Annotated in this window: 100 protein-coding genes (2 of these 100 running past the window's edge); 62 read left to right on the top strand and 38 right to left on the bottom strand. The window is 66.6% G+C overall.

What is annotated here, in order from left to right:
* The 4 genes from EOD43_RS23270 to EOD43_RS23255 form a co-directional block, all read right to left on the bottom strand.
* Positions 1 to 508, bottom strand: partial view of a glutathione S-transferase family protein gene (locus EOD43_RS23270; RefSeq protein WP_127746815.1) — the 5' portion only. Its footprint begins 131 nt before the window's first position; the window shows 508 of its 639 coding nt (coding positions 1–508); it begins with the start codon at positions 506 to 508; its stop codon lies off the left edge, out of view.
* Entirely contained in the window at positions 505 to 1,500 is a 996-nt protein-coding gene (locus tag EOD43_RS23265) for an alpha/beta hydrolase (protein WP_127746814.1), read from the bottom strand. Before EOD43_RS23265 ends, EOD43_RS23270 begins: the two co-directional genes overlap by 4 nt.
* A gap of 167 nt (positions 1,501 to 1,667) precedes the next feature.
* On the bottom strand, positions 1,668 to 2,582 hold the full coding sequence (locus EOD43_RS23260) for an SDR family NAD(P)-dependent oxidoreductase (protein ID WP_127746813.1): 915 nt from the start codon (positions 2,580 to 2,582) through the stop codon (positions 1,668 to 1,670).
* Positions 2,583 to 2,827: 245 nt separating this feature from the next.
* Complete coding sequence (locus EOD43_RS23255) at positions 2,828 to 3,097, bottom strand: hypothetical protein (protein ID WP_127746812.1); 270 nt, start codon at positions 3,095 to 3,097, stop codon at positions 2,828 to 2,830.
* 258 nt (positions 3,098 to 3,355) lie between these two features.
* On the opposite strand from EOD43_RS23255, the gene EOD43_RS23250 reads away from it, so the two are divergent.
* The 3 genes from EOD43_RS23250 to EOD43_RS23240 are packed head-to-tail and all read left to right on the top strand — an operon-like array spanning position 3,356 to position 7,325.
* Positions 3,356 to 4,066, top strand: a complete 711-nt coding sequence (locus EOD43_RS23250; protein ID WP_127746811.1) for a response regulator transcription factor — start codon at positions 3,356 to 3,358, stop codon at positions 4,064 to 4,066.
* Positions 4,063 to 5,385 carry an ATP-binding protein gene (locus tag EOD43_RS23245; protein WP_127746810.1) on the top strand — a complete coding sequence of 441 codons (1,323 nt, stop codon included), beginning with the start codon at positions 4,063 to 4,065 and terminating at the stop codon, positions 5,383 to 5,385. The genes EOD43_RS23250 and EOD43_RS23245 overlap by 4 nt, the downstream gene beginning before the upstream one ends.
* Before the next feature lie 59 nt (positions 5,386 to 5,444).
* Positions 5,445 to 7,325, top strand: a complete 1,881-nt coding sequence (locus EOD43_RS23240) for a CHASE2 domain-containing protein (RefSeq protein ID WP_127746809.1) — start codon at positions 5,445 to 5,447, stop codon at positions 7,323 to 7,325.
* Here the strand turns inward: EOD43_RS23240 and EOD43_RS23235 are convergent.
* The gene (locus EOD43_RS23235; RefSeq protein WP_164857422.1) at positions 7,322 to 9,034 is read right to left on the bottom strand and encodes a hypothetical protein; all 1,713 of its coding nucleotides are present in this window, start codon (positions 9,032 to 9,034) and stop codon (positions 7,322 to 7,324) included. The two genes, EOD43_RS23240 and EOD43_RS23235, sit on opposite strands and share 4 nt — an antisense overlap.
* A gap of 188 nt (positions 9,035 to 9,222) precedes the next feature.
* On the opposite strand from EOD43_RS23235, the gene EOD43_RS23230 reads away from it, so the two are divergent.
* From EOD43_RS23230 to EOD43_RS23205, 6 genes are all read left to right on the top strand, one after another.
* The gene (locus EOD43_RS23230; protein ID WP_127746807.1) at positions 9,223 to 9,915 is read left to right on the top strand and encodes a carbonic anhydrase; all 693 of its coding nucleotides are present in this window, start codon (positions 9,223 to 9,225) and stop codon (positions 9,913 to 9,915) included.
* Positions 9,912 to 11,423 carry a SulP family inorganic anion transporter gene (locus EOD43_RS23225; protein WP_127746806.1) on the top strand — a complete coding sequence of 504 codons (1,512 nt, stop codon included), beginning with the start codon at positions 9,912 to 9,914 and terminating at the stop codon, positions 11,421 to 11,423. Before EOD43_RS23230 ends, EOD43_RS23225 begins: the two co-directional genes overlap by 4 nt.
* 253 nt (positions 11,424 to 11,676) lie before the next feature.
* The gene (locus EOD43_RS23220; RefSeq protein WP_127746805.1) at positions 11,677 to 12,531 is read left to right on the top strand and encodes a TorF family putative porin; all 855 of its coding nucleotides are present in this window, start codon (positions 11,677 to 11,679) and stop codon (positions 12,529 to 12,531) included.
* Between the two features lie 141 nt (positions 12,532 to 12,672).
* A complete protein-coding gene (xth, locus tag EOD43_RS23215) occupies positions 12,673 to 13,452 on the top strand; it encodes an exodeoxyribonuclease III (protein ID WP_127746804.1) in 780 nt (259 codons plus the stop codon).
* Positions 13,453 to 13,463: 11 nt separating this feature from the next.
* Positions 13,464 to 14,495, top strand: a complete 1,032-nt coding sequence (locus tag EOD43_RS23210) for an endonuclease/exonuclease/phosphatase family protein (RefSeq protein ID WP_240653482.1) — start codon at positions 13,464 to 13,466, stop codon at positions 14,493 to 14,495.
* A gap of 24 nt (positions 14,496 to 14,519) precedes the next feature.
* Positions 14,520 to 14,900: a DUF1801 domain-containing protein gene (locus tag EOD43_RS23205; protein WP_127746802.1), complete on the top strand. Its 381-nt coding sequence runs from the start codon at positions 14,520 to 14,522 to the stop codon at positions 14,898 to 14,900.
* Here the strand turns inward: EOD43_RS23205 and EOD43_RS23200 are convergent.
* Positions 14,887 to 15,510 (bottom strand): TetR/AcrR family transcriptional regulator, encoded by a 624-nt coding sequence (locus tag EOD43_RS23200; RefSeq protein ID WP_127746801.1) that lies wholly within the window; start codon positions 15,508 to 15,510, stop codon positions 14,887 to 14,889. The genes EOD43_RS23205 and EOD43_RS23200 overlap by 14 nt on opposite strands.
* Positions 15,511 to 15,618: 108 nt before the next feature.
* On the opposite strand from EOD43_RS23200, the gene EOD43_RS23195 reads away from it, so the two are divergent.
* From EOD43_RS23195 to EOD43_RS23150, 10 genes are all read left to right on the top strand, one after another.
* Positions 15,619 to 16,335, top strand: coding sequence for a Coq4 family protein (locus EOD43_RS23195; protein WP_127746800.1), 717 nt, complete (start codon positions 15,619 to 15,621; stop codon positions 16,333 to 16,335).
* Positions 16,336 to 16,391: 56 nt separating this feature from the next.
* Complete coding sequence (locus EOD43_RS23190; protein WP_127746799.1) at positions 16,392 to 17,240, top strand: nickel/cobalt efflux transporter; 849 nt, start codon at positions 16,392 to 16,394, stop codon at positions 17,238 to 17,240.
* Between the two features lie 7 nt (positions 17,241 to 17,247).
* Positions 17,248 to 17,514: a metal-sensing transcriptional repressor gene (locus EOD43_RS23185; protein ID WP_127746798.1), complete on the top strand. Its 267-nt coding sequence runs from the start codon at positions 17,248 to 17,250 to the stop codon at positions 17,512 to 17,514.
* Positions 17,515 to 17,595: 81 nt separating this feature from the next.
* The gene (locus EOD43_RS23180) at positions 17,596 to 18,594 is read left to right on the top strand and encodes a quinone oxidoreductase family protein (protein ID WP_164857421.1); all 999 of its coding nucleotides are present in this window, start codon (positions 17,596 to 17,598) and stop codon (positions 18,592 to 18,594) included.
* A gap of 150 nt (positions 18,595 to 18,744) precedes the next feature.
* Entirely contained in the window at positions 18,745 to 20,031 is a 1,287-nt protein-coding gene (locus EOD43_RS23175; protein WP_127746796.1) for a dipeptidase, read from the top strand.
* Complete coding sequence (locus EOD43_RS23170; RefSeq protein ID WP_127746795.1) at positions 20,028 to 20,612, top strand: peptidylprolyl isomerase; 585 nt, start codon at positions 20,028 to 20,030, stop codon at positions 20,610 to 20,612. Before EOD43_RS23175 ends, EOD43_RS23170 begins: the two co-directional genes overlap by 4 nt.
* A 400-nt stretch (positions 20,613 to 21,012) precedes the next feature.
* Entirely contained in the window at positions 21,013 to 21,315 is a 303-nt protein-coding gene (locus EOD43_RS23165) for a hypothetical protein (RefSeq protein ID WP_127746794.1), read from the top strand.
* A 615-nt stretch (positions 21,316 to 21,930) separates the two neighbouring features.
* Positions 21,931 to 22,707, top strand: coding sequence for an SDR family NAD(P)-dependent oxidoreductase (locus tag EOD43_RS23160; RefSeq protein WP_127746793.1), 777 nt, complete (start codon positions 21,931 to 21,933; stop codon positions 22,705 to 22,707).
* Positions 22,700 to 23,167, top strand: coding sequence for a cupin domain-containing protein (locus tag EOD43_RS23155; protein ID WP_127746792.1), 468 nt, complete (start codon positions 22,700 to 22,702; stop codon positions 23,165 to 23,167). Before EOD43_RS23160 ends, EOD43_RS23155 begins: the two co-directional genes overlap by 8 nt.
* Positions 23,160 to 24,494 carry an MFS transporter gene (locus tag EOD43_RS23150; RefSeq protein ID WP_127746791.1) on the top strand — a complete coding sequence of 445 codons (1,335 nt, stop codon included), beginning with the start codon at positions 23,160 to 23,162 and terminating at the stop codon, positions 24,492 to 24,494. Before EOD43_RS23155 ends, EOD43_RS23150 begins: the two co-directional genes overlap by 8 nt.
* Here EOD43_RS23150 and EOD43_RS23145 read toward each other — a convergent pair.
* Genes EOD43_RS23145 through EOD43_RS23125 form a run of 5 tightly spaced genes read right to left on the bottom strand, consistent with a single transcriptional unit; the run spans position 24,451 to position 29,459 of the window.
* Positions 24,451 to 25,581: a hypothetical protein gene (locus EOD43_RS23145; protein ID WP_127746790.1), complete on the bottom strand. Its 1,131-nt coding sequence runs from the start codon at positions 25,579 to 25,581 to the stop codon at positions 24,451 to 24,453. The two genes, EOD43_RS23150 and EOD43_RS23145, sit on opposite strands and share 44 nt — an antisense overlap.
* Positions 25,578 to 26,321 (bottom strand): SDR family NAD(P)-dependent oxidoreductase, encoded by a 744-nt coding sequence (locus EOD43_RS23140; RefSeq protein WP_127746789.1) that lies wholly within the window; start codon positions 26,319 to 26,321, stop codon positions 25,578 to 25,580. The genes EOD43_RS23145 and EOD43_RS23140 overlap by 4 nt, the downstream gene beginning before the upstream one ends.
* Entirely contained in the window at positions 26,318 to 27,607 is a 1,290-nt protein-coding gene (locus tag EOD43_RS23135) for an FAD-binding oxidoreductase (RefSeq protein ID WP_127746788.1), read from the bottom strand. Before EOD43_RS23135 ends, EOD43_RS23140 begins: the two co-directional genes overlap by 4 nt.
* Positions 27,607 to 28,020, bottom strand: a complete 414-nt coding sequence (locus EOD43_RS23130; protein ID WP_127746787.1) for a GtrA family protein — start codon at positions 28,018 to 28,020, stop codon at positions 27,607 to 27,609. The genes EOD43_RS23135 and EOD43_RS23130 overlap by 1 nt, the downstream gene beginning before the upstream one ends.
* Positions 28,017 to 29,459 carry a UbiA family prenyltransferase gene (locus tag EOD43_RS23125; protein ID WP_127746844.1) on the bottom strand — a complete coding sequence of 481 codons (1,443 nt, stop codon included), beginning with the start codon at positions 29,457 to 29,459 and terminating at the stop codon, positions 28,017 to 28,019. The genes EOD43_RS23130 and EOD43_RS23125 overlap by 4 nt, the downstream gene beginning before the upstream one ends.
* A gap of 112 nt (positions 29,460 to 29,571) precedes the next feature.
* Here EOD43_RS23125 and EOD43_RS23120 point away from each other — a divergent pair, with 112 nt between their 5' ends.
* Entirely contained in the window at positions 29,572 to 30,408 is an 837-nt protein-coding gene (locus EOD43_RS23120; protein ID WP_127746786.1) for a MerR family transcriptional regulator, read from the top strand.
* Here the strand turns inward: EOD43_RS23120 and EOD43_RS23115 are convergent.
* Positions 30,398 to 30,826 carry a VOC family protein gene (locus tag EOD43_RS23115; protein WP_127746785.1) on the bottom strand — a complete coding sequence of 143 codons (429 nt, stop codon included), beginning with the start codon at positions 30,824 to 30,826 and terminating at the stop codon, positions 30,398 to 30,400. The genes EOD43_RS23120 and EOD43_RS23115 overlap by 11 nt on opposite strands.
* 191 nt (positions 30,827 to 31,017) lie before the next feature.
* Complete coding sequence (locus EOD43_RS23110) at positions 31,018 to 32,439, bottom strand: coniferyl aldehyde dehydrogenase (protein ID WP_164857420.1); 1,422 nt, start codon at positions 32,437 to 32,439, stop codon at positions 31,018 to 31,020.
* A gap of 85 nt (positions 32,440 to 32,524) precedes the next feature.
* Between EOD43_RS23110 and EOD43_RS23105 the strand changes: the two genes are divergently transcribed.
* From EOD43_RS23105 to EOD43_RS23090, 4 genes are all read left to right on the top strand, one after another.
* Complete coding sequence (locus EOD43_RS23105; RefSeq protein ID WP_240653481.1) at positions 32,525 to 33,562, top strand: zinc-binding dehydrogenase; 1,038 nt, start codon at positions 32,525 to 32,527, stop codon at positions 33,560 to 33,562.
* Positions 33,563 to 33,601: 39 nt separating this feature from the next.
* A complete protein-coding gene (locus tag EOD43_RS23100) occupies positions 33,602 to 34,360 on the top strand; it encodes a glucose 1-dehydrogenase (RefSeq protein WP_127746783.1) in 759 nt (252 codons plus the stop codon).
* Positions 34,361 to 34,557: 197 nt separating this feature from the next.
* Positions 34,558 to 37,107: a type I DNA topoisomerase gene (gene topA, locus EOD43_RS23095; RefSeq protein WP_127746782.1), complete on the top strand. Its 2,550-nt coding sequence runs from the start codon at positions 34,558 to 34,560 to the stop codon at positions 37,105 to 37,107.
* Positions 37,108 to 37,482: a DUF1801 domain-containing protein gene (locus tag EOD43_RS23090; protein WP_127746781.1), complete on the top strand. Its 375-nt coding sequence runs from the start codon at positions 37,108 to 37,110 to the stop codon at positions 37,480 to 37,482.
* Here EOD43_RS23090 and trpS read toward each other — a convergent pair.
* Entirely contained in the window at positions 37,469 to 38,464 is a 996-nt protein-coding gene (gene trpS / locus EOD43_RS23085) for a tryptophan--tRNA ligase (protein ID WP_127746780.1), read from the bottom strand. The two genes, EOD43_RS23090 and trpS, sit on opposite strands and share 14 nt — an antisense overlap.
* Positions 38,465 to 38,619: 155 nt before the next feature.
* Between trpS and EOD43_RS23080 the strand changes: the two genes are divergently transcribed.
* Both EOD43_RS23080 and EOD43_RS23075 read left to right on the top strand, forming a co-directional pair.
* Positions 38,620 to 39,357, top strand: coding sequence for a class I SAM-dependent methyltransferase (locus EOD43_RS23080; protein WP_127746779.1), 738 nt, complete (start codon positions 38,620 to 38,622; stop codon positions 39,355 to 39,357).
* A 59-nt stretch (positions 39,358 to 39,416) separates the two neighbouring features.
* Positions 39,417 to 40,154, top strand: a complete 738-nt coding sequence (locus EOD43_RS23075; protein WP_127746778.1) for a class I SAM-dependent methyltransferase — start codon at positions 39,417 to 39,419, stop codon at positions 40,152 to 40,154.
* Between the two features lie 4 nt (positions 40,155 to 40,158).
* On the opposite strand, the gene murJ is transcribed toward EOD43_RS23075, so the two are convergent.
* Together murJ and secB are read right to left on the bottom strand one after the other, a co-directional pair.
* A complete protein-coding gene (gene murJ / locus EOD43_RS23070; protein WP_127746777.1) occupies positions 40,159 to 41,736 on the bottom strand; it encodes a murein biosynthesis integral membrane protein MurJ in 1,578 nt (525 codons plus the stop codon).
* A gap of 134 nt (positions 41,737 to 41,870) precedes the next feature.
* Positions 41,871 to 42,383, bottom strand: coding sequence for a protein-export chaperone SecB (secB, locus tag EOD43_RS23065; protein ID WP_127746776.1), 513 nt, complete (start codon positions 42,381 to 42,383; stop codon positions 41,871 to 41,873).
* A gap of 171 nt (positions 42,384 to 42,554) precedes the next feature.
* Between secB and EOD43_RS23060 the strand changes: the two genes are divergently transcribed.
* Genes EOD43_RS23060 through EOD43_RS23050 form a run of 3 tightly spaced genes read left to right on the top strand, consistent with a single transcriptional unit; the run spans position 42,555 to position 44,993 of the window.
* Positions 42,555 to 43,205, top strand: a complete 651-nt coding sequence (locus EOD43_RS23060) for a Tim44/TimA family putative adaptor protein (RefSeq protein ID WP_164857419.1) — start codon at positions 42,555 to 42,557, stop codon at positions 43,203 to 43,205.
* Positions 43,202 to 44,437, top strand: coding sequence for a murein transglycosylase A (mltA, locus tag EOD43_RS23055; RefSeq protein WP_127746775.1), 1,236 nt, complete (start codon positions 43,202 to 43,204; stop codon positions 44,435 to 44,437). Before EOD43_RS23060 ends, mltA begins: the two co-directional genes overlap by 4 nt.
* 34 nt (positions 44,438 to 44,471) lie before the next feature.
* On the top strand, positions 44,472 to 44,993 hold the full coding sequence (locus EOD43_RS23050; RefSeq protein ID WP_240653480.1) for a Smr/MutS family protein: 522 nt from the start codon (positions 44,472 to 44,474) through the stop codon (positions 44,991 to 44,993).
* Here EOD43_RS23050 and EOD43_RS23045 read toward each other — a convergent pair.
* Genes EOD43_RS23045 through EOD43_RS23035 form a run of 3 tightly spaced genes read right to left on the bottom strand, consistent with a single transcriptional unit; the run spans position 44,990 to position 48,912 of the window.
* Entirely contained in the window at positions 44,990 to 45,997 is a 1,008-nt protein-coding gene (locus EOD43_RS23045) for a hypothetical protein (protein WP_127746773.1), read from the bottom strand. The genes EOD43_RS23050 and EOD43_RS23045 overlap by 4 nt on opposite strands.
* Complete coding sequence (locus EOD43_RS23040) at positions 45,994 to 47,355, bottom strand: glycosyl transferase family protein (RefSeq protein ID WP_206363633.1); 1,362 nt, start codon at positions 47,353 to 47,355, stop codon at positions 45,994 to 45,996. Before EOD43_RS23040 ends, EOD43_RS23045 begins: the two co-directional genes overlap by 4 nt.
* A gap of 27 nt (positions 47,356 to 47,382) precedes the next feature.
* Complete coding sequence (locus EOD43_RS23035; protein ID WP_240653479.1) at positions 47,383 to 48,912, bottom strand: adenosine deaminase family protein; 1,530 nt, start codon at positions 48,910 to 48,912, stop codon at positions 47,383 to 47,385.
* A gap of 148 nt (positions 48,913 to 49,060) precedes the next feature.
* Between EOD43_RS23035 and EOD43_RS23030 the strand changes: the two genes are divergently transcribed.
* The 13 genes from EOD43_RS23030 to EOD43_RS22970 all read left to right on the top strand — a co-directional run bounded on the left by EOD43_RS23030 (position 49,061) and on the right by EOD43_RS22970 (position 62,091).
* The gene (locus EOD43_RS23030) at positions 49,061 to 49,225 is read left to right on the top strand and encodes an AtzG-like protein (protein WP_164857418.1); all 165 of its coding nucleotides are present in this window, start codon (positions 49,061 to 49,063) and stop codon (positions 49,223 to 49,225) included.
* Positions 49,222 to 50,604 (top strand): AtzE family amidohydrolase, encoded by a 1,383-nt coding sequence (locus tag EOD43_RS23025; protein ID WP_127746771.1) that lies wholly within the window; start codon positions 49,222 to 49,224, stop codon positions 50,602 to 50,604. Before EOD43_RS23030 ends, EOD43_RS23025 begins: the two co-directional genes overlap by 4 nt.
* Positions 50,605 to 50,670: 66 nt before the next feature.
* Entirely contained in the window at positions 50,671 to 51,993 is a 1,323-nt protein-coding gene (locus EOD43_RS23020; protein WP_127746770.1) for an NCS2 family permease, read from the top strand.
* Positions 51,993 to 53,567 carry a gamma-glutamyltransferase family protein gene (locus EOD43_RS23015; RefSeq protein WP_127746769.1) on the top strand — a complete coding sequence of 525 codons (1,575 nt, stop codon included), beginning with the start codon at positions 51,993 to 51,995 and terminating at the stop codon, positions 53,565 to 53,567. Before EOD43_RS23020 ends, EOD43_RS23015 begins: the two co-directional genes overlap by 1 nt.
* Positions 53,561 to 54,793, top strand: coding sequence for an allantoate amidohydrolase (locus EOD43_RS23010; protein ID WP_127746768.1), 1,233 nt, complete (start codon positions 53,561 to 53,563; stop codon positions 54,791 to 54,793). Before EOD43_RS23015 ends, EOD43_RS23010 begins: the two co-directional genes overlap by 7 nt.
* A gap of 37 nt (positions 54,794 to 54,830) precedes the next feature.
* Positions 54,831 to 56,009, top strand: coding sequence for a pyridoxal-phosphate-dependent aminotransferase family protein (locus tag EOD43_RS23005; protein WP_127746839.1), 1,179 nt, complete (start codon positions 54,831 to 54,833; stop codon positions 56,007 to 56,009).
* A complete protein-coding gene (gene puuE, locus EOD43_RS23000; protein ID WP_164857417.1) occupies positions 56,006 to 56,890 on the top strand; it encodes an allantoinase PuuE in 885 nt (294 codons plus the stop codon). The genes EOD43_RS23005 and puuE overlap by 4 nt, the downstream gene beginning before the upstream one ends.
* Positions 56,887 to 57,390: a 2-oxo-4-hydroxy-4-carboxy-5-ureidoimidazoline decarboxylase gene (gene uraD / locus EOD43_RS22995; protein ID WP_127746766.1), complete on the top strand. Its 504-nt coding sequence runs from the start codon at positions 56,887 to 56,889 to the stop codon at positions 57,388 to 57,390. Before puuE ends, uraD begins: the two co-directional genes overlap by 4 nt.
* Positions 57,387 to 58,769: an FAD/NAD(P)-binding protein gene (locus tag EOD43_RS22990; protein WP_127746765.1), complete on the top strand. Its 1,383-nt coding sequence runs from the start codon at positions 57,387 to 57,389 to the stop codon at positions 58,767 to 58,769. Before uraD ends, EOD43_RS22990 begins: the two co-directional genes overlap by 4 nt.
* Positions 58,769 to 59,104, top strand: coding sequence for a hydroxyisourate hydrolase (gene uraH / locus EOD43_RS22985; protein WP_127746764.1), 336 nt, complete (start codon positions 58,769 to 58,771; stop codon positions 59,102 to 59,104). The genes EOD43_RS22990 and uraH overlap by 1 nt, the downstream gene beginning before the upstream one ends.
* 110 nt (positions 59,105 to 59,214) lie before the next feature.
* On the top strand, positions 59,215 to 60,504 hold the full coding sequence (gene guaD / locus EOD43_RS22980) for a guanine deaminase (protein ID WP_206363632.1): 1,290 nt from the start codon (positions 59,215 to 59,217) through the stop codon (positions 60,502 to 60,504).
* Positions 60,501 to 61,520 (top strand): adenosine deaminase, encoded by a 1,020-nt coding sequence (locus EOD43_RS22975; protein ID WP_127746763.1) that lies wholly within the window; start codon positions 60,501 to 60,503, stop codon positions 61,518 to 61,520. Before guaD ends, EOD43_RS22975 begins: the two co-directional genes overlap by 4 nt.
* A gap of 55 nt (positions 61,521 to 61,575) precedes the next feature.
* Positions 61,576 to 62,091: a phosphoribosyltransferase gene (locus EOD43_RS22970; protein WP_127746762.1), complete on the top strand. Its 516-nt coding sequence runs from the start codon at positions 61,576 to 61,578 to the stop codon at positions 62,089 to 62,091.
* Here the strand turns inward: EOD43_RS22970 and EOD43_RS22965 are convergent.
* Entirely contained in the window at positions 62,088 to 62,771 is a 684-nt protein-coding gene (locus EOD43_RS22965) for a TetR/AcrR family transcriptional regulator (RefSeq protein WP_127746761.1), read from the bottom strand. The genes EOD43_RS22970 and EOD43_RS22965 overlap by 4 nt on opposite strands.
* A 127-nt stretch (positions 62,772 to 62,898) precedes the next feature.
* On the opposite strand from EOD43_RS22965, the gene EOD43_RS22960 reads away from it, so the two are divergent.
* The 12 genes from EOD43_RS22960 (at position 62,899) to trxA (ending at position 82,393) form a co-directional block, all read left to right on the top strand.
* Entirely contained in the window at positions 62,899 to 64,014 is a 1,116-nt protein-coding gene (locus EOD43_RS22960) for a purine-nucleoside phosphorylase (RefSeq protein WP_164857416.1), read from the top strand.
* Positions 64,015 to 64,121: 107 nt separating this feature from the next.
* Positions 64,122 to 67,397 (top strand): TonB-dependent receptor, encoded by a 3,276-nt coding sequence (locus EOD43_RS22955; RefSeq protein ID WP_127746759.1) that lies wholly within the window; start codon positions 64,122 to 64,124, stop codon positions 67,395 to 67,397.
* A gap of 120 nt (positions 67,398 to 67,517) precedes the next feature.
* Positions 67,518 to 71,099, top strand: a complete 3,582-nt coding sequence (locus EOD43_RS22950; RefSeq protein WP_127746758.1) for a hydantoinase B/oxoprolinase family protein — start codon at positions 67,518 to 67,520, stop codon at positions 71,097 to 71,099.
* The gene (locus EOD43_RS22945; protein ID WP_127746757.1) at positions 71,099 to 71,761 is read left to right on the top strand and encodes a DUF969 domain-containing protein; all 663 of its coding nucleotides are present in this window, start codon (positions 71,099 to 71,101) and stop codon (positions 71,759 to 71,761) included. Before EOD43_RS22950 ends, EOD43_RS22945 begins: the two co-directional genes overlap by 1 nt.
* Positions 71,758 to 72,735 carry a DUF979 domain-containing protein gene (locus EOD43_RS22940; protein WP_127746756.1) on the top strand — a complete coding sequence of 326 codons (978 nt, stop codon included), beginning with the start codon at positions 71,758 to 71,760 and terminating at the stop codon, positions 72,733 to 72,735. The genes EOD43_RS22945 and EOD43_RS22940 overlap by 4 nt, the downstream gene beginning before the upstream one ends.
* Positions 72,732 to 73,724 (top strand): DUF2891 domain-containing protein, encoded by a 993-nt coding sequence (locus EOD43_RS22935; protein ID WP_127746755.1) that lies wholly within the window; start codon positions 72,732 to 72,734, stop codon positions 73,722 to 73,724. The genes EOD43_RS22940 and EOD43_RS22935 overlap by 4 nt, the downstream gene beginning before the upstream one ends.
* A gap of 109 nt (positions 73,725 to 73,833) precedes the next feature.
* Positions 73,834 to 74,502, top strand: coding sequence for an RluA family pseudouridine synthase (locus EOD43_RS22930; RefSeq protein WP_127746754.1), 669 nt, complete (start codon positions 73,834 to 73,836; stop codon positions 74,500 to 74,502).
* Positions 74,489 to 74,902, top strand: a complete 414-nt coding sequence (gene arfB / locus EOD43_RS22925; RefSeq protein WP_127746753.1) for an alternative ribosome rescue aminoacyl-tRNA hydrolase ArfB — start codon at positions 74,489 to 74,491, stop codon at positions 74,900 to 74,902. The genes EOD43_RS22930 and arfB overlap by 14 nt, the downstream gene beginning before the upstream one ends.
* Before the next feature lie 7 nt (positions 74,903 to 74,909).
* Complete coding sequence (locus tag EOD43_RS22920) at positions 74,910 to 75,404, top strand: GAF domain-containing protein (protein ID WP_127746752.1); 495 nt, start codon at positions 74,910 to 74,912, stop codon at positions 75,402 to 75,404.
* A 101-nt stretch (positions 75,405 to 75,505) separates the two neighbouring features.
* On the top strand, positions 75,506 to 78,586 hold the full coding sequence (gene addB / locus EOD43_RS22915; protein WP_206363631.1) for a double-strand break repair protein AddB: 3,081 nt from the start codon (positions 75,506 to 75,508) through the stop codon (positions 78,584 to 78,586).
* Positions 78,583 to 82,020, top strand: a complete 3,438-nt coding sequence (addA, locus tag EOD43_RS22910) for a double-strand break repair helicase AddA (protein ID WP_420822473.1) — start codon at positions 78,583 to 78,585, stop codon at positions 82,018 to 82,020. Before addB ends, addA begins: the two co-directional genes overlap by 4 nt.
* A gap of 52 nt (positions 82,021 to 82,072) precedes the next feature.
* Complete coding sequence (gene trxA, locus EOD43_RS22905; RefSeq protein ID WP_127746750.1) at positions 82,073 to 82,393, top strand: thioredoxin TrxA; 321 nt, start codon at positions 82,073 to 82,075, stop codon at positions 82,391 to 82,393.
* A gap of 154 nt (positions 82,394 to 82,547) precedes the next feature.
* Here trxA and maiA read toward each other — a convergent pair whose 3' ends face one another.
* Complete coding sequence (gene maiA, locus EOD43_RS22900) at positions 82,548 to 83,183, bottom strand: maleylacetoacetate isomerase (RefSeq protein ID WP_206363630.1); 636 nt, start codon at positions 83,181 to 83,183, stop codon at positions 82,548 to 82,550.
* Between the two features lie 93 nt (positions 83,184 to 83,276).
* Here maiA and EOD43_RS22895 point away from each other — a divergent pair, with 93 nt between their 5' ends.
* From EOD43_RS22895 to EOD43_RS22885, 3 genes are read left to right on the top strand one after another with little or no spacing between them, the layout of a single operon-like run.
* The gene (locus EOD43_RS22895; RefSeq protein ID WP_127746749.1) at positions 83,277 to 83,747 is read left to right on the top strand and encodes an Lrp/AsnC family transcriptional regulator; all 471 of its coding nucleotides are present in this window, start codon (positions 83,277 to 83,279) and stop codon (positions 83,745 to 83,747) included.
* 11 nt (positions 83,748 to 83,758) lie between these two features.
* Complete coding sequence (locus tag EOD43_RS22890) at positions 83,759 to 84,643, top strand: crotonase/enoyl-CoA hydratase family protein (protein ID WP_127746748.1); 885 nt, start codon at positions 83,759 to 83,761, stop codon at positions 84,641 to 84,643.
* Positions 84,640 to 85,341 (top strand): NAD(P)H-dependent oxidoreductase, encoded by a 702-nt coding sequence (locus tag EOD43_RS22885; protein WP_127746747.1) that lies wholly within the window; start codon positions 84,640 to 84,642, stop codon positions 85,339 to 85,341. Before EOD43_RS22890 ends, EOD43_RS22885 begins: the two co-directional genes overlap by 4 nt.
* Positions 85,342 to 85,429: 88 nt before the next feature.
* Here EOD43_RS22885 and EOD43_RS22880 read toward each other — a convergent pair whose 3' ends face one another.
* From EOD43_RS22880 to EOD43_RS22820, 13 genes are all read right to left on the bottom strand, one after another.
* Positions 85,430 to 88,042, bottom strand: a complete 2,613-nt coding sequence (locus EOD43_RS22880; protein ID WP_420822472.1) for a GAF domain-containing hybrid sensor histidine kinase/response regulator — start codon at positions 88,040 to 88,042, stop codon at positions 85,430 to 85,432.
* 84 nt (positions 88,043 to 88,126) lie between these two features.
* On the bottom strand, positions 88,127 to 89,404 hold the full coding sequence (locus EOD43_RS22875; protein WP_127746746.1) for an aminotransferase class V-fold PLP-dependent enzyme: 1,278 nt from the start codon (positions 89,402 to 89,404) through the stop codon (positions 88,127 to 88,129).
* 35 nt (positions 89,405 to 89,439) lie between these two features.
* A complete protein-coding gene (locus EOD43_RS22870; RefSeq protein WP_127746745.1) occupies positions 89,440 to 89,931 on the bottom strand; it encodes a CinA family protein in 492 nt (163 codons plus the stop codon).
* A 26-nt stretch (positions 89,932 to 89,957) separates the two neighbouring features.
* A complete protein-coding gene (locus EOD43_RS22865) occupies positions 89,958 to 91,595 on the bottom strand; it encodes a molybdopterin-binding protein (protein ID WP_127746744.1) in 1,638 nt (545 codons plus the stop codon).
* Positions 91,592 to 92,368: a formate dehydrogenase accessory sulfurtransferase FdhD gene (gene fdhD / locus EOD43_RS22860; protein ID WP_127746743.1), complete on the bottom strand. Its 777-nt coding sequence runs from the start codon at positions 92,366 to 92,368 to the stop codon at positions 91,592 to 91,594. Before fdhD ends, EOD43_RS22865 begins: the two co-directional genes overlap by 4 nt.
* The gene (locus tag EOD43_RS22855) at positions 92,352 to 92,630 is read right to left on the bottom strand and encodes a formate dehydrogenase subunit delta (protein ID WP_240653478.1); all 279 of its coding nucleotides are present in this window, start codon (positions 92,628 to 92,630) and stop codon (positions 92,352 to 92,354) included. Before EOD43_RS22855 ends, fdhD begins: the two co-directional genes overlap by 17 nt.
* A gap of 5 nt (positions 92,631 to 92,635) precedes the next feature.
* A complete protein-coding gene (gene fdhF / locus EOD43_RS22850) occupies positions 92,636 to 95,485 on the bottom strand; it encodes a formate dehydrogenase subunit alpha (protein WP_127746742.1) in 2,850 nt (949 codons plus the stop codon).
* A 4-nt stretch (positions 95,486 to 95,489) separates the two neighbouring features.
* Positions 95,490 to 97,043 (bottom strand): NADH-ubiquinone oxidoreductase-F iron-sulfur binding region domain-containing protein, encoded by a 1,554-nt coding sequence (locus EOD43_RS22845; RefSeq protein WP_127746741.1) that lies wholly within the window; start codon positions 97,041 to 97,043, stop codon positions 95,490 to 95,492.
* Positions 97,040 to 97,507, bottom strand: coding sequence for an NAD(P)H-dependent oxidoreductase subunit E (locus tag EOD43_RS22840; RefSeq protein WP_420822475.1), 468 nt, complete (start codon positions 97,505 to 97,507; stop codon positions 97,040 to 97,042). The genes EOD43_RS22845 and EOD43_RS22840 overlap by 4 nt, the downstream gene beginning before the upstream one ends.
* 63 nt (positions 97,508 to 97,570) lie before the next feature.
* A complete protein-coding gene (locus EOD43_RS22835; RefSeq protein WP_127746740.1) occupies positions 97,571 to 98,461 on the bottom strand; it encodes a LysR family transcriptional regulator in 891 nt (296 codons plus the stop codon).
* 74 nt (positions 98,462 to 98,535) lie between these two features.
* Positions 98,536 to 101,013: a TonB-dependent receptor gene (locus EOD43_RS22830; RefSeq protein ID WP_164857415.1), complete on the bottom strand. Its 2,478-nt coding sequence runs from the start codon at positions 101,011 to 101,013 to the stop codon at positions 98,536 to 98,538.
* Between the two features lie 231 nt (positions 101,014 to 101,244).
* Positions 101,245 to 102,165, bottom strand: coding sequence for a TIGR03619 family F420-dependent LLM class oxidoreductase (locus EOD43_RS22825; protein WP_127746738.1), 921 nt, complete (start codon positions 102,163 to 102,165; stop codon positions 101,245 to 101,247).
* A gap of 152 nt (positions 102,166 to 102,317) precedes the next feature.
* Positions 102,318 to 104,072 carry an amidohydrolase family protein gene (locus EOD43_RS22820; RefSeq protein ID WP_127746737.1) on the bottom strand — a complete coding sequence of 585 codons (1,755 nt, stop codon included), beginning with the start codon at positions 104,070 to 104,072 and terminating at the stop codon, positions 102,318 to 102,320.
* A gap of 138 nt (positions 104,073 to 104,210) precedes the next feature.
* Here EOD43_RS22820 and EOD43_RS22815 point away from each other — a divergent pair, with 138 nt between their 5' ends.
* Positions 104,211 to 104,762: a TetR/AcrR family transcriptional regulator gene (locus tag EOD43_RS22815; protein WP_127746736.1), complete on the top strand. Its 552-nt coding sequence runs from the start codon at positions 104,211 to 104,213 to the stop codon at positions 104,760 to 104,762.
* Here EOD43_RS22815 and EOD43_RS22810 read toward each other — a convergent pair whose 3' ends face one another.
* Together EOD43_RS22810 and EOD43_RS22805 are read right to left on the bottom strand one after the other, a co-directional pair.
* Entirely contained in the window at positions 104,763 to 105,419 is a 657-nt protein-coding gene (locus tag EOD43_RS22810; protein WP_164857414.1) for a TetR/AcrR family transcriptional regulator, read from the bottom strand. It abuts the gene before it with no gap.
* A 7-nt stretch (positions 105,420 to 105,426) separates the two neighbouring features.
* Entirely contained in the window at positions 105,427 to 106,092 is a 666-nt protein-coding gene (locus EOD43_RS22805) for a TetR/AcrR family transcriptional regulator (protein ID WP_164857413.1), read from the bottom strand.
* Positions 106,093 to 106,207: 115 nt separating this feature from the next.
* On the opposite strand from EOD43_RS22805, the gene EOD43_RS22800 reads away from it, so the two are divergent.
* From EOD43_RS22800 to EOD43_RS22785, 4 genes are all read left to right on the top strand, one after another.
* A complete protein-coding gene (locus EOD43_RS22800) occupies positions 106,208 to 107,581 on the top strand; it encodes a phosphotransferase (protein ID WP_127746733.1) in 1,374 nt (457 codons plus the stop codon).
* Between the two features lie 84 nt (positions 107,582 to 107,665).
* Positions 107,666 to 109,858 carry a TonB-dependent receptor gene (locus EOD43_RS22795; RefSeq protein WP_127746732.1) on the top strand — a complete coding sequence of 731 codons (2,193 nt, stop codon included), beginning with the start codon at positions 107,666 to 107,668 and terminating at the stop codon, positions 109,856 to 109,858.
* Positions 109,859 to 110,008: 150 nt separating this feature from the next.
* Positions 110,009 to 110,857, top strand: a complete 849-nt coding sequence (locus tag EOD43_RS22790) for a carotenoid biosynthesis protein (protein WP_127746731.1) — start codon at positions 110,009 to 110,011, stop codon at positions 110,855 to 110,857.
* Positions 110,854 to 112,320, top strand: coding sequence for an aldehyde dehydrogenase (locus tag EOD43_RS22785; RefSeq protein ID WP_127746730.1), 1,467 nt, complete (start codon positions 110,854 to 110,856; stop codon positions 112,318 to 112,320). The genes EOD43_RS22790 and EOD43_RS22785 overlap by 4 nt, the downstream gene beginning before the upstream one ends.
* On the opposite strand, the gene EOD43_RS22780 is transcribed toward EOD43_RS22785, so the two are convergent.
* Both EOD43_RS22780 and EOD43_RS22775 read right to left on the bottom strand, forming a co-directional pair.
* Positions 112,317 to 114,404, bottom strand: a complete 2,088-nt coding sequence (locus tag EOD43_RS22780) for an acetate--CoA ligase family protein (protein ID WP_240653486.1) — start codon at positions 114,402 to 114,404, stop codon at positions 112,317 to 112,319. The genes EOD43_RS22785 and EOD43_RS22780 overlap by 4 nt on opposite strands.
* A protein-coding gene (locus EOD43_RS22775) for an NAD-dependent epimerase/dehydratase family protein (RefSeq protein WP_164857411.1) crosses the window boundary here: on the bottom strand, positions 114,394 to 115,343 show its 3' portion. It continues 142 nt past the right edge of the window; 950 of the gene's 1,092 nt are visible here — the last part of the coding sequence; its start codon lies off the right edge, out of view; it ends in the stop codon at positions 114,394 to 114,396. Before EOD43_RS22775 ends, EOD43_RS22780 begins: the two co-directional genes overlap by 11 nt.

Genomic DNA, 115,343 nt, shown 5'->3' with positions numbered 1-115,343 from the left:
CCGACGCCATCATCAGATCGCCCGCGCTGAAATCGCCGTCGAGCCAGTCGGCGTTTCCCAGAGCGTCCGACAATTGCTGCAAGGTCGCGCGGATCCGGTCTTTGATCAGCGGCAGGCGTTCCTGCGTCCAGGGCTTGTCACCTTCGGCATAGCGCGAGGTTGATAGTTCGAGGATCGGCGGCTCGACCGTGTTGAGCGCCGCGAATATCCACATCATCGCGCGCGCCCGGCCGTCGCTGTCGGCGGGCAGCAAGCCGTTATGGCTCTGCGCGATGTGCAGCAGGATGGCGCCGGTTTCGAACAGGACGAGATCGCCCTCTTCATAGGTCGGGATCTGGCCGAAGGGGTGGAGCGCGCGGTGCGCGGGCTGCTTCATGGCTGCGAAGGAGACGAGGCGAACATCATAGGCCAGCCCGGCCTCCTCCAGTGCCCAGCGGACGCGGGTGTCGCGCGCCAGCCCCTGGCCGCCGTCGGGCGACTTTTCGAACGCGGTGATGGTGATCGTCACGCCCCCCAGCACTCCGACACGAACCTCTTCACCTCGCCCGCAAACTCGGCATCCTCGGGCGAGCTGCCGCCGAAGCCGCCGTGGGGCATGGCTTCGAAGATGTGGAGTTCGACCGGCACCTTCGCCCGGCGCAGCGCGCGGTGCATGCGGACGGCGTTGGAGAGGAACAGGTCGCGCGTGCCCGCCTGGATGAGCGTAGGCGGGAAGCCCTTCGTGAAATCGCCGAACAGGGGCGAGAGATAGGGATGGGCGAGATCGGCACCACCCGCATAGAGCAGGTTGGTGTTCATCAGCGGGCGGGGCAGGACGACATCGAGCCGCTGGTTGGTCTGAAACGTATCACCCGATTCGGTGAGGTCGATTTCGGGCGTCAGCAGCACCAGCCCGGCGGGCAGCGGCAGCCCCTCGTCACGCGCGCGCAGCGCGAGCGCAGCGGCCAGGTTGCCGCCCGCCGATCCACCGCCCACGACCAGCCGATCGGGCCGGTAGATATCGAGCAACGCGCGATAAGCGCCGACGCAATCGTCGAGCGCGGCGGGATAGGGATGTTCGGGCGGGGTGCGATAATCGATCCCATAGACGCGCACGCCGTGGAGCGTCGCCTGCAGCTGCGCGCCCATCCGGCTCATCTCGCCCTCACCATAGACCAGAGCGCCGCCGTGAATGTCGACATAAGCGCGGTCGTCCGCCGCCATATTGGCGGGGGTCGCGACATGGACGGTGGCGCCGCCCAGCGTGATGGTTTCGACCGTCGCGGTGACGCTGGCGAAGCGGGGCTGCATCATCTCGATGATCCGCGCATTCGCGATGCCCTTCAGCTCGCGCCACGCCGCATGGTCGTCGGGCGAGGGATTGGCGCCGAGCAGGCCGGCGGGCACGCCATCGGGGCCGACCATCGATTCGAGATGCGTGCGCGCCTCCGCACTGATCGATGCGGGCGGAGGGATCAGCCGCCCTTCGGTGCGCACGCCCTTATAGTCTTGGTCGGCCATGTTCGCTCTCCTGCTTATTGTTGAGCGCACTATGACCGATCCTCCCCCGGAGGGGGAGGGGGACCGGCGCAGCCGGTGGAGGGGTATTGGCCGGCAGCGATGCCCTTGCGGAGAGCTACCCCTCCGTCAGTCCTGCGGACTGCCACCTCCCCCTCCGGGGGAGGATTTTAAGGGAGGGGCCAGGGGGCGACGCCGAAGAAGCTCGCATTCTCGTCGGCCGAGTGGCGCATCAGCGTCGATCCGGTCATGTCGCGGGCGGTATCGATATGGGCGGCGAGGCTTTCGGCGGTGAGCGCGGCATCGTGGAAGCCGGTGGCGTTGAAGATCGCGTTGCGCGCGACGCGGCCTGCGCCGACGCTATAGAACTCGCCAGTCTCCCTGCACTCCGCCGAGCAGAAATAGGCGACCGCCTCGCCCACCAGATGCGGGGGAAAGTTCGCCATCCAGTCGATAAGCGCCTGTTCGGTGAGGCCACCGACCAGCCTTGTATTGCCGACAGGCAGCACGCCGTTGACGCGGATGTCGTACGGTTCGCCCTCGATCGCGGCGACGTTGGTGACGCCGAGCAGCCCCATCTTGGCCGCCGCATAAGCCGCCGTGCCCGACCGGCCGAGCATCGCCGAGGACATGATGTTGACGATCCGGCCGAACCCCTGATCGCGCATGTGGGGCCAGCAGCGGCGCAGCAGCATATAGCCGCCGATGAAGTTGGTGCGCAGCAGCCCCATCACCTGCGCATCGTCGAGCGCGTCGATCGTATCGCCGCGATTGCCGCCGGCATTGTTGACGAGGATGTCGACCCGCCCGAACGCAGCCAGCGCCGTGTCGACGATCGCCGCCGCGCTGCCATCCGCGCCGACATCCGAAGCATCGGCGATCGCCTGCCCGCCGAAGGCCGCGATCTCGTCGACCACGGCTTGCGCGACGTCGATGCCGCCCGCCTTGAGCGTCGAGACGCCGCCGCCATAATCGTTGATCACCACGCGCGCGTTGCGGCGGGCGAGCGAGAGGGCGATGTCACGACCCATGCCGCGCCCCGCACCGGTGACGATCGCCACGCGGCCTTCGAAGTCGATCGCCATATCCCCTCCAGTTTTCCGGCCGCTTGCTTTTGGATTCGGGACGCTAACGGTTGACCGGCGCGAAACCTACCCCGTCAGGGGTATCCTTGCGATGCGGCGTATTTGCGGGCGATCGGCCTCAATTGCATTCGGCGCGCGCAATCCGCGTTGCAGCATGGCAACGAAATGATCGGCCGGGCGCCAGCAACAAAACGCCCCTCGCTTGCCAGGCAAGGAGGGGCGCTTCGCAGCGGAATTTTTGGCGGTTAACCGCGCTTCTTGGCATCCGTGCGAACCGCGTCGCGCGCGGCGCAATCGTCGGCGCTGTAGGTGCCGCCATGATGGACTGTGCGGCCGCCCGCGGGGTGCGACTTGGGGGCGACATTGCAATGTTTCTGGTCGATCGGGCGATAGGCCATCGCCTGCAGCTTGCCCGGCGGAGTCGACACCACTTCATGGGTCTCGCCGATGCCGCCGGCCAGCGAAGGCGCGGAAATGGCGATCAGAGCAGCGGAGAAAACGGCACGGACGATCATTTTTTGACTCCTCATTCGGGGCGATTGGATGAGGAAAAGCTAGGTGTCCAACATTGCTGAAACACAGCCAATTGGTAATGAATCGTCGCTGTTTCTTGCGAATCTTCGCGCAGTCGTAACCTAGCAGTTGCCCGGTGATTTCAAATTGTTGCTGACCCTAAAAGGTCGTCGGTTCGCTGCAGTGCGGTGGTTGACGGTCGTGCGAGGCGTTCATAAGTCCTGCCTATCCCGGTAACGTTTGAGAAGGTCATATAAGCAGTGGCGGCGAGCACGATCCTGTTGGTTGAGGACGATCCCCCCCTGCGTATGTTGACCGCGCGCGCGCTGCAGGAAGACGGCTATGTCGTCCGCCCGGCGTCCTCGGCACCCGAAATGTGGATCGCCTTCGGGGCTGGTCCGGTCGATCTCGTCCTGCTCGATGTCATGTTGCCGGGAACCAGCGGCATTGAACTGTGCCGCCAGATCCGCCAGCGCAGCGACGTGCCGATCATCTTCATCAGCGCCAAGGGCAGCGAGACCGATCGCATCATCGGGCTGGAACTGGGCGCCGACGATTATCTGCCCAAGCCGTTCAGCACCCGCGAACTGGTGGCGCGCGTCCGCGCCGTTCTGCGTCGCGGCGGCATGGAGCGCCAGGGCGGCCTCGCACGCCAGAACGAAGCGCATTTCGACGGCTGGGTGGTGAACTTCCCGCGCCGCGAGCTGCGCTCGCCCACCGGCGCGCTGGTCGAGCTGACGGGCGCCGAGTTCGATCTGCTGTCGAGCTTCCTCAACAATCCGCAGCGCGTGATCGCGCGCGAACGCCTGATCGAACTGTCGCGCAACCGGCTGGGTGACTCGTCGGATCGCAGCATCGACGTGCTGATCAGCCGCCTGCGCCGCAAGCTGCAGCTGGCCGGCCAGCATGCGCCGATCACCACCGTGCGCGGCGCGGGGTATATGCTCAACGCCGAGGTCATGCGCGTTTGAAACATTTCGTCCGCCCGTCGCTGACGCTCGCGGGTCGAATCCTTGTCATCCTGCTGCTGACCATCACGGTCGAGTTCTGCACCAGCACCTTGCTCTACGAACGCGCGAGCCAGTTTTCGCTGCGTGAGGATGAGGCGCATCGCCTGGCCGAACATCTGGTCGTCACGCGCAAGCTGGTGTCCGAACGGCCGGTGCGCGAACGGCCGGCGATCGCGCGGCTGCTGACGACCGATCGTTATGACGTGCGCTGGGGGCCGGAACTGCCGCCGCCGCCGCCGCTGGCCGCCGAGCTGAGCGAGATGCAGCGCCAGATCGTTGCGTGGGAGCCGGCGCTCGCCAACACCAATCTCCGCCTCAAATTGTCGTCGCCCGGCCGCAATGCGCTGGTGACGGGCGGCCTGACCCTGCCCGACGGCACGTGGCTCTATTTCGGCATGCGCGAGGTGCAGACCGGCTGGGATCTGGCGCTGGGCCGCATCCTGCTCGCGCTCGTGCCCGCGGTCGGCATCATGTTGATCGGCGGCCTGCTGATCCGGCAGACGCTGCGGCCGATGAAGATGCTGGGCGATGCGGCGGGGCGGATCGGCTTCGGCGCGTGGACCCCGCTGCCCGAAACCGGATCGGGCGAAGTGCTGCGCGTGATCCGCGCGTTCAATGCGATGCAGGCGCGCATCCAGCGCCTGATCGACGACCGGACCGAGGCGCTGGCCGCGGTGGGCCACGATCTGCGCACCCCGATCGCGCGGCTCCAGCTGCGTATCGATACCCTGTCCGACGCGGCGACCCGCAATGCGATGCGCGAGGATGCGTCGGAGATGGAGGGGATGCTCGCCTCCCTGCTCGCCTATCTGGGCGGGGAAAGCGATCCCGAGCCGCGCGTGCGCGTCGACGTTGCGATCATGGCCGAAACGATCGTCGACGACCTTGCCGATCAGGGGCACGCCATCCGCTATGAAGGGCCGGAAAGCCTGGAGGCGATGGTGCGCCCGATCGACCTGAAGCGCGCGCTGGGCAACCTGACCAACAATGCGCTGCGTTATGGCCGCAACGTCCTCGTCTCGCTGGAGCAGGAGGGCGAGGTGATGCGCTTCCGCGTGTCGGACGATGGCCCCGGCATTCCCGAGGCGCGGCTGGCCGAGGCGATGGAGCCGTTCGTCCGGCTCGATCCCGCGCGCGGGCGCAACACCAAGGGGCTGGGGCTGGGGCTGGCGATCGTCAAGCGGATCGCCACGCGCGACGGCGGATCGCTGCGCCTCGCCAACCGGCCCGAAGGCGGGCTGATCGCGACGATCGAACTGCCGGTGACGCCGCGCGGCTGATTGTCGACACGCGGATATCGGCCGGTTAGGTGGTTACGACACCGCAAGGATAAGCAGCGATGGCCGATTCCCGCCCCCGAATGTCGGCCGCATCGCGCATCGATCGGGGCTGGCTCATCGTCGCGCTGCTGGCGACCGCGCTCGCCGCCGCTTTGGTTCTGGGGCGGCTGACCGAGCGGCTCGATTACATCATCTACGATCATATCCTGAGCGCCGCCGAACGCGCGCCGCCCGAGGACATCGTGATCGTCGCGATCGACAATGCGAGCCTGGAGGAAATCGGCCCGTGGCCGTGGCCGCGCAATGTCCACGCGGCCCTGCTCGATCGGCTGGCCGAGGCGAAGCCGCTGGGCGTGGGCTATGACGTGCTGTTCGTCGATCCGACGCCGGACGATGCGATCCTGGCGGCGGCGATGGCACGCAACCGCACCTTCCTGCCGCTGGTGATCGACGTGCCGGGCCGGAATGGCGCGCCCTACGACGTGTTGCCGCCCGCCGGGCCGCTCGCATCCGCCGCCGCCGGCATCGCGCACGACAATCTCCATTTCGAAGGCGACCGCGTGGTGCGGCAGGCGTTCCTCGACGAAGGTGGCGCCGATCGATCGTGGATTCAGCTGGGCGCGATCATGGCCGGCCAGCGCCCCGATCGCGATATCGCCGCAGGGCGCGACGGCTTCTGGCAGGGGCGGCCGGTGCTGATCCCCTTCGGTGGCGAGGCCGGGCACATCCGGACGATATCGTTCACCGATGTGCTGAACGGGCGCATTCCACCCCAGTTCATCGCCGGCCATCATGTGCTGGTGGGGGCGACGGCCGAAGGGCTGGGCAGCAGCTATTCGACGCCGACATCGGGCGAGATCAGCCAGATGTCGGGCGTCGAGATACAGGCGCACCTGCTTGACGCGCTGTTGCGTGGCGACGTGATCTTCCCGGCGTCGCAGCTGTGGGTGCTGGGGATCGCGATTGCGGCGGTCTGGATCTTCCTGGGCGGGCTGCTGTGGCTGCGGCGCGGGGGCGTGGCGATTCTCGCGTTCGTGCTGATCGTGGGCGTGGTGGCGCTCAGCTTCGGCCTGTTCCGCTTCGGCCATATCTGGCTGCCGCCGGTCTCCGCGCTGATCGCCTTGCTGTTCGTGATCGCGGTCGAGGCGTGGCGCGAGCGGGTGCGGCTGCGTGAGACGTTGATGCGCGAACGTATCTCGGCGGCGGCAGTGGAAGGCGAGTTGCAGGCCGCGCGCACGATCCAGCTGGGGATGTTGCCGCCGCGCGCCGATCTCTCGGCCTTCGATCCGCGACTGGACGTCGACGCGCTGCTCGAGCCCGCCAAGTCGATCGGCGGCGACCTTTACGATCTGATCCGCATCGATGCCGATCGGATCGCCTTCCTGGTCGGCGACGTGACCGGCAAGGGCGTGCCCGCCGCCTTGTTCATGGCCTTGTCCAAGGCGCTGGCGAAAAGCGTGGTGCTGCGCGGCGTTCCGAACCTGGCCGATGCGGCATCGATCCTCAATGAGGAGCTGACCCGCGACAATAGCGAGGCGATGAACGTCACGATGCTGATCGGCATCCTGAACCTTGCCACCGGCGAACTGCGCCTGATGAGCGCGGGGCATGAGGATCCGCTGCACATCCGTGCCGATGGCGAGATCGCGATCCACAAGCTCGACGGCGGGCCGCCCTTCTGCATCGTCGATTTCCCCTATCCCGACGAGCCGATGATGCTGGCGCCGGGCGAGACGATCCTGCTGATCTCCGACGGCGTCAGCGAGGCGATCGACGGCACGGGCGGTCTGTTCGGCCGCGATCGCCTGTTCGCGGCGATCAGGGGCAGCGGCAGCGCGACCGCGATGGTCGAAGGGGTGCGCGATGCGGTGCGCGCTTTCGAAGGCGGCACCGATCCGACCGACGACCTGACCGTGATGGCGTTGCGCTACCTGGGTTAGGTCAGCTTCGACAGGCCGGCGGCAAGGCTCAGTAATTCGGGCGAGGGCAGTTCGCCGACCAGCGCATAAGCGAAGTCGCCATCCTCCCAATAAGCGATATGCTCGGCATCGCGTTGTTCGAGCAAAGGCTGCGCCTCCGCATTGGTTTCGACCCTCATCGCGACCAGCGAGAGGCGCTGGCCGCGCGGCGTGCGGACCATGACCTGGACGATGTCACCCAGCGTCGAGGGGTAGAGCTGCGTATCGCCGACTTCCCATGTGTCGGGCAGGTTCGGCATCGGAATCCCGGTCGCGCGGCGAATATCTTCAGGGTCGTAGGCGGTCGATGGCGACTGGCTGCGCATGTCCTGCCGCAACAGGGTGGTGCGATGCGACGCGACGACGCGATCGAGGAAGGGGGATGTCGCCGCCTCGGTCGGGCCGGAGCCGACCGCATTATAGAAAAGCGCGCTCGCGCCGACGATCGGCAGGAGCAGCGCCGCGCGTCGGGCGATCGATCCGATCGAGACGCCGGGCTTGTGGACCTGCGGGCGCCGATCGCGTCGGCCGCGCACCAGCTTGGGCAGGGGGGCTGCCTTCGCCATATAGCCGGCGATCGCCGCCGCCGCCGTTTCCGCCCCGCCGCCGGGCAGGAAGGTGTGCGCCATGCCGCGTTCCTGCACCGGACGATAGCGCCCATGTTCGGCAAAGGCGCGATCGACCGCGGCGATGATGTCGCCCGCTCCGTCCAGCACCTCGCCATAGTGCCAGTGGCCGTAATTCTCGTCCCCCGCCCAATCGACATGGTGCGGGTTCAGGAACAGGCAGGGGCGGGGTGTGCGCAGATATTCGTACACCTGGCTCGATACGTCGCCCAGATAGAGGTCGGCGATCGTGGTGTGGGTCATGTCGATCGCGCGGTCGCTGCCGCGATCGATGTGGATGCGCGGATGCCCTTCGAACCGATCGAGCAGAGGCGCCCAGCGCGTCTGCGCCTCCTTCCCGTCGAGCAGGCGGACATGCGGGGCGAGGATCAGGTTGTAGCGATCCTGCGCGGCGAACGCTTCCAGCACCTGTTCGACGCATGGCCGCCACGATCCCAGCGTCGAGAAATGCGGATTGTAGAGCACCGTCGGCAGATCATTGGCGAAGGGGCGCCAGTTCGGATCGCGGATCGCATCGGCCGCCTCGAACTTGGGATAGCCGACCACGGCATGCCGTTGTGGCGCGATCAGCCGTTCGGCCATCAGCCGCTCGCGATGCTTGGCGCCCGCCATCAGCACGAAATCGAACAGGCGGATGCGTTTGTCGAACCCCGCCGCGCGATCCCCCGCGCCATGATCGAGATGGATGAAGCGCGGGTGCGTGACCCCCATCTTGAGCAACAGGGTGGACGTGCGCTCGGGCAATGCGATCGCATCGAAGCGGTTGAGCCAGCGGGCGAGGACGGCAAGGCTCATCAACTTTGGCGGAATCACCTTGCCGCTGCGCTTCATCCCCGCCGCAAGCAGGCCCGATCGCGCGTGAACGAAGGTGATCGGCGCACCGCCCAGCTTTCCCGCCAGTTCCTGAGCATAATCGATATGCCCCTGCGCGGGGGAGACCACATAGACATCATGCCCCGGCATCCGCGCGAGCCGCACGGCCGTCGCCATACCGTGCAGCAGCTGGTGCCGTTGCGCGTTGAAAAAGAAGCAGATTTGAACCGGGCGGATAGAATTTGACGCCACAACGCTTGCGCTGTCCATCGGTGTCTTATGCCATCACGAAAGCGTCATGAACATCCAAAGCGTCTCCGGGGCGCTTACAGCAATGTTTCCTTACATTTCCGCCGCGCTGCGGCAAAGGCCGGTGTTTAGCTCCTCGGTTCAATGGCCGGAAATCCGGCTGCTGTAGATAAGATTGAGGAGCAACCACCATGAACGAGCTGATCGGCCGGGTCTTCAGCTTCGAGAAGTCGCACTTCCCGAACCAGAGCGATCTTTACGGCAAGCTCGCCACGCAGGGGCAGTTCCCCAAGGCGCTGATGATCTCGTGCGCGGACTCGCGCATCGTGCCCGAATATATCGTCCAGGCGGCGCCGGGCGACCTGTTCGTGTGCCGCAATGCGGGCAACATCGTTCCCCCCTTCGCCACCCAGAATGGCGGCGTCACCTCCACCGTCGAATATGCGGTGATGGTGCTGGGCATTCGCGACATCATCGTGTGCGGCCATTCGGACTGCGGCGCGATGAAGGCGCTGACCAAGCCCGGCAGCACCGATTCGATGCCGAACGTCGCCGCCTGGCTCCGCCATTCCGCGACCGCGGTGAAGGTGGTCGAGGATGCCTATCCCAACGTCCAGGGCGACGAGCATGTTCGCGCGATCAGCCTTGAGAACGTCGTCGCGCAGCTCAACCATCTGAAGACGCATCCGTCGGTCGCATCGTCGATCGCGCGCGGCGAAATGTCGCTGCACGGCTGGTTTGTCGACATTCACGCCGGTCAGGTCCTGGGCCTCGACGGCGCGACCGGCCGCTTCATGCCGCTGCGCGAAGATCAGCCGCTGCCGGTGGCGCATGCCGCCCACCAGCGTCTGGCCGCCGACTTCATTGCGGAAGCCGCAGAATGACACTCCTCCCCGCCAGCCTTCAAAAGACGTTCTCGCGGGATTTCACCGCGTCGATCGTCGTGTTCCTGGTCGCGATGCCCCTCTGCATGGGCATCGCGGTCGCTTCGGGCGTGCCGCCTGAAAAGGGCCTGATCACGGGTATCATCGGCGGCATCGTCGTCGGTTTTCTGGCGGGGTCGCCGCTGCAGGTCAGCGGCCCGGCCGCGGGTCTCGCGGTCATCGTGTTCGAACTGGTGCAGCAGCACGGCATTTCCGCGCTGGGCCCGATCCTGGTGATCGCGGGCGCGATCCAGTTCGTCGCGGGCGTGTTCAAGCTGGGCGGATGGTTTCGCGCCATTTCGCCCGCCGTGGTTCACGGCATGCTGGCGGGTATCGGCGCGCTGATCGTCGCGGGGCAGTTCCACGTCCTGTTCGATGCGAAGCCGCTGCCCAACGGCCTTGCCAATCTTTCGGCCATGCCGGGCCGCCTGCTGGGCCTGACCCCGTGGAGCGCTTCGGCCGCCGAAGCCGCCTTCTTCATCGGCCTGATCACGATCGTGTCGATGTTGCTGTGGGAAAAGATGCGGCCGCAATCGATGCGGCTGGTGCCGGGCGCGCTGGTCGGCGTGGTCGCTGGCACGCTCGTCTCGCTGCTGATCAGCTTCGATGTCGCGCGCGTCAACGTGCCGGCGTCGATCGTCGCCGCGGTGGTGACGCCGGATCAGTCGTTCCTGAGCATGATGATGAGCACCCCGATCATCGTCACCGCGCTCGCCATCGCCTTCATCGCCTCGGCCGAAACTTTGCTTTCGGCGGCGGCGGTCGATCGCATGCATGACGGCGTTCGCACCGATTATGACAAGGAACTGCGCGCGCAGGGCGTCGGCAACCTTCTCTGCGGCTTTGCCGGCGCGCTGCCGATGACGGGCGTTATCGTCCGCTCCTCGGCAAACGTGCAGGCGGGTGCGATGACGCGCGCATCGGCGATCCTGCACGGCGTGTGGATCCTCGGCTTCGTCGCGCTGCTGCCCTGGCTGCTGCAGACGATCCCGATGGCGGCACTGGGCGGCATCCTGGTCGTCACCGGCTTCCGCCTCGTGTCGGTCAGCCATGTGCGTCACCTGTTCCACAATCACGGCATCCTGCCCGCCGCGATCTGGGCCGCGACCTTCGTGATGGTGGTGGCGACCGATCTGCTGACCGGCGTTCTGGTCGGCCTGGGCCTCTCGCTGGTCGAACTGGTGCCGCATGCGAGCCGCCTGAACCTGCGCGTTCATCGCAAGGATGAGGGCGAGGCGAGCGAGCTCAAGCTCGATGGCGCCGCGACCTTCGTGACGCTGCCCAAGCTCAGCAACGCGCTCGACGCAGTGCCGAACGACCGCAAGCTCACGCTCGATATCAAGCGCGTGCCGGCGATCGATCACACCGTCGCGGAAATGCTCGGTGAGTGGATCAAGCGTCGCCGTGCGGGTGGCATGACGATCGAACTGGATGGCGATCCCGCCCAGTTGAAGCGGATCATGGCCTGACAAGATCGCACCTGGCCTGGGGTTGCCTCCCGTCCCCAACGGAAAACCCAGGCTAGTGTTGCGTTGGTGCCACGCTCGGTGACGGTCGAGCGTGGCACCTTTTCTAGCAACACTTTGTAACGAAACGGCAACACCCAGTCATCGAGTCGGGGGCAATGCTGCACTGCATCGACGATGATCGGGGCCGCAAGTACGGACCTCGGCGGGTCGATAAATCAGGAGGAACAGTCCAACCGTATAAGGGGATTGTTCTATGCGCTTTCAGCTCTTGGCCGCCACCGCGCTGAGCCTCGCAGCCGCCACGCCCGCTTTCGCACAAGAGGAAGCTTCCGGCCCGTTCACCGTTTCGGGCAGCGTCGGCATGGTCAGCGACTATCGTTTCCGCGGCGTTTCGCAGTCGGATGAGGAACTTGCCGTTCAGGGCGGCATCACCATCAGCCACGAAAGCGGCCTCTATGTCGCAACCTGGGGTTCGAACCTGTCGGGTTGGGGCACCTTCGGCGGCTCGAACACCGAACTCGACATCGTCGGCGGCTTCGCGACCGAAGTCAGCGAAGGCGTCAAGCTCGACGTCGGTCTGACCTGGTACATGTATCCGGGCGGCGCTTCGGAAACCGACTTCGCCGAGCCGTATATCAAGCTCAGCACCACCTTCGGCCCGGTCAACTGGCTGGGCGGCATCGCCTATGCGCCCAAGCAGCAGGCGCTGGGCAAGTGGTATAACAACGCCACCACCTATGCGACCGGCATCCCCGACAATCCCGGCGCCAAGGAAGACAACCTCTACATCTGGGGTGACATCAGCGGCGCCGTCGAAGGCACGCCGATCACGCTGAAGGCGCATGCCGGCTATTCGAAGGGCAATTCGGGCCTCGGCCCGAACGGCACCAGCGTCGCGCCGACCGGCCAGTATATCGACTGGATGCTGGGTGCGGACTTCTCGCTGGCCGATCTGGGCCTGTCGCCGATCACGCTGGGCGTCGCCTACACCGACACCAACATCAAGACGAGCGACGGCACCTATCTGCGTCCGAACTTCGGTTCGACCAAGAATGGCAAGCCGATCTCGGGCAGCCAGGTCGTCTTCTCGATCTCGGCCGCATTCTGATCGGGCGAGGGGGCTTCGGCCCCCTCACCAACCCTTTCCGGGGCGGAAGCAGTCCGGCGCGCAGGGGCGCCGGGCTGCTTCTTCGTTTTGGGGCTTACGAACGGGTGACGTGCCCGCCCGCCCGCGCTATCGGTCGCTCCCATGAAGATCGCGACCTTCAACATCAACGGGATCAAGGCCCGTCTCCCCCGCCTCCTCGAATGGCTTGAGGAGAAGCAGCCCGACATCGCCTGCCTGCAGGAGATCAAGACCAGCGACGAAACCTTCCCCGCCGCCGAGATCGAGGCGGCCGGTTACGGCGCGACCTGGCACGGGCAGAAGGGGTTCAACGGCGTCGCGATCCTCGCCAAGGGGCAGCAGCCGATCGAGCGGATGAAGGGGCTTCCCGACGATCCCGATCCCACCCACAGCCGCTATATCGAGGCCGATATCGGCGATCTGATCGTCGGCTGCATCTACCTGCCCAACGGCAATCCGCAGCCCGGCCCCAAGTTCGACTATAAGCTCGCCTGGTTCGATCGGCTGATCGATCATGCCGCGACCTTGTGGACCACCGAACGGCCCACGATCCTGTGCGGCGATTACAACGTGATCCCGACGTCGAGCACCGACGACACCTTCTCCGAACGCGCGATGGCGACCGACGCGCTGACCCAGCCCGAAAGCCGCGCCGCCTTCCGGCGCTTGTGCAATGCGGGCTGGACCGATGCGCTGCGCACGATCCATCCGCACGGCCCCGCTTATACCTTCTGGGATTATCAGGCGGGCGCGTGGCAGCGTGATGCGGGTTTCCGCATCGATCATCTGATGCTCAGCCCCACCGCCGCCGATCGGCTGCTCGATGCGGGCGTCGACAAGGATACGCGCGGCAAGGAAAAGGCGAGCGACCACGCCCCCACCTGGATCACGCTGCGGGACTAGGGCTGCGTCCGATGCAGCGTCCCACCCGGACTATGGGATCGCTCCTTCGCTTCGGTTTTACCGTGGCTGCGATGCTGCTGGTCGCGGCGTGCGGCGTTTCTCCTCCGCTCCGGCACATGGCGGAGCCTCGGGTGGCGGCAATCGCCTCGGGCAGCACCACACTCACCGTGCTCACCTACAATGTCGAGGGGTTGGGCTGGCCCGCGCGATCGGGTCGCGCCGCCCATCTGAAGGAGATTGGCGTCCGGTTGAAGGCGATGCGCGACGCAGGCCACGCGCCCGACGTGGTCCTGTTTCAGGAGGTGTTCAGCGGCGCGGCCAAGCGCGCGATCCTCGCCACCGGCTATCCCGCGATCGTCAGCGGGCCGCACCGGACGATGAAGGCGCAACCGTCTGTCACCATGCCCCTGCCGGGCATTACGCGGTGGAAGCATGGCGAACTCGGCATCCATCTAACGGGGGGCGGGATCGTCATCGCATCGCGCTATCCCATCGTCGGCGATGCCCGGCAGCCTTATGGTCGCCGATCCTGCGCGGGGATCGATTGCCTGGCGAACAAGGGGGTGATGCTGGCGCGGATCGCGATCCCCGGCGTGCCGGTGCCGATCGACATTTACAACACCCACATGAACTCGCGCGGGGCATCGAAGGCGCCCGAACCGCGCAATCTGGCGGCGCATGAGCGGCAGGCGTTCGAAGCCTCACAATTCGTCAAGCAGACCCATGTCGATGCCAACCCGATGATCTTCGGCGGCGATTTCAACATGCGGCATTCGGAACCGCGCTGGGACAATCTGTCGCGCTATCAGTCGCTCCATCTCGTCCACCGGGTCTGCGCCGATCCGCAATCGGGCTGCGACGTCCGCATGTCGTGGGACGGGGACGAACCGTGGATGGACACGCAGGATCTGCAATTCTTCGCGAACGGCCAGCGCGCGACCGTGCGGCCCATCCGGGTCGAGGCGATGTTCGACGGCGGATCGAGCGGGCCGGAACTGTCCGACCATGACGGCTTTCTGGTCACCTATCGCATCGACTGGTAAAAGACCCCGAAAAGGGGGAGTGGGATGACCGAGAAGACGCCATCCGAACTGATCGACGGCCGCATCGCGGAACTGGGCGACTGGCGCGGTGAGACGCTGGCGACGGCCCGTGCGCTGATCCGCGATGCGGTGCCCGACGTGGTCGAGGAATGGAAATGGCGCGGCGTGCCGACTTGGTACGGCAATGGCGGCATCCTCTGCACCGGCGAAACCTACAAGGACAAAGTGAAGCTCACCTTCGCCAAGGGCGCGTCGATCGATGATCCGGCAAAGCTGTTCAACGCCAGCCTCGACGGCAATGCCCGCCGCGCGATCGACATCTTCGAAGGCGGGAGCATCGACCCCGCTCCGTTCAAGGCGCTGGTGCAGGCGGCGTCGGCGCTCAACGGCGCTAAGAAGAAATAGGCTCCACGCTGCCCGCGATCAGGCGCGACAGCTGATCGACGATCGCGTCGACGGGCGGCGCATCGTCGCCCGCGATGATCATGCCGCGCATCACCCCGGCAAAGGCGTGCGAGAGGACGAAGGCCTGCGCCTGCGAAAAGGGCGGGCGCGGATCGCCCGCCTCGCGTTCGGGCGCGGCCAGCAATGCCACCAGCCGGTCGATTAACGGCGCGAGCCGCTGGCTTCCGCGCGCGAGCGCGTGGGTCATCACGATGCGATGCACCGCGCGCCGGTCGCCATAGCTGGCCGTCACCGCCGCGACGATTTGCGCTACCCGGTCATGCGGCGAAAGCGGCGCGCGATCCTCGATGATCGCGACGATCCGTTCGCCCTGTCCCGCCATCTCCCGATCGGCGAGCGCATCGAGGATCGCCTCCTTGTTGCGGAAATATTGGTAGAGCGTGCCGATGCTGATGCCGGCCGTCTCGGCGACCGCATTGGTCGTCAGCGCCGCCATCCCGCCCGCATCGAGCAGGCGAATCGCCGCCTCCAATATGAGTTCGACCTTGTACTTCGCGCGCGCCTGACGCGGGGCGCGGGGTGCAACCGCCTGTTTTTCAGCCTCTTTCATCGATGCCTCCGCGCGCCCGGAACGCGAGTTTTATAATGTGAGTATAGCTCATATTATCGCGATCATCGACGACGGCAAGCGCCGTCCGGACATCGAAGGACCGATGACATGACTGCAACCGTGATGGACGCCGATCTGAACGGGCGTCGAAGCTGGGGCGATGCGCTGAAGGCGCTCAGGGCGTTGCTCGCCGATGCGAACGATACCGCGCAGGTGTTCCGCATCGTCCGCGCACTCAATGGCGATACGGCGCGCAAGGGTTATGACCGGCTGTTGCGCAGCGCGCAGGGCGGGCGGATCGCCTATGAGCGCGTCGAACTGGCAGGCCTGCTGTCCGATCCGGCCTATGTCGCGCGCTTTGCCGAGGGCAGCGTCGGCGGCGCCTATCGCGATTTCCTGTCGGCCACCGGCTATTCGGCCGAAGGGCTGGCCGATGTCAGCCGGTCGGTCGATGCCGGCCGCGACGCGCAGCATCCTTATGCATGGTTCGGGCGGCGGATGCGCGACAGCCACGACATCTGGCACGTCCTGACCGGCTATCAGGCCGATGATCCGCTGGGCGAAGCCTGTCTGGTCGCCTTCACCTTCGGCCAGAGCGGTGGCCTTGGCTGGGCGCTGATCGCGGGCGGCGCGATGGCGAAGGCGCTGCGCATGCCCGGCGGCCGCCAGGCGATCCGCGCGATCCACGAAGGTTATCGGCGTGGCCGCTCTGCCGCGTGGCTTGCGGGCGAGGATATGGAGCGCCTGCTTGCCGAGCCATTGGCCGACGCGCGGCGTCGCCTGGGGCTGACCGATCCGGCCGCCTACAGGGTCATGTCGGGCTGACCAATATCCTATGGGGGGGGATAGGAATATGCGGCGCGCGCTGCTAGGGGCGCCGCATGACACCTCTCTCCGAACTCCTGCAGCAGAGCGCGGCGCACGCCTGGCTGTTCATCCCCAGCGCGATCCTGCTCGGCGCCTTGCACGGGCTGGAGCCCGGCCATTCGAAGACGATGATGGCGGCGTTCATCGTCGCGGTTCGCGGCACGGTGGGGCAGGCGATCCTGCTCGGTTTGGCCGCGACCGTGTCGCACACCGCCGTCGTCTGGATCGTCGCGCTGGGCGGCACCTGGCTGTTCAAGGGCGCGGCGCCGGAGGCTTCGGAACCGTATCTCCAGTTCGCGTCGGGGCTGCTGATCCTCGCCATCGCAATCTGGATGCTCTGGCGGACGTGGCGGGAACAGCATCATGCCCACCACCATCATCACCATGACCACGGACATGACCATGATCATTCTCACCATCACGATCATCACCACGATAGTGACCTGGATCGCGCGCTCGATGTCGCGGACGGCGGCTATCAGGACGCGCACGAGCGCCAGCATGCCGAAGACATCCGCCGGCGCTTCGCGGGACGGCAGGTAACGACCGGGCAGATCGTCCTGTTCGGGATCACCGGCGGGCTGATCCCGTGCCCCGGCGCGATCACGGTCCTGTTGCTCTGCCTCCAACTCAAACGGCTGGTGCTCGGTTCGGTGCTGGTGCTCTGCTTCAGCATCGGTCTGGCGGTGACGATGGTGGCGTCGGGCGTGATCGCGGCGCTCAGCATGCGCTATGCTGAGCGGCACTTCACCGGCTTCGGCGCGATCGTGCGGCGTGCGCCTTATGTCAGCGGCATCCTGATCCTATGCGTGGGCGCCTATGTCGCGCTAATGGGGTGGCAGAGTTTGCCACCCGCCGGATGATCCACAGATGAGCCACGCTTCCAATCCCGACCTGATCAACCGCCTGCGCCGCGCCAACGGCCATCTGGCGGGCATCATCAAGATGGTCGAGGAGGGGGAGGACGGCCTGAAGATCGCGCAGCAGATGGCGGCGGTCGTCTCCGCGCTCGACAAGGCGAAGACGCTGATCGTCACCGACCATATCGAACATCATCTGGAAGAACTGATCGGCCCGCTGCCCAGCGCGCTGCGCACCGATCTGGCCAAGCTGGGCGAACTCGCCAAATATCTTTGACCCCGTCCTTGCGGAAAATGGCTCGACGCACCTGATCTCCCCCGCGAAGATCGCCGAAAAGCGATGCGAGGGAGGGATGCTATGAAGGCGATGGTGATCGACGGGTTCGGCGGGCCGGAGGTGTTTCGGGTGGCGGATATGCCGAAGCCCGAACCGGCCGAGGAACAGGTGCTGATCCGCGTCGCCTATGCCAGCATCAACCCCGCTGACTGGAAGACGCGCGCGGGGCTGCTGCCCGTCGTGCAGGGGCCGTTCCCGATGGTGGTGGGGATGGACTGCGCCGGCGTGGTCGAGGCGGTCGGGCCGGGCGTCACCGCCTTTGTGCCGGGCGACAAGGTGATCGCGATGTCGGGGCTGGGGCAGGGCATGTCGGGCAGCTATGCCGAATATGCCTGCGTGCCCGAGATGCGCGTCCTCAAGCTGCCCTCCGCGCTGACTTTGGCCGAGGGCGCCACGATCCCCACCGCGGCGGCGAGCGCGGCGTCGACGATCATCGAGGTGGCGCGGGTAGCGCCGGGGAGCACCGTCTTCTTCAGCGGCGGCGCGGGGAGCGTCGGGACGTTCGGGGTGCAATATCTCAAGTGGATCGGCTGCAAGGTCGCGACGACGTGCAGCACCCGCAATGTCGATCATGTCGCCTCGCTCGGCGTCGATCGGGTGATCGACTATACGAAGGAGGATACCAAGGCCGCGCTGGCGGCGTGGGCGCCCGAGGGCGTCGACGCGATCATCGACGCGGTGGGGCAGCACAGCCTGCCCGCCGACATCGTCGACGTGATCCGGCCGGGCGGGGTGCTGGTGGTGATCCAGAACCTGCTGACCGACGTGGAGGCATACGACCTCGACGGCGCGAAGGCGCGGGGTATTCGCGTGGTCAACAACATCATGGACGCCCGCAAGCCCGATGCGCGCTGGTTCCAGGTCGAGGCGTGGCGCGAACTGGTGAAGGGGATCGAGGCCGGCGCGATCCGGACGCCGCCCTATGAGGTGCTGCCGCTGGAGCAGGCGGGCGCGGGGCAGGCGCGTGTTGAGGACGGGCATGTTCGGGGGAAGATCCTTCTCAAGATTGGCGACATCTAGTTCCTTCGTCACCCCGGACTTGATCCGGGGTCCCGCTTCTTCTTCCTGCTTCGGGTAAAAGCGGGACCCCGGATCAAGTCCGGGGTGACGGTGTTTGCACGTCATCGTTTCGCTTGCCGTCGGCATCGCGGCACGGCACGCTGCGTTTCCATGAAAACCGCCCTTTTCGCCGCCGCCGCGCTGCTCGCGCTCACCCCCGCATATGCCGCGCCGGATTATGCCGCGCGGGTCGCGAAGGTTCTGAAGAAGACCCCGCTGATCGACGGGCATAATGACTGGCCCGAGGCGCTGCGCGGCAATGCGAAGGAGGGGCGCTGGACGCTCGATCTGACGAAGGGCCTCGGCACCGGCCCCGATCCGTACAACACCGATATCGAGCGGCTGCGCGCGGGCAAGGTCGGTGGGCAATTCTGGTCGGTGTGGGTCTCCGCCGGCTTGCCGCCGCTGGAGCAGGTGAAGGAGACGCTGGAGGAGATCGACCTCGTCAAGCATATCGTCGCGCGTTACCCGAACGACTTCGCGATCGCGCGCACCGCGGCCGACGTGCGGCGCATCCACGCGCAGGGCAAGATCGCCTCGCTGATCGGGGTCGAGGGCGGCGGGCAGATCGACAGCAGCTTTTCGGTCCTGCGCGCCTATCACGAACTGGGCGCGGGCTATCTGACGCTCACCCATTCGCGCACGATCGAGTGGGCGGATTCGGCGACCGACAATCCCAAACATGGCGGCCTGACCCCGTTCGGCGAAGCGGTGGTGAAGGAGCTCAACCGGCTGGGCATGCTGGTCGACCTGAGCCATGTCAGCGCGGAGACGATGAAGGACGCGCTGCGCGTCACCAAGGCGCCGGTCATCTTCTCGCATTCCAGTGCCTTCGGGGTCGATCCGCACCCGCGCAACGTGCCCGATGACGTGCTGGCGCTGGTGAAGGCGAATGGCGGCGTGGTGATGGTCAATTATGCCGACAGCTATGTCTCCGAAGCCTATTGGCGCTGGGAATCGGATCGGTCGGCTGAACGCGCGCGGCTCAACACGCCGCCCTTCGGCGGAATGCTGATCGGCCAGCCGGACAAGGCGGCCGAGGCGCTGAAGGCGTGGGAGGCGGCGCATCCCGCGCCGGTCGTCACGCTGGCGATGGTGGCGGACCATATCGATCATATCGCGAAGGTGGCCGGGATTGACCATGTCGGGCTGGGTTCGGACTATGACGGGGTGAGCAACAAGCTGCCCAAGGGGCTGGAGGATGTCTCCACCTATCCGGCCTTGCTCGCCGAACTGATGAAGCGCGGGTGGAGCGATGCCGATATCGCGAAGCTGGCGGGCGAAAATGTGCTGCGCGTGATGGGCGAGGCGGAGAAGGTCGCGGTGGCGATGAAGGCCGAACCGTGGGCGACCGCGACGGTGGAAATGCTCGATAGCAAGAAGGAGGCGGGCAAATGATCCGCGCAACGATCGCGCTGCTGGCGCTTGCCGTCGCAGCCCCGCTCGCGGCGGCCCCGGCCAAGCTGCCGCGCGTCGATATCAAGACCGACAAGGGCGACATCATCGTCGAGCTGGAGGTGAAGAAGGCGCCGATCACCGCCAACAATTTCCTCAAATATGTCGACGGCAAGAAGCTGGACGGCACCAAATTCTATCGCGCCGCGCGGGCGAAGGGCGATCCCAAGATGGGCTTCGTGCAGGGCGGGATCCAGCACAGCATCTTCCGATCCTTCCCCCCGATCGCGCACGAACCGACCAGCAAGACGGGCCTCAAGCACCTCGCCGGCACGATCTCGATGGCGCGGATGGAGCCGGGGACGGCGATGGGCGACTTCTTCATCATGGTCAGCCCCGCGCCCGGCATGGACGCGAAGGGCAAGGAGCTTGGCTATGCCGCCTTCGGCCGCGTGGTGAAGGGCATGGACGTGGTGAAGGCGATCCTGGCGGCGAAGACGATCGCCAATGCGGGCACCGGATCGATGAAGGGGCAATATATCGAAAAGCCCGTCAAGATTTTGAGCGCGCGACGGGTTCCCTAAGCCTCGCGGGCGATTTTCGAGGCTCGCGGAGCGTCCTGCGACCGCTGCGAGTCGCAGCGTCACGATGACGCGCGAAAGTTGTCAAACTTGTCACTACGTCATCGCGGGAATGCATCCCTTTGATGGGATATTGATTGGCATTCGCAATAATGGCGCGACGGCTGACGATGAGAAAGAGCGACGCGCGAGCGCGATAGGGTGAATATGTACTCTGTTTGTTCTTGTTTGTCAAGTGTGCCCGATGTCGCGTCATCCCGGCGGAGGCGGGGATCTCTGGCGGCTCTTGCGGCTGGCTGATCCCTTTATCTCCTGAGATCCCGGCCTCCGCCGGGATGACGGGTGGAGAATGGGCGGCAAGCGGCGCAATTGCAGACATTGGGGGTGTGTGCAAAATAGGCGAATGAGCGAAGAACCAGAATGGCTAAACGCACAACGTGAGCAGCAGCGTAAGTCTCTGAACTTAATGCAGGGAACGTTCGTAGGTGCCGCCGTTTTACCATTGATACTTACGCCCGTAGTCGCTTTTGGTCGAGCTTTGGGAGCGCTGGGTATTGCGTTATATTTAGCGACCGCCGCTATGGCTATCTTCGATCTAGCCAAGCGCTTCACTTCTCGCGGTGAGCCGCTGCGCTATATGGCTATAATGCTTGTAATCGTGTGCGGCTTCTTAGGCCTGATGTTTGCGCCAATCGCGTTGATATAGTCAAAAAAACGCCCGCATTGCCGTCCGCGTATGAGAAGAATTCGGCTCGCAGTGTGAGCCGAGACGCCGACTTCTTCGGCGGCGAATGACCGCTTTCCATCCCAAAGCCGAAATTCCCAAATCGTCACCCCGGACTTGATCCGGGGTCCAGCTTCTTCTGCCTCCCTCTCCCGCTTGCGGGAGAGGGCTGGGGTGAGGGTCTGCCTCGCCTCCGAGGGGCGGTGGAAGAAGGAAGAAGACCCTCATCCAAACCTTCTCCCGCAGGCGGGAGAAAGCTTCAGAAGGATGAAGAAGCTGGACCCCGGATCAAGTCCGGGGTGACGTTGGGGAGGGGAGGGCTTTGCGCGCCGGCTTCGTCGTTGCGAGCGGAGTGGGGCGATACGTTCTCCGCGCCTCTCCAGTGCGGAGTGGATTGCCGCGTCGCCTGCGGCTCCTCGCAATGACGAGGTGGGGAGACGACGGGACGGGACGGGCTATGCGCCTGGACTTCTCCAATTGAGATGCCTCAATGACGAAAAGCGATTTGCACCGCCGCCCTAAAGCGCGTTAGTCCCCGAAAAAGCGCGCACGGCCCGCAAGAGGCCGGCGTGGGAGGAGCGAGATGGGAGGGGCAGGATGACCATCGGGATCGTCGCGCCGGGCGCCGTGGTGCTGGTCGTCGGCGGCACGGGCGCGATCGGGATCGAGATCGCCGCGCAGGCCGCCGAGGGCGGGGCGAAGACGATCGTTCACGGATCGCGTGAGGAAAGCTGCGCCAAGGCGATCGAGACGCTGCGCGCGCGATGCCCGAAGGGGGATTTCACGCCGTTGGTGTCCGATCTGACCGCGCCCGGATCGTCGGCGGCGCTGGTCGGGACGGCGGCGGGGGTGCACAGTCGGCTCGACGCGCTGATCCACGCGGCCGGCTATGGCCCGGCGCGCGCGATCAGCGGGCCGCTGAGCCGCACCGATCCGGCGGCCTATGGCGCGTTCCTGGAAATGGGCGTCGCGAGCTTTCAGGAGATGTGCCACGCGGCGCTGCCGCACCTGAGCGAGACGCGCGGGGCGATCGTGGCGTTTGCGTCGGATTCGGGCCTGTTCGCGGCGCCGCGCCAGTCGCTGGTGGCGGCGCGGATGGCGGCGATCATCGCCTTCGTGCGCAATCTGGGGCTGGAGACGGCGCGCGACGGGGTGCGGATCAACTGCATTTCGCCCAGCTATGTCGAACAGACGCCGATCTTCGATCGCTTTCTGGAGCTGGGCGGCGGGCGCGTGCAAAAGGCGCGCGACAAGGCCGGCCTCGGCCTGCCGACCCCGGCCGATATCGCGCCGCTCGCGCTTTTCCTGTGCGGGCCGCTGTCGACCAAGATCACCGGCCAGATCATCAGCATCAACGGAGGGCTCAATGCCTGACGCGCCTGCTCCCGAAATCCGCTTCCGCCACGCCGATGAGGAGGAGTGGCAGGAGGTGCGCGTGATCGGTGACGACAATGGTCGCCGCATGGCCGTGCGCGAGAAATGGCTGGAGTTCACCCCCGGATCGATGACGCTGCTGGCCAGCTGGGATCCCGGCATGATCATCCGCAAGCATGGGCATAACAGCCGACAGGTCATCTACGTCCTGAAAGGATCGATGCGCTTCGGCGATGTCGAATGCAGCGCGGGGATGCAGATCGTGCTGGAGCAGGGGATGGCGGGCGGGCCGATGATCGCCGGCCCCGAGGGTGTGGAATTGTTCGAGGTTTTCATGGGCGATGCGCGGTCCTGGTCCGACGATCAGGCCGACTATGAGGCGTTGCTGGCCGAACAGGGGTTGCGCGAATTGCCCCACGCCAAGCTGCGTTTTCCGGAGTGGATGAACTATCATGGCTGAAGCGACCGCCCCTGCCGCGCCCGTCGATGAGAATGAACCGAAGGGCGGCCTGATCGGCTGGTTCTCGATCGGCATCCTGATGGTGATGACGATCCTGTCCTACCTCGATCGCGGGATCATCGCGCTGATGGTCGATCCCATCAAGGCGGACCTGCACCTGACCGACGTGCAGTTCAGCCTGATCCAGGGCTTTGCCTTCGCCTTGTTCTACGCGCTGTCGAGCGTGCCGATGGGGTGGCTGGCCGATCGCTTTTCGCGGCGCTGGGTGGTCTATTTCGGCGTCACCGGCTGGTCGATCGCGACGATGCTGTGCGGGATGGCGCAGAGTTACTGGCAATTGTTCGCGGCGCGCTTCGCGGTGGGGATGGGGGAGGCGACGCTTTCGCCATCATCCTATGCGATCGTGGGCGATCTGTTTCCCAAAAGGCGGCTGACCTTCGCGATCGGCGTGCTGGCGGGGGGCATCGCGATCGGCGGCGGGCTTTCGCTCGCGATCGGCGGCTTCGTGATGAAATGGGCCGAGGGGATGGGCGGCCTGTGGGGCTTCAAGCCGTGGCAGGTAACGTTCCTGGTCGTCGGCGCGCCGGGCATCTTGATCGCGCCGTTGATCTTCCTGATCCCGCGCCCGAAGCGCGCTCTGCCGACGGCGCGCGAGGCGGAGGCGCTGGCGGCGGCGCCGGGATATGGCGCGTGGCTGCGTTCGCGCGCCTTCTACATCACCACGATTTCGATCGGCGTCGGGCTGCACGCGATCCTGGCTTATGCGGTCGCGGGCTGGGCGCCGGCCTATCTGGGGCGGCATTTCGGCTATGACGCGGCGAAGATCGGCGCCACCCTGGGGCTGGTGCAGGGGATGGCCGGCTTTGCGGGGTTCGTGGGCGGCGGCTGGCTGGTCGACTGGCTGCACAATACGGGGATGCGCGACGCGCATTATCGATATTTCGTGGTCAATTGCATCGCGCTGACGGTGGTGGGGGTGATCGCGTTCACCGTGGTCGAATCCGCCGCGATCGTGCTGCTGATGATCGGGATGATCCACATCATGCTGCCCTTCACCAGCCCGGCGATCGCGCACATTCAGGTATCGACCCCGCCGCGTTTCCGCGCGCGGACGATCGCGATCTTCATGGTGGTGCTGAACCTGATCGGGATGATCACCGGGCCGTCGATCGTCGCGATCTTTACCGAGAAGGTCTATGGCGGGGCCGAGCATGTGGGGCTGGGCATCGCGACCACCTATGCGATCTTCGGGCCGGCTTCGGCGATCGTGCTGCTGATCGGCCTCAAGGCCGGGCGGCGGGCGATTGCGGCGAACGGGGAAGGGTGACGAGCCCGGCGACGAGTAGGGCGGTCGCGACCAGATAGACGTTGCGCGCGTTGGACCAGAAGCCGGCCTCGACATCGGCGAAGCGCGCGCCGTGGAGTGCGACCCCGCCAGCGACGAAGGCGATCAGCAGCACCACCGTCGCCCGCCATCCCGCCTGCGCGCCGAGAAGGTACAGGATCAGGGCGGTCAGCGCCGGGAACAGATCATAATCCTGCAGGCGCGGATTCAGGATTGCGGCGAGGAAGAACAGCAGCAGGACGAAGCCGGGATCGGCCAGCCGCCCCTGCCTCCACGCCGATCCGATCGTAATGGTGGCGGCGGTGAGGACGATCAGGGCGTGCGCGATCAGCGCCCCGGCAGACCCCAATTGCCCGGCGAGGCGACCATAAGCCGCAATCCCCAGGTCGCCCTGCGCCAGCGTCTGGGTCGTCAGGTTGCGGATGAATATCGCGGTCTCATCGGGCCGCACGACGGCGTAGAGCGCAATCAGGACAACGACCGCGCCGATCGTCGCCGCTGCCGCGATCATATGGGGGCGGAGCGGCTGACGGCGGGCCATCGCGACGCCGAGGGGCAGGAGCACGTAAGCGATCATATAGGGCTTCACGATCGCCGTGACCGCAACCGCCGCGAGGAAGGTCCAGCGGTCGCGCGGCGCATCGAAACCGCGCGCGGCAAGGCCCAGGATCGCCAGTTGCAGGAAGGGGGTGATGTTGCCCGTCGTGATTGCAGCAATGCCCAAGCCGCCGATGGCGAGGCCCAGGAACGTCGCCAGCGCCGCCCCCGGCCGCGCGCGGATCGTGGCGCCATAGAGCAGGGTCAGCAGGGTATAGACCGTCAGCAGCTTCAGATCGAACTGCGCGCCAAGCGCCTGAAAAAAGTGCCGCATGATCGGATGATAGGTGAAATACATCGGGCCGTGCGGCGACCGGATCAGCGGTCCGTTTTCGGCCGCGCTGCGATAAACGGCGAGGTCGAGCATCGGTGCGTGGGCGTGCTCGATCAGCGCATCGGCGAACTGCTCGGCGGCGAGCAGGATCAGCGCGGCGAGGAGCAGCCAGTGGAGCGCGCGCTCTTTGGTCGTCATATGTTGAGCTTGTGGAAGATCGGGCGCGGGAGGGCGCGGACGATCGCCATGATGATCGCCCACAAAGCGGGCGCATAGACGACCGGCTGACCACGATCGATCGCGGCGACGATCCGCTTGGCGACATCGGCGGGGGAGGCCATGCGCTGCCCCTTCGACTGCAGCGCGGCGGTCATCGCGGTGGCGGTGGGGCCGGGCTTGGCGAGGACGACGCGGACGTTGGTGGCAGCCAGCCGGTGCTGCATCCCCTGCGCGTAGCGATCGACCAGACCTTTCGCGGCGCCATAGACGTAGTTGGTCTTGCGCCCGCGATCGCCCGCGACCGACCCGATGATCGCGATCGTGCCGCGATCGACGGGGACCATGTGGCGCGCAAAGGCTTCGGCGAACAGAGCGGGCGAGACGCCGTTGACCAGCATCGTATCGGCGGCGAGCGCGCCGTCATTCTGGCACGCCTGCTGATCGGGCAGAGTGCCGTGCGCGATCAGGGCGATGTCGACCGGCCGTTCGGCACAGAGCGCGCCGACGATCATGTCGACGGCCTGCGGATCGTGGAAGTCGCTGGCGACGAGCGTGTCGATCGCCGAGGCGGGGCTGCGCACCTTCAGATCGGCGGCGACGGCGTCGAGGCGGGCGGCGTCGCGGCCCACGAGGGTCAGATCATGGCCACGCCCGGCCCAGAGGCGCGCGCAATGTTCGGCGATGCCGGAGGTCGCGCCGATGATCGCGATACGGCTCATATCAGGCCTAGCCGCTTCGACTGGTGCGAGGCGAAGCGGCCGATCGCGTGGTGGCGGGCGCGGACCTCCTGAAAGGCCTGCCAGTTCGGGTAGCTCGCCTTGAACATCGCCTCGCTCATCCGCGCATCCTTCGCCAGATAGATCCGCCCGCCCAGATCGAGGACCGCCCGATCGAGCAGGTCGAGCAACGCGAACACCGCCGGCTCCGCCTTGAAATCGAGCGCGAGCGTATAGCCTTCGGTGGGGAAGGACAGCAGGTTTCGGTTCGCGCGACCGAACTGTTTGAGGACGGCGAGGAACGCGCCCTGGCCCGACATGGCGATCGTTTCGAGGATGCGGCGCAGCCCCTGCGCGCCGGGCAGGACGAACTGATACTGGACGAAGCCCTGCCGGCCGTAGAGGCGGTTCCATTCGGCAAGGCCGTCGAGCGGGTGGAAATGCGGTTCGTACGGGATCGTGCGCGTGCGGACGGCCGAGGGGCCGCGCGCGTAGAACAGGGCGTTGAACGCCTTGCCGGTCGCGCGGTTGAGAAGGCCCGAGGGCATGTCGAACGGGACAGCGCGGGGCGGTTTCGTGCGTGGGGTCAGCGGGCCTTCGTCGGCATGTTCGCCGAGCATCAGCAACGAGCGGCCGAGGTTCTTGCCGCGCGCGAGGCAATCGATCCAGGCGGCGGAATAGGTGGCGCTGCCGTAGGTTTCGAAGGCGGCGAGGATGGCGTCGAGATCGCGCGCCCTGACCGTGGTTTCGCGGATCAGGCTGGATCGGATCTTCCGCATCCGGATCGTGGCGGACAGGATCACGCCGGTCAGCCCCATGCCCCCGCAGGTCGCGTGGAACAGATCGGGCTGCGCGTCGGGGCCGATGCGGACGACCTCACCATTGCCCAGCAGCAGATCGATCGCGACGACATGATCGCCGAACGTGCCGTCGACATGGTGGTTCTTGCCGTGCACGTCGCTGGCGATCGCGCCGCCGACGGTGACGAAGCGGGTGCCGGGCGTGACGGGCAGGAACCAGCCGCGCGGAACGAGCAGGGTCAGGATCTCGTCGAGCGAGACGCCCGCGTCGCAGCTGAGCAGCCCGCTGTCGGGATCGAAGGCGTGGAAGCGATCGAGGCCGCGCATCGCGACGACATCGTCCGCCAGCGCGCTATCCCCATAAGCCCGGCCAAGGCCGCGCGCGATCCCTGGTGAGGCCGCGACGGCGCGGGCGCAGGCGGCAGGATCGGCGGGATAGGCCACCTGCGCGTCGACACGCGGAAACCGGCCCCAGCCGCTCAATTCCATCAGGCGACCGCCCGCGTGACGAAGACGAAACGCTTGTCGAGCTGATATTTGACGTAATTGCCGATCGCGAGGCCGATCGCGCCGCCGACATAGCGCATCACATCGGTGCCGAAGGCGATCTGGAACGAATGTTCGATCACCCAGAAGATCGCGGTCGTGAACAGGCCGAGGCCCGAATAGAGCAGGAACAACCCGCCATCGTGGCGCAGATTGTTCGCGGTGAAGGCGAAGATCCAGCGCTTCTCCAGCACATATTTGGGCGGCAAAGCGGCGCCTATGCCTAGGATCATCGACAGTTCGATCGCGAACGGCCCGCTGTAGAGCGCGATCACGATCATCTGGACGATCAGGTTGATCGCCGAGGATGCTGCGGCAATGGCCGTGTAGAGGATGGCGATGCGGGTCGCGCTCATCCCAATCCCTTGGCCAGCGCGAAGACACCGAGAAAGCCGACGCCGATCAGGATGCTGGCCTTGTCCTTGATCGCGAAGACGATCGGATCGTCGTGCATCTGGCCCCGGTGCGTGATCAGCCAGGCGCGCGAGATCCAGTAGAGCAGGATCGGGCAGGCAAGCCAGATGAAGCGGGGCGATGCGTAGAGCTCCGCCGTCTGCGCGTCGTGAATGTAGAGCGCGAGGACGAGGACCGAGATATAGCCGGACGCGACCCCCATCGCCGACAGCATCTCCAGATCCTGCGGCCCGTAGGATCGCCCGCGCAGCGAGGCTTCGCGCCCGCTGGCCCGCGCGACGAGCAGTTCGCTGACCCGCTTGATGAGCGCGAGGCTGAGGAAGATGAAAAGCGCGAAGGTAAGCAGCCAGAAGGACAAGGGCACGTTGGTGGCCGCCGCGCCCGCGACGATGCGGATCGAATAGAGGCCGGCCAGCACCAATACGTCGACGATCGCGACCTGCTTCAACCGCAGCGAATAAGCGACGGTGACGACGAAATAGATCGTCAGCACGCCCATAAAGACCGGCGGCAGCGCGAGTGCCGCGATCAGCCCAGCGACCAGCAGCAAAGCGGGCCACAAGGCCCATCCGGCGAGCAGGCTCAGGTCGCCCGCCGCAAAGGGGCGATGCTTCTTCAGCCGGTGGTGGCGATCGTCGGCGACGTCAGCGAGATCGTTGAGGATATAGGCGCTCGACGCGGTCAGCCCGAAGACTAGGAACGCGATCAGCGCCGCGATCATGCCGTCGACATCGCGGAAATGGTGCGCGGCGAGGATCGGCACGAAGATGAGCAGGTTTTTGACCCACTGGTGCGGGCGCAGCGCGCGGAACAGGGCGGCAGGGGCGGGCTTGCGGCCATCGGCGAAGACGCATTCGAGCGTTGCCACGGCGCGCACGCGATCGGCGAAGGCGGTCGAGCTGTTTACCAGATAGGCCTTGTCGGCGACGGCCCAAACAGCCAGATCGGCGCCATCGTTGCCGACATAATCGAAGCCCTTTTCGCCGTAGAGCGTGAGCAGCGCGTCGCGCTTCGCCTCCGCCTTCAGGTTCACGCCGTCGCCGGTGGCCAGCACCGTGTCGAAAAGGTTCAGATGGTCGGCGACGGCCTGTGCGAGGCGGCGGTGGCTGGCGGTCGCCAGCACGATCGGACGGCCCTTCGCGCGTTCGGCGCGGAGCCATTCGATCAGGTCTTCGTGATAGGGCAGGGCGGCCGGATCGAAGGGCGTCGCCTCGGCTAGTTGCTCCTTCAGCGCATGCTTGCCAGCCATCGTCCAGCCCGCCAGCCGGACGGCGCGCAGCGGATTGTCGGAGAGATATTGGCTCGCGGTTTCGTGGAGCAGATCGGCGCGGATCAGGGTGCCATCCATGTCGACGACCAGCGGATGCTCGGACGACGGCATGATCCTGACGCTCTCCCCCTGATTGATCGGCGACATGGCCCGTTTAGACGGCAAGGGTGGAAATGGCGATAGCGCTTGACCCGGCCCCTGGGGCCGCCCCGATAAGCGAGGAATGAGCCGAAACCTCTCCGCATCGCAGGCCGCCGCCGTTCTGGGTGTCTCCGTAAAGGCGCTGCGCCTGTACGAGCGAGCCGGGCTGATCGCGCCGGGGCGGACCGCTGCGGGGTGGCGGATCTATGCGCCGGACGCGATGGCGCGGGCGCGCGAAATCGCTGCGTTACGGGGGCTGGGCGTCGCCCTGCGCGAGATCGGGCCGATGCTCGATGCCGATCCCGGCGCGGGGCTGGCGCGGCATGAGGCGCGGTTGCGAAGCGAGGCGGGCCGGATCGCGGAGGCGATCGGGCGGCTGCGGGCGATGCGCCCTGCGGGCGGCGAAGCGACGACGATCGCGTTCGATCTGCCCTGGCCGTGGGGCGGCGAGCGGTTCGAATTGCGGGGTCTGCCGCCGATCCTGTGGCTCACCGGCCCGCTGGGCAGCGGCAAGACCCGGTTGGCGATGCGGATCGCGGAAAGCCTGCCCGGTGGGCATTTCGTGGGGCTCGATCGCGATCGGCCGGTCGAGGCGCTGATTGCGGAGGGCGAGGGGCCGCTGGTGGTCGATATGGTCGAGGAGGGGCTGGATGCGGAGGAGCAGGTCGCGCTAGCCGCCCGATTGCGTGCGCGACCGGTGCCGGCGCGGCCGCTGGTGCTGATGACCCGATCGAGCGCGATGCTCGATCTCGGGATGGTGGGCGCGGGGGAGGCGATCATCCTCTGCCCCGCCAATCACAGCCCGCCTGTCTATGTCGATCCGGTGCCGGGCGCGCCGGGTTACGAGGCGCTGGCGACGTGCCTTGCCGCGCCCGAGGTGCGCGCGCGGACGGCGGGGGTGATCGCGATCAGAAGTTGATCACTACCGACGGCGCGCTGCGTTGGGCCTCGCCATGATAGACCGCCTCGATATTGTTGCCATCGGGGTCGATCAGGAAGGCGGCATAATAGCCCGGATGATAGGGCCGCTCGCCCGGCGCGCCATTGTCGACCCCGCCGGCCGCCAGCCCGGCGGCGTGGAAGGCATCGACCATCGCGCGATCCTGCGCCTGAAAGGCGATGTGGCTGCGGCCGGTGGGCGTGCCTTGCGCCGCCGCGCTGTCCATCGTCGATACGAACAGTTCGTCGACCCAGAAATAATCCGCCTCCGACCCGCCGATCGGCACGTCGAGCGCCTTCATCACCGCCTCGTAGAAGCGGCGGCTGGCGTCGAGATCGACGACGACCAGCTGGAGATGATCGATCAGGCGGCCACGTTGCAGCGTCTGCGTTTCCATGTCGAACCTCGCGGAAGGGTTTGGGCGAAAACGGCGGATGTGGAGGAATGATCCGTGACATTCATCCTCCCCCGCCAGGGGGAGGTGGCGCCGGAGGCGACGGAGGGGGAGGGCGGCGGTCAGCGAGCGTCCCGTATCCTCCCCCTCCGTCAGCTACGCTGACACCTCCCCCTGGCGGGGGAGGATGGTGGTTAGAGTTTCAGGCCCCGTGCGATCGTCTTGAGTGTGGTCTTGCCGTAGGGCGGCTTGAAGCCGGCGAGCTTGGTCACGTCGATCTTGGGTTGGACGTACACCGCCTTGGCGTGGCTGAAGGTGCGGAAGCCGTCTTGCCCGTGATAGCTGCCCATGCCCGACGGGCCGACCCCGCCGAAGGGAAGGTCGTCGATCCCGGCGTGGAAGACGGTGTCGTTGACGGTCACGCCGCCCGATATCGTGCGCGAGAGAACGGCGTCCTGCTCGGCGGCGTCGCGGCCGAAATAATAGAGGCCGAGCGGGCGATCATGCGCGTTCACATAGGCGATCGCATCGTCGATCGCTGCGTAGCGTTTGATCGGCAGGATCGGGCCGAAAATCTCCTCGCGCATCACCGCCATGTCGTCGCTGGGATTCAGGATGATGTGGAGCGGCATCTTGTGGCCGTTGGAGCCGCCGAAATCCTCGTTGGCCGGATTGACCTCGATCACCTCGGCCCCCTTGGCGCGGGCATCGTCGAGATAAGCGGTCAGGCGGACATGGTGGCGATCGTTGACCACCGACGTGTAATCGGGGTTGGCGAGCAGGGTCGGGTACATCGCCTTGACCGAGTTGGTCAGCCCGTCGACCACTGCGCGCTCGCTCTCCTCAGGCACCAGCAGATAATCGGGGGCGAGGCAGATCTGCCCGGCGTTGAGCATCTTGCCGGTCGCGATCCGATCGGTCGCCACCGCGATATCGGCGGATCGGCCGATGATCGTCGGCGATTTGCCGCCCAGTTCCAGCGTCACCGGCACCAGATTGTCGGCGGCGGCGTGGAGGATGTGGCGGCCGATCGCGGTCGCGCCGGTGAACAGCAGATGATCGAAGGGGAGGGCGGAGAAAGCCTTCCCCTCCTCCGGCCCGCCATCGAAGAAGGCGAGTTCGGTTGCGTCGAAATAGCGCGGTGCGGTTTCAGCGAAGAGGGCGGAGACGCGCGGCGTGATCTCCGATGTCTTGACCATCACCCGGTTGCCCGCCGCGAAGGCGCCCGCGACCGGGCCGATCGCAAGCTGCACCGGGAAGTTCCACGGCGAGATCACGCCCACCACGCCCTTGGGCTGATAATCCACCCAGGCGCGCGCGCCGAGCAGGCCGAGCGGGAATTGCAGCGGGCGCTTTTCCCGCCGCATCCAGCGATCGAGATGCGCGAGCGAATGCTTCACCAGCCCGACCGAGCTGACGATATCGACCATCATCGATTGTTCGCGGCTGCGATGTCCGAAATCGTCGGAAATGGCCTGCGCGAAGGCATCGGCATTGTCGGCCATCATCGCGCCGAGTCGCTTCAGCCGATCCTTGCGCGCGGCGGCGGAGACCGGAAGGTCGGCGGCGAAGGCCGCGCGCTGGGCCGCGAGGACCGCCTCCATCCGATCGGCCATGATATTCCCCCCTCTATGTTCTTTGGTAGAGTTTACACGCCGTCACGCCGGCAACAAGACAGGCCGAAACGACCGGGAGGATAGGGTGGATCAGGGTTATGACAAGATCGTCGCACGGCGCTTCGGCGGCCCTGAGGTGCTGGAGATCGAACATGTGCCGGCGCTTCCCGAACCCGGCGCGGGTGAGGCGCGCGTGCGGGTGGAGGCGGCGGGGGTGGGCTTTACCGACACGATCCTGCGGCGGGGCAAATATATCGACTATAAGGGCGGCCTGCCGCTGACGCCGGGTTACGACCTGATCGGCATCGTCGACGCGCTGGGCGAGGGTGTGACGGGGTTGCGCGTGGGGCAGCGCGTGGCCGACATGCCGATGAACGGCGGCTATTCGCAAGTTTTCGTCGGGCCGGCGGAGAATCTGGTGCCGGTGCCCGACGGGATCGCGCCCGAAGCCGCAGTCGACGTGCCGTTGATGTGGATGACGGCGTGGCAGATGCTGCGCCGCTGCCCGCAGCCGCGGGCGGGTTCGGCGATCCTGGTCGTGGGCGCATCGGGCAGCGTGGGGCGGGCGCTGGTGCTGCTGGGGCGGCATCTGGGGCTCAAGGTGATCGGCACCTGCTCGGCGGGCAATATGGCGCAGGTCGAGGCTCTGGGGGCGATTGCGATCGACTATCGGCGCCCCGATCTCGTGCAGGCGATCCGCGCGGCGAGCGGGGGCGGGGTGGCCGCCGCTTATGATGCGATTGCGGGCAAAAGCTGGAAGACGAGCTGGCGGTCGCTCGCGAAGGGCGGGGTGCTGGTCGGCTATGGCGCGCAGGGCTTTGTGGATGGCGAGGGATCGGTCGCGAGCGTCATCTGGGGCTTCGTGCTGCTCAACACGATCTGGCCGAAGATCGGTAAGGTCGACGGGACGCGGCGTAGTGCGACGTTCTACAACATCCTCCAACGCCGCTGCTCGCATCCGGAGGAGTATCGTGCCGACATGATCGAGCTGTTCGATCTGATTGCCAGCGGCAAGGTGCCCGCCCCGCATGTGCAGGCCGTGCTGCCGCTTTCCGACGCTGCGGAAGCGCATAAGCGAATTGCGCAGGGTGGGTTGACGGGACGGCTGGTCCTCACCCCATGAGCATGGTTCGATAGCGCCAAAGAAGCGGGAGAGGCACAGATGACGGATTTCACGGGACAGGTCGCGTTCGTGACGGGCGGCGGCGCGGGGATCGGGTTGGCGGTGGTCGAGGCGTTCGCCGCGGCGGGCGCGAAGGTCGTGGTCGCCGATATCGACGAGAAGGCGGGGCAGGCTGCGGCCGATGCGGTGGTCGCCAAGGGGGGCGAGGCGATCTTCGTGCGGTGCGACGTTTCCGATCAGGCGTCGGTCAACGCCGCGTTCGATGCGACGATCGCGACGTTCGGGCGGGTCGACTGTGCGGTTAACAATGCGGGCATCGATCCCGAAATTTACCCCGAGGCGAAATGGGGCATCGACCTGTTCGACAAGATCCACCGCGTTAACGTGCGCGGCGTGGCGCTTTGCATGGAGCGCGAGATTGCGGAGATGCTCAAGCAGGGCGGCGGCGCGATCGTCAACATGGGCAGCTTCGCCTCGCTCGCGGGGATCGTGAACAAGCCTTATTATGTCGCGTCGAAGCATGCCGTGCTGGGCATCACCAAGTCGGCGGCGCTGCAATATGCGTCGAAGGGGATCCGCATCAACCTGGTCGCGCCGGGCGCGGTCGACACGCAGATCCTGAAGGACAATATCGGCCAGATGACCGGCGACTATAAGCCACAGGGCGGGCAGCCGGGCGCGGGCCGCGTTTCGCAGCCGAGCGAGCAGGCGCATGCCGTGCTGTTCCTGTGCGATCCGAAGTCGAGCTTCATCGTCGGCCATGCGCTGAGCGTCGACGGGGGGATTGCGGCGCGATAGGTCTTTACCGTCACCCCGGGCTTGACCCGGGGTCCAGCTGCCTTTGCCGACGTTGGAAGAAGAAGCTGGACCCCGGATCAAGTCCGGGGTGACGAGGTTAGGAAAGTCCTTAACCGGGCTTGACGACTCCGGCGCTCGCTCCCCACCCTACACGTATGTATGTGCGCGCACGCACGTGAGGGACGTCTCAAAGCATCATGAAACTCGTCGTCGTCGAATCCCCCGCCAAGGCCAAGACCATCGAGAAATATCTGGGGCCGGGTCACCGCGTCCTGGCGTCTTATGGCCATGTCCGCGATCTGCCGGCCAAGGACGGATCGGTGAACCCCGATGACGGGTTCGCGATGGAATGGGAAACCTACGCGGACAAGACCAAGCAGCTGAAGGCGATCGCCGACGAGGCGAAGGATGCCGACACCCTGATCCTCGCGACCGACCCTGATCGCGAGGGCGAGGCGATCAGCTGGCACGTTCAGGAGGTGCTGAAGAAGCGCAAGGCGCTGCCCAAGGATGTCCGGCGCGTCACCTTCAACGCGATCACCAAGCCTGCGGTGCTGGACGCGATGGCGAACCCGCGCGACCTGGACGAGGATCTGATCGACGCCTACCGCGCCCGCCGCGCGCTCGATTATCTGGTGGGCTTCACGCTGTCGCCGGTGCTGTGGCGTAAGCTGCCGGGCGCCAAGTCGGCAGGCCGCGTCCAGTCGGTCGCGCTGCGCCTCGTGGTCGATCGCGAGCGTGAGATCGAGCTGTTCAAGGCGCAGGAATATTGGTCGGTCACGGCCGATATGGAGCAGGACGGCGTGCCCTTCGTCGCGCGTCTCGTACGCTGGAAGGGCGACAAGATCGATCGGCTGACGATCGGCAATGGCGGCGACGCGGCGGCGGCGAAGAAGGCGGTCGAGGACGGCCGCTTCTCGGTCGCCTCGGTCGAGACCAAGCCGGTTACGCGCAACCCCCCGCCGCCCTTCACGACGTCGACCCTGCAGCAGGAGGCCGCGCGCAAGCTGGGCTTCGCGGCGAGCCACACGATGCGGCTGGCGCAGGCGCTCTACGAAGATGGCGCGATCACCTATATGCGTACCGACGGCGTCCAGATGGACGGCAGCGCGATCAACGCCGCGCGCGGCGCGATCGCCAACCGCTATGACGCGTCCTACGTGCCCGATAAGCCGCGCCAGTATCAGACCAAGGCGAAGAATGCGCAGGAAGCGCACGAGGCGATCCGCCCGACCGACTTCAGCAAGGATCGCGCGGGTTCGGGCGATCATGCGCGCCTGTACGATCTGATCTTCAAGCGCGCGCTCGCCAGCCAGATGGCGTCGGCGCGGATGGAGCGCACGACGGTCGAACTTCAGGACGGGACGGGCCAGCACGGGCTGCGCGCGACCGGGCAGGTCGTCCTCTTCCCCGGCTATCTCGCGCTTTACGAAGAAGGCCGCGACGATGAGGGCGACGAGGAGAGCCGCCGCCTGCCGCGCATGCGCGAGGGCGATACGCCCGCCAAGAAGAAGGTCGACGCCGAACAGCACTTCACTCAGCCGCCGCCGCGTTATTCGGAAGCGAGCCTGGTCAAGAAGATGGAGGAGCTGGGGATCGGGCGTCCCTCGACCTATGCCGCCACGCTCCAGACGCTCAAGGACCGCGACTATGTGACGGTGGAGAAGAACCGCTTCACCCCGAACGACAGCGGGCGCCTCGTCACCAGCTTCCTCGAACGCTTTTTCGAGCGATACGTCAGCTACGATTACACCGCGCATCTCGAAGAGGAGCTCGACGACGTGTCGGGCGGCCGCGCGGGCTGGCAGGCGGTGCTGGAGGCCTTCTGGAAGGACTTCAAGCCCAAGACCGCCGAGGTGATGGAGCAGAAGCCGTCCGAGGTGACCGCGGCGCTCGACCAGTTCCTTGCGCCCTATCTGTTCCCCGACAAGGAGGATGGCAGCGATCCGCGCCTGTGCCCGACGTGCAAGGTGGGGCAGCTGTCGCTGCGCGGCGGCAAGTTCGGCGCGTTCATCGCCTGCTCCAATTACCCGGAGTGCAAGTTCACGCGCCGCTTCGCGCAGGGCGGGGCCGCGAATGACGGGGCCGACGAAGGTCCGGTCGTGCTGGGCACCGATCCGGCAACCGGCCTCGAAGTCTCCAAGCGCAGCGGGCGGTTCGGGCCGTATATCCAGCTGGGTGAGGGCAAGGAGGCCAAGCGCGGTTCCATCCCCAAGGACGTGCCGCAGGACGATCTCGACCTCGCAATGGCGCTCAAGCTGGTGAACCTGCCGCGCACCGTGGGCATGCACCCGGAAACGGGCAAGCCGATCCAGGCGTCGATCGGGCGCTTCGGCCCCTATCTGCTCCACGACGGCAAATATGGGCGGCTGAGTTCGACCGCCGAGGTGTTCGAAGTCGGCATGAATGCGGCGGTCGTGAAGCTGGCCGAGGCGGCGGCGGGCGGCGGTCGCGGGCGCGGTGCGGCGCGCGAACCGCTCAAGAGCTTTGGCGACAGCCCGGAGACGGGCAAGCCGGTCAAGCTGATGGAAGGGCGTTTCGGCCCCTACATCACCGACGGCGTCACCAACGCGACCCTGCCCAAAAGTGCGAGCGCCGACGATCTGACGCTGGAAAGCGCGCTCGTCATGCTGGCCGAAAAGGCCGCGAAGGGGCCGGCCAAGGGCAAGAAGCCGGTGAAGAAGGCGGCGGCTGCAAAGAAGGCTCCGGCGAAGAAGCCGGCTGCGAAGAAGAAGGCGGCCGAGTGAATGGACGTCGAGGCTTTTCGTCGAAGCCTCGACGTCGATACGCTGACCACCGTCGACGCGCTCCGCACCCTGATCGCGTCATGCCATGATGGCCTGACCGAACGGATCAAGTGGAACGCGCCGAGCTTCTGTCACGGCGGTGACGATCGGATCACGCTGGGTATCGAGCGCAAGGGCGGGGTGCGCGTCGTCTTTCATCGCGGGGCGAAGGCGAAGGACATGGCAGGCTTCGTGTTCGACGACCCCGATCGTATTGCGCGTTGGCCCGCTGCCGATCGGGGTGTCGCTGTGTTCGCCGATGCGGGTGCCGTAGCGGCGAAGGCCGAAGCACTCTGCGCTTTATGCGCCCGCTGGATCGACGCTACAGCCCCATAGCTTCGTAGGCGGCCTTGAGCGTCGGCTCGGCCAGGGCCTGCGCCTTTTCCGCGCCCTTGAGCAGGATCGCGTCGAGTTCGTCAGGGTTCGCCTTGAGATCGGCGAGCCGCGCCGCGATCGGGCCGAGCTTTTCGACCAGCAATTCGCCCAGCGCCGGCTTGAACGCGCCAAAACCCTGGCCGCCGAACTGCGCCAGCACCGCAGCCGGCGTCGTGTCGGTCATCGCGGCGTAGATGCCGACCAAGTTGCGCGCCTCGGGGCGCTCGGCCAGCCCTTCGATCTCGGACGGCAGCGGTTCGGGATCGGTCTTGGCCTTACGGACCTTCGCCATGATCGTGTCGACATCGTCGGTCAGGTTGATGCGGCTCGCGTCCGAAGGATCGGACTTGGACATCTTGGCCGCGCCGTCACGCAGGCTCATCACGCGCGCCGCCGGGCCGCCGATGACGGGTTCGGGCAGGGTGAACAGCTCGACCCCGAAATCGGTATTGAACTTGGTCGCGATGTCGCGCGCCAGCTCCAGATGCTGCTTCTGGTCCTCGCCCACCGGAACGTGGGTTGCGTTGTAGAGCAGCACGTCGGCGGCCTGCAGCACCGGATAGGCATAGAGGCCGATCGAGGCGCCTTCGCGGTTCTTGCCCGACTTTTCCTTGAACTGGGTCATGCGGTTGAGCCAGCCGATCCGCGCGGTGCCGTTCAGCAACCAGCACAATTCGGCATGTTCCGGTACCTGTCGCTGGCGGAACAGGATCGCCTTGTCCTGATCGATCCCGCACGCGATCAACGCGGCGGCCATCTCGCGGATATTGTTCTTCAGCGCGGCCGGATCGTTGTGAACCGTGATCGCGTGCAGATCGGCGAGGAAGAACAGGCACTCGCCCGGCTCATCCTGCATCTGCACCCAACGCCGGATCGCGCCGAGATAGTTGCCGAGATGCAGGTTGCCGGTGGGCTGGATGCCCGAGACTGTGCGCTTGGTCATAGTGGCCGGGCTTTTGCGGCAGGGCGGAGAGGGGGTCAAGCGCCGGGCGGGTCATTGGCCTGCGCATTCGATTTCGTTTCGTTTTTGCGCGATTACCGCCAAGGCCGTGTCGTTGCGGCTCCGTCACAGGCAGGATCTGTGGGGGAATCGCGCAAATGACGAAGGAAGCCGAACGACTATTCATGCAAAAACTGGGCGAGGAGGGGTGGGCTCACTCGCTCAACAAGCCGTTTTCCGAGCCGGGGTGTTGGAGCAACCTCGTCACGATGGGCTTCATGATGAGCCAGTTGCCCGAACCGCCCGCGCGGATACTCGACCTGGGGTGCGGCGGGGGGTGGAGCAGCCGCTTCTTCGCGCAGCGCGGCTATTCGGTCACGGGTCAGGACATCTGCGCGGATATGGTGCGCATCGGGGAGGAAGGGCGCGATCGCAATCCTGTCCCGCTCGATCTCAACTTCATCGTCAGCGACTATGAATCGCTGGCGTTAGAGAATGAGTTCGATGCGGCCTTCTTCATCGACTCGCTTCATCACGCCGAAGACGAGCTGGCGGCGATCCGATCGGCTTATCGTGCGCTGAAACCCGGCGGCATCTTGATGACGCGCGAACCGGGGGAGGGGCATAGCGAGGCGCCCTGGTCGATCGCGGCTGTCGAGGAATATGGCGTTACCGAGCGGGATATGCCGCCGCATCTGATCATTCGGCGCGGGCTGGAGGTGGGCTTCACAAGCTATCGGGTATTCCCGGCGCCGGAGGAGATGAAGGACATATTCTTCCGCCCGCGCACGCCGCGCATCTTCGGCAGGCTGGCGCCCAAGCTGGCGTTCAAGGGCGCGCGGCTGGCGTTGCGGCCCAGCCGGAAGAATGGCGCGATCATGCTGCTGCGGAAATAGCGCCGCCGGTGACGCGATCCCGCTTCGATTTCGGCGCGGGATCGCTATAGGGCGGGGCGATGACGAAGGATGCCGAGCGCGATTATCTGAGCAAGACGGGTGAAAACGGGCGCCTGCACTCGCTCCGCAAGCCCTTCGCCGATCCGGACAGCTGGGCGCTGCTGGCGTCGATGGGCTTCATCATGGAGCAATTGCCCCCGCCGCCCGCGCGCATCCTCGATCTGGGATGTGGGGGCGGCTGGACGAGCAAATTCCTCGCGATGCGCGGCTATGCGGTGGTCGGGCAGGATATCGCGCCCGACATGGTCGCGCTGGCCGAGGAAAATCGCGATCGCAGCCCCGATCCGCTCGATCTGCGGTTCGTGCAGAGCGATTATGAGACATTGCCCTTCGACGGGGAATTCGACGCCGCGATCTTCTTCGATTGCCTGCATCATGCGGATGATGAGGTTGCGGCGATCCGATCCGCCTATCGCGCGCTGAAGCCCGGCGGCATCCTGATCACGCATGAGCCGGGCGAGGGGCATGCCGCGATGCCCCATTCGATCGAGGCGATGCGGCAGTTCGGCGTCAACGAACGCGACATGCCGCCGCATCTGATCATCCGCGCGGGGCGCGAAGTCGGCTTCCGCGACGCCCACGTCTTTCCGATGCCCGACGATGTGCGCAAGATCTTCTACATGTCGCGCCGCGCGCCGCTGAACCCCAAGCGGGCGATCTACCGGGCGTATAAGGCGCTGATGATGGCGCTGCGCCCCGATCTGACGCGCAGCGCGATCGTGGTGATGGAGAAGTGAAAGCTTAGCGCCGTCGGCGCAGCTGCCCCTTGAGCGTCGACAGCTTGTAGGCGCCCAGCGCGAATACCGCGCCGAAATAGACGATGAACGCCGCGCCGATCAGGAGGGAGAGGGCGATCACGCGCTCGATCAGGCTGCGGCCGGTCCACGGATCGACGAACGGGTTGGCGATCAGGAGCATGCCGGTGAGCAACGCGGTCGCGGCGAGCAGGCGCAGGCCGGTGTGGCGCAGGCGGCCGTCGATCGCGAAATGGTCGCGCTTGCGTAGTGTCGCGTAGAGCAGGATCGCGTTCACCCAGGCCGAGATCGCGGTCGAGAGCGCGAGGCCGACATGGCCGAGCGGCCAGATCAGGACGAGGTTGAGGATCAGGTTCACCAGCATCGCGACCAGGGCGATCCGCACCGGCGTCTTGGTGTCCGCCCGCGCGTAGAAGCCGGGGGTCAGCACCTTGATCAGGACGTAGGCGGGCAGGCCGATCGAGAAGGCGGCGAGCGCCTGGGCGCTGGCGATCGTGTCGGCGGCGGTGAACACGCCGTGCTGGAGCAGGGCGCGGATCAGCGGCATTGCCGAGACCATCAAAGCGGCGGTCGCGGGGAGGGTGAGGAGCAGGACGAGTTCGATCGCGCGATTCTGCGTATCGAGCGCGGCCTTGTGGTCGCCGCCGCCGATCTGGCGCGAGAGGCTGGGCAGCATCGCGGTGCCCACGCCGATCCCGATCAGGCCGAGCGGGAGCTGATTCAGTCGATCGGCATAATAGAGGTACGACACCGACCCTTCGGGCAGGAAGCGCGCGGCGAGCGTGGTCGAGATCAGCAGGTTGAACTGCACCGCGCCCGCGCCCAGCGCTGCCGGACCGATGAGTTTGAGGAGCCGCTTCACCTCCGGGCTGACGCGCGGCAGGCGGATGCGCAGGCGGACGCCCGCCTGCCAGCAGGCGAGGATCAGCCAGGCGAGCTGGAGCCCGCCGGATACGGTGACGGCGATCGCCTGCGTCCGGGCGGTTTCGACATCGCTAGCCCCGCGGAAGAACAGCAGGCCGACGATCAGGCAGATGTTGAGCAGGATCGGGGCGGCCGCATTCACCCAGAAACGGTTGAGCGAATTGAGGATGCCGCCGAGCAGCGACACCAGGCTGATCAGCATCAGATAGGGGAAGGTGATCCGCGTATATTGGGTCGCCAGCGCGAACTTTTCGGGGCCGCCATCAGGGAAGCCGCCGGTCATCGCATAGACGATCGGCCCGGCCGCCAGCATCATGATGACCGTGAAGACGATCAGGATCGGCAGCAGGACCGAGAGCACATCCTCCGCAAAGCGGATGCCCGCGGCGAGGCCGGTGCCCTCATTCTCCTTGTCGCCTTCCGCGACCGTGCGATTGAACATCGGCACGAAGGCGGCGGAAAAGGCGCCTTCCGCGAACAAAGCGCGAAACAGATTGGGCAGGCGCCACGCGATCAGGAAAGCGTCCGAGGCGAAGCCCGCACCCACAAACCGCGCCATCAGCATGTCGCGCAGGAAGCCGAGCACGCGGCTGACCAGCGTCAGCCCGCCGATCGTGGCCGAGGCGCGGAGCAGGTTCATATCTTAAATCCTCCCCAGAATGGGGAGGGGGACCGCGAAGCGGTGGAGGGGGCAGGAGGCTGGGCGAGGCGCTTGTGGCCAGCCCCCTCCACCATGCTGCGCATGGTCCCCCTCCCCGCTTCGGGGAGGATCAATCAGGCCTCGCCCGCCGGTTCGGCGGTGGCGAGTTCGGCCTGCTGGGCCGCCTGCTGCAGGTAGAGCGTGCCGAAATCGATCGGCTCGAGCACCAGCGGCGAGAAATTGCCGTCGCGGATCGCATCCGAAACCACGCGGCGCGCGAAGGGGAACAGCAGGCGCGGCGCTTCGGCGAAGAGGAAGGGCTGCATCTGATCGGCCGGGATGTTGCGCAGGCCAAAGAGGCCGGCATAGACCAGTTCGACCGCATAGCCGAGCGTGTCGCCGAAGGTGGCCGCAACCTCGATCTTCAGCATCACTTCGAACACGTCGTCGGCCGCCTGCTGCGAACCGATGTTGAACTGCACGTCGATCTTGGGCTGTTCGGGCGCCTGATAGATAGCGGGCGAGTTCGGGTTCTCGAACGAGAGATCCTTCACGTACTGCGCGATCATCATCACCTGCGGCTCGTTATCCGCACCGTTGGGGAACGTCGCTTCGGCGCCCTGATCCGCGCCCTGTTCGTCGGCCATTATTCGATTCCTGCCCATGTTGATTTGGTGGCCGGGCGCGTGGCCCGGCGATGGCGCCCGCGCCTAGCAAAGCGCAGGCGGCGGGGCAATGGCGCGCGCCATTTGAAAGTCGGGACAGTTGCTCCTATGTAGGCTCGTGATTTCGCGCCCCGTTGGCGCATGGGAGGACTGGTGGCCACGATAGTCATTCTCGCGATGGTGTTTCTGTTCGTCGCGTTCCGCCTGTGGAGCGTGCTGGGCCGCCGTACCGGCCATGAGCAGACCATTGCGCGCCCCGCCGAGGCCGCACCCGCGCCGATCGCGGCGGGCCGTTCGCTGCCCGACGCGGCTGCGCCGACCGCTCCGGGTCGCCCCGCACTGGTCGAGCCGCGCGCCGAAACCGGCCTGCGCGCCATCCAGTCGGCCGAATCCCATTTCGATCCGGCGCACTTCGTCGAAGGCGCGCGTTCGGCCTATCGCATGATCCTCGAAGCCTATTGGAACGAGGATCTGGATACGCTGCGCAACCTGACGGGCGATTCGGTGTATGAGGCGTTTGCCGATGCGATCGCGCAGCGCAAGGAAGCCGGGCAGAAGCTCGACAACCGGCTGGTCACGATCGAAAACGCCGTGATCGAGCAGGCGGCGCTCAGCGGCCGTCAGGCGAGCATCACCGTGCGTTTCGAAGCCGATATCGCGGCCGTGACGCGCGACACCGAAGGTACTGTCATCGCCGGTTCGCTGACCGATGCCGTGCCGACCCACGACGTCTGGACCTTCGCGCGCGAAGTGAAGTCGGACGATCCCAACTGGGTGCTGATCGAAACCGACGAGGCCGCGTGATCCGCCGCTTTTGTCTGAGCGTCGCGGGCCTCGCGACGCTCTCCGCCTGCGCGACTGTCGTGCCCCAGCCGGGTGCACCCACGCACGCGCCGACTCACCATGCGCAGCCCGCGCCGAAGCCCGCCCCCGCGCCGACGGCCCCGGCCAAGCCGACGACGGCCGCCGCCGCCGGCATTTCGCGCGGACCGGCTTATGCGCAACTGGGCGTGACGCCGGCTTCGGCCAGCGCCGCGCTTACCGCCTTCCGCCTGTCGTGCCCCGCGCTGATGCGGCGCACCGATGCGAGCGGGCTGACCCGTTCGGGCGACTGGAATGGCGCGTGCGCGGCCGCGACCGGATGGCCCGACAGCGATGCCGCCGGCTTCTTCACCGCGCAGTTCCAGACGATTTCGGTCGGCGACGGACAGGCTTTCGCCACCGGCTATTATGAGCCGGAGATCGCCGGATCGCGAGAGCCGCGCCTGGGTTATGAGGTGCCGGTCTATAAGAAGCCGTCCGATCTGGTCGAAGGCGATCTGGGCGATTTCTATCCCGATCTGAAGGGCAAGAAGATCCGCGGCCGCGTGCAGAACGGCAAGCTGATCCCCTATCATGATCGCGGCGCGATCGAGGATGGGGCGCTGAAGGGGCGCGGGCTGGAGATCGGCTATGCCGCCGACGCGGTCGAGTTCTTCTTCCTGCAGGTGCAGGGTTCGGGGCGGTTGCGCCAGCCCGACGGCAGCGTGATCCGCATCGGTTATGACGGGCAGAATGGCCGCGAATATGTCGGCATCGGCAAGCTGATGCGCGACCGCGGGCTGCTCGGCCCCGGCGAGCTTTCGATGCAGGGCGTGATGGCGTGGCTGCGCGCGCACCCGGCCGAAGGCGACGCGATCATGCGCGAGAATAAGAGCTTCGTCTTCTTTCGCGAACTCACCGGCCCCGGCCCGCTCGGCGCGCTCAATGTCGCGGTGACGGGGCGGACGACGGTGGCCGCCGATCCGGCCTTCATTCCGCTGGGCGCGCCCGTCGTGCTGTCGCTCGATCGCACCGAGGCGAACGGGCTGTGGGTCGCGCAGGATACGGGCGGCGCCATCAAGGGCGCGAACCGTTTCGACACCTTCTGGGGCGCGGGCGACGATGCGCGCCGGATCGCGGGCGGGATGAGCGGGCGCGGCAAGGCGTGGCTGCTGCTGCCGCGCGCGTCGGTCGATCGGCTGGAGGCCGCGGGTGCCGCGCAGGCGCGGTCCTGATCTCGAACCCGAGGAGGCCGCGCTCTGGGAGCGCGTGACCGAAACCGTCCGGCCGATCCGCAAGCGCGCCTTGCCGCGCCCGACGCCGGTGCTGGCCGATCCCTCGGTTGCTCCCGCGATCATCGCCAAAGCGCCTAAGGGGCGCGTGCCGCCGGTTCGGGCGGTGACGCCTAAGCCGCTGCCGCCGCGCGACCTGACGATAGACGGGCTCGACGGCGGCTGGGACCGGCGGCTGCTGAAAGGATTGGCCCGGCCCGATCGCACGCTCGATCTGCATGGGCATACGCTGGCGACCGCGCATCGCGCCTTCGATGCCGGCTTGCGCGACGCGCTGGCCGATGGGGTGCGCGTGCTGCTGCTGGTGACGGGGCGGCCGCCGCGAGAGGCCGATGAGCGCCGCAATGGCGCCGCCCGGCGCGGCGCGATCCGCGGCGAGGTCGACAGCTGGATCGCGGCCAGCCCGCATGCCGATCGCATCGCAGCCGTACGCGGCGCGCATCCCCGCCACGGCGGGGCGGGCGCGCTCTACCTGATCCTGCGCCGCCCGCGCGGCTAAAAATCGGTCGCGAGGGTCAAGGCGAGGCCCGATCCCGGCCGCGCATCGCCCGCAACCCGGATGCGATATTCGCTGGCGAGCGTGACCGTGGTGCGATCGACCGGAACGACGATCGCGACGCGCGGTCCCACGTCGAGCCGCTTCGCCCCCGGTTGCGCCGCGCCCCACGCGCCTGCGCCGACGATGAGCCTGTGCGTGCGACCGAGCCGCAGCCGGCGCCCTGCGCGCACCGCGCCGTCCGCGAAGAGATCGCGCCGTCGGGCGCCGACGATGCCCGCTTGCGCATAGGCATCGGCGACGATGTCTCGTCCGAACTCGCGATACAGGCCACCGGCGGCATAAGCGGACCAGGCGTCGCGCCCGCCGCGCGTCACGCCGAAGCGCCGCTCGACGCTCAGGCGCAGGGCCGCGCGGCGGATCGGCTCGATCTCGATCCCGATCGCGCCCTCCGCGCCGCTGCGCGTGCTGAGTGGGGCATAAGCGCGCGTGGCGATCGAGACGGGGATGCGCCCGCTACCGTCGACCCGCCATGCGAGGCGCGCGCCGGCCTGCGATCCACCAAGCTGCCCGAAGCGCGCCAGATCGACCCCGCCGCCGTCGCGCGCGAACAGCCACGCCGAACCGTGCCAGCGCGTGCTGCCGGGTGTGGCGGCCGGGAGGGGCGGGAGCGGAAGGCTGGGGACGGGTGGTGCCTCCGAAGGTTGCGCTTCGATCAGGACGGATTGCGCGAAATCTGCAGGCAGGGAGGTCGCGGCGACACGGACGGGGCGGGCTTCCGGTCGTTTCCTACGCGGTTGATCGTCCTTGATGACGCCCGTCGCCGCGATCGATGCGGGCGCTACGGCCGCCATGATTTCGCGGACCGCCGGCGTTTTTCGCGCCAGCGCTTCGACCTTCATCATCGCGGGCAGGGTGACGACCAGCCCGAACGCCGCCCGCATCGCGCACCAGCCGCCGATGACGATCCACAGGAAGCGGATCGGCCCCATCCGGCGTGCGATCATTCGGCGGGCAGAATGGCGGGAAAGGCGTGGCTCGTCTTGTCCCACGCCACCGGGCCGCGCGCATAGGCAAACACCGCACGCCGCGCCGATGCGATCGCGATCAGATTGCCGACGAACAGGCGCGGCACCGACAGCAGACCCTGCCGCACGCCATAGGCATAAGCGACGAAGCCCGCCCGCATCACGACGCGCCAGAGCAGCAACAGGCTGTTGAACGCGAGCAGGACGGGCATGATCGCGCCGCCCTCCATCGGCCGGCCAAGCAGCCATTGGACCGAGGCGCACAGCATCCCGCCATAGGCGGCCGTCAGCACGATCGCGGCCAGCACCGATCGCCGATCGCGCATCCGCATCCAGCCTTCGGCGAAGTCGCTGGTCCAGCCGAGCTTTTCCCATCCCGCCAGCGCGATGCCGATCATCCACCGGGTCTTCTGCCGCACGGCGGCGTCGATCGTGCTGGGGAAATAAGCGCGCGTCGCGATCGGCGATCCGCCCCGGCGGCCAGGGATGCGCGCGAAGCGGGCGCTGCGGCCCAGCGCCTTCAGCCGCAGGCCCATTTCATAATCTTCGGTCAGGCTCGCCGCGTCGAACGGATCGCCGCCGCGCGCATTGGCGAGCGCCACCACCGCATCGCGGGCAATGGCGCAACCGACCCCGGCGAGCGGCATGCCGGCGCCCAGCCTTTCGCGGACCAGCATCTGCTTGCCGTGCGACTCCGCAAACTCGTCGATATAATGGCCCGATATCCACGGGGAACGCGGATCGGCCAGCGGCAGGACAGGAATCTGGACGAGGTCGCTCGTCTCGATCAGCCGATCGAACAAGGCGATTTTGAGCGGATGGATCACATCCTCGGCATCGTGCAGCACGATCGCCTTCAAACGCACATCGTCGCGCGCTTCATCCTCGATCACGGCATGCCAGCAGCGGTTGAGGCATTCGGCCTTGGTGGTGGGGCCGTCGAGCGTGCCCGATACGATGCGGATATGCGGGCTGCCGACCGCGCGAACCGCGTCGATCGTGGCGGGATCGTTCGGATAGACGCCGACATAGATGCGATAGTCGTCGTGCCGGATCCGATCGACGGCGCTGCGCAGCATCGATCCGATCACGTCCTGCTCATCCCACGCCGGGATCAGGATCGCGATGCGGCCGGGCGATCGGGGAACGGGCAAGTCATCGATCGCTGGAGTATTGGGTCTTTTGCACCCGCTTATCCAAGCGCGGAAGACGCCGAACAACCAAATGCAGTCGATTGCAAGATCATCCACACCACCGATCAGCAATCCCACACAGGCGAACAGCATCAATTCGTGCGTGATGAAGTCGAGCGCGTGCAGCGCCGCATCGATGATCATGGAATTCCCCCGAACCCGAGGGAATGATTATCGGAAATGGATGTTTTCGAAAATATCCAAATCGGATTCAAAGCGCGCCTGCTGTTGCGCCTTGGGACTTGCGGCGATGAAGGTGGCGCAGGCGGCGCTTTTCATGTCGGCGCAGGCGGCCACGCGCGCGCCGCCCGAACGATCGGCCCACAGGCTCTGCCCTTCCAGGAAGGCATATTGCAGGCTGTCGCGCGCCATCGCCTTGAGATCGCGATAGCCGAGCTTCTGGTCGGTCGCGGCGCGCAGATATTCGTTGGTCATGTCGCTGCGTGCGACGCCTTCGTCATCGGTCGACAGCACCACGGGCACGCCATAGCTGCGGTAGAGGGCGAGCGGATGATCGGCGCCCTTCACGCCCAGGATCACGTCGTTGCTGGTCAGGTTGATTTCCACCGCGACGCGGTCCTTCGCCATGCGGCGGAGGAGGGCGGGGGCGTCGGCCTCGAACGCGATGTCGACGCCGTGGCCGATCCGCTTGGCGCCCGCCACATCGACCGCTTGGGCGATGTGCGACTTCAGGTCGCGCGGGGGGACGAGGCCCAGCGTGAGTTCGCCGGCGTGGAGCGACAGCGCGACGTTCGGATGCTTCGCCTTCAGCCACTTGAGCATCGCCATGTGGAGCGCATAGTCGCGGCGGGGCACCGGCTCATGTTCGGGCGCGACGATGTTGACGCCGACGAAGCGCGTATCCGCCTCGGCCAGCGCGAAGCCGTAAGCGAGCTGTGCGAAGACGATGCGCGGATCGAGATTGCGCAACGCGCAGGGCAGATAGCGTATCGCGACCGCGCAGCCGGGCTGAGCCGAGGCGGTGCCACAACCGAGCATCCGCTTCGCCTCCGCCTCCGCCGCGTCCATTTCGGCGCGACCGGCGGCGACGGCCTGCGCCATTGCCGGCGCGATCGCGGCGTCGAGCTTCGCGAAGTCGGTGCCGTCGCCGCCGTCGCGCATCGCCACGGGGAGCAGCGCGCGCATCGGCGACAGGATCGTCATCGGCTCGATATAGCCGACATGGTCGTAGGCCGCCTGTTCCAGCGTGGTGGCGATGATCTTGCCCGTCTGCCCGCGCGTGCCGGGGCCGAACGCCTCGAACGTGTGGAAGAAGCGGTCTTGGCCGGGGATGCGGGGATCGCCGAAGCCGCGTTCGAAGCCGCGCGTCGAAATCGCATCGACGACGCGCGAATAGAGTTTGGCATCGGCATCCAACCCCTCGGCCGGAACGCTGCCGGGCGCCTTGCAGGGCGCATCGACGATGTGCGCGGTGGCGATGTCGATGCACAAACCGGCGTCGCCGGCCCAACTCAGCGCATCCTCGGCATAGGTCGATCCGCCCAGATGGTTGTGGAGGTCAGCACCCTTGGGCATCGCCTGCAGGAACAGGCGCAGCTTCGCGCGATCCGCCGCGATCGACGCCATATAGGCCGCGGTGCGCGCCTCCGGGCTGGGCGCGGGCGCAGGCTTGGCGGCGAGCGACGACGCGGCGGCGAGCACGACAGCGAGCGCGGTTGCGGACAGGATCGACAGGCGCATGAACTTCCCCTTTGTGCGCGAGCGTGGCGGATCGGGTTCGCACTCGCAACATCGATTTCGGCTCGCTGTTCGCACCTGCAAAAAATGCTTGCCGAAACGAAGCGAAATCCGCATCAATTCATAATTCGCTTACTTCGGGGGAATGGCGATGGCGGAAGATCGGGACGGGGCGGCGTTGCGCATATCGGCGGCGGCGATCGGCCTTGTCCTGCCGCCGGAGACGATCGAGGGCGTGGCCGCCAATGCCGCGTTGCTCGAAGCGCATGCCGCGAAGCTGGCCGACTTCCCCCTGCCGGACGATCCCCGCCCATGATGTCCGCCGCCGGCATCGCCGCCGAGGTGCGATCGGGCCAGCGCAGCGCGCGCGCCTTCGCCGAGGCCGCCATTGCCGCGATCCGCGCGAAGGACGGCGCGATCGGCGCGGTGACGCGGTTGCTCGACGAACGCGCGCTGGCCGAAGCTGATGCGGTCGATGCGATCGTCGCGGCAGGGCGCGATCCGGGGCCGCTGGCGGGCGTGCCTTATGGTGTGAAGGATCTGTTCGACGTCGCGGGCCTGCCGACCACCGCGGGGGCGGGGATGCGCGCCGATGCGACGCCTGCTGTCGCCGATGCCGAGGCGGTGGCGCGGTTGAAGGCGGCGGGTGCGGTGCTGATCGCGACGCTCAACATGGACGAATATGCCTATGGCTTCGTCACGGTGAACGCGGCTTATGGCACCACGCGCAACCCGCATGATCCGGCGCGGCTGTGCGGGGGGTCGTCGGGCGGTTCGGCGGCGGCGGTGGCTGCGGGCATGCTGCCGCTGTCGCTCGGGTCCGACACCAACGGATCGATCCGCATCCCCGCCGCGCTGACGGGCCTTTACGGGCTGAAGCCGACGCACGGCGCGCTGCCGATGGCGGGGGTGTTTCCGTTCGTGGAGAGCTTCGACGATATCGGGCCGTTTGCGCGCAGCGTGGCCGATCTGGAACTGGCGTGGACCACGCTCTCCGGTCATCCCCGCGAAGGCGGGGACCCATCCAGTCTCTCCGCGCATGACGGCCTTGGATGGGCCCCCGCCTTCGCGGGGGTGACGGTTGGAAGGCTCGACGGCTGGTTCCGCGCCGATGCCGATCCCGAACTGCTCGACGGTCTCGATGGCTTTGCCGACGCGCTGGGCGGAGGGCCGCTGGTCGAATTGCCCGAGGTGGCGCGCGCGCGCTCGGCGGCGTTCGTGATGACGGCGGCGGAGGGCGGGGCGCTGCACCTGCCGACATTGCGTACCCGCGCGATGGACTATGACCCCGCGACGCGCGACCGGCTGCTCGCCGGCGCGCTGCTGCCCGCCGCGCATTATGTCCGCGCGCAACGTTTCCGCAGCTGGTTCGCGGCGCGCGCGGCCGAACTGTTCGAACGGTTCGACGTGCTGCTCGCGCCCGCAGCACCCTGCGTCGCGCCCTTGATCGACGATCAGACGATGATCGTCGGCGGTGAGAAGGTGCCGGCGCGTGCGAATATCGGCTTGCTCACGCAACCGCTCAGCTTCATCGGGCTTCCCGTCCTCACCGTGCCGTTGCTGCGGCCGGGCAGATTGCCGCTGGGTGTCCAGCTGGTCGGCAAGCCCGGCGGCGAGGCGACCTTGTTCGCCGCCGCCGCCCGACTGGAGGCCGCAGGGCTGACGGGCTTTTCGGAGCCGTGCGATGTGCGATAGGGTGATGGCGATCGGTAACGGCCGGCGCGCGGGAGGAGAAATAGACGCCAAGGGGGTGGCACACGCATGAGCGCGATCGAACGTTATTTCGGCCTGGCGGAACGGGGGACCAATACCCGGACCGAGATCGTCGCGGGCACGACCACCTTCCTGACGATGGCCTATATCATCCTGGTGAACCCGGCGATCCTGGGTCAGGCCGGAATGCCGGTCGCCGCGGTCGCCGCCGCGACCTGCCTCGCCGCCGCCTTCGCCAGCATATTGATGGGTTTTGCGGCCAACGTGCCCCTGGCGCTCGCGCCCGGCATGGGGCTGAACGCCTATTTCAGCTTCACCGTCGTTCAACAAATGGGCGTGCCGTGGCCGGTGGCGCTCGGCTGCGTGTTCGTATCGGGCGTGGTGTTCCTGCTGCTGACGCTGGGCGGCATACGCCAGATGATCGTCGCGGCGATCCCGCCGCATCTGTTCGCGGCGGTGGCGGGCGGCATCGGGCTGTTCATAGGTTTCATCGGGCTGAAAAATGCCGGGATCGTGGTGTCGAACCCGGCGACTTCGGTGGCGCTGGGCGATCTCCACGCGGCGGGGCCGCTGCTCGCGATTGCGGGCCTCGTCATCATCTCGGTACTGAGCATGTGGAACGTGCGCGGGGCGATGCTGATCGGCATCGTCGCGACGACCCTGCTCGGCTGGCTGTTCGGCGCAGTCGAGTTCAAGCCCGAACCCTATAATCTCGCGGCGATGACCGAGACGGCGTTCAAGCTCGATCTCGCGGGCGTGTTCGGCGGGACGGGGCATGGCATCGGCCTGCTCGAAATCCTGTTCGTCTTCCTGTTCGTCGACCTGTTCGACAATATCGGGACTTTGGTGGCGGTGACGAAGCGTGCGGGCCTGATCGAGCCGGACGGCAAGATTCCGCGCCTGAACCGCATCCTTTTCACCGACTCGATCGCGACGATCTTCGGTTCGATGGCGGGCACCAGCACCGTCACCTCCTATGTCGAAAGCGCGGCGGGCGTGCAGGCGGGCGGGCGCACCGGCCTGACGGCGGTGGTAACGGGCGTGCTGTTCCTCGCCGCGATGTTCGTGGCGCCTTATGCACAGCTGATCCCGATCGCCGCGACCGCACCGGCGCTGATCCTCGTCGGCGGGCTGATGATGGCGCCGCTGGTCGAAGTGCCGTGGGACGATGCGGAGATGGCGATCCCGGCCTTCCTGACGCTCGCGCTGATCCCGCTGACATTCTCGATCGCCAACGGCCTCGCCTTCGGCATCACCGCGCATGCCGCGCTCAAGCTGCTCAAGGGCAAGGCGACCAAGCGCGACTGGCTGCTGTTCGTGCTCGCCGGCCTGTTCGTCGTCCGCTTCGCGTGGATGGCCGGCGGCGCCTGATGCTCCACACGCCGAAATCGCTGCGCGGTATGGTGACCGCGCCGCATCACCTCGCAAGCCAGGCGGGGCTTTCGGTGTTGCAGGATGGCGGATCGGCGATCGAAGCGGCGGTCGCGACGGCGGCGGCGCTGGCGGTGGTCTATCCGCATATGAACTCGATCGGCGGCGACAGCTTCTGGCTGGTCGCCGAACCGGACGGGAGCGTCCACGCGGTGAGCGCGGTTGGCGGCGCGGCGCAGGCGGCGGACCTCGATCTCTATGCGGGGATGGGCGCGGTGCCGTGGCGCGGGCCGCTGGCGGCGAATACCGTCGCGGGGACGATTTCGGGGTGGGAGGCGATGCTGGCGCGCGTGCCCGATCCGCTGCCGCTCGATCGCCTGCTGCGCGATGCGATTGCCCATGCCGAAAAAGGCGTGGTAGTGACCAGGGGCGGGGCCGAGATAGCCGCTGCCAAGGACGCCGAATTGCGCGACGTCTTCGGCTATGCGGAGATATTCCGGGGCGGGGGGGAACCGCTATCGGAGGGCGAGATCCTGCGGCAACCGGCGCTGGCGGAAACGCTGCGCCGGCTGGCGTCGCAGGGTCTCGTCGACTTCTACACCGGCGCGCTGGCCGCCGACATCGCCGCCGATCTGGCGGCGGCGGGCAGCCCGGTGAGCGCCGCCGATCTGGCCGCGCACCGCGCGACCACGCCCGATCCGCTGAACGTTGCGATTTCGGGCGCGCGCCTCTTCAACATGACCCCGCCGACGCAAGGGATCGCCTCGCTGCTGATCCTCGCCCTGTTCGATCGGCTTCGTGTAGGACTGATAGACGGTTTCGATCATATCCACGGATTGATAGAGGCGACCAAACAGGCCTTCCTGTTCCGCGACGCCGAGGTGGGCGATCCGGCGTACATGACGGTCGATCCGCAGGCCTTGCTCGACGACGCCGCCGCGCTCGATGCGATGGCGGCGCGGATCGATCGGGCGAGGGCGCTGCCGTGGCCGCATGTGCCCGCGCTGGGCGACACGGTGTGGTTCGGCGCGATCGATGCCGAGGGGCGGGCGGTCAGCGCGATCCAGTCGACCTATTTCGAGTTCGGATCGGGCGTGACTTTGCCGAAGACGGGCATAGTCTGGCAGAATCGCGGCGCCAGCTTCCGTCTCTCACCCGATGGCTGGAATGCGCTGAAGCCCGGCCGCAAGCCGTTCCACACGCTCAACCCGGCGATCGCTTTGTTCGATGACGGGCGGCGCATGGCGTACGGGACGATGGGCGGGGAGGGGCAGCCGCAGACGCAGGCGGCGGTCTTTTCGCGCTACAATCTGGGGATGCCATTGCAGGCCGCGATCACCGCCCCGCGCTGGCTGCTCGGCAAGACGTGGGGCGAGGAGAGCGTGACCCTCAAGCTTGAGGATCGCTTCGATCCCGCGCTGGTGCGGCAGTTGGCCGAGGCGGGGCATGATGTCGAACTGCTGGGCGATTTCACCTCGACGATGGGCCATGCCGGTGCGCTGGTCCGCCATCCCGACGGCGTGATCGAGGGCGCGACCGATCCGCGCAGCGACGGCGCGGTGGCGGCGTGGTGACGGGTGGGGCGCGGGCTGTCGCGCGCTGCGACGAACTCGGCGTCGCGCCGTATAGCGACAGCACGGATGGGCTGTTCCGCGCTTACCTGACGCCAGCCCATGCGGCGTCGCTCGATCGGCTCGGGGGCTGGATGGCGGAAGCGGGGATGAGCGTGCGGCTCGATCCCGCCGCCAATCTGATCGGGCGCTACGAAGGTTCGGACCCGGACGCGCCCGCTTTGCTGATCGGATCGCATATCGACAGCGTGCGCGATGCGGGCCGCTATGATGGGCCGCTGGGGATCATGTTGGGGGTGGAGGCTGTCGCGGCGCTGGGCGGGCGGCGACTGCCCTTTCCGATCGAGGTGATCGCATTCGGGGATGAGGAAGGCTCGCGCTTTCCAGCGTCGATGCTGTGCAGCCGGGCGGTGGCGGGGACGCTGGAGGCCGGGGCGGTCGATGTAGCGGATCGGGATGGGGTTGGGTTGATCGACGCTATCTCCACCTTTCCCGACACGAGCGGAGATTTTTATAGTTCTCGTTACAAATCGGCGCTCGCCTTCCTCGAGCCGCATATCGAACAGGGGCCGGTCCTCGAAGCCGAAGGGCTGGCGCTGGGCGTCGTCTCCGGCATCGCCGCGCAGCTTCGCTATCAGGTCAGAATCAGCGGCAAGGCGGGGCACGCCGGCACCAATGCGATGCACCTGCGGCGCGACGCGCTGACAGGGGCGGCGGAGGCGGTGCTGGCGGTGGAGCGGATCGCGCGTGAGGCGGGGGGCGATGTCGTCGCCACCGTGGGGCGGATGGCTGTCGGCCCCGGCGCGGTCAATGTCGTGCCGGGCGAGGTGGAGTTTTCGATCGACGTGCGATCGGGCGACGAGGCGCTGCGCGACTTCACGGCACAGCGCATCGGCACGGCGATCGAGGCGATTTGCGGGGATCGCGGGCTGGGGCTGACGATCGAGCAGGTGCAGGATCTGGGCGCGTCGCCGTGCGACCCGAAGCTGACCGCCTTGCTCGAAGCCGCGTTGGTCGAGGCGGGGCATCCTGCGCGCACGCTCGTTTCGGGCGCGGGGCACGATACGATGGTGATGGCAAGCCTGTGCCCCACCGCGATGCTGTTCATCCGCTGCGAGGGCGGGGTCAGCCACAATCCGGTCGAGGCGGTGACCGCCGAAGATGCCGATGCGGCGTTGCAGGTGATTCGCCGGTTCATCGACAAATTGGGAGCGAACTACGTTGGTTGATCTCTACAGCCAGATCGATCCGCCGCAGCGGCTGCTGATGGGGCCGGGGCCGGTGAACGCGCATCCGCGCGTGCTGCGCGCGATGTCGGCCGATCTGCTGGGGCAGTTCGATCCCGAATTCACGACCTATATGAACGAGGTCATGGCGCTCTATCGCGCCGTTTTCCAGACCGAGAACCGCTGGACCTTCCTGATCGACGGCACCGCGCGCGCGGGGATCGAGGCGGCGCTCGTCTCGCTGATCGAGCCGGGGGCGACGGTACTGCTCGTCCGATCGGGGCGGTTCGGGCTGCTGCTGTCGGAGATTGTCGAGCGGTGCGGCGGCAATATCGTCACGGTCGATGCGGAGTGGGGCGAGGTGGTGCCGATGAGCGCGATCGCCGAGGCGGTGGCGACGCACAAGCCGGCGGTGGTCGCGTGCGTGCACGGTGATACGTCGACGACGATGGCGCAGCCGCTCGATGGGCTGGGCGACATCTGCCGGGCGCATGGGGCGCTCTCCTATGTCGATGCGACCGCGACGTTGGGCGGGATGGCGGTCGAGACGGACAAGTGGGGCGCGGATATCGTCACGGGCGGCTTGCAGAAGTGCATGGGCGGGCCGTCCGGATCGGCGCCGATCACGATTTCGGATCGCGCGGCGGAGTTCATTTTCGCGCGGCGGCATACCGAGAAGGGAATCGCCCGCGACGATCTGGCGCAGGGGGGCCGGGCGCGGATTGGATCCAACTATTTCGATCTCGCGATGATCATGGATTATTGGGGCGAGAAGCGTCTCAACCACCATACCGAGGCGACGACGATGCTCTACGGCGCGCGGGAGTGCGCGCGGATCGTGCTGGGCGAGGGGCTGGAGGCGCGCTTCGCCCGGCATGCGGCGGCCGGCCGCGCGATGACGGCGGGGCTGCGCGGCATGGGGCTGACCGTCTATGGCGACGATACGCATCGCATGGCGAACGTGACCGGCGTGTTCATTCCCGAGGGCGTCGATGGCGAGGCGGTGCGCCGCCGGATGCGCGAGGATTTCGAGATCGAGATCGGGACGGCGTTCGGGCCGCTCCAGGGCAAGATCTGGCGGATCGGCGCAATGGGCTACAATGCGATGAAGCATAAGGTGCTGATCACATTGGGCGCGCTGGAGGCGGTGCTGCGCGCGGAGGGCTTTGCGGTGAAGTCGGGCGCCGGGGTCGATGCGGCGCTGGAGGCGTGGGGATGATGCGCGACCTCGTCGGCTACGGGCAGAACCCACCCGATCCGCAATGGCCGAACGGCGCGCGGATCGCGGTGCAGTTCGTGATCAATTATGAGGAGGGGGCGGAGAACTCGATCCTCAACGGCGATGCGGGTTCGGAGGCGTTCCTGTCCGAAATGGTCGGCGCCGCGAGCCATGTTGGCGAGCGCGCGATGGCGATGGAAAGCCTGTACGAATATGGCAGCCGCGCAGGCTTCTGGCGGCTGCATCGGCTGTTCATGTCGCGCAATGCGCCCGTCACCGTCTTCGGCGTGGCCAAGGCGATGGAGAGCAATCCGGAGGCCGTCGCCGCGATGCAGGCGGCCGGGTGGGAGATCGCGACCCACGGGCTCAAGTGGATCGACTATCAGAAGGTGCCCGAGGATGTGGAGCGCGCCCATATCGCCGAGGCGATCGCGCTGCACACCAAGCTCACCGGAGAACGCCCGCTCGGCTGGTATCAGGGGCGGACCAGTCCGAACACCGCGCGGCTCGTCGTCGAGGAAGGCGGCTTTCTCTATGATGCCGACAGCTATGCCGACGATCTGCCTTATTATGACCGGCGGTTCGGCAAGCCGCAGCTGATCGTGCCCTATACGCTCGACGTCAACGACATGAAGATCGTGGCGCTCAACGGCTTTACCGAGGGCGAGCAGTTCTTCCGCCACATGCGCGATACGTTCGATGCTCTGTACGAAGAGGGCGGGCGGATGATGTCGATCGGGCTGCACGGCCGGATCGCGGGCAAGCCGGGGCGTGCGGCGGCGGTGGGGCGCTTCCTCGATCATGTGCTGGCGCATTCGGACGCGTGGATCGCGCGGCGGATCGATATCGCGCGCCATTGGCTGGAGGTGCATCCGGCATGACGATCGACGATGTGAATGCGCTGTCGGCGGCGGACTTCAACGCGAAGTTCGATTTCCTGTTCGAACATTCGCCGTGGATCGTCGCGGCGGCCGAGGCGCGGCGGCCCTTTGCGAGCGTCGGGGCGATGGAGGCGGCGTTCGCCGATGTGATCGAGGAAGCGGGCGAGGCGAAGCAGATCGCCCTGCTGCGTGCGCATCCCGAACTGGCGGGCAAGGCGGCGATCGCGAAGGAACTGACCGACGCCTCGACCGCCGAGCAGGCATCGGCGGGTCTCGATCGGCTGTCGCCCGATGAATATGCGCTGTTTCATCAGTTGAACGACGCTTACCGGACGCGCTTCGGCTTTCCCTTCATCATCGCGGTGCGGACGACCACCAAGCAGGGCATATTGACCGCGATGCACGACCGCGCGGCGAACGATGTGCCCGCCGAGATCGCGACCGCGCGGGGCGAGATCGCCAAGATCGTCCACCTGCGGCTGGTGGACGCGCTCGCATGACGCTCGAAGCCCTCAACGCGCAGGTCGCGGCCGATCTTGCCAAGATCGAGGTGGGGAAGCCGACATGGGTGCGCGAGACGCCGGGCGTCTATGACGTCGTGATCGTCGGCGGCGGGCAATCGGGGCTGGGCGCGGCGTTCGGGCTGATCCGCGAGCGCGTGTCGAACATCCTGATTATCGACGAAAATCCGGCGGGCTATGAGGGGCCGTGGGATACCTATGCCCGCATGGTGACATTGCGCACGCCCAAGGAGATCACGTCGATCGATCTGGGCGTCCCCTCGCTCACCTTCCGCAGCTTCTGGGAGGCGCAGCACGGCGCCGAGGGCTGGGCGGCGATCGACAAGATTCCGCGCCGCGACTGGATGGATTATCTGCGCTGGTATCGCGGGGTCCTGTCGCTGCCGGTCGAGAATGAGACGAAGCTGACCCTGCTCGATCGCGGATCGGACGGGCATTGGCGGCTGAGCGTCGAGGGGCCGGGCGGCGCGCGGACGATCGCGGCGCGCAAGGTGATCCTCGCCACCGGCATTCAGGGCGGCGGCGAGTGGCACACGCCCGATCTGGTCAAGCATCTGCCGCGCGATCGTTATGCGCATACATCCGAGGTGATCGACTTCGCAAAGCTCAAGGGCAAGCGGATCGCGATTCTCGGTGCGGGGGCGTCGAGCTTCGACAATGCCCAGCATGCGCTGGGCGAGGGCGTGGCCGAGGCGCATGTGTTCGTGCGGCGCAAGGTGTTGCCGCAGGTCAATCCGATCCGCTTCATGGAGCGTTGGGGGATGACGGGGCGGTTTGCCGCGCTCGACGATGCCGCGAAGTACCGCGTGATGGCGAGCTTCTTCGCGCGCAACCAGCCGCCGACCAACGATACGTTCCAACGCGCCGCGGCGTGGCCGGGCTTCCGCCTGCATCTGGGCGCGCCGTGGCTTTCAGTGCGCGAGGCGGATGGCGAAGTGGTGGTCGAGACGCCGGAAGGGTTCCACGGCTTCGATTTCCTGATCCTGTCGACCGGGCTGATCACCGATCCCAGGTTGCGCCCCGAACTCGCTTTGCTGGCCGACGATATCGTGCGGTGGCGCGATCGCTATGCGGCGCCGGCCGATCTGGCGAACCCGCTGATCGACGATCATCCCTATCTGGGGCCGGGTTTCCAGTTGCAGGGAAGTCCGAACCTGCACGGCCTGTTCGCGTTCAACTATTCGGGGCTGATCAGCCTGGGGTTGTCGGCCTCGGCGTTGTCGGGCCTGAAATATGCGATCCCCCGGCTGGTCGAGGGGGTCGCGAACCAGCTGTTCCTCGACGATCAGGAGGGCGCGTTGACCGATTACCTCGCCTATGACGAGCCGGAATTCGTCTCCGTATGGGAGCCGCGCTGATGGGGCTTTCGACCCATGTTCTCGACACGACCAACGGCGTTCCCGCGCGCGGCGTCGCGATCACGCTGCTGCATGAAGGCGCGGCGTGGTTCGAAGGCGTGACCAATGAGGACGGGCGCTGCCCCGGCCTGCTCGGCGATCGGCCGCTCGAGGTCGGGCATTACAGCCTGACCTTTGCGGTCGCCGATTATTTCCGGACGATGGGCCATGTCCTGCCCGAACCGCCGTTCATCGATCGGGTGACGATCGACTTCGCGGTGGCCGAGCCACAAGCGCATTATCATGTGCCGCTGCTCGTCTCGCCCTTCGGCTATTCGACGTATCGGGGGAGTTGAGTGCCGGTTCCTCTCCACAAGCTGTCTTTCCCGCGCAGGCGGGAACCCATCCAGTGTTGGCACACGGGAAAACTTTGGATAGGCCCCCGCCTGCGCGGGGGTGACGAAAAGTGATCGAGGCGTTTCGCGCCGAAATTCTGGCCGTCCCGGACGATCCGAGGAGCGGTGCGCCGATCGTCCATCATGCCGATGGGCTGCTGGTGGTCGAGAACGGGATCGTCGTTGCGGTCGGCGATCATGCCGATCTGGCGGGGCGGTTCGCCGAGGCGGGCGTTACCCATTTTCCGGGCAAGACGATCGTGCCCGGCTTCGTCGACGCGCATGTCCATTATCCGCAGACCGAGCGGATCGCGGCGCATGGGGCGCAACTGCTGGACTGGCTCGATCGGCATATCTTCCCGGCCGAAACCGCTTTCGCCGATCGCGATCATGCCGATGCGATTGCGGGCTTCTTCCTCGACGAACTGTTGAGGAACGGCACGACCAGCGCGCTGGTCTATGCGACCGTGCATCCGGAATCGGTCGATGCCCTGTTCGAAGCCGCGCTGACCCGCGACATGCGGATTGTGTCGGGCAAGGTGCTGATGGACCAGGGCGCCCCCGATGGGCTGCGCGATACGGTGGAGACCGGGCGCGCCGACAGCGAGGCGCTGATCGCCAAATGGCGCGGGCGCGGGCGGCTGCGTTACGCGGTGACGCCGCGTTTCGCGCTCACATCGACCGACGCACAATTGGTGAGCGCGGGCGAGATGGTCGCGGCGCATCCCGATGTGCTGATGCATACGCATCTCGCCGAAAATCTGGGCGAGGTGGCGGCGGTCGCGGCGCGTTTCACGACCGCAAAAGACTATCTCGACGCCTATGACCGCTTCGGGCTGGTCGGCGATCGATCGGTGTTCGCGCACTGCATCCAGATGGACGACGACGCCTTCGCGCGCATGGTGGCGAAGGGCGCGCATGCCGCCTTCTGCCCGACGTCGAACCTGTTCCTGGGATCGGGGCTGTTCGACCTGGAGAAAGCGTGCGCGCATGGCGTCGGCGTCGGGATCGGCACCGATATCGGGGCGGGGACCAGCTTCTCGCTGCTGCATACGCTGGGGGAGGCATACAAGGTCTGCCAGATGCGCGGGGTGAGCCTCGATCCATTCCGCGCGCTCCACCTCGCGACCGTCGGCGGGGCGAGGGCGCTCGGCATCGCCGATCGCGTCGGCGCGCTGAAAGTCGGGCAGGAGGCGGACTTTGCGGTGCTCGATCCGTGCGCGACGCCGTTGCTCGCGCGGCGGACAGCGGGGGCGGATCTGCACGACCGATTGTTCGCATTGCAGATCCTGGGGGATGACCGCGCGGTCGCCTTCACCTATCTGGCGGGCAAACTTGCCCACCAACGGGATCGTATATGACCGACCTGAACGCCTTCGTCTCCGGCCTGCCCAAGGCCGAACTGCACCTCCACATCGAAGGCTCGCTGGAGCCCGAAATGATGTTCGCGCTGGCCGAGCGCAACAAGGTCGAGATCCCGTTCAAGTCGGTCGAAGAAGTGCGGGCGGCCTACGAATTCTCGAACCTGCAGGACTTTCTCGACATCTATTATGCGGGCGCGAACGTGCTGCGCACCGAATGGGATTTCTGCGATCTCGCGACCGCCTATTTCGATCGCGCGGCGGCCGACAATGTCCGCCACGCCGAAATCTTCTTTGATCCGCAGACGCATACCGATCGTGGCATTCCGATCGATGTGGTGATCGACGGGCTGCTGGCGGGGATGGCCTCGGCGCAGGCGAAGCATGGCCTGACGTCGAAGCTGATCCTGTGTTTCCTGCGCCATCTCGACGAGGAAGCGGCGTTCGCGACGCTCAAGGCGGCCGAGCCGTGGCTCGATCGGATCGCGGGCGTCGGGCTCGACAGTTCGGAGCTTGGCCATCCGCCGTCGAAGTTCGAGCGCGTCTTTGCCCGCGCGGGCGAGATGGGGCTGCTCCGCGTTGCCCACGCAGGCGAGGAGGGGCCGGCGGACTATGTTCACGAGGCGCTCGATCTGCTCCACATCGATCGGCTCGATCATGGCAATCGCAGCCTCGACGACGCCGCGCTGACCGCGAAGCTGTCGCGCAGCGGCATGACGCTGACGGTCTGCCCGCTGTCCAACCTGAAGCTGTGCGTGGTGAACGATATCGATGCGCACCCGATCGAGCGGATGCTGCGCGCCGGGCTGCGTGCGACGATCAATTCGGACGATCCCGCCTATTTCGGCGGCTATGTGAACGACAATTATCGCGCGCTGATCCCCGCCGGGCGGCTCGACGCGAAGGACTTTGCGCGGCTTGCCCGCAACAGCTTCCTCGGATCCTTCCTGTCCGATGCCGAAGTGGCGGCGCATCTGGCGAAGCTGGATGATTATGTGACCGCGAAGGGCGCTTGATCGACGGGCTTTCCCTGCGCATAAGCCGCGCTTCCTTCGCGCCCCGGAGAATCTGATGCCGACCCTCACCCCCGTCGAGCAGGCCGAGTTCCTGACCGCCGTCCACTATGTCGCCGCGCGCGTGAAGGAGAGCGGCTGGGAGCCGACATTCATCATCGGCGTGGGCCGCGGCGGGCTGACCCCGGCGGTCTATCTGAGCCACGCGACGAACATCCCGATGCTGTCGGTCGATTATTCGTCGAACGTGCCCGATTTCGCCGCCGAGCTGCTGGTGAAGCTGGCCAAGCGCACCCAGACGGGCGAGCGGCTGTTGTTCGTCGACGACATCAACGATTCGGGCGGCACGATCACGCACCTGCGCACCGAACTGGCTTCCGCGGGCGCGGTGGCGGAAAATATCCGCTTCGGCGTGCTGATCGACAACACGATTTCGGCCGAGCGGGTCGACTATCGTTTCCGCACGATCGATCGGTCGCAGAACAAGGACTGGTTCGTCTTCCCGTGGGAAAAGGTGTCGACGGTCGACAAGATCGTCGAGGATTCGGAAGTCGTGCCCGAGCGCCTGGCCTAAGGCTTCACCCACGCCCGCAGCAGATCGATGCTGTGGGTCAGCCAGGCGGCGCGCCAGGCGGCGCTGCGCAGATCGGCGCCCAGCACGTTGGACAACGTATAGCTGTTGGCCAGGTGGAAGCGGCTGAGTGCGGTGATCGTGACGTAAAGCTGCACCGGATCGATGCCGGGGCGCATCACGCCCTTCGCCTCGCCGGCCGCGATGATCGCGGCGAGCCGTTCCTTCAGCCGCCCCGCCGCTTCAGGCACGCTCTGCGACTGGCGCAGGAAGCGGCCCTGCATCATGTTTTCGGATCGGATCAGCCCTTCGAGCAGCGGGTTCTTTTCGAAATAGCCGAAGGTGAAGCGCAACAGCGCCTCCACGCTGCCCAGCGGATCGGAAAGGTCGAAGGCGAGTTCGGCCTCCTGCGCGCGCAGATCGGCATAGGCCGATTCGATCACGGCGAGGTAGAGCGCCTGCTTGTTGCCGAAATGGTGGTAGAGCAGGCGGATGTTGCAGCGGGCGGCGGCGGCGATCCGTTCGGTGCGTCCGCCCGAAAAGCCGTGCGTGCCGAATTCGCGCGTGGCCGCACGCAATATTGCGGCGCGCGTGCGATCGGCGTCGCGCTTGCGCGGTTCCCCCGCCTGAGTTTGTGCACCCGCGATAACGCCACCCCCGTTACGAACACTATAATGTTGCATTGCGGCAACCGTAAGTAAGAATCCTGTTACCTCGTCTTGCGGACGGTCACACTTGTGTTAGGATCGATCCAACCCGCGCATGACGGGTGTAGGGGAGAGGCCGCCCGCGGGGGAACAAGGGGGCCCAATGGAAAAGGTTTCGCAGCGCAATATCGTGCGCCGTCAACTGCTGGCGGCTGCCGCGCTGTCATTTGCATGGATCGCTCCGGCGCAGGCGGCCGAGCCTGCCGCGCCGCTTCCGATTCGCATGGTGATCGTCACCGCGTTTGAAATCGGCGCCGACACCGGCGACAAGGCTGGTGAGTTTCAGGCCTGGGCCACGGTGATGCCCGACAAGATCGCCTTCCCGATGGGGTTCCGCGATCTGCGCTATGACGCGAAGAAGCAGGCGCTGCTGCTGTCCACCGGCGTCGGCACCAATCGCGCGGCCGCATCGACGATGGCGCTGGGCCTCGATCCGCGTTTCGATCTTTCCAAGGCCTATTGGATGATCGCCGCGATTGCGGGCGTGAACCCGAACGAGGCGTCGCTGGGGTCGGCCGCCTGGATCGGCGACGTGATCGACAGCGACTATGGCTATGCGGTCGATGTCCGCGAGGCACCGAAGGGCTGGACCGCCGGGCAGTGGCCGCGCGACCGCACCCAGCCGTACGAAATGCCGCGCTCGCCCGAGACGAGCTACAATCTGTTCCCGGTCAACAAGGGCCTGCGCGACTGGGCCTATACGCTGACCGCCAACGTGAAGCTGGCCGACACGCCCGATCTGCAGAAGATGCGCGCGACCTATACCGGCTTCCCCAAGGCGATGGAGCCGCCCAAGGTGATCAAGGGCGACGAGATCACCGGCCAGACCTTCTGGCATGGCGCTTTGCTCAACGCCCATTTCGAAAAATGGACGAAATATTGGGCGGGCGACAATGCCCGCTTCGCGATGACCGCGATGGAGGATTCGGGGGTCATCCAGTCGATCAAGATGCTCGCCAAGTCGGGCAAGGCCGATCCGCAGCGCGTTCTCGTGCTGCGCACCGGCAGCAATTATTCGATGCCGTCGCCCGCGTCGGGGCTGGGCGCGGCCGAAAGCCTGAATGCCGAGAATTCGGGCGGCTATTCGGGGCTTCAACCGTCATTGGATGCGGCCTTCATCGTCGGCGGCAAGGTCGTCGACGAGATTACGGGCCATTGGGACCGTTATCGCGACACGACACCCGGCGCCACTGCGGGAGCATCAGCCGCAGGGCCGTGAACGGGCCACGATATTCCAGGTCGTCCGCAGGGGGATGGATCGAGGGGAAGGACACCACAGGTGCCACCCGATGATCGGACCAGGGATTGCAAAAGGGGACTGAAAACATGCGTCATTATTTGAACGCAGGCGCGGCGGCCATCGCCATCGTCGCCTGTTCGACGGCTGCGTACGCGCAGGAAACCACATCGTCGATCCGCGGCACCGTCGCCTCGGCAGGCGCGCCCGTCGCGGGCGCCAGCGTCACCATCACCCACGTTCCGTCGGGCACGACCACGACGGCGACCACGGGCGCCGACGGCGGCTTCACCAGCTCGGGCCTGCGCCCCGGCGGCCCGTTCACCGTCGTCGTGACGGCGCCGGGCTTCGCCGACTCGACCGTTACCGACATCAACCTGACCGCCGGTCAGCCGCTGCGTATTCCGGTCGAACTCGCCACGCAGGACGCGATCGTCGTCACCGCGGCGAACATCCGCGCGACCGAGCTGTCGCCCGGCCCGATCACCTCGATCGGCCGTGAGCAGATCGCCACGATCGCGTCGGTCAGCCGCGACATCCGCGACATCGCCCGCCGCGATCCGTTCGCGACGATCGATCCGGGCCAGAGCCGCGGCGTGATGATCGCCGGCCAGAACGCCCGTTTGAACAAGTTCTCGGTCGACGGCCTCGGCTTCTCGGATGATTTCGGCCTTAACGTCGGCGGTCTGCCGACGTCGCGCGGCCCGGTGCCGCTTGACGCGATCGAGCAGTTCTCGGTCAAGGTAGCGCCTTATGACGTGTCGGAAGGCAATTTTCAGGGCGGCGCGATCAACGTCATCCTGCGTTCGGGCACGAACAAGCTGACCGGCACCGCCTTCTACACCTACAACAGCGACAAGCTGACTGGTGACAAGATCCGCACCGGCAAGATCAACCTCGACTTCAAGTCGAAGACCTATGGCGGCTTCCTGTCGGGCCCGCTGATCAAGGACAAGCTGTTCCTCGCGGTCTCCTATGAACATTTGAAGGAAGGCACGCCGATCCAGATCGGTACCGCCGGCTTCCCCAACGTCGTGCCGAACCTGACCGACGCGCAGATCACGAACATCAGCACGATCGCGCGCAGCGCCTATAATTACGACACGTTGGGCGTGCAGCAGTCGACGGTCGAAACCGACGAGAAGTGGACGGTCAAGGCCGACTGGAACATCACCGACGGCCACCGTCTGTCGGCGACCTGGATCCACAACGATTCGAACAACAGCTCGACCGCGGGCTTCTCGTCGATCGTCGGCACCTCGCCGGTGCTGGGCCTCCAGTCGAACAACTATAACCGCCCGGAAAAGGTCGACTCCTACGTCAGCCAGCTGATCTCGGACTGGTCGGACAGCTTCCACACCGAAGTTCGCGGTAACTACCGCAAGTACGACCTGACCCCGCTGCCGTTCGGCGAGTTCAACTTCGCGCAGATGCAGGTCTGCCTCGATCCGACCGCTGCGACGCAGCAGAATGGCGCGGCGAACACCAACGCCACGCTCTGTTCGCAGGGTTCGACCGCCGCGCCGGGCGCCGCGCGTCTCTATTTCGGTCCGGACCAGTTCCGCCACTTCAACTATGTCCGCTACAAGCAATATGGCGGCGATGCGGCGGTTCGCTGGGAATATAAGGACTTCTCGTTCAAGCTGACGGGTGCCTATAGCCACCTCGATGTCCAGAACGCCTTCCTGCAGAACGCCTTCGGCAACTACTATTTCGACTCGGTCGCCGACTTCCAGAATCGTCGCGCGGGCAGCCTCGCGCTCGGCGGTTCGATCACGGGCAACCTGAACGACGCGCTCGCCAGCTTCCAGTATGACAGCTACACGATCGGTCAGCAGGTCGCGTGGGATCCGAGCCCGGATCTCAACATCACCGCCGGTGTCCGCACCGACATGTATGGTGGTCTGACGCCGCCGCCGCTCAACACCTTCTTCACCGCGCGCTACGGCTTCTCCAACCGCGCGACGATCAACGGCAAGTACGTCATCCAGCCGCGCCTCAGCTATACGTGGAGCCCGCTCGACAAGCTGACGCTGAAGGGTGGCGTCGGCCTGTTCGCAGGCGGTTCGCCCAACGTGTTCCTGGGCAACAGCTATTCGGTGTCGGGCGTCGTCCAGAACAGCTTCACGATCACCCGCAACCTGAACGGCGTTGGCTGTCAGGGCGGCATTTCGGATGCGCTGTGTTCGGCCGCTCTCGACAATGTCGATGGTCGTAACCTCAACCCGCTGGTGCAGTCGTTCCTGCGCACGAACACGGCGTCGCTGTCGCTCGCCAACGTCAACGCGCTCGATCCGGACTTCAAGCTGCAGTCGACGTGGAAGGCGAACTTCTCGGCCAGCTACGACCACGACTTCGACAACTTCCTCGGCACCGGCTGGACCGTGGGCTTCGATCTGTATGGCAGCAAGGTGAACTACGCGCCGCTCTATACCGATCTGCGTCTGCGTCGCGTCGGCGTCACCCCCGATGGTCGCCCGCGTTATGCGTCGATCACGCCCACCAGCGCGAACACCGATCTCTATCTGACCAACACCCGTCTGGGTCACTCGGTCATCGGGGCGGTCAGCTGGAACAAGCACTTCGACTACGGCATCGACATCGGCGGCACCTACACGCGTCAGAGCGTGAAGGACGTCAGCTCGATGAATGGCACGACGGCGTCGGGCACCTATGGCCAGAATCCGGTCATCGATCCGAACCGCTCAGCCTATGGCCGCTCGATCTACGAGATCAAGAACAGCTGGAAGCTGCACCTCGATTTCGAACATGAGTATATCGACGGCTACAAGACCCGTCTGAACATCTTCGCCGAGCGTCGTTCGGGCATTCCGTACAGCCTGACGATGAACGACAGCGTTCAGACCAACAGCCACGGCAATGTCTTCGGCACCGCCGGTAGTTCGAACCGCTACCTGCTCTATGTGCCGAACGTGTCGAGCATCACCGCCGACTCGCTCGTCACCTATGACTCGGCGGCGACCTTCAACAACTTCGCGGCCTTCGTGACCGCGAACGGGCTGAAGCAGGGCAAGATCGCGAAGAAGAACTCGCAGACAGCGCCGCACTGGGACAAGATCGATCTCCACATCGATCAGGAAATCCCGCTGCCCGTCGTCTCGACCGGTAAGATCACCGTCTTCGCCGACCTCGAAAACGTGCTGAACATGCTCAACAAGAACTGGGGCTCGCTGCGCCAGGTCGCCTTCCCCTATCTTGCGTCGGTCGTGAACGTGGCCTGCGTGAGCGTGGTGAACGGCAACTGCACCCAGTATCGTTACTCCAACTTCTCGAACCCTGCGGTTGCCAACCAGGGCCGCGTCTCGCTGTGGGCGCTGCGTCTGGGCGCTCGCGTCGGGTTCTGATCACACGGAAGCCGCATGCCCCCGGTTCGCCGGGGGGTGCATATCTGGGCCGCCTCTCCCAACCGGGAGGGGCGGCTCCCTTTATTGACGGACATGTCGCGCTTGCCCGATAGCGTGGCGATGACAGCATCCCTTCAATCCGAATGGCGTTTCTGGATCGATCGCGGGGGCACCTTTACCGATGTCGTGGCGGTAGCGCCGGACGGGACGCTCCACACCGCAAAGCTGCTGTCCGAAGATCCTGGCCGTGCCGATGACGCCGCCGTCGCCGCGATGCGAATGCTGACCGGGGTTGCGCAAGGGCCGCTGCCCGCCGCCAAACTGCGCATCGGCACGACGATTGCGACCAACGCGCTGCTGGAGCGCAAGGGCGAACCCGTCCTGCTCGCAATCACGCGCGGCTTCGGCGATGCGCTGACGATCGGTTATCAGGACCGGCCCGACATCTTTGCGCGCGAGATCCGCCGCCCGCCGCCCGTGCATGCCCGCACGATCGAGATCGACGAGCGCGTGACCGCAGAGGGCGAAGTGCTGCACCCGATCGATACGGACGCCGCGCGCGCCGGGCTGCAGGCGGCGTTCGACGACGGCATCCGGGCCATCGCGATCGTGCTGATGCACGGACATGCTTTTCCGGCGCATGAGGCGGCGCTGGCCGAACTGGCGGCACAGATCGGCTTCACCCAGATCTCGGTCAGCCACCGTGTCAGCCCGCTGATCAAGCTGATCGGGCGTGGCGATACCAGCGTGGTCGACGCCTATCTGTCGCCGGTGCTGCGCCGCTATGTCGACGGGCTGGTCGCGGGGCTGGGGCCGGCATTTGCCGAGCGCGCGCCTCTGTTCATGCAGTCGAACGGCGGGCTGGTCGACGGGCGGCGCTTTCAGGGGAAGGATGCGATCCTCTCCGGCCCCGCCGGCGGGATCGTCGGCCTGGCGCGCACCGCGACCGAGGCAGGGTTCGATCGGGTGATCGGATTCGACATGGGCGGCACATCGACCGACGTGTCGCTGTTCGCCGGCGCTTATGAACGCGACAACGAGACGATCGTCGCGGGCGCGCGCATCCGAGCGCCGATGATGCGGATCCACACCGTCGCGGCGGGGGGCGGATCGATCTGCCGCTTCGCCGACGGGCGGTTTCTGGTGGGGCCGGAATCGGCCGGCGCGGTGCCGGGCCCGGCCTGTTACGGGCGCGGCGGGCCGCTGACTGTCACCGACTGCAACGTCATGCTGGGCAAGATCAGGCCCGAATATTTCCCCAGGCTGTTCGGCCCGAGCGGCGATGCGCCGATCGATATGGGTGCGGTGCGGACGCGGTTCGACGCCCTGCTCGATCAGGTCGAGGCGGAGACCGGCACGCGCCCGACGCGGGAGGCGGCGGCCGAAGGGCTGATCGCGATCGCGGTGGCGAACATGGCGCAGGCGATCAAGGCGATCTCGGTCGCCAAGGGGCATGACGTCGCGGGCTATACGCTCGCCTGTTTCGGCGGGGCGGGCGGGCAGCATGCGTGCCTGGTCGCCGATGCGCTGGGGATGGAGCGGGTGATGATCCACCCGCTCGCAGGCGTGCTCTCGGCCTATGGCATGGGCCTGGCCGATCGCCGTGCGGTGCGCGAACGATCGCTGGGCGTCGCGCCCGATGCGCCGGCGGTCGGCGAGGCGATTGCGGCTCTGGGTGCGGAGGCGCGCGCCGATCTGGCGGCGCAGGGCGTGGACGCGGCGAGCGTCGCGATCGAGGCGCAGCTTCACCTGCGGCACGAGGGGACCGACAGCGCGATCGCGGTGCCCTTCGACCCGGCGGAGGGGATGCGCGTGGCGTTCGTCGAGGAACATCGCCGTCGCTTCGGCTTTGACGGCACCGCGCCGCTGGTGGCCGAGATGGTGACGGTGGAGGCGGTGTCCTCGACCTCTCCACCTCCACTCCGCTCATCTCGAGCGAAGTCGAGAGATGTCGGCGCGGGAGAACGTGTCTCGACTTCGCTCGACACGAGCGGATGGGGTGGGGTGCCGGTGATGGACCGGGCGGATGTGGCGGACCCGATCGATGGCCCGGCGATCCTCCTCGATCCCGTCTCGACGATCGTGGTCGAACCGGGCTGGCGCTGCGCGGTCGATGGCCACGGCAATCTGATCCTGACCCGCACCGCCCCTCTCGCCACGCAGAGCGCGGGGATCGAGGCCGATCCCGTCCGCCTCGAAATCTTCGCCGGCATCTTCATGGGCATCGCCGAGGAAATGGGCGCGGCGCTGCGCAACAGCGCGTCGTCGGTGAACATCCGCGAGCGGCTCGATTTCTCCTGCGCCCTGTTCGACGCCGACGGCAATCTGATCGCCAACGCGCCGCACATCCCGGTCCATCTGGGGTCGATGGGGGAGAGCATTCGCACCGTCATCGCGCGGCGCGCCGGCAGCATGAAGCCGGGCGATGCCTATGCGCTCAACGCGCCCTATGACGGCGGCACGCACCTGCCCGACATCACCGTGATCATGCCGGTCTTCGCCGATGAGGCCGACGCCGCGCCCGCCTGGTTCGTCGCGGCGCGCGGGCATCATGCCGATATCGGGGGGATCAGCCCCGGATCGATGCCGCCGGGCAGTCGCACCGTCGAGGAGGAGGGCGTGATCCTCGACAATGTCCTGCTCGTCGACGGTGGGCGGCTGTGCGAGAGGGAAGTGCGCACGCTGCTGGGCGGCGGGCGCTGGCCATCGCGCAATGTCGACCAGAATATCGCCGATCTCACCGCGCAGGTCGCGGCGTGCACGCGTGGCGCGAGCGAACTCAGGCGGCTCGCCGCGACGCGCGGGCGCGACGTGGTCGACGCCTATATGGCGCATGTGCAGGATCAGGCGGAGGCGGCCGCCGCGCGGTTGATCGACGGGCTGGCCGATGGCGGCGCCACCGTGGGGATGGACGATGGTGCGGTGATCCGCGTCGCCGCCACGGTCGGCGATGGCCGCCTGACGATCGACTTTGCGGGCACGAGCGATCAGCATCCTGGTAATTTCAACGCGCCGCGATCGGTGGTGCGCGCCGCTGTCCTCTACGCGCTGCGCTTGCTGATCGACGAAGCCGTGCCGCTCAACGACGGCGTGATGCGGCGGGTCGATCTACATATTCCGCAAGGCTCCATGCTCGATCCGCGCTTCCCCGCTGCGGTGGTCGCGGGCAATGTCGAGACGAGCCAGGCGATCACCGACGCGCTGCTCCAGGCGCTCGGCGCGATGGCGGGCAGTCAGGGTACGATGAACAACTTCACCTTCGGCGACGAACGCCGCCAATATTATGAAACGATCGCGGGTGGCTCCGGCGCCGGCCCCGACTTCGACGGCGCGAACGTGGTTCAGACGCACATGACCAACAGCCGCCTGACCGACCCCGAAATTTTGGAAACGCGCTTCCCCGTGCTGGTCGAGCAATTCTCGATCCGGCGCGGTTCAGGCGGGGCGGGCGCGTATCGCGGCGGCGACGGCGCGGTGCGGCGCATCCGTTTCCGTGAACCGATGCACGCCGCGATCCTCTCCAACCGCCGCCGCATCGCGCCCGCCGGGCTGGCGGGTGGCGGCGATGGCGCGACCGGCATCAACCGTGTGGAGCGGGCGGACGGCTCGGCCGAAATGCTGGGCGCGACGGCATCGGTTGAGATGACGGCCGGCGATGTCTTCGTGATCGAGACGCCGGGTGGCGGGGGCTGCGGGCGCTGATGCTCGTCCTGCTCGGCATCGCCGTGATCGTCGCGGGCTTCCTGCTGCGCTTCAATCCGCTGCCCGTGGTGATCGCGTCTGCGCTGGTGACGGGGCTGGCGGCGGGGATCGATCCGGTCGCGATCGTCGCGGCGTTCGGCAAGGCGTTCAACGCCAACCGCTTCGTCACCGTCATCTATATCGTACTGCCGGTGATCGGCCTGCTCGAACGCCACGGCTTGCAGCAACGCGCCCGCGCGCTTGTGCTGAAGCTCAAGGGTGCGACCGCCGGGCGCCTGCTGATGGGCTATATGCTGTTTCGTCAGCTGACCGCGGCGGCCGGATTGCTCTCGATCGCTGGCCCCGCGCAGACCGTCCGCCCGCTCGTCGCCCCGATGGCCGATGCCGCCGCCGACGCACAGGTGGGCGAGGCTGACCCACTGGGCGAGGAGGTCCGCGCGATGGCAGCGGCGACCGACAATGTCGGGCTGTTCTTCGGCGAGGACATCTTCCTCGCGGTCGGATCGATCCTGCTGATGAAGGGGATTTTGGAAGGCTATGGCATCGTCATCGAGCCGTTCCACCTGTCGATGTGGGCGATCCCGACGGCGATCGCGGCCTTCCTGATCCACGGCTTCCGGCTGCTGCTGCTCGATCGGCGGCTGAAGGCAAAACGCAAATGATCGGGTTGGCCTTCATCTACGCGGTGGGCGGATTCGTCTTCGCGATTTTCGCATTGCTGGCGGCGCGGGATAGGCGCTTCGCCAACGCCGCCTTCTGGGCGCTGATTGCGCTCAGCATGTGGGCGGGCGATCGGCTGGGCGATCTGGGCAACGGCATCCTCGCGATCGCGCTGGTGCTGATCGCGGCGAGCGGGCGGATGCGGACACAAGTCGTCATCCCGGCGGAGGCCGGGATCTCGGGAGGTGGGAAGACAGGCTTGCGGCAAGAGACGCCTGAGATCCCGGCCTCCGCCGGGATGACGGGTAAGGGAAACTGGTTGTTCCTCCCCGCGCTCGTCATCCCGGTGACGGCGCTGGTCGGCACGCTCGTCTTCAAGCATTTTCCCGACATTTTCGAAGCCAAGCAGACGACGCTCGTCGCGCTGACCTTCGGCGTCATCCTCGCTCTCGGCATCTGTTACGTCTGGCTGCGCCCAAGGCCGGCCGAGCCGTTCGCGGAGGGCGGGCGGCTGATGGATGCGGTCGGCTGGGCGGCGGTGTTGCCGCAGATGTTGACCAGCCTCGGCGCGGTGTTCGCGCTGGCGGGCGTCGGCGATGTCGTCGGGCAGATTGCAGGCGCGGCGATCCCCGGCGGCAGCGTGATCGGCGCGGTGATCGCCTATGCGCTGGGCATGGCGCTGTTCACCATCGTGATGGGCAATGCTTTCGCGGCCTTTCCGGTGATGGCGGCGGCGATCGGCGTGCCGCTGCTGATCCACCAATATCATGGCGATCCGGCGGTGATCGCGGCGATCGGGATGCTCGCGGGCTTTTGCGGCACGCTGCTGACGCCGATGGCGGCGAACTTCAACATCGTGCCGGCGGCGTTGCTCAACCTGTCCGATCGCTATGGCGTGATAAAGCGGCAGGCGGGAACGGCGCTGCCGCTGCTGGCGGTCAATATCGGCCTGCTCTATTGGCTCGCCTTTAGATGAGCCAGCTAGATCAACAGACCGCCTCGCGTTTCGCCCGCCTGACCCTGGGCCATCTGACGCGCGAATGGCCCAACAAGCTCGATCATGTGATGATGGGGCCGGACGACGTGGCGAGCCCGTCCGCGCTGCACCCGATCTTCTACGGCAGTTTCGACTGGCATAGCTGCGTGCATGGCTGGTGGCAGGTGATGCGCATCCTGCGCCTCTATCCCGATCTCGACGCCGCGCCCGCGATCCGCGCGCTGGCCGATGCGATGCTGGTGCAGGACAAGGCGGCGGTCGAGCTCGCTTATCTGGAACGCCCCGCTTCGGCGGCGTTCGAGCGGCCTTATGGCTGGGGCTGGCTACTCGCGCTCCACGCCGAACTGGCCGAGCATGATGCGCCTTGGGCGGCGGTGATCGAGCCGATGGCGCGGCTGATCGCGCGGCGGCTCGACGATTATCTGGGCAAGATGACCTATCCGATCCGGGTCGGCACGCACTTCAATTCGGCCTTCGCGCTCACCCTGTCGCTCGATTGGGCGGAGCGCCACGACGGACAACTCGCCAACCATATCCGCCGCGCGGGCTATCGCTGGTTCAAGGATGATCGCGGCTGCCAGGCGTGGGAGCCGGGCGGGGACGAGTTTCTGTCGTCGGCGCTTAGCGAGGCCCTGTTCATGTCGGCTGCGCTCGATCGCCCCAGCTTTGCCGAATGGTTCGGCCACTTCCTGCCGCACTTTGCCGAGCATCGCCCGGCGACCCTGTTCACGCCCGCTTTCGTATCGGATCGCAGCGACGGCAAGATCGCGCATCTCGACGGGCTGAACCTCAGCCGCGCCTGGTGCCTGCGCCGGATCGCCCGCGCGCTGGGCCGCGAACATGCGCTCAACAGCCTGCTGCGCACGACGGCGGAGGCGCATCTGCACGCCGCACTCCCGCATCTGGCGGACGATTATGCGGGGGAACATTGGCTCGCCACCTTCGCGCTGCTGGCGCTTGAGGCGTGATTTCCTGACCCCGCTCGTGTCGAGCGAAGTCGAGACACGGCCACGCGCGCCAAGCCAACGTGTCTCGACTTCGCTCGACACGAGCGGAAGGAGGAGCCATAGCCCCGAAATGCTGGACGAACGCATCCTCTTCATCGACGCCGAGGCGCTGATCATCGACAAGCCCGCCGGGCTTCCGGTCGATGCCCCGCGCGATGGTTCCCTCAGCGTCGAGAACCATCTTCAGTCGCTCGCCTTCGGGTTCAAGCGCTGGCCGCAACCGGTGCACCGGCTCGATCGCGACACATCGGGCTGCCTGCTGCTCGCGCGCACGCCCAAGGCGCATAAGCGCTTTCAGCAGGCGTTCGAGGAAGGGACGGTCGAGAAGGTCTATCTCGCGGTCCTCGACGGCGTGCCCGAAGCCAGCGAAGGCGTGGTCGACATGCCGCTCGCCAAGGTTTCGACTCGTGAGGCGGGCTGGCGGATGGTCGGCAACCCCAAGGGCAAGGCGGCGCGCACCGCGTGGCGGCTGGTGACGACGGTGAATGGCCGCGCGCTGGTCGAGTTCAAGCCTGCTACCGGCCGCACCCACCAGATCCGCGTCCACGCGGCGAGCGGGATCGGCGTGCCGATCCTGGGCGATCCGGTCTATGGCCGCGAACTCGGGCACCGGATGCTGCTCCACGCCGCGTCGCTGTCGGTCCCGCGTGAGGGCAAGGGGCCGGTCGCCGCGACCGCGCCGATGCCCGATACGTTCAAGGCGCTGGGCTTTACCGAAGCCAAAGATGCCGAAGACTGAGGCGCCGGCCCTGCCCGAAAGCGCGATCGAGGAACGCTTCCTCGCCGCGACCGGGCCGGGCGGGCAGAACGTCAACAAGGTGGCGACGGCCGCGCAGATCCGGCTCGATGTCTTCGCGCTCGGCCTCGCGCCCGACGTCTATCGGCGATTGAAGGCGCTGGCGGGCAGCAAGTGGACGAACGAGGGCGAGATCGTCATCACCGCGCGCAGCCACCGCACGCGCGAAGCGAACCGCGAGGATGGCCGCCGCCGCCTCGCAGATCTCGTCGCTGCAGCCCATGTCCGCCCCGAGAGGCGGGTGAAGACCAAACCCAGCAAGGCCGCCAAGGCCAAGCGGGTTGAAGCCAAGACATCGCGGGGCCAGATCAAGCGCGGCCGCGCCCGGCCGAACCTGGAGTAGTTTTCGAATGTATGATTTCGCGGCCAAGGCCGGCTCGGACAAGCAGACCCTCTATGCCGACCTGCTCTCGGCGATCGGCGCGATCACGGCGGACGAGCGCGATCCGATCGCCAACATGGCGAATGCGGCCGCCCTGATCTGGGAATTCCTGCCCGATCTCAACTGGGCCGGCTTTTACCGGGTCGACGCGGCAGAGACCGGCCTCGTCCTCGGCCCGTTCCAGGGCAAGGCGGCGTGCATCCGGATCGAAAACGGGCGCGGCGTGTGCGGTGCCGCGATGGCGACGCGCGAGATCCAGTGCGTCGCCGATGTCCACGCCTTCCCCGGCCACATTGCCTGCGACGCGGCCTCCGCCTCCGAACTGGTCGTGCCGATCGAACATGAGGGCCGCTTTCTGGGCGTCCTCGACCTCGATAGCCCGATCCCCGGCCGCTTCGACCATGACGACGTCGTCGGCTGCGCGGAGCTGATGGCGGTGCTGGGGCCGCGGATCGCGGGGTGAAGGCCAAAAGTTTCCTATAGGAAACTTCCTACACGCCGTCGTCCCGGCCTCCGTGGGGATGACGACCGTTTTCGACGTAATCGGGGTTCACGGCCTTCGGCATGACCACTAGCATCGCGCCATCCATGCCGTCCGTTTTCACCATCCCCGCCAACCGTGCCTTTGCCGATGCGCTTGCGGCGGGGCTGATTGCGATGACGCGGCACGAGCCGCTCGGCCTTGCGCGGGCGACGTTGTTCGTGCCGAGCAATCGTGCGGGCAAGGCGATTTCGGATGCGTTCGTAAGGCGGGCCGAGGGCGGGTTGCTGCTGCCGCGGCTGATCGCGGTGGGCGATCCCAATCTCGATGAGCGGCTGGGCGGGCTGTTCGATCCGCTGTTGAGCGACCCGGTGCCGCCCGCGATCGATCCGGTCGAGCGGCAGTTCATCCTCGCGCGGCTGGTGAGTGAGGCGCGCGTGCTGGCGGGCGAGCCGGTCGAAGGGGCGGAGGCGGTACGGCTGGCGGCGGACCTCGCCCGCACGATCGATGAACTGACGATCGAGGGGGTGACGACCGCCGATCTCGCCAAGGCGGTCGAAAATCCCGAACTTTCCGATCACTGGCGGCGTGCGCTGTCAGTGCTGGAGGCGGTGGCCGATCGTTGGCCGGGCGAACTGGCGAAGCGCAGGCAGATCGACATGGCCGATCGGCGCAACCGGCTGCTCCGTGGCCTCGGCGCGCGCTGGCGCGATGCGCCGCCGCAGGGGCTGGTGGTCGCGGCGGGCATCAGCAGCGGGGCGCCGGCGGTGGCCGAACTGCTCCATGTGATCGCGCGGCTGCCGCAGGGGATGGTCGTGCTGCCCGGCCTCGATGCGAGCGGGCCGGCCGCCGAGTGGGATGCGCTGGGGCCGTTCGCGCGCGAGGAAGGCATGGCCCCCCGGCGCTCGATCGAGACGCATCCGCAATTCCAGATGAAGCTGCTGCTCGATCGGCTGGGCGTCGGGCGCGGTGAGGTGCAGAACTGGCGCTGGGGCGGGCGGCGCGATGCGGCGGCGGTGCGCGCGCGGGCGATTGCCAATGCGATGGCGCCTGCCGAGTTCACCGACAAATGGGCGACCTTGCCCAATGCCGAACGCCGCCTGTCGGGCGTGCGCGCGATCGAACTCGCCAATCCGGCCGAGGAGGCGCAGGCGATCGCGATCGCGTTGCGAGGCGCGATCGAGACGCCGGGGCGGACGGCCGCTCTGGTGACGCCCGATCGCGCGTTGGCGCGGCGCGTGGCGGCGCATCTGAAACGCTGGGACATCGTGGCGGACGACAGCGCAGGCACGCCGCTGTCGCTGACGCCGGCGGGTGCGTTGCTGCTGGGCATTGCCGAGGCAGCGGCGGAGCGGTTCGCGCCGGTGCCGCTGCTCGCCTTGCTCAAGCATCCGTTGGTGATGAAGGGTGAGGAACGGCTCGACTGGCTGGAGGGCGCGCGCGCGCTCGACGTCGCGCTGCGTGGGCCGCGTCCGGCGCCGGGACTGGGCGGGGTGACCGCCTTCCTGCTCGACGGCGATCGGCATACGGCGTGGAAGCGCAAGGCGGCGCTGGGCTTCTGGGGGGAGGCGCGCAAGCTGCTGGAGCCGTTGGAGGCTGCCTTTTCCAACCCATCCACCCCACTCCGCTCATCCCGAGCGACGTCGAGGGATGTTGGCATGGGAGAACGTGTCTCGACTTCGCTCGACACGAGCGGTGAGGGGGAGGAGGGCGGAACGCTTGCATCCTATCTCGCCGCCCTCCGCGAAGCCGCGACCGCGCTCACCGGCGACGCCGCCTGGGCGGGGCCGGATGGGCGCGCGGCGGCGGATATGATTGCGGAGCTGGAGGCGGCGGCGCCGCTCGGCCCCGAACGGTTCGATCCGGCGGGGCTGGTGCCGATGCTGCGCGGCTTCACGGATGCGCAGGCGGTGCGCCCGCCGCAGGGCGGGCATCCGCGCGTATCGATCTGGGGTCTGTTGGAAGCGCGCTTGCAACAGGCGGATCTGATGGTGCTGGGCGGGTTGAACGAGGGCATCTGGCCGACCTTGCCCAGCCCCGATCCGTGGCTCGCGCCGCGCATCCGCGCCGAACTGGGGCTGCCGGGGCTGGAACGGCGGATCGGGCTGTCCGCGCACGACTTTGCGATGGCGCTGGGCGCGAAACAGGTGATCGTCACCCGCGCCCGCCGCGATGCGCGCGCGCCGACGATCGCGTCGCGATTCTGGCTGCGGCTGGAGGCGATGACCGGCGGGATGACGCAGCATCCGGCGCTGCGCAGCTGGGCGCTGGCGCTCGATCGCACGGCCGAAGTGCCGCCCGCGCGCCGCCCCGCGCCGGTGCCGCCGGTCGAGCATCGCCCCAAGGAGATCGCCGTCACCAAGCTCGATCGGCTCAAGGCGGACCCCTACGCTTTCTATGCCGACGCGATGCTCAAGCTCTATCCGCTCGACGCGGTCGATGCCGATCCGACCGCGGCGTGGCGCGGCACCGCGGTCCATGCCGTGCTCGAAGCGTGGATGCTGGAGGATGGGGCCGATCCCGAACAATTGCTGCCCCGCGCCCGCGCGATGCTCGACGCGATGGCGGCGCATCCGGTGATGCGCGCCTTGTGGGAGCCGCGCCTGTTGGAGGCGATCGGACAGTTTGCCGATTTCTTCCGCGATATGAAGCGCGACAATCGCCGGCCGCTGGTCGCCGAGGTGAAGGGGACGACGCGCATCGCTGGCGTGACGCTGAAGGGCACGGTCGACCGGATTGATCGCCTGCCGGGCGGCGGCCTTGCGATCGTCGATTACAAGACGGGCACGCCACCCAAGGGCAAGCAGGTGGCCGCCGGCTATGCGATGCAGTTGGGGCTGCTGGGCCTGATCGCCGAACATGGCGGGTTCAAGGATGAAAAGGACGCCGTGATCGAGGGCACGCCCGAAGCCTTCGAATATTGGTCATTGGCGCGGGCGGTGGGCAGCGGATTGCTCGGCTATATCTCGACGCCGGTTGGCGGGCGGGGCGGGATCGACCCGACCGATTTCATGCCGCTGGCCGCGCGCGTCTTTGAAGAAGCGGCGGGCAAGTGGCTGACGGGGCTGGAGCCGTTCACCGCCAAGCTCCACCCCGAACATGCGCCTTATGGGGATTTCGATCAGCTGATGCGCCTCGACGAATGGTATGGGCGCGGCCAGTGAGCAAGCGGCTGAAACCCCTCCAGAAGCTGATGGAGCAGCAGAAGGCGGCATCCGATCCGGGGTCGCTGGTGTGGCTGTCGGCGTCGGCGGGCACGGGCAAGACCCACGTCCTGACCGCGCGGGTGCTGCGCCTGCTGCTCAACGGCCGGCGGCCCGAGAGCATCCTGTGTCTGACCTTCACCAAGGCGGGCGCGGCGGAGATGGCCGAGCGTATCCACGGACGGCTGGCCTATTGGGCGCGGTTGAAGGCGACCGAACTCAAGAAGGAATTGTTCCAGCTTGGCGAGGATGACAGCCCGGAAGCCGTCGCCCGCGCGCGCACATTGTTCGCGCGGGTGCTGGAGGCGCCGGGCGGTGGTCTGCGCATCCAGACGATCCACGCCTTCTGCCAGACATTGCTCGCGGGCTTCCCCGCGGAGGCTGGGCTGGTGCCCGGTTTTCGCCCGATCGAGGGGCGCGAGGAGGCGGCGCTCGCGCGCTCGACGCTTGCGACGATGCTGGCCGATGCGACGCAAGGCGGCGATCTGCCGCTAATCCGCGATGTGCAGGCGCTCAGCCGCCGGCTGGGCGAGGACAAGGCCGAAAGCTATCTGATGGATTGCGCGCGGCGGCCCGACGCGATGCGCGCGCTGGGGATGCGCGAGGGGATCGAGGCGCGGCTGCGCATGGCGCTGGGCGTGCCGATCGGCGATGTCGAAAGCGTGATCGTCGAACGGTGCGACGCGCTCGACATGGGCTGCTTCCATGCGATCGCGCAGGCCAATGGCACGTGGGGCACGGCGACGGGGTTGAAGGATGCCGATCGCGTCGTCGCTTTCATCAACGCAAGCGCGGCCTCGCGCGCGGCGATGCTCGACGACATCATCGGGGTGGCGCTGACCAAGGATGGAAGCCCGCGCAAATACTCCCAAAAGCTGATCGACGCCGAACCGCTCTACGTCCCGCATTGCGAGCGGCTGGTCGAGCAGGTGCGCGCGCTGATCGAACTGCGGATGAAGGCAGCACTGGCGAGCCTGCTCGGTGCGGCGCTCCGCGCAGGGCAGAGCTATGCGCTGGCCTATGAGGGCGCGAAGCGGGCGGGCGGGCTGGTCGACTTCGACGATCTGATCCGCGCGACCGTGCGCCTGCTCGATACGCCGGGTATGGGCGAATGGGTCCGCTACAAGCTCGATCAGCAGACCGACCATATTCTTGTCGACGAGGCGCAGGATACCAACCGGTCGCAATGGGACATTGTCGAGGCGCTGGCGGGCGAGTTTTTCGCGGGCGAGGGCGCGCGCGACAGCCGGGTCGTGCGGACGATGTTTACTGTCGGCGACTTCAAGCAGGCGATCTTCGGTTTCCAGGGCACCGACCCGCGCGCCTTCGAACGCGCGCGCATCGCGTTCCAGCTGAAGGCAATACGCGGCGATCGCGAGTTCGCCGAATTGTCGCTCGACCGCAGCTTCCGCTCTACGCCGCCGGTCCTCGAGCTGGTCGACCGGATGATCGCCGATCTGGGCAGCGAGGGGCTGGGGCTTCAGCAGATCGCAGAACCGCATATGTCGGCACGGTCGCATCTGCCGGGGCAGGTGACGCTTTGGAAACCGCTGTCGATCGAGGCGGTCGACGATATCGAGGATGCGGGCGAGGAAAGCTGGGAGAATGATGCGACGCGCGAGTTCGCGACCCGGCTCGCGCGGCAGATACGGTTGTGGCTCAAGGAGCCGATGTACATGCCGGGGCTGGGGCGGACGCTCAGGCCCGAGGATATTCTTGTCCTCGTGCGCCGGCGCGGAAGCCTCGCCTCGTTGATCGTCGCGCGGCTCCATGCTGAGGGCGTGCCGGTGGCGGGCGTCGATCGTCTGCGGCTGAATGCACCGCTGGCGGTGCGCGATTTGCTGGCGGCGGTGCGCTTCGCCCTGCAACCGGGGGATGATCTCAGCCTCGCGGCGCTGCTCGTCTCGCCTTTGTTCGGGTGGAGCCAGGAGCGGCTTTACGACGTCGGTTTCGGGCGCAAGGGCAGCTTGCTCAAGGCGGTGCGCGAGAGCGGGGACGATGCGGTCGCGATGCTCGACGATCTGCTCGGACAGGCCGATTTCACCACGCCTTATCGCTTCCTCGAACATATGCTCACCGGCCCGATGCAGGGTCGCGCGCGGCTGATCGCGCGGCTGGGGCAGGAGGCGCGCGATCCGATCGAGGAATTGCTCAACGCCGCGCTCCAGTTCGAAGGGGTGGCGACGGCGTCGCTCCAGCGCTTCCTCGACTGGTTCGATCGCGGCGATGTCGAGATCACGCGCGATCCTTCCGCCCCCGCCGATGCGGTGCGGGTGATGACGGCGCACGGCTCCAAGGGGTTGCAGGCGCCGCTCGTCATCCTAGCCGATGCGACCGGCGATCCCGATGCAAACCGGGGTGCGACGCTCGGTTGGCGGATCGATGAGGAGGCCGATCCGGTGCCCGTCCCGCGTCCCAAGAAGGACGAGATGGTCGACGAACTGCGCCGCGACGCCGACGATCACGCCGCGCGCGAGGCGGCTGAGCATTGGCGGCTGCTCTATGTCGCCGCGACCCGCGCCGAGGAGCATCTGGTGATCGGCGGCGCGCTCGGCCCGCGCGCCAAGGGCGTGCCGCCCGCACGTAGCTGGTATGGCGCGATCGAGGCGGCGATGACGGGACTGGGCGCCGAGCCGGTCGAGGATGAACTGTGGGGCACGGCCAGCCATTTCCGGGGCAGCGCACCGGTGGCGGCGGGCGCCCGCAAGGAGCCGAAGCCGCGCAGCGACCTGCCGGTCATCACCGAACCCGGCTGGCTGCGCGCTGTAGCGCCGCGCGAGGAAAGGCCGCCGCGTCCGCTCGCGCCGTCGTCGCTGGGGCCGGACGAGGTCGCCGATCCGCCGCCCTCGCCCGCGATGCGTGTGGCGGCGAAACGCGGTTCGCTGCTCCACCAATTGTTCGAACGGCTGCCGGGCGTGGCGCCGGCCGACCGGGCGGGTGCCGCTGAACGCTGGCTGGAACATTCGGCGGGCGTGGCGGACGTGGACGAACGACGCGCTCTGGTGGCCGATGCCTGTGCGGTGATCGACCATCCCGATTTCGCGGCCGTATTCGCGTCCGATGCGCTTGCCGAAGCGCCGATCGCGGCGGTGGTCGATGGCGAAGTGATCGCCGGCACGGTCGATCGGCTGCTCGTGTCGCCGGATCGCGTGATGGTGGTCGATTTCAAGACCGGGCGGCGCGTGCCGGGTTCGGTCGAGGCAGTGCCAGGGCATCATAAGCGGCAGATGGGGGCCTATGCCGCTGCGCTTGCGACCATATTTCCCGGCCGTCGGATCGAGGCGGGGCTGCTCTATACCAGCGGCCCGACCCTGATGGCCTTGCCGCCCGATCTGCTCGAAGCGCACAAGCCGGGCTTTAGGGGGGCGGAGCAAAAGCAGGCGACAGGCCGTTGAGCGGGGCGCGGACCCGCCTTACATCTCTGGGCAACGAAGGAGTTTCAGTCCCATGCCGACCAAAGCCATTACCGACTCGTCGTTCCAGACCGATGTGATTTCCGCCGAAGGCCCCGTCCTCGTCGACTTCTGGGCCGAATGGTGCGGCCCGTGTAAGATGATCGGCCCGAGCCTTGAGGAAATCTCGGAGGAACTGGGCGGCAAGGTCACGATCGCCAAGCTGAACATCGACGAGAATCCCGATGCCCCCGGCCGTTACGGCGTGCGCGGCATCCCGACGATGATCCTGTTCAAGAACGGCCAGCCGACCGCCACCAAGGTGGGCGCGGCCCCCAAGAGCCAGCTCAAGGGCTGGCTTGAAGGCGAACTGTAAGTTCGGCTGACTTTTTCTCGTCATTGCGAGCGTAGCGAAGCAATCCATTCCGCAGTTCGGAGTGGATTGCCGCGTCGCCTGCGGCTCCTCGCAATGACGATTTAGGTGAACGCGCGCACGGCAATCGTCGTGACGCGCGTTTGTCGTTTTGGGATTAGTCGGCGTCGCTCTGTTGTGACGGATGCGCGGCCGCGACCGCGTCGATCGCGCGCATTCGCGCCGCCACCGCGACGATGTGGGGGTAGGGCGTCAGATCGACCGCAAAGCGTTCGGCCGAATAGACCTGCGGCACCAGGCAGCAATCGGCGATCGTTGGCGTGTCGCCATAGGCAAAGCCCGCGCCGTGGCGCGCGATCAGGGTTTCGAGCGCCGCGAAGCCATCGCCGATCCAGCGCGCGATCCAGGCGTCGACCTGCGGTTGCTGGGCGCCCAGATCGGCCTTGAGCGCGTTCAGCACGCGCAGATTGTTGAGTGGGTGGATGTCGCACGCGACCAGGGCCGCCATCGACCGGACGATCGCGCGGCCCGATGCGTCGGCCGGGAGCAAGGCGGGATCGGGCCATGTCTCCTCGATCCATTCGAGGATGGCGAGGCTCTGCGTCAGCGTCAGCCCGTCGGCCTCGATCGCGGGCACCAGCCCTTGCGGCGCGAGCGCGACATAATCGGGCAAGCGCTGGGCACCTGTGCGCAGATCGTGGGTGACGCGATCATGCGGCACGTTTTTGAGCGCGAGGGCGATCCGCACCCGATAGCCCGCGCCCGATCGCCAATAATCGTGAAGGGTCAGCATGGGAGCATCCTCGCAGACTTGGGGCGTGATGGCGTTTCATATTTCGCACGATCGCCGCTATCGCTGTGCAATCTGCATCGGAACGGCGCGAATATGAAACAGGTTCATCAACTTGACGCGATCGATCGCCGCATCGTCACAGCGCTCCAGCGCGACGGCGCGCTCACCCATGCCGATCTGGCCGAGGAGGTGGGCGCGTCGGCGGCCTCGTGCTGGCGGCGGATCAAGGCGCTGGAGGCGGCGGGCGTGCTGATCGGCACGGTGCGGCTGGTCGATCCCGATCGGGTGGGGCGCGGGGTCAACGTGCTGTGCAGCGTGCGGATGCGCAGCCATGCGCCAGCCGATCGCGCCGCGTTCGAGGATTTCGCCCGCGCCGCGCCTGAGATTCTCGAATGTTTCTCGATGTCGGGCGACTGGGATTATCTGCTGCGGATCGTGGTCGCCGATGTCGGCGATTACGAACGCTTCCTGATGCGCAGCCTGCTGGGCCATCCGGCGGTGTTGACGGCATCGTCGCACTTCGCCTTGGGTCTGATCAAATATAGCACCGCGATACCGGTCTGAGGGGGAGGGACATGACCTACACGACATTGGCGACCGAACTGGACGCGCAGGGCATATTGCTCGTCACGCTGAACCGGCCCGACAAGCTCAACGCCTTCACGGTCGAGATGGCCGACGAACTGGAGGCCCTGTTCCGCGGCGCCAATGCCGACGATGCGATCCGCGCGATCGTGGTGACGGGGGCGGGGCGCGCCTTTTGCGCGGGGATGGACCTGAGCACCGGCGGCAATGTCTTCGGGCTGGACGAGAGCCAGGCGCCGACGATGGCCGACATGACCGACCGGCTCGACGATCCCGCAATCCACCGCGGCGTGCGCGATACGGGCGGGCGGGTGACGCTGGCGATCCACGATTGCATCAAGCCCGTCATCGCCGCGATCAACGGCCCCGCGGTCGGCATCGGCGCGACGATGACGCTGGCGATGGATATCCGCCTCGCGAGCAAGGATGCGCGGATCGGCTTCGTCTTCGGGCGGATCGGGGTGACGCCGGAGGCGTGCTCGACCTGGTTCCTGCCGCGGATCGTGGGGATGCAAACCGCGCTCGAATGGGTGCTGTCGGCCGATATCCTCGATGCCGAGACGGCGAAGGCCGGCGGGCTGGTGCGCAGCGTCCATGACGATCGCGACGCTTTGCTTGCCGAGGCGATGGGGCTGGCGCGCAAGTTTACCGAACATCGATCCCCGGTCGCGATCGCTTATGCCAAGCAGATGATGCGCCGGAACGCGGCCCTGCCGCACCCGATCGACGCGCATCGGGTGGATTCGCTGGCGATGTTCTATTCCAGCATCGGCGACGGGAAGGAGGGCGTTGCGGCCTTCCTGGAGAAGCGCCCGCCCGATTTCACCGGCAAGGCCTCCGCGCTACCATTCGATCCGTGGGGAGACACCAAGTGAAGGCGCTGATCGTCCATGCCCATTCAGAAAGCGACAGCTTCGTCGCCGCGATGCGCGACGTCGCGGTCGCGACGCTCACCGCGCAAGGCGCCGAGATCGCGCAGTCCGATCTTTATGCGATGGGCTTCAACCCCGTCCTGTCGCCCGCCGACTTCGGCAGCCGCAAGAATGCGGACCACCTGACCTACGCGCTCGAACAGCGGGCCAATTATGATGCCGGCACGCTCGCGCCCGATATCGTGGCGGAGATCGAGAAGGTGCTGGCGGCGGACCTGATCGTCTTCACCTTCCCGGTCTTCTGGTTCAGCGTGCCCGCGATCCTCAAAGGGTGGATCGACCGCGTGTTCATCTCCGGCCCCTTTTATGGCGGGCGGCGCGTCTATGGCGCGGGCGGGCTCAAGGGCAAGAAGGCGCTCGCGGCGTTTTCGCTGGGCGGGCGCGAGCATATGTTTGGGCCGGGATCGATCCACGGTGAGCTGGAAACCGGCATGCTCCGCCACTTTCTGCAGGGGGCGCTGGGCTATGTCGGGTTCGACGTGCTCGAGCCGTTCGTCGCATGGCACGCGCCGTATGTGACGCACGACGCGCGGGTGGCGATGCTGGAGGCGCTGGGCGGCCATGTCGCGCGGTGGGAGAATCTGCCCGCGCTGCCGATGCCGGACCTGACGAAGTTCGATGACAGTTTCGCTCCGAAATGAAGTCATCCCGGCGGAGGCCGGGATCTCCGGAGAGGCGCGGTGTGCTAGAGACGCCTGAGATCCCGGCCTCCGCCGGGATGACGGTTATCTATCGATCCATCAGATCGCGGATTTTGGTCGAGATCGCCTTCATCGCAAAGGGTTTGGTGATCACCTCCATCCCCGGCGCGAGGAGGCCGTTGCCGACGGCCGCATTCTCCGCAAAGCCGGTGATGAACAGAACGCGCAGGTTCGGTCGATAGACGCGCGCGGCATCGGCGACCTGGCGGCCGTTCATGCCGCCGGGCAGGCCGACATCGGTGATCAGCAGGTCGATCCGCTGATCGGTCGACAATATCTGCAGCCCGCTCGGCCCGTCGGGCGCCTCGATCGCGATATAGCCGGCATCCTCCAGCACCTCGACCACCAAAGCGCGGATCGCGGGTTCGTCGTCGATCACCAGCACGCGCTCGCCATCGCCATGATCCGTCTCGCCGGAGTGGGCGAGCGCCTCTTCCTCCGCCGTGCCGTGGTGGCGGGGCAGGTAGATGCACATCGTCGTGCCGCGCCCGACCTCCGAATAGATTCGCACCTGCCCGCCCGACTGGCGCGCAAAGCCATAGACCATCGAGAGGCCGAGACCGGTTCCCTCGCCCAGCGGCTTGGTGGTGAAGAAGGGATCGAAGGCGCGCGCGATCGTCTCCGCGTCCATGCCGGTGCCGGTATCGCTGACGCAGATCGAGATATATTGGCCGGGCGCCATGTCGCGTTCCATCGACGCGCGATCGTCGAGCCATTTGTTCGCGGTTTCGATCGTGATCCGCCCGCCATTGGGCGCCATCGCGTCGCGCGCGTTTATGCACAGGTTGAGCAGCGCGTTTTCAAGCTGCGGCGCGTCGATCCGCGTGGTCCACAGCCCGGCCGCGCCGACGATTTCCAGTTCGTTGAGTGGGCCGATCGATCGGCGGGTCAGATCCTCCATGCCCAGGATCAGCCGGTTGACGTCGGTGGGCTTGGGATCGAGCGTCTGGCGGCGTGAGAAGGCCAGCAGCCGCTGCGTCAGCGCCGCCGCGCGCCGCGCGCCGCCCTGCGCATTGTCGATATAGCGTTGCAGGCCCGCGACGCGGCCCTGATCGATCCGTTTTTCCAGCAGTTCCAGATTGCCGCTGATCGCCGCGAGCAGATTGTTGAAATCATGCGCGAGGCCGCCGGTCAGCTGGCCGACCGCCTCCATCTTCTGCGCCTGGCGCAGCGCATCTTCGGCGCGGACACGCGCGGTGACTTCCGATGCCTCGGGCACCAGCGCGACGATCCGGCCATTGGGATCGAAGGCGGGGCGCATCGAGAATTCGTACACACGCTCGCCCGTCGGCAGGTGCAGCGGCATCGTGAACTGGATGCTTTCGCCTGCCGCGACGCTCGCCACCGTTTCACGCACGCGATCGGCCATGCCGGGCGTGGTCGCGAACCACGGCGTGTCCCAATAGTCGCGGCCCGCAACGTCGTTCAGCGTCGCGCCGATCGCCGACAGCGCGGTCGTGTTGGCGTACAGCACCTGGCCTTCGGGGGTCAGCAGCCCCTGCGCCATGAACGATGTTTCGAAGACGGTGCGGACCGTCGCCTCGCTCTGCTGCAACTGGGCCGCGCGTTCGGCGACGCGCGCCTCCAGCGTTTCGTTCAGGAAGTGCAGCCGCTCGGCCGTCTCGCGCAGTTCGGCCTCGGCACCCACGCGTTCGACATGCGCCCAACTGCGTTCGGCGACTTCGTGGATCAGGGCGATTTCGGCCTCGGTCCAGTGGTGCGGCTTGTCGCGATGGATCGCCATCAGCGCGATCAGCCGGCCTTCCTTGACCAGCGGCATGCACACGGTCGCTTCGATATTGAGCGCCAGATAGGTCGCGGCGTCGGCGGGGGGCAGTTCGGCGCGGCTGTCGTTGATGATCTGCGGGCGGCCTTCGCCCAGCGTCGACACCGCAAGTTGCCCGAAATCGGTCAGGCGGTGATGGCCGACGGCGTTGCGCACGCCCGGCGCGGACCATCCGCCGCGCACCGTGAAGCCGCGTTCGTCGGCATCCATATCGGCATAGGCGCAAATCGATACGCCCAGATGTTCGCCGGTCATCCGCGTGGTGACGGTCAAAATCTCGTCGGCGTCGCGGCTCGCCTCGGTCGCGCGCGACAGCGCGTCGAGGAAGCGGAGTCGATCGCCGTCGGCCAGCAATTGCCGTTCGGCGCGCACCCGGTCGCTGATCTCGATCACGATCGCCAGCACGCCGGCGGGCACGCCGTCATCGTCGTAGATCGGCGAATAATCGAGATCGAGATAGACGTCCTCGAACTCCCCCGTCCGGTTCAGCGTCAGCACGAAATCGCGATAGGCCAGCGTCCCGCCCGCCAGCCCGACCTTCATCACATTGTCGTTGAAGTCGGCGACCTCGCCCCAGCCTTCGCGCACCTTGCTGCCCAGCAGCACGGGATGGCGATCGCCCGCAAAGACCGAATAGCCGTCATTGTAGAGCATGATGCCGTCTTCGCCCCACAGCATCACGATCGGCACGGGCGAATGGACGACGAAGGCGACGATGGTCTTGAGCGATTGCGGCCACGCTTCGATCGGCCCGAGCGAGCCGGACCAGTCGAACGCCGCGATCCGATCGCCCATCTCCCCGCCGCCTGCCAGGAACAGCAGCGGATCACGCGTCTCTACGGTCTGGGTGTCCACGATTCCCCTGCGGCAGCGCGGCTAAATATTTGGCCCGAAATGCCGAATGGTTCAGGAGAGTGAAGGTTCCGGACTGTGCACAACTTATCCTTCGGCGGCGATTTCGTGCAACGCCGCGACCAGCTTAGCCATGTCATCGGCGTTGTTGGTGAAGGATGGGGAGACGCGCACGCAGCATCCCTTGGCGGGGCCGTCGCGCTCGATCGTGAAGATGCGATGCCGGTCGAACAAAGCCTGCCGCAGCGCGCGATTGGCCTCGATCGAGGTGCGGCCGGTCAGGCGGAAGGATGTGATGCCGCCGTGAAGCGCGGGATCGTCCGGGGTGAGGATCTCGATCCCCTTCACGCCCCGCAGCGGCTTCACCCACAGATCGCGCAGGTGGCGCAGGCGCGCGGCCTTGGCGGCGATGCCGATCCTCTGGTGCGCGGCGATCGCGTCGGGGACGGTGAGGATGCCGGCGAAGTTGACGGTGCCCGTGTGGATGCGCGCATCGATCCGGTCGCTCGGTGCTTCGAGCAGCGACGGGTCGATGTCGGGGATGCGATCCTTGCCGATATAGACCACCCCGACACCCAAAGGTGCTGCGATCCATTTGTGAAGGTTGATGCCCGCAAACTCGATGCCCAGTTCCTTCAACGAGAAATCGAGCTGGCCGAGCGCGTGGCCGACGTCGAGCAGCACGTCGATATTGCGCGCCTTCGCCATTGCCACGATCTCTTTGACGGGCGGGACGAGGCCGGTGCGGTGGCTGAGCTGGGTCAGCAGCATCATGCGAATCTTCGGATCGGCCTTCAGCGCGGCCTCATAGGCGTCGACCAAAGATTGCGCGGTCGCAGGTTCGGGCAGGTCGATCTTCACGACCCGCACCCCGCGCAGCCGCGCGAGCGATTCCATGCCGGTCTGCATCGCGTCATAATCTAGATCGGCGTAGAGAACGGCGTCGCCGGGCATGAGCTTGTTATAGCCGCCGATCAGCACCGCCATCGATTCACTGCCGCCGCGCGTGAAGGCGATCTCGGCCGGATCGAGCTTGAGCAGCGCCGCGACCTGCGTGCGCACGCCGCGCATCTCGGCATTGGCGGGGCCGCGCGTGAACAGGGTCGTCTCGCGGTTCACCTTGTCGGTGCGGGCTTCATAAGCCTGTCGCACCGTCGTCTGCATCGCGCCGAAATGCCCGGCCTCCAGCTGGACGATGCCGGGCGGTGGTGCGTCGTAGAGTTTGGCGACCTGCGCCCACCACGCCTCGTCGGCGGCGAGTTTGTCGGGCGTGATGCCGGCGGGGACCGCCAGCGTCTCGGCGAAGGCGGGTGCGGCCGAAGCGGCGGCGGAGGCGGCGAGGAAGGTACGGCGGGAAACGGGCATTTCCCGACTATGAAGCGATTATCGTGACAGGCAAGTTACGCCGTCAGCGCCTCATGGAACATGGCGAGCGCCGTTTTCGCGAAGGTCTCCATATTGGCGATGCGATCGTTGCTGTCGGTTTCGACCATGCGGACCATCGTGAAGCCATCCGGCCCCGCAATCGCGATGCAGCTCGTACCCGAAGGTTTGCCGTGCGGATGATCGACCGGGCCGGCCGATCCGCTTTCGGCGATGCTCCAGTCGGCACCGAAATTGTCGCGGATCGCGGTCGCCTGCAGCAATGTATAGGGTTCGGTGACGCCGCGCAGGCCGGTCCAGTCGGACAGCGGCAGGCCGAACAGATGCTTACGCCCCGCGATCGAATAGAGCGTGCCGCCGCCCTTGAAGAACTTGGTCGCGCCGGGAATCGTGCAGAAGGCCGCCGAGACGAGCCCGCCGGTCGATCCGTCCGCCACCGCGACCGATTGGCCGCGTTCGACCAGCAGGGCGGCCGATGGCGCCGCGAGCGCATTGAGTTCGTGCAGCATCGAAATCCCCTCTTGTTTGTCCGGGCTTAGCCCAGCCGATCGATGAGGGGAAAGAGCGTCGCTTGTTCGGTATCGGACAATTGCACCATCCAGTGATCGGCGGTGAGGAGCGAGCGCATCATGTGTGGCCGATCGCCGGGCAGGGGGCTGATCGGCCCGTCGCCCGCGACGACGCGGGTGACGTTGGCGACGCCGTTGGTGGGCAGGACCGCGCTGGTGACGGCACGCCCCGCCTCTGAAGGCAGGCCGAGCAGCCGGCGCAGCGTTGCCATCCCGAAGAAGCGGCAGCCGACGAGAGCCGCGACCGGATTGCCCGGCAGGCCGAGGATCGGGACGCCGCCGGGCGTCGTCGCGAACAATACGGGCTTGCCGGGGCGCATGCGGACGCCGTGGAAATGGATCGCCGCGCCGACATCGCGCACCGCATCGGGAATATGATCGCGTTCGCCTGCCGATGCGCCGCCGGTGGTGATGACGAAATCCGCCGTCGCCAGCGCCGCCGCAATCGCACCGGCAATCGCTTCGCGGCTGTCGGGCACGGGGGCGGAGAGGGTGACGGCCGCGCCGGTTTCCGCAAACAGCGCCGCGATCATCGGACCGTTGACGTCGATGATGCCGCTGCCCAGTTCGTCGCCGGTCGGGATGATCGCGATGCGCGGGCGGCGGCGCACGTCGATCGTCTCCACGCCATAAGCGACCAGCGCGCCGAGCATCGGGGCGGAGATCGTCCGACCCGGCCCCAGCACCTCGTCACCGGGGGCGGCATCCTCGCCCTTGCGGCGGATGTTCATGTTGGTCGCGACCGGCTCGGTGATGTGCAGCCGATCACCGTCGACGGTCGCGCGCTCCTTGATCAGCACGGTCGCGCCGCCTGCGGGAATGATTGCGCCGGTCATGATCGGTCGCGCGGTGCCGGGGGGGAGCGGCGCGCTGACGTCGCCCGCGAAGATCGGATCGCCGATCGCCAGATCGCCGCCTGCGCAGTCGGCGGCGGTCAGGACGAAGCCGTCCATCGCCGACATGTCGGCGGCGGGGTGAAAAAGTCGCGCCTGCACCGGCGCAGAGGTGACGCGGCCCAGCGCGTCGGTCAGGGCGATCGTCTCGATGGGAAGCGCGGCGACATGGTGCTCGACGGCCGCGATAGCCTCGAAAAAGGCGGGGCGGTTGGGCTTTGGCTTAGGCGCGCTGGTCAGGTCGGAAGGGCGGTTGATGTTGCGAATGGGATCGCTGGCGATGCCGGTCGCGGCGCAGGCGCGTGCCCAGGCGTGCATCGACCGATCCTCACCGCCCAGAAAGGCTTCGAGCTGGTCGGCCAGCCCGACCGGCCAGCAGCCGACGACCGGCGCTTCGAGCAGGAAGGCGGGCGCCGCATCGATCAGCTTTGGAACGACATCGGATGGCAGTTGCGGAATGTCGCACGCCGTCACCACCACCGCGTCGAAGCCCCGCGCCTTGGCGTGCCGTAGCGCCCCGCACAGGCCGCCGAGCGGGCCGAGGCCGGGTGCGGGATGGTCGGGAATATCCGTCGCCATCGCATCGACGAACGGCGCGATCGTATCGCGCGCATGGTCGATCAGGGGGCGATCTTCGAGCATCGCGCGCGCCTTGTCGCTGCCGAAGCGGCTCGATCGGCCGCCGGCGAGCACCACCCCAAGGCGCTTCATGCGATCAGCAGCGCGTCGGGCCGGGCGAGCACGATCAGGCGAAGTCCCGCCTCCGCCGCCCGCGTCACGGCAAGGCTGGTCGGGGCGGACACGGTGACGAGCAAGGGACAGTCGGCGAGCACGGCTTTCTCGACAAGTTCGAACGAGCAGCGAGAGCTTAGCAGCGCGAAGCCTCCGTCCCAAGAGCGCCCGTCCCGCGCCATCGCGCCGATCAATTTGTCGAAAGCGTTGTGGCGGCCGACATCCTCGCGCGCGATCAGCACCTCTCCCTGCGCCGAGCAAAAGGCGGCGGCGTGGACCGCGCCGGTTTCGGCGTTGAGCGGCTGGTGATCGCGCAAGCGCCCGAGCGCGCGGAAGATCGCGGCCTCGTCCGCATCGCTGGTCGCGGCGACGGCGGGCAGGGGGCGTAGCGCGGTTTCGAGATTTTCGATCCCGCACAGGCCGCAACTGCTTTCGGACACGCGATGGCGCACGCGCTCCATGACGCGCGGCAGGCGATCGTCGATCAGGGTGACGCGCAGCAGCACGCCCTGCGGGGTTTCGTGCGCATCGATATCGACGATATCGGCGGCGCGATCGATCAGCCGTTCGGACAACGAGAAGCCGGTCGCGAAATCCTCCAGATCGGCCGGCGTCGCCATCATCACGGCATAGCCGATGCCGTTAAACTCCAGCGCGATCGGCATTTCGACAGCAATCGCCCGATCGATCGTCGCGCGTGTTCCGTCGCTACCGACCCGCTCGACCGGCCGCCGTTCAGCCGGCGTCGTCATGGCCCGCACCCGCGACGTCGGCATATTCGGTCGCGGGCGTCTGCGGCGGCGGGGAACCCTTTTCGTGCAGGATCGCAATGGCGCGCGCGGCGACGGGGCCGAGGCTGTCGGTCAGGCCTGCAATCCGCGCCTTCATCCGCGGATCCCAGAATTTCGCGATATGATCCGCCGTCGCCATCGCCGCCTTCTCATGCCCGATCGCGGCGAAATTGCGCGCGATCTGATCGGCCATATAGGCGAGGCGCTGGTCGGTCGACATCATCGCGCTTACTCCGCCGGCTCGAAGCGCGGCTCGATCCGGCGCGAACGCTTCGCGTGCGCATCGTAATTTTCCTGCCAGTCGCTCGGGCCGTTGGATGGCGACACCTGCACCGCCGTCACCTTGTACTCGGGGCAATTGGTGGCCCAGTCCGAAAAGTCGGTGGTGATGACGTTGGCCTGCGTCGTCGGGTGATGGAAGGTCGTATAGACCACGCCCGGCGCCACCCGCTCGGTGATCAGCGCGCGCAGTGTCGTCTCACCCGCGCGGCTGCGCAGCGACACCCACTGGCCGTCGTGCAGCCCGCGATTTTCGGCGTCGTGCGGATGGATTTCCAGCCGGTCCTCGGGATGCCACGCGACATTGTCGGTCCGCCGCGTCTGCGCGCCGACATTGTAGTGGCTCAGGATGCGCCCGGTGGTGAGCAGCAGCGGGAAGCGCGGGCCGGTCTTCTCGTCGGTCGCGACATAATCGGTGACGACGAACTTGCCCTTGCCGCGCACGAAGCCGTCGAGGTGCATCGTCGGCGTGCCGAGCGGGGCGGCGGCGGTTGCGGGCCACTGGAGCGATCCATGCTCCTCCAGCGCCGCGTAATTCACCTTGGCGAAGCTGGGGGTGAGGGCAGCGATCTCGTCCATGATCTCGGACGGGTGCGCGTAGCTCCAGTCCAGCCCCATCGCCTGCGCGACCATCTGCACGATCTCCCAGTCGGCAAAGCCGTTGAGCGGGGCCATCACCTTGCGGACGCGCTGGATGCGGCGCTCGGCATTGGTGAAGGTGCCGTCTTTCTCCAGGAAGGTCGATCCGGGCAGGAAGACGTGCGCGTAATTGGCGGTCTCGTTCAGGAACAGATCCTGCACCACCACACACTCCATCGCGGCGAGGCCGGCGGCGACGTGGGCGGTGTTGGGATCGGATTGCAGGATATCCTCGCCCTGAATGAACAAGGCCTTGAACGCGCCATCGGTCGCGGCGTCGAGCATGTTGGGGATGCGCAGGCCGGGTTCGTCGTCCAGCGGCACGCCCCACGCATCTTCGAACATCGCGCGAGCCTCCGGATCGGAAACGTGGCGGTAGCCTGAAAATTCGTGCGGGAAGCTGCCCATGTCGCACGCGCCCTGCACGTTGTTCTGGCCGCGCAGCGGGTTCACGCCCACGCCCTCGCGCCCGACATTGCCTGTCGCCATCGCGAGGTTGGCGATCGCCATCACGGTCGACGAACCCTGGCTGTGTTCGGTGACGCCAAGGCCGTAATAGATCGCGCCATTGCCGCCGGTCGCGTAGAGGCGCGCGGCCTTGCGCAGTTCGTCCGGATCCACCCCGGTGAGGCTCGCGGTCGCTTCGGGCGATCGTTCGTCTTCGCTAACGAACGCGGCCCAATCCTGAAACTCGTCCCAGTCGCAGCGTTCGGTGATGTAGGCTTGGTCGAACAGCCCCTCGGTCACGATCACATGCGCCATCGCGGTCAGCACCGCGACGTTGGTGCCGGGGCGCAGCGACAGGTGATGCGCGGCCTCGATATGGGGGCTGCGGACCAGATCGGTGCGGCGCGGATCGATGACGATCAGCTTCGCGCCTTGGCGAAGCCGCCGTTTCATCCGGCTGGCGAAAACGGGGTGGCCGTCGGTCGGGTTCGCGCCGATGACGAGGATGACGTCGCTATGCTGGACGCTGTCGAAATCCTGCGTCCCGGCGGAGGTGCCGAAGGTGGTCTTGAGGCCATAGCCGGTCGGTGAGTGGCAGACGCGCGCGCACGTATCGACATTGTTGTTGCCGAAGCCCTGCCGGATCAGCTTCTGGACGAGGAAAGTCTCCTCGTTTGTGCAGCGGCTCGACGTGATCCCGCCCACCGCGCGGGTGCCGTAGGAGGACTGGATGCGGCGGAACTCGGAGGCGGTGTGGGCGATCGCTTCTTCCCAGCTCACCTCGCGCCACGGCTGATCGACGCTCTCGCGGATCATCGGGTTGAGGATGCGTTCCTTGTGGTTGGCATAGCCCCAGGCGAAGCGGCCTTTTACGCAGCTATGCCCGCGATTGGCCTTGCCGTCCTTCCACGGCACCATGCGGACGAGTTGTTCGCCGCGCATCTCGGCGCGGAAGGTGCAACCGACCCCGCAATAGGCGCAGGTGGTGACGACCGCCTTGTCCGGCGTGCCGACCTTGATGACTTCCTTTTCGATCAGCGCCGACGTCGGGCATGCCTGCACGCAGGCGCCGCAGGATACGCATTCGGACGACAGGAAATCCTCGTCCTGGCTCGCGGCGATGTGGCTTGCGAAGCCGCGCCCGTCGACGGTGAGCGCCAGCGTCCCCTGCACCTCGTCACAGGCGCGCACGCAGCGGGAGCAGACGATGCACTTGGCGGGATCGAAGGTGAAATAGGGGTTGGACTCGTCCTTGGCCGCATCGAGATGGTTCGCGCCGTCATAGCCGTAGCGAACGTCGCGCAGGCCGACGGCCCCCGCCTGATCCTGCAATTCGCAATCGCCGTTCGCCGAGCAGGTGAGGCAGTCGAGCGGGTGATCGGAAATGTAGAGTTCCATCACCCCCTTGCGCAGCTTGGCCAGCTTTTCGGTCTGCGTGCGCACGACCATACCGGGGGTGACGGGCGTGGTGCACGATGCCGGATAGCCTGCGCGCCCGTCGATCTCGACCAGGCACAGGCGGCACGATCCGAAGCTTTCGAGCGTGTCGGTCGCGCACAATTTGGGGATGCTCGTCCCCATCAAGGCGGCGGCGCGCATGATCGAGGTGCCGGCGGGGACGTCGACCGGCTGGCCGTCGATGGTGAGCGACACCAGCGGCGCCGTGTCGGGCGCGGGCTTGGTGCCAAGGTCGATCTCGCCGATCCATCCCATCGCCTTACTCCGCCGCCTGGGGCAGCGCGGGGGCGCCGCCGAAATCTTCCGGGAAATGATCCAGCGCGCTCAGCACCGGATAAGGGGTGAAGCCACCCAGTGCGCAGAGCGATCCGAACTTCATCGTCTCGCACAGGTCGCGCAGCACGCCGATCTCTTCATCGACCGAGCGGTGTTTGACCTTCGCGTTGCGCATCTGAGGCATAGCCTCCAGTGCCTGTTCGCGCTTTGCGGCGCCCTTGATGCGGTCGATCGTCTCGACCCCGCGGGTCGATCCGATCCGGCACGGCGTGCATTTGCCGCAGCTTTCGATCGCGCAGAATTCCATCGCGAAGCGGGCCATCGCGGCCATGTCGACGCTGTCGTCGAACACGGTGATCCCGGCATGGCCGATCAACCCGCCCGCCGCCGCGAACGCTTCGTAATCGAACGGCGTATCGAACATCGACGGCGGGAAATAAGCGCCCAGCGGCCCGCCGACCTGCACCGCGCGCACCGGCCGCCCGCTCTCGGTGCCGCCGCCGATTGCGTTGACCAGCTCGCCCAAGGTGATGCCGAAACCGATTTCGAACAGCCCGCCATTCTTCACGTTGCCTGCCAACTGGACCGGCATCGTCCCGCGCGATCGGCCGAAGCCGACCTCGGCATAACGCTCCGGCCCTTCGGCCAGGATGAAGGGGACGGCGGCGAGGCTCAGGACATTGTTGATGACGGTCGGCTGGCCGAACAGACCCTGGATCGCGGGGAGTGGCGGCTTGGCGCGGACCTGCCCGCGCTTGCCCTCGATCGATTCCAGCAGCGCGGTCTCCTCGCCGCAGACATAGGCGCCAGCACCGACGCGAACCTCGACCGTGAGGGGCGCGAGGATGGGCGCGGCGCGCTCGATCGCCGCATTCAGTGCACGGATCGCGAAGGGATATTCGGAGCGGACGTAGATGTAGCCGTGCGACGCACCGACCGCGTGGCCCGCGATCGCCATGCCTTCGAGCAGGCAATAGGGATCGCCTTCCATCAGCATGCGATCGGCGAAGGTGCCGCTGTCGCCCTCGTCGGCATTGCAGACGATGAACTTTTCGGGGGCGGTGGCATCAAGGACGGTCTGCCATTTGATGCCGGTCGGGAAGCCCGCCCCGCCGCGCCCGCGCAGGCCCGATGCCTTGACCGCGTCGACCACAGCCTGGGGGGCGAGCGCGCGTGCGGCGGCCAGCCCTTTCCAGCCGTCATGCGCAGTATAATCGGCCATGCTCAGCGGATCGGTGATCCCGCAGCGGGCGAAAGTGAAACGCTGCTGCTTCGCGAAGAAGGGCATGGTGGCGAGATCGCCGATGCGATTGGGGTGGGTGCCGTCGAGGATCGCGGGCACGTCCTCCGGCTCGACCGGGCCGAAGGCGATGCGGGCGCCGTCCGTGGTCTCGATCTCGACCAGCGGCTCGATCGCGAACAGGCCGCGCGCGCCTGTGCGGATCACCTCGCAGCCCGCCGCCGCCAGCGCGTCGGCGATATCGTCCGCACCTAGAGCGACCGAGGCCATGTCGCACGAGACGTAGGCGCGGGTCATGCGCTCACCTGCGCGACGATACGGTCGATCTTGTGCGCGTCGAGGCGGGAAACGGGTTTGTCGTTCACCAGCGCGTTGGGGCCGGTGGCGCACAGGCCGAGGCAATAGACGGCTTCGAACGAGACGCGGCCATCCTCGCTCGTCTCGTCGATCGGCAGGCCAAGGCGATCCGAAAGGGCGGTTTCGATCGCACCGACCCCACGCGCCTTGCAGGCTTCGGCGAGGCACAGTTTGACGATGTGGCGACCCGCCGGTTCGCGACGGAAATCATGGTAGAAGGTGACGACGCCGTGCACCTCGGCGCGGCTGAGGTTCAGCGCGCGGGCGACGAGCGGGATCGCCGCGTCGGGCACCCAGCCCACCTCCGCCTGAATGGCGTGGAGCAAGGGCAGCAACGCGCCGCGTTCGCCTGCAAATCGATCGGCCAGAGTGCCGACGATGGTGTCGAGATCGTCCGGTATCACGCGAAAGGCGGTGCGCCTCTCATGTGATAGGGTCAAATCGACTTTTCTGAAATTTGATAGAAACTATCTATCAAAGGGCAGATCGAGATCACGTGCCACGGTTGCCGCCGCCTCGCTCAGCGGGGATCGCGGAAGTCGATCGGGGATGATCAGGCCGATGCGGCTTGCATAGCTCGGTTCCTCGAACGTCAGCGTGTGCGCCCAGTCTGGCAGCAGGGTGCGGTAGCTGTCGGGCATGATCGTGACGAACGCGCCCGACCGCGCGAGTGCGAGCAAAGCGACGTAGCTGTCGGCAGTCGCGAGCGGCGCGGCGGTCAGCCCGCGCGCGGCCAGTTGCTCGTCGAGGATGCGGCGGTTCTGCATGCCCTGATGGAGCAGGCAGAGCGGCTCCTCCAGCGCACGTTCGAAACGCGTGCTCGTCATCTGCGCCATATGATGCCCGCGCGCGACGACCAGCATCGGGCGTTCGGCATAAAGCGGGGTGGCCATGACGTTCGCGGGCGGATCATGATCGATATAGGTGATCCCGGCATCGAGCCGGAAGGCCGCAAGCTCCGCTTCGATCTCGCGCGAGGTGAGCGAGCGTATGTCGACCTCGACGCCTGTATGTGTCGCTCGCATCGCCTTGGCGAAATGGCCGACGCTGGGCATCGATGCGGGGATCGCGCCTAGCCGCAGCGTGCCCTTCAGCGGGCCGCGCACCACGCTGGCCGCAGCCCCCATATTGGCGTGCGCCGCGAGCATCGCCTGCGCCCAGGGCAGGACCGCGCGGCCCTCCGCCGTCAGCCCGATATAGCGCCGATCGCGCTCGATCAGCCGCGCGCCAAGCTGCTCCTCCAGCGCGGAAAGGCCGGACGACAAAGTCGGCTGCGACACGTTGCAGCACGCCGCCGCCCGCGCGAAATGGCCTTCGCGTTCCAGGGTGACGAGATATTCGAGATGCCGGATCTGCATCGCGGCACGATGGCAAAAAAAAGCGCCCGTGGCGACTGGGCCACGGGCGCGAATATTCCCCGGAATGTAGTGTTTTAGAACTCGACCGTCAGATCGACACCGTAGGTGCGGGCGCGTTCATAGTCGGCCGAGATCGCATAGACGAGCGACGGCGCGTAGCTGACCTGCTTGGTATCGAACAGGTTGCGGCCCCACAGCGCCAGCGTCGCCTTCGAACCGCCGATGTCGATGCCCTGCAGCGCGAGGCGGCCGTTGACCAGCCAGTAGCCCGGAATGCGCTGCGCATTGGCGAAGGCCTGCTGTTCGGCGGCGTTGATGCCGAACAGGGCGCTGCCGCCCGTGGTCAGCGGCACGACGGGCACCTTCTGCTGCTTCGACTTGTAGTTGCCATCGACGCGGGCGACGATCTGCGCATCGCCCCACACCGGTTCGGACTCATACTGGGCCGAAAGCGCGCTGGTCCACTTCGAACGATCGTTGGCGACGACCACCGCGGCAGCGGCGGCGACGCGCGGATCGACGCGGGTATAGTTGAAGTTGGTGAAGCCCAGCGCGGCGTTGAAGGTCAGTTCGCGGATCGGCCGGAACGTCGTTTCAAGTTCGAAGCCCTTGGCGCGCGCATCGCCCGCGTTGAGCACGACCTGGGTGAGGTTCTGGTTGGTGCTGCCGATATTGGCGCCCGACGTCGTCAGCTGCAGGCCGGTATATTTCACCGTGTAGAGCGACAGGTTGGTGCGCAGCTTGCGATCGAACCAGTCGGCCTTGATGCCGCCTTCCCACGACTTCGCGGTTTCCGGATCGAAGGTGAAGCCCGCGAACGAGCCACCCGAGATGAAGCCGGTGACATACTTGCCGTAGATCAGGACGTCAGAGTTCACCTTGTAGTTATAGCCAAGGTTGTAGGTGAACTTGCCCTTCGAATAATCGACGACGAACGAGTTGGTCGCGGTGGGCGCGGCCGCCGAGACGATCGTGTTGTCGATACCGGTCTTCTTGTCGTGCGTGTAACGGCCGCCGGCGACGAGATCGAGGCCCTCGAGGACGTGGAATTCGGCCTGGCCGAACGCCGCCTTCGACACGACCTTCACGCGGCCGTCGATCGCCCCGAAGCCGTTGGCGCGGGGGCCGGGGACCGCGAAGCCCGGATAGATCTGGAACGACGCCGAACGCGCCTTGCCGAGCGGGCTCGCGCCGTCACCCGTCGAGCCGCGGCCCGAACGCTGTTGGAAATACAGGCCGCCGGCCGTGACCGTGACGAAATCCGAATTATAGTTGAACTGGAGTTCGTCCGACCACTGGCGATCGAGACCCGAGGTCAGCGTCGGCTGCAGGAGCAAAGGCGCGCCGATATTCGCGTTCAGCAACGCCGCGCCGCCGGCGAGGAGGCCATAGGCCGTCGCGAACGGACCCATAGCCGCCGTGCCCGGATTGACCAGGCCGCCATTGCCGTCGATCAGCGTCAGCGGCGACTGGAACTTCGACCGGCGATAGGCCGCGATATTCTTGAACGACAGATCGTCGGTGATGTCGCCAGAGATGGTCAGGCTGTGGCCCTGATTCTTGATGCGGCTGTTCACGACGCCGGCATTGTTGACCGCGTCGGGGCGCGTCTTCGAAAGCTGGGTCAGGTTCGCGCGATTGGCGGCGGGCTGCGCCGCATAAAGCTGGCGAAGCAGCGGCGACATGTAGATGACGCCCTGGCCCGGAGCCGAGAAGGTGCTGTCGGTCCAGTCGAACTTGTAGATCGCGCGGATCGCCGGGCCATCGTAGAGCAGGTTGGCGCTGGCCGCTTCGGTGTTGAAGCCACCCAGATCCTTGGGCGACTTGCGGATGCCGGCGCCGACGCGGCTGAAGTCCCACGTCGTGCCGCCGCCCAGATTCTTGATGTCGCCGCGGCGTTCGGTGTGGACGTAGTTGAACGACGCGCTGAAATCGCCGTACTTCGCCGTATCGAGGTGCGCGAGCACGCGGAACTGATCGTAATTGCCGTAGCTGACCGTGCCGCGAACGCCGAACTCACCCTTCGGATCGCCCGTGGTGATGCTGACGGCGCCGCCGGTCGAGTTGCGGCCGAACAGGGTGCCCTGGGGACCACGCAGCACTTCGATCCGCTGGATATCGCCCAGTTCGAAAATCGAGCCCTGCGCGTTGGCGAGGAAGACGCCGTCGACATAGAGACCGATGCCGCGATCGACGCCGATCGACGAACCGATCGTCACTTCGCCGCGCATCGAGTAGGTCGGCAGGCCGCCGCCGCCGACGATCTGGCGCACGGTGAGGTTCGGCGAGATCGAGTCAAGATCGCGAACGCTGACGATGCGGTTGGATTCGAGCGAGGCGGTGGTGACAGCCGAGATGGCGACCGGCACGTCCTGCAGGCGCTGTTCGCGCTTCTGGGCAGTAACGACGATGTCCTGGACCCCACCGATCTCGGTGTCTTGCGGCGCAGCTTCCTGCGGCGCGGTTTCCTGCGACCATGCCGGACCGGCGATCAGCAGAGCCAGTGCTGTGGCAGCAGAGCCGCACGCCAGCTTACGAAGATTGGATTTCACGAAACACCCTCCCGTCAAAGAATGACAGGATTTCCCAGGCGGATCGGGGTGCGCATTGTCAATGCGACCGATTGCAAGTCCATAATGGCGGAAATGCGCGAATAGTCCGCAGACGGCCGGATTGACCTGCGGCATGGGGCGCCGGCTCGCACAGCGAGCCGAATGGTGAATTTGCTTCGCGCCCCTACTGTTGCATCAAGGCAACAGCGGAACCGAAACGGAGCGTTTGGTTCAGCTCACCTTGGGCTTGATCTCCTCCATCACCCATTGGGCATGGTCCATATAGGCTTCGACGCTCTTGGCCTCGAGCGCGGGAACCGCGGTGTAGGTGACACCCAGTTCGCCAAGCTGACCGATGCGATCGACATAATATTGCACGCTGCGCTGGACGTGCATTTCGGGATTGTCCTGCACGACATGGCCTTCGCCGATCGCGGAGGTGACGAGGCTGTAGGACACGTCGAACGGGCCGCCCTTATAATCGGACTGCGACTTGATGAAGTCGATCCGCGCGGGGATGTCGGCTTCCTTGGTCAGGAACGGGATCCAGCCGCTGGCATAGCGCGCCGCGCGCTTGAGCGGGCCGTCGGCATCGCCGCCCATCCAGATCGGCAGATGCGGCTTCTGCACCGGCTTGGGTTCGAACGCCGCATCCTTGAACGAGACATATTGGCCTTCGAAGCATGGATTGTCGCTGGTCCACAGTTCGACCATTGCCGCCAGATATTCGTCGCTCATCTTGCCGCGTTCGTGGAAGGGGACGCGCAGCAGATCGAACTCCTCCTTCAGCCAGCCGACGCCGAAGGTGCAGGTGACGCGCCCACCGCTCATGAAATCGATCGTCGACAGCGCCTTGGCCAACAGCACCGGATTGTGGAGCGGCAGGATGGTGAGGCAGCTGTTGACGCGGATGCGATCGGTCGCGCCGGCCAGATAGGCCATGCCCGCCGCGCTATCGAAATAATGCGCGCCGGACAGCTCGATATGTTCGGTCGGCACCAGGAAATGTTCGGGCACCGCCACCATGTCGAAGCCCAGCGCATCGGCGCGCTTGATCATCGCGGTCTGCGCGGCGCCGTCGACGCTGCGTTCCCAGTCGTTGCCGAGCGCCTTGAGCTGAACCGTGTTGGGCAGAGCGAAACTGAACTTCATGCCGGCCTCTCCGTGGGCTTTGTTATCGGAGCAGCTAAACACACTATTGCGACGGGCGCGAAGCACCCGCCTCCGGTCACTCGTAAAATGCGACAGAGTGTAAAGGACAAGGCGGCGCCCCGTATGGGACGCCGCCTGTCAGATCGCCGTGGTTATTCGGCCGCCTGCGCGAAGGCTTCGTGCGTTTCGTGGCCGGCGATGCGGCCCGGATAGGCACCGGTGAAGCTGCCGCCGTCGAAGACGGGTTCGCCATGCACCAGCGTCATGCGCATCGGCGCGGCGTCGCGGGTGTAGCGATAGGCGCGACCGCCCGAACCATCGGGAACGTCGAACTCCTTGATCATCGGACGACGCTCGATCTCGTCGATGTTCCAGATCGCGATGTCGGCGGTCTTGCCCTCCGCGATATGGCCGCGATCGCGGAAGCCGAAGAAGTTGGCGAGCTTGCCGGTCAGATTATAGACCGCCATTTCGATCGTCAGGTGATTGTTGTCGCGGGCATAGCTGTTGATCAGATCGATATGATCGCCAATGCCGCACAGCATCTGCGCATGCGCGCCCGAGTCCGAGATGTTGCCGAGCGCATTCTCGTCCTTGAACAGATCGATGATCTGCTGCTGCGAATTGATCTCCATGCCGTAGCCCAGCGTCGATCCGATGCCGTTCTCGATCACCCAATCGGCCAGCGCGTCCGACGGATGGACATTGTCGCCGCGCAGATCGAGCACGTCCTTGAACGTGACGTTCGAACCATAGGGCCCGACGCGATACTGGCTGTCGCGCATGATGACCGTCTCCGGCTTGCGCCACATCGCCTGCGGATACATCTCCTCCCACGAAGCGCGGGCGCGCTCGCGCCATTCCTCGTTCTGGAGCAGTTCCAGCTTCTTGGTCGCGTTGGTTTCGCGCGCGACCTCGACCCAGGCGAGAATGTTGTTCTGCGCGAAGGTGAGCGGCGAATTGAAGTTGATCATCGTCGCCGGGGCGACATGGGTGAAGCCGGTGTAGAGCGGCCAGCCTTCCTTCTTGTAACGCTCATGCTCGTCGATCAGCGGGGCGATGCCGCGCGACAGCTGATATTTCAGGAAGGGGACGCCGGCCCACTGGGTGCGGAACTTGCGATCCTTCAGCATCGGCACCAGCCGCTCCATGTCGGCGACGCCGGTGAAGCGCTGGAAGGTGGAGATGATGATCTCGACGGTCTTGTCGGGATATTCGTCCATCACGTCGAATAGCGCGTTGAACTCGCGATCGTCGGCCAGGAGCGAGGGGACGGGGTTGCCGTCGCCGTCATAGTCCATCGTGTTCGACGAGAAGCCGCAGGCGCCGGCGTCGAGCGCCTCGCGCAGCATGTCCTGCATCGTCTTGATTTCTTCGTCGGTCGCGACGCGCTTGGTTGCGTCCATGCCCATCGCCGCGAGGCGGATCGGCTGGTGGCCGGCGAAGAATTCGAAGTTCAGCGGCACCTTCAGGTGGCGCTGCATCGAATCGCGATATTCGCCCCACGTCTTCCAGTCCCAGGGGAGCTGTTCGTGGAACGGCTGCAGGGGGATGTCTTCGAAGAAGGAGAAGATGCCGATCATGGCGTCCTTGGCTTCCTTCGTATCGGGCACCGGGGCCGCGCCGAAGCCACAATTGGCGTTGATCGAGGTGGTGATGCCATAGCCCGGCAGCGGGAACATGTTGGGCATCCACCACATCGGCGCATCATAATGGTTGTGCGTTTCGATGAAGCCGGGGGTCACGTAGCAGCCGGTGGCATCCACCACGCGCTCGACGCCCTCGCGCTGAAGATTTTCGCCGACCTTGACGATCTTGCCGCCCGAAACGCGGACGTCGGCCTTGAACGGCGGATTGTTCTGACCGTCGATCACGGTCCCGCCCTTGATAAGGATATTGTAGCTCATGGCAGCCTCTCCACCTGGCTTGCCGGGCTCCCACCCGGCAAGGATGACAATGGGTTAGAAACGGTCCTCTGATTCTTTTATGCCGTCCGATTATCGAATATCGGAGACTTCTCCGTTTCAGTCAACTATGGGAATCCCATGACTGTCGCTGTTCCCTTACGTTCCGACGCACAGGCCAATCGCGAACGCATTCTCGAAGTCGCGCGCGACGCGCTGGCCGCCGATCCGGCGACGTCGCTCAATGCGATCGCGAAGCTGGCGGCGGTGGGACCGGGCACGCTCTACCGCCATTTCCCGACGCGCGAGGCGCTGGTGGTCGCGGTCTATCGCGCCGATCTGCAGGGCGTGGTCGATCTGGCGCGCGAGCTGACCGAGCAATTGCCGCCGATCGAAGCGTTGCGCGCATGGTGTCGTCGCGTCGTCGAACTGGCGCGGCGGCAGACGGGGTTCTCCCAACTGCTCACGGCGGCGCTGACCGAGCAGCAGCGGATGGAGGCGCATCTGCCCGTCCACCTCGCGATCGCGCACCTCACCAATGCCTGTATCGCCGCCGGCATGATTTCGACGGAGATCGAGCCGATCGATGTCCAGCTCGCGCTCGCCTTCACCTGGAACATCCGCACCGAAGAGGGCGAACGCCGCGCGTTCAAGTCGATCGATATCCTGATCCTGGGCCTGACCAACTACTGATCAGGTGGTGTGGGCCTTCAGGAAGCGGTCGACGGTCGCCGCCACATAGGCGTCGAGTTCGGCGCTGCGCGGCGGCGCGCCGATGTTCAGGATGACGCGCAGGTGCAGGTCGCCCCGCAGCATCCCCATGAAGTGTTCGGACGACAGCGCCGGATCTTCGACCAGCAGCAGCTTCGCCGCATGCGCGCCGGAAAGGTAACGCTCGATCATGTCGGTCGAGGCCTTGATGCCCGCGCCGTAGAAGATCGGCCCGAGCTGCGGGAAGCTTTTGCTCGCCTCCACCATCAGCCGGAAGAACGCCTTGCCCTCTTCGGAGAAGAGATAAGCGAGGAACTCGACCCCGAAGCGCTGGAGGAAGCGGCGCGGTTCGGTCTCGGTGCCGACGGCGTTGGCCAGCATCGCTTCGAACGCGTCGGAGCCGAGCTTGCACACCGCCTCGAACAGCACCTCCTTGGTCGGGAAATGCGAATAGAGGGTCGATTTGGAAACGGCGGCACGCGCCTGGATCATGTCGGTGGTGGCGCCGCTATAGCCATGTTCGAGGAACAGCTCGCGCGCGGCCTGCAGGATCGTATCGGCCTTGGCGCGCTTGCGCAGTTCGGCGCGTCCGATCGTTGGAATTTCCTCGCTCACCCGCGCTGCATTGGTTCGTGCCATCGGCCCCTCATGCCCGCTTGAGCGCATCGAGGCCAGCCAGAAACAGGTCGATCTTGCGATCGATCTCGGCATCGTCGGGCACGCCTTCGGCATAGCCGACCAGCAGGTGGAACGATGCCATGCCCACCATCAGGTCGATGAAATATTTGGCGGCGGCATCGTGGTCGATCGCGCCGATCAGATGGTGGCTCTCCATCGAGCGCAGCAGATCGGCCAGGCTGTCCTGCAACTGGGCGACATTGGGCGCGACCACGCTTTGCGGCAGATCGGGGAAGCGCTTCATATCCGCGACCATCATCTGTTCGATCGCGATGGTTTCGGGCGACAGGCAGATCGACAGCAGCCGGCGGGTGGCGGCGCGCAGCACGTCGCGCGGATCGTGGCGTTTGCCGATCGCGTCGAGCGCGTAGATCTCCGTCGGCGATCCCATCCGCGTGCGTTCCTGCACGATCACGCGGAACAAGGCGGCCTTGTCGCCATAATGATGATAGAGCGTGCGCGTCGCGACACCCGCCTCGCGCGCAATCCCTTCCAGCGTGGTCGCGGCGAAACCCTGTTCGATGAACATGGCCTCGGCCACCTCGACGATGCGCGCCTTGCGCCGTTCGAGATCGGCCTTGGTGGGGCGCCCGGCGCGATTGGCCGGCCGCGCGAACGCGACATTGCTGGTCATCGCCTTGTCATTCGCGAAGTCGGCAGGCGGCGCAAGTCCCGAAGGAAACGAAATGACATGATTGCATTTCATTTTTCCTGATGTAGTTTCAGTTATCGAAACCGCGGAGACGGCGATGTTGGTGGAGGAGGAGCGCCCGCGGGCGGACGCTGCCGAGCGGCAGATCGCCCGCTGGATCGAGGCGAATGTCGGCGGACGGGTGGTCCGCACCGTGCGGCAGGGGCGCTGGCGCCCGGCCTGGCATGTCGATGTCGAACGCGATGGCCGCACCCTGGCGCTCTATGTGCGCGGTGAGCGGGTCGAGAATTTCCTGCCTTATTCGCTCGAACGCGAATGCGCCGTGTGGCGCCTGCTCGAAGCGGGCGGGCTTCGGGTGCCGCATGTCCACGGGCTGATCGAGGAATTGCCCGGCATCGTGATGGACCGGGTGGCGGGGCGATCGAACCTTGCGACCGCCGACAGCGCGCAGGATGTGGAGGCGGTGCGCCGACAACTCGCCGCGCAGATTGTGCAGATGCACCGGCTGGATATCGCGCCGTTCGTGGCGGCCGGGCTGCGGCTGCCCGACAGTCCCCGCGCGCTGACCCTGTCGCAGTTCGACGATATCCATGCGCGCTACAAGACCGAGCGGCGGCGCGCCGATCCGCTGGTCGCCTTCGCCGCGCGCTGGGTTGAGCGCAATGCGCCGCCTTCGGCGCGACCCGCCTGCTATACCGCCTGCGATGCAGGCCAGTTCCTGTTCGATGGCGCGGAGCTGACCGCGCTGATGGATTTCGAGCTGAGCGTGATCGGCGATCCGATGATGGACCTCGCCGCGCTGCGCATCCGCGGGCAGTGGGAGGATCTGGGCGACATTCCCAGCTTCTATGCGCTCTACGAAGCGGCGGGCGGCTGGCCGGTCGATCTGCCTGCGATCCGTTTCCACACCGCGGCCTTCGCGCTGGCGGGGACGATGGCGTCGTGCCTGTGCATGGATCAGTTTCTGGCCGCGCCCCAGCCCGATGCCGATTATGTCGAATATCTCGTCTGGATCGTCTGGGAGGCGAAGCAGGCGCTGGAAGCGATCGCCGAGTGCATCGGCGTGGCGCTGGACCCGCCCGCGCCGCCGCCCGAGCGCCACGGCTGGGCCGACGCGCCGATCTTCGCGATGGCCAGCATGGTCGGCGAACTGCCCGAAGCCGATCCGGTCGCCGCCTATCGCAAGAATGTCCAGCGATCGCTGACCGCTTATCTGGAACGGATCGCGCTCTACGGGCCGAAGCTGGAGGCCGACTATCTGGCCGATGTGGCGCGGATGGTCGGGGAGGCACCCGCCGATGTCGCGGAGGCCGATCGGCTGCTCGAAGCCTTTGTCGAGGCCGCCGGGCCGGAGGCGGACGAGGCGCTGCTGCGGCTGCTCCACGCCAATGTCTGCCGCCGGGCTTTCCTGCTCGCGGTGCCGGGATCGCTCTACCTCAACGGCCTCGTGCGGCCGTTATTGCCAGTTTGAATTGTGTAGCCCGTAAAAGAGTCATATGAATTGCTGCGAACAGCGGACCGGGAACAACCGGCCGCGACAGGAAGGGGAAATGCCATGAATCGCAAGACGATCCGTCATGCCTTGTCTTTGACTGCGCTCGCCTGCGGGATGCTCGCCATTCCCGCTTTCGCGCAGGAAGCGGCGCCCGCCGCGGCCGATGCGGGGGCGAGCGACGGCGACATCATCGTGACCGCGCAGCGCCGCAACGAGAAACTGAGCGATGTGCCGATCGCGATCGTCGCGCAGACCAGCGAGCAACTCGAACGATCGGGCATCATCTCGGTCAAGGATCTCGCGACCGTCACGCCGGGCCTCAAGATGGGCGGCAACGGCCCCAATTCGCAGCCGGCGATCCGCGGCGTCTCCTCGGGCCAGACCGATCCGGGCAATGACGCGAACGTCGCCACCTATGTCGACGGCGTCTATCAATCGAGCCAGACCGCGAACAACGCCGCCGACCTGGCCGATGTCGAGCGGATCGAAGTGCTGAAAGGTCCGCAGGGCACCTTGTTCGGCCGCAACGCGACCGGCGGCGCGATCCGCATCGTCACCAAGAAGCCGTCTTACACGCCCACCGGATCGATCGAGGCGAGCTACGGCAATCTCGATGAGGTGCTGGTGAAGGGCTATATCTCGGCCCCGATCGTGGCGGACAAGGTGGCGTTCAGCCTGTCGGGCGTGTTCAACGACAGTGACGGCTATGCCCGCGACATCGTCCGCAACACCAAGGCGACCGGCATCAACAGCAAGACGGTGCGCGCCAAGCTGCTGATCGAGCCGGTCGAGACGCTGAGCATCGAACTGTTCGGCACCTACGGCAAGCGCAAGGACGGCAATTCGGCCGCCTATACCGCGCTCAAGGGCAATTCGGCCGCGAACCTGACGCCGGGGCTGAACCCGGTCGTGCCGTTCCGCGCCAACACCTACACCTATTCGCTGAACCGCGATGGGCCGTTCTTCAAGGCGGATACCTGGTCGATCGGGGGCACGATCGCCCTGGAGACGGAGGTGGGCACGCTCACCTCGATCACCGCCTACAACAACGCCTATTCGGACTATAATACCGAGGGCGATTTTTCGAACCTCGACCTCGTCTATTACCGGCTCCAGCAGAACCAGAAGGATTTCTCGCAGGAGCTGACCTTCTCGACCGAGAAGATGGGCGATCTGCAGGCGGTCGCTGGCGTCTTCTATTATGACAGCATCGGCAAATATGATCCGCTGGAAGCCACTTTCGGTCCCTCCACGCCGACCAATCCGGCAACCTATATCTGGTCGCAGCAGAAGACGAAGGCCTATGCCGCCTTCGGCGAACTCAACTGGACGCCGACCGACCAGCTGAGCGTGATCGTCGGCGCGCGCTACAATTCGGAAACCCGTCGCGCGAGCGGCAATTTCAGCTTCGGCGTGAAGCAGAAGCCCGCCTTCTTCCCGATCGGCGCGGGCAAGGTGAAATATGACAGCTTCACCCCGCGCATCTCGGTCCGCTACGATCTCGACAGCGGCGACAATATCTACGCCACCTATTCGAAGGGTTTCAAATCGGGCGGCTACAACATCTCGGCGTTCCAGCCGACGCCGTTCAAGCCCGAGAAGATCGACGCGTTCGAAGTCGGCCTGAAAACCAACACCAGCCGGATCATCTCGGCCAACCTGTCGGCCTTCTACTACAAGTATAAGGATCTGCAGGTGCTGGCGATCGTCAACGGCTTCAACGTGACGGCCAATGCCGCGACATCGAAGATCTGGGGCGCCGATGCCGAGATTACCGGCCACTGGACCCCGCAGTTCACGACCACCGGCAGCATCGCCTATCTGGATGCCAAGTACGACAAATATCCGGGCGCGGTGTTCAACGCGCAGTTCCCCGGATGCCGTTGCGGCAGCGTGACGACCACCGGCGATCTGAGCGACGGGCGCATGCCCTTCTCGCCCAAGCTGACCGCGGGCCTGACCGCCAACTGGCGAGAAACCTATGATTTCGGCACGGTCGAGCTGACCGGCACCGGATATTATACCAGCAAGTTCTTCTGGGATAATGCCGCCCGGATCGAGCAGAAGGCCTATGCGACTTTGGGCGCGCGCGCGGCGTTCACGCCGGCGAACAGCGGCTTCACCGTCTATGCCTATGGCCGCAACCTGACCAACGCGACCTATCTGCGCACCGTCTTCGCGCTGAACACCGGCGACGGCGGCAGCTTCGCCCCGCCGCGCACCTACGGCGTGGGTGCGAAGTTCGCGTTCTGACGATGGCGGCGGCGGGCGGGAGACGATCCCGCCCGCCGGCCCTTTCGGGGCCACCTGTGGTCCCTTGCAAGTGCCCGTCCTCTGAAGCCTTGCGCGCTTTCCAACCATCGGCACTGTGCCGCCAAAAGAGGGCCGGAAGAGGGGAGGCCGATGGACGGAAAATGGCGCTTTCGGGCGACCTGGGTGCTGCTGGCGCTCTGGCTGGTCGCCTTTGCCGCCGCGCAGCTGGGCGTGGGGCCGGCCGCGGCGGGCGTCCAGACGCTCGTGCTGATCGGCTGGGTCGCGGTCCACGCCTCGCTCGCTTATGGCTGGAAGGGGTTCGGCGCCTTCTTCGTCATCAGCCTCGCCGTCGCCTTCGCGATGGAGGCGAGCAGCATTCACACCGGTTTCCCGTTCGGTTTCTACAGCCATAGCGATTTCATGGGACCGAAGCTGCTCGGCGTGCCGCCACCGGTGGCGCTCGGTTATGTATTCCTCGGCTATTTGGCCTGGTCGCTCGGCAAGCTGATCATGCGCGATCGGCCGACCGGCCTTGCGCCGCTCTACGTCGTCACGACCCCGATCGCGGCGACCTTCATCCTCGCCGGATATGATCTGGCCTATGATCCGATCGGGTCGACCGTGCTGGGCCATTGGGCGTTTCGCTATCCCAGCGGCTATTTCGGCGTGCCGCTGACCAACTTTGTCGGCTGGCTGCTGACGGGCTGGGTGCTGCTGCAGATTTTCGCGCTGGTCGAGCGCCGCTTCACCGCCGCAGCCCCCGCCTTCACGCGCGGTTTCTGGCTGCAGCCCTGCCTCATTTGGGGTGTGAGCGCGCTGCAATATCCGCTGATGTTTGCGCGTGCGCCCGGTGGCCTCGCCAGCGTCGGCGGACGCAGCTTCGTCATCGCCGACGTCTATGAATCGGCGGTGATCGTGTCGCTGCTGACGATGCTGTTCGCTGCCCTCGCCGCCGCCGGGCGGCTCGCCGCGATCGATATAAAGGAGAGACTATCATGACCGCCAATGTCCGCCACCCCGATCGCTTCTTCATCGACGGCGAATGGGTCGCCCCGTCGAGCGACCGCACGCTGACCGTCATTTCGGCGCATACCGGCGACGCCTTCGCCAAGTTCGCGGAGGCGCAGGCCGCCGATGTCGAGCGCGCCGTTTCGGCCGCGCGCAACGCCTTCGACAACGGCCCCTGGGCGCGCATGAGCCACAAGGAGCGCGCCGGCTATCTGCTGGCGATGGCGGCCGAGTTCGAAAAGCGCGGCGACGAGCTGGCTGATGCACAGTCGAACGAAATGGGCATCGTCCGCACGATGGCGGGCTGGGCCGGCGTCGGCGCGTCCGGCACGCTCAAGGAATATGCGGCGATGGCGGAGACCTATCCGTTCGTCGAGAAGCATAGCCCGCGCGGCGGCGGCACCGGCTATGTGGTCTATGAGGCTGTCGGCGTGGTCGGCGCGATCATTCCGTGGAACTCGCCGACGTCGCTGACGATGATCAAGGTGGCACCGGCGCTGCTGGCAGGCTGCACGATGGTCGTGAAGATGTCGCCCGAGGCGCCCTTTGCCGGTTGGGTGCTGGCCGAGATTTGCGAAAAGGTCGGCCTGCCCAAGGGCGTGATCAACGTGATCGTCGCCGATCGCGAAGTTTCCGAACTGCTCGTCCGCCATCCCCAGGTCGACAAGGTCAGCTTCACCGGCTCCAGCGTCGCGGGGAAGAAGATCGCGTCGATCTGCGGCGAACGCATCGCGCGCTGCACGCTCGAACTGGGCGGCAAGTCGGCCGCCGTGCTGCTCGACGATTATGATGTCGGGGCCGCCGCGCAGAACCTGGCCGGATCGCTGATGTTCATGAACGGGCAGGTGTGCGCCGCACTGACCCGCGTCGTCGTGCCCCGCGCGCGCCAGCATGCCTTTGCCGAGGCGGTGGCGGCGACCTTCAAGCATATCAAGGTCGGCGATCCGTTCGATCAGGCGACCAAGCTCGGTCCGCTCGCGACCGAGCGGCAGCGCGACCGCGTCGAAGGCTATATTGCCAAGGGCCGCGCCGAGGGCGCGACGCTCGTCGGTGGCGGCGAGCGCCCGTCGGAGCTGCAGCGCGGCTGGTTTGTCTCGCCGACCGTCTTCGCCGATGTCGATCCCAACGCGACGATCGCGCAGGAGGAAATCTTCGGTCCCGTGCTGAGCGTGATCCCGTCGGACAGCGAGGAGCAGGCGATTGCCATCGCCAACAACTCCGCCTTCGGCCTCAACAGCGCGGTCTTCACCAACGATGTCGACGCCGCCTATCGCGTCGGGCGCCAGCTGCGCGCGGGCACCGTCGGCCATAACGGCTTCAAGATCGACATGTCGCTGGGCTTCGGCGGCTACAAGCAGTCGGGCATCGGCCGCGAAGGCGGGCACCAGGGGCTGCGCGCTTACCTCGAATCCAAGACGATGCTGATGGCCGGCGACGTGGCAGAGTTGGCCTAAGCTTTCCAGAGGGCGAGGGCGTCGAGAGCTTCGGCGCCCTCGCCCGAAATCCCCAGCGGGTTGATTTCCAGCAGGCTGAGATCGGGGCCGAGCGCGAGCGCGGCGGCGGCGATCCGTTCGATCGCCTGCGACGCGGCAGCAAGGTCGACCGGCGGGCGGCCGCGCGCGCCGGTGAGGAGCGGAGCACCGCGCAGGGAGCGCAACGCGGCCTCGATCCGGCGCGCATCGGCGGGGAGGGGGAGGAGGCGGACATCGTCCATCACCTCGACCCAGATGCCACCGAGGCCGAGCGTCAGCACCGGACCCCAGCTGGGATCGTGCGAGATGGCGACGAGCAGTTCGGCGTCGAGTTTGCGCATCGGCGAGACGGCGATTCCCTCGATCCCTTCCTGATCGATCGCGGAGAGCGCGGCGAAGGCTTCGTGTATCGCGTCGGCGTCGGCGAGGTTCAGGCGCACGCCGCCCACCTCGGTCTTATGCTGGAGATCGGGCGCGACAAGCTTGAGCGCCACCGGATAGCCGAAGCCCTCCGCCACACGGACGGCCGCCTCGGCATCTTCGACGATCGTGCCGGGCACCACCGGCGCACCGAGTTCGCCAAGTCGATCGAGCAAAGCGCGATCGTGACGGGGGCGATCGGTGCCGTCTCCGATGTCGGCGAACAGCGAAACGGGGCGATCCTCCAGAACGCGGCCGCTCCACGGTGCGAGTTGCGCGAGCGCGGTCACGGCTGGCTTGAGGCCCGCAATCGCGCCGGGGATGCCCGCGTCGCGCAAGGCGTCATGGCCGTAATCGGTCATCGGTTCGGCAACGAGCGCGACCAGAGGCGGGGTCGCGGGATAGGCGGCGTATCCGCGCGCGATCGATTCCAGCGATGTCTTGATCCAGCCCTCGGTCGGGCCGATCGGCGGATCCCACAGGCACAGGGTCAGCCCGATCGTCTCGTCGGCTGCAATGGCAGTCAGGCAGCGTTCCCACAACAGGGGATCGGCGAGCGCCGCGCCGGTCAGGTCGAGCGGGTTGTGGGTCTGGCCGAAGGCGCTGACGGTTGCCTCCAGCGCGGCCTGCACGTCGGGGGAGAAGGGCGGGAAGGCGACGCCCGCTGCGCCCGCCAGATCGGACAGGATTTCGCCCGATCCGCCGGAGACGGTGAGCGCCGCGACGCCGGGTTTGGCGACCGGGCCGACCTGCCCCAGCAGAGCGGCGGTCGCGATCAGATCCTCGTAGCTATAGACGCGCGACAGGCCGAGTTCGGCGGCGACTGCATCGAACACCCGATCGTCCCCCAGCAATGCGCCGGTATGCGCGGCGGCGAGGCGGGCGGTCGCTTCGGATGCGCCGGCCTTCAGGACGACGATCGGCTTCCTTGCCTTGAGCGCGCGTTCGGCGGCGGCGGCGAAGCGGCGGGGATCGTAGATCGCCTCCAGGAACACCGCGATCGAGGTGGTGTCGGGATCATCGACCAGGAAATCGACGACGTCGGCGATCGTGATCCCGGCCTCGTTTCCGGTCAGGATCATGTGCGAGACGCCCACGCCCTGCAGCATCGCGACCTTGGTCAGATAGCCGCCGACCGATCCGGAGACCGATGCGATGCCCAGCCCGCCGGTGCGCACCGGGCGGCCGAGCACGCACATTGGCACGCGATCGACATAGTTGATGAAGCCAAGCCCATTGGGGCCGAGCAACGCGACCTGATGCTCGCGCGCCACCGCCGCCAGCCGATCCTGCAGCGCGCGCCCCTCCGCGCCCGCCTCGGCAAAGCCCGAACTGACCACGACGAAGCCGGTCACGCCCGCCGCCGCTGCTTCGGCCACCGTGTCGATTACCGCGCTTTGCGGCACGCAGACGAAGGCGGCGTCGACCGGGCCTTCGAGGTCTGCGATGCTGCGCAGGACCGGACGGTCGCCGATCGGCTCGCCCTTGGGGTTCACGAGCTGGACGTGACCGGTGAAGCCGAGCCGATCGAGATTGGCGATGACGGGTGCGGAGAATTGGTTGCGCGCCGATGCGCCCAGCACCGCGACCCGCTTCGCGCGGAGCATCTTAGCGAAATTGGCGCGGATGCGCGCGTCAGCGTCCACGCTGGTCAAGGGCGGCTCCGGCCTGTTTGGGGTGGGCATAAGGATGCGCGGTCTGCGTCTCTGGCGCAGGCAGATCGGCGATGCGGGCAAGGTGATCGCGGGTCAGCGCGATCAGCCGGTCCTCGGCGGCATAATCGAAGGCGTCATACATGCGCTGCTCGATCGATCCGCCGCGCTCCAGCGGGTTGTCGGCATAATATCGCACCGTCCGCCGCACCGCTTCGACCGTCGGCACGACGTCGCGATAGCCCAGCCGCTCGCGGATCAGCGCGATGTCCATCAGCTTGGGCGCGCTCGGCGCATTGAGCGCGATGGCGCGGGTGGTCGGCGTGTCGGGCACCGAGACGAGATCGATCGACACACCGAGTTCGGCGGCCGCCACCTCGATCAACTGGCGCTGATCCAGTTGCACCTCATCGCCGCAGTTGAAGGCCATGCCGGCCGCCGCCTCGGGCCGCTCGATCGCCAGCATGATCGCGTGGGCAAGGTTTTCGGCATAGCCATGCATCATCAGGCTCAGCCCGCCGTCGAGCACGACGATCTCACGCCGCCTGTCGAGCACGCGCCGCACGATCGACCATTCGCGCGGCACCAACTGGCGCGGGCCATAGACGTAAGGGTAGCGGAAGATGGTGGCGCCGGGATGCAGCCGGAATACGGTGTCCTCGGCGGCGGTCACGAGCGCGGCGAAGCGATGTTCGGCCGGATCGCGGATCAGTGCGAAGCTTTCGGGGGTCGGCAACGGCAGGCCGGCGGGGAAATTGACCTTGGGGTCGTAAAAGCCGCGATAGGCGACGAAGCCGCCCACCCCGATGAACCGCCCTGCACGCCCTGCCAGCGCCTCGGCCACCACCGCGAGCCGGCCATAGCTGGCGATGACGAGGTCGAAGGTCCGATCGCCGATCGCCTGGCTGAGCGGCTCCAGAAAGTGTGGATCGC

Source organism: Sphingomonas crocodyli (assembly GCF_004005865.1).
GTDB lineage: Bacteria > Pseudomonadota > Alphaproteobacteria > Sphingomonadales > Sphingomonadaceae > Rhizorhabdus > Rhizorhabdus crocodyli.
The sequence above is the reverse complement of the archived record's forward strand: the minus strand, read 5'-3'. Positions and strand labels throughout refer to the sequence as shown.

Bases quoted from the DNA above. Each gene is read 5' to 3' on its own strand.
- EOD43_RS23210 (WP_240653482.1), top strand. From the start codon at position 13,464: ATGCAGCGTCCCACCCGGACTATGGGATCGCTCCTTCGCTTCGGTTTT.
- EOD43_RS22895 (WP_127746749.1), top strand. From the start codon at position 83,277: ATGAAACAGGTTCATCAACTTGACGCGATCGATCGCCGCATCGTCACA.
- EOD43_RS23265 (WP_127746814.1), bottom strand. From the start codon at position 1,500: ATGGCCGACCAAGACTATAAGGGCGTGCGCACCGAAGGGCGGCTGATC.
- EOD43_RS22970 (WP_127746762.1), top strand. From the start codon at position 61,576: ATGCCGACCCTCACCCCCGTCGAGCAGGCCGAGTTCCTGACCGCCGTC.
- EOD43_RS22940 (WP_127746756.1), top strand. From the start codon at position 71,758: ATGATCGGGTTGGCCTTCATCTACGCGGTGGGCGGATTCGTCTTCGCG.
- EOD43_RS23115 (WP_127746785.1), bottom strand. From the start codon at position 30,826: ATGGAAACGCAGACGCTGCAACGTGGCCGCCTGATCGATCATCTCCAG.
- EOD43_RS23220 (WP_127746805.1), top strand. From the start codon at position 11,677: ATGCGCTTTCAGCTCTTGGCCGCCACCGCGCTGAGCCTCGCAGCCGCC.
- EOD43_RS22865 (WP_127746744.1), bottom strand. From the start codon at position 91,595: ATGAAGCGCCTTGGGGTGGTGCTCGCCGGCGGCCGATCGAGCCGCTTC.
- trxA (WP_127746750.1), top strand. From the start codon at position 82,073: ATGCCGACCAAAGCCATTACCGACTCGTCGTTCCAGACCGATGTGATT.
- EOD43_RS22805 (WP_164857413.1), bottom strand. From the start codon at position 106,092: ATGACCAGCAATGTCGCGTTCGCGCGGCCGGCCAATCGCGCCGGGCGC.
- EOD43_RS23125 (WP_127746844.1), bottom strand. From the start codon at position 29,459: ATGCCGTCGTCCGAGCATCCGCTGGTCGTCGACATGGATGGCACCCTG.
- EOD43_RS22935 (WP_127746755.1), top strand. From the start codon at position 72,732: ATGAGCCAGCTAGATCAACAGACCGCCTCGCGTTTCGCCCGCCTGACC.
- EOD43_RS23040 (WP_206363633.1), bottom strand. From the start codon at position 47,355: ATGATCATCGATGCGGCGCTGCACGCGCTCGACTTCATCACGCACGAA.
- EOD43_RS23135 (WP_127746788.1), bottom strand. From the start codon at position 27,607: ATGGAATTGAGCGGCTGGGGCCGGTTTCCGCGTGTCGACGCGCAGGTG.
- EOD43_RS22965 (WP_127746761.1), bottom strand. From the start codon at position 62,771: ATGCAACATTATAGTGTTCGTAACGGGGGTGGCGTTATCGCGGGTGCA.
- EOD43_RS23190 (WP_127746799.1), top strand. From the start codon at position 16,392: ATGACACCTCTCTCCGAACTCCTGCAGCAGAGCGCGGCGCACGCCTGG.
- maiA (WP_206363630.1), bottom strand. From the start codon at position 83,183: ATGCTGACCCTTCACGATTATTGGCGATCGGGCGCGGGCTATCGGGTG.
- puuE (WP_164857417.1), top strand. From the start codon at position 56,006: ATGATGCGCGACCTCGTCGGCTACGGGCAGAACCCACCCGATCCGCAA.
- addB (WP_206363631.1), top strand. From the start codon at position 75,506: ATGACCACTAGCATCGCGCCATCCATGCCGTCCGTTTTCACCATCCCC.
- EOD43_RS23045 (WP_127746773.1), bottom strand. From the start codon at position 45,997: ATGATCGCACGCCGGATGGGGCCGATCCGCTTCCTGTGGATCGTCATC.
- trpS (WP_127746780.1), bottom strand. From the start codon at position 38,464: ATGACCAAGCGCACAGTCTCGGGCATCCAGCCCACCGGCAACCTGCAT.
- EOD43_RS22875 (WP_127746746.1), bottom strand. From the start codon at position 89,404: ATGCCCGTTTCCCGCCGTACCTTCCTCGCCGCCTCCGCCGCCGCTTCG.
- EOD43_RS23175 (WP_127746796.1), top strand. From the start codon at position 18,745: ATGAAAACCGCCCTTTTCGCCGCCGCCGCGCTGCTCGCGCTCACCCCC.
- EOD43_RS23030 (WP_164857418.1), top strand. From the start codon at position 49,061: ATGGCGGAAGATCGGGACGGGGCGGCGTTGCGCATATCGGCGGCGGCG.
- EOD43_RS23205 (WP_127746802.1), top strand. From the start codon at position 14,520: ATGACCGAGAAGACGCCATCCGAACTGATCGACGGCCGCATCGCGGAA.
- EOD43_RS22815 (WP_127746736.1), top strand. From the start codon at position 104,211: ATGACTGTCGCTGTTCCCTTACGTTCCGACGCACAGGCCAATCGCGAA.
- secB (WP_127746776.1), bottom strand. From the start codon at position 42,383: ATGGCCGACGAACAGGGCGCGGATCAGGGCGCCGAAGCGACGTTCCCC.
- uraD (WP_127746766.1), top strand. From the start codon at position 56,887: ATGACGATCGACGATGTGAATGCGCTGTCGGCGGCGGACTTCAACGCG.
- murJ (WP_127746777.1), bottom strand. From the start codon at position 41,736: ATGAACCTGCTCCGCGCCTCGGCCACGATCGGCGGGCTGACGCTGGTC.
- EOD43_RS22855 (WP_240653478.1), bottom strand. From the start codon at position 92,630: ATGATGTCGACCGACCAGCGCCTCGCCTATATGGCCGATCAGATCGCG.
- EOD43_RS23195 (WP_127746800.1), top strand. From the start codon at position 15,619: ATGACTGCAACCGTGATGGACGCCGATCTGAACGGGCGTCGAAGCTGG.
- EOD43_RS22800 (WP_127746733.1), top strand. From the start codon at position 106,208: ATGTTGGTGGAGGAGGAGCGCCCGCGGGCGGACGCTGCCGAGCGGCAG.
- EOD43_RS23080 (WP_127746779.1), top strand. From the start codon at position 38,620: ATGACGAAGGAAGCCGAACGACTATTCATGCAAAAACTGGGCGAGGAG.
- EOD43_RS23260 (WP_127746813.1), bottom strand. From the start codon at position 2,582: ATGGCGATCGACTTCGAAGGCCGCGTGGCGATCGTCACCGGTGCGGGG.
- topA (WP_127746782.1), top strand. From the start codon at position 34,558: ATGAAACTCGTCGTCGTCGAATCCCCCGCCAAGGCCAAGACCATCGAG.
- EOD43_RS23180 (WP_164857421.1), top strand. From the start codon at position 17,596: ATGAAGGCGATGGTGATCGACGGGTTCGGCGGGCCGGAGGTGTTTCGG.
- EOD43_RS23150 (WP_127746791.1), top strand. From the start codon at position 23,160: ATGGCTGAAGCGACCGCCCCTGCCGCGCCCGTCGATGAGAATGAACCG.
- fdhD (WP_127746743.1), bottom strand. From the start codon at position 92,368: ATGACGACGCCGGCTGAACGGCGGCCGGTCGAGCGGGTCGGTAGCGAC.
- EOD43_RS22820 (WP_127746737.1), bottom strand. From the start codon at position 104,072: ATGAGCTACAATATCCTTATCAAGGGCGGGACCGTGATCGACGGTCAG.
- EOD43_RS23145 (WP_127746790.1), bottom strand. From the start codon at position 25,581: ATGACGACCAAAGAGCGCGCGCTCCACTGGCTGCTCCTCGCCGCGCTG.
- EOD43_RS23160 (WP_127746793.1), top strand. From the start codon at position 21,931: ATGACCATCGGGATCGTCGCGCCGGGCGCCGTGGTGCTGGTCGTCGGC.
- EOD43_RS22955 (WP_127746759.1), top strand. From the start codon at position 64,122: ATGCGTCATTATTTGAACGCAGGCGCGGCGGCCATCGCCATCGTCGCC.
- EOD43_RS22990 (WP_127746765.1), top strand. From the start codon at position 57,387: ATGACGCTCGAAGCCCTCAACGCGCAGGTCGCGGCCGATCTTGCCAAG.
- EOD43_RS22950 (WP_127746758.1), top strand. From the start codon at position 67,518: ATGACAGCATCCCTTCAATCCGAATGGCGTTTCTGGATCGATCGCGGG.
- EOD43_RS22975 (WP_127746763.1), top strand. From the start codon at position 60,501: ATGACCGACCTGAACGCCTTCGTCTCCGGCCTGCCCAAGGCCGAACTG.
- EOD43_RS23170 (WP_127746795.1), top strand. From the start codon at position 20,028: ATGATCCGCGCAACGATCGCGCTGCTGGCGCTTGCCGTCGCAGCCCCG.
- EOD43_RS22945 (WP_127746757.1), top strand. From the start codon at position 71,099: ATGCTCGTCCTGCTCGGCATCGCCGTGATCGTCGCGGGCTTCCTGCTG.
- EOD43_RS22845 (WP_127746741.1), bottom strand. From the start codon at position 97,043: ATGACCCGCGCCTACGTCTCGTGCGACATGGCCTCGGTCGCTCTAGGT.
- EOD43_RS22835 (WP_127746740.1), bottom strand. From the start codon at position 98,461: ATGCAGATCCGGCATCTCGAATATCTCGTCACCCTGGAACGCGAAGGC.
- EOD43_RS23035 (WP_240653479.1), bottom strand. From the start codon at position 48,912: ATGCGCCTGTCGATCCTGTCCGCAACCGCGCTCGCTGTCGTGCTCGCC.
- EOD43_RS23225 (WP_127746806.1), top strand. From the start codon at position 9,912: ATGACACTCCTCCCCGCCAGCCTTCAAAAGACGTTCTCGCGGGATTTC.
- EOD43_RS23140 (WP_127746789.1), bottom strand. From the start codon at position 26,321: ATGAGCCGTATCGCGATCATCGGCGCGACCTCCGGCATCGCCGAACAT.
- EOD43_RS23255 (WP_127746812.1), bottom strand. From the start codon at position 3,097: ATGATCGTCCGTGCCGTTTTCTCCGCTGCTCTGATCGCCATTTCCGCG.
- EOD43_RS23200 (WP_127746801.1), bottom strand. From the start codon at position 15,510: ATGAAAGAGGCTGAAAAACAGGCGGTTGCACCCCGCGCCCCGCGTCAG.
- EOD43_RS23090 (WP_127746781.1), top strand. From the start codon at position 37,108: ATGGACGTCGAGGCTTTTCGTCGAAGCCTCGACGTCGATACGCTGACC.
- EOD43_RS22960 (WP_164857416.1), top strand. From the start codon at position 62,899: ATGGAAAAGGTTTCGCAGCGCAATATCGTGCGCCGTCAACTGCTGGCG.
- EOD43_RS23165 (WP_127746794.1), top strand. From the start codon at position 21,013: ATGAGCGAAGAACCAGAATGGCTAAACGCACAACGTGAGCAGCAGCGT.
- EOD43_RS23230 (WP_127746807.1), top strand. From the start codon at position 9,223: ATGAACGAGCTGATCGGCCGGGTCTTCAGCTTCGAGAAGTCGCACTTC.
- EOD43_RS22930 (WP_127746754.1), top strand. From the start codon at position 73,834: ATGCTGGACGAACGCATCCTCTTCATCGACGCCGAGGCGCTGATCATC.
- uraH (WP_127746764.1), top strand. From the start codon at position 58,769: ATGGGGCTTTCGACCCATGTTCTCGACACGACCAACGGCGTTCCCGCG.
- EOD43_RS22870 (WP_127746745.1), bottom strand. From the start codon at position 89,931: ATGCTGCACGAACTCAATGCGCTCGCGGCGCCATCGGCCGCCCTGCTG.
- fdhF (WP_127746742.1), bottom strand. From the start codon at position 95,485: ATGGGATGGATCGGCGAGATCGACCTTGGCACCAAGCCCGCGCCCGAC.
- EOD43_RS23020 (WP_127746770.1), top strand. From the start codon at position 50,671: ATGAGCGCGATCGAACGTTATTTCGGCCTGGCGGAACGGGGGACCAAT.
- EOD43_RS22785 (WP_127746730.1), top strand. From the start codon at position 110,854: ATGACCGCCAATGTCCGCCACCCCGATCGCTTCTTCATCGACGGCGAA.
- EOD43_RS22920 (WP_127746752.1), top strand. From the start codon at position 74,910: ATGTATGATTTCGCGGCCAAGGCCGGCTCGGACAAGCAGACCCTCTAT.
- EOD43_RS23025 (WP_127746771.1), top strand. From the start codon at position 49,222: ATGATGTCCGCCGCCGGCATCGCCGCCGAGGTGCGATCGGGCCAGCGC.
- arfB (WP_127746753.1), top strand. From the start codon at position 74,489: ATGCCGAAGACTGAGGCGCCGGCCCTGCCCGAAAGCGCGATCGAGGAA.
- EOD43_RS23185 (WP_127746798.1), top strand. From the start codon at position 17,248: ATGAGCCACGCTTCCAATCCCGACCTGATCAACCGCCTGCGCCGCGCC.
- EOD43_RS22795 (WP_127746732.1), top strand. From the start codon at position 107,666: ATGAATCGCAAGACGATCCGTCATGCCTTGTCTTTGACTGCGCTCGCC.
- EOD43_RS23005 (WP_127746839.1), top strand. From the start codon at position 54,831: ATGGGGCCGGGGCCGGTGAACGCGCATCCGCGCGTGCTGCGCGCGATG.
- EOD43_RS23120 (WP_127746786.1), top strand. From the start codon at position 29,572: ATGAGCCGAAACCTCTCCGCATCGCAGGCCGCCGCCGTTCTGGGTGTC.
- EOD43_RS23100 (WP_127746783.1), top strand. From the start codon at position 33,602: ATGACGGATTTCACGGGACAGGTCGCGTTCGTGACGGGCGGCGGCGCG.
- EOD43_RS22825 (WP_127746738.1), bottom strand. From the start codon at position 102,165: ATGAAGTTCAGTTTCGCTCTGCCCAACACGGTTCAGCTCAAGGCGCTC.
- EOD43_RS23075 (WP_127746778.1), top strand. From the start codon at position 39,417: ATGACGAAGGATGCCGAGCGCGATTATCTGAGCAAGACGGGTGAAAAC.
- EOD43_RS23110 (WP_164857420.1), bottom strand. From the start codon at position 32,439: ATGGCCGATCGGATGGAGGCGGTCCTCGCGGCCCAGCGCGCGGCCTTC.
- EOD43_RS23130 (WP_127746787.1), bottom strand. From the start codon at position 28,020: ATGAGCGCGACCCGCATCGCCATCCTCTACACGGCCATTGCCGCAGCA.
- EOD43_RS23015 (WP_127746769.1), top strand. From the start codon at position 51,993: ATGCTCCACACGCCGAAATCGCTGCGCGGTATGGTGACCGCGCCGCAT.
- xth (WP_127746804.1), top strand. From the start codon at position 12,673: ATGAAGATCGCGACCTTCAACATCAACGGGATCAAGGCCCGTCTCCCC.
- EOD43_RS22790 (WP_127746731.1), top strand. From the start codon at position 110,009: ATGGACGGAAAATGGCGCTTTCGGGCGACCTGGGTGCTGCTGGCGCTC.
- EOD43_RS22810 (WP_164857414.1), bottom strand. From the start codon at position 105,419: ATGGCACGAACCAATGCAGCGCGGGTGAGCGAGGAAATTCCAACGATC.
- EOD43_RS23155 (WP_127746792.1), top strand. From the start codon at position 22,700: ATGCCTGACGCGCCTGCTCCCGAAATCCGCTTCCGCCACGCCGATGAG.
- EOD43_RS22890 (WP_127746748.1), top strand. From the start codon at position 83,759: ATGACCTACACGACATTGGCGACCGAACTGGACGCGCAGGGCATATTG.
- EOD43_RS23240 (WP_127746809.1), top strand. From the start codon at position 5,445: ATGGCCGATTCCCGCCCCCGAATGTCGGCCGCATCGCGCATCGATCGG.